This is a genomic window from Pseudomonas sp. FP1154, assembly GCF_030687245.1.
Classification (GTDB): domain Bacteria; phylum Pseudomonadota; class Gammaproteobacteria; order Pseudomonadales; family Pseudomonadaceae; genus Aquipseudomonas; species Aquipseudomonas rhizophila.
Genome location: NZ_CP117465.1, coordinates 5,703,834 through 5,819,176, shown reverse-complemented (window position 1 = coordinate 5,819,176; position 115,343 = coordinate 5,703,834). Strand labels below are relative to the sequence as shown.

Sequence of the window (115,343 nt, the reverse complement as noted above, 5' to 3'; positions counted from 1 at the left end):
CTTCGCGGAAACTGACTTCCTTATAGACCTTCAGATCCACCGGCTCGTCGATTCGTTTGGCCTTGTAACCCTTGGCCTGCAACTTGGCGACAATGGCGTCCGGCAGCGTGTTGAGGTCCTTGACTTGCCATTTCTCGACATTGTCGCTGAGCGTGCTGTTAACGCCCTTGTTGATGGCCAAATCCAGAAGGCCCTGATTGCCGGTCAGCGCCAGCACAGGCTCCGGCACCACAGTAATCGCCACGCCGATAGTCGGCTCCTTGGCATCCCAGAATTGATGATCCAGCGGTACTGGCGGTTGAACGTGGGCGCAGCCGGTGAGGGTGAGGCAGGCGAGTAACGTCAGTGCAGCGAGGGTGCGGAAGGTGTGAAAAGACATGCATCAAGTCCTTATGATTTAAAAACGATGCTGCCTGTGTCGGCAGCATTGGGCGGAACGATAGTGGCAGATTGATATTTTTTCTGCTGAGTTACAGGACGCTCGGGGGGAAACTGCTAATTTTGAAGCCGCGTGGCGGTTGTCCGCGTGAATCTATAAGGCGCATACGGGCTTGTGCGGTTCGTTCCGACGGGCAGCTACCGGCCAAAAGTGGACTGTCTCGTTGGCAATTTTCGGAACCGCGAGAGTCGAATATTTGGTGAAAAACCTACCTTTTGTAGTCGCTTTCGCATGCGCTTATGACTGGAGTCTGTGGTGCGAGTAAATGCAAGGTCTGCTGCGCTAGCTAAGTGTCATTTGTTACTGCGAAGCATCGCTGTGGGGCTGGACACACTTCAGGGCATGGTTGGTCGTTGAGTCTCTCAGTGCTGCCTTTCGGTTGCGGCCTTGGCTGGAAAAGTGTTTTTTTTGAGAATGGAGCTAATGTGGATGGAGCAGGTAGTAATTCCATGCGCTGGCGTACCGCTTGTCTTTAAGTGGAACTCTCAATCGCATAACTAAGGACTGGGTGCAGTGATGGCGGCTAAATCTTCAGGAAGCAGAGGTCAAAGTCGGCGAAAGCCTCCTAAAGGTCCGGCGAAGATGGAAGACACGACCTCGCTGACCCCTAAAAAAGACCCCGAGCTGGTTTTCGGACTGGTCGGTCCAATCGGGGTAAATCTGGATCCTGTCATCGCTGTGCTTAAGAGTCAGCTGAGTGGGCTTGAATACACCCCTTATGTGGTAAGGCTTAGTGAGCAGATTGAGACCTTCTTTGACACGTTCCATAACTCTAAACCTGAAGCGGAGCGTATTAGCGCGCTAATGGACGCTGGGACCAAGCTTAGGGTGCAGGGTAATGAAGGCGCCGCAGTTGCAATGCTGGGGTTAGCGGCGATCAGGCAGTTGAGGGATGATCACAGTGAAGGGATACCTTCACGTCAGGCTTTCATTCTGAGGTCACTGAAGCATCCAGACGAAGTGGAAATGCTACGCGCGGTTTATGGCAAAGGATTTTTCTTAATTTCCGTTTATTCTCCCAGAGATATGCGCGTTACTGCCCTTGCTGAAAAAATCAGCCGCTCTCAATTTGGTAAGGGAACCAACCCAAGGGCGGTAGCTGAGGAGCTCGTTCAAAAAGATGAACAAGAGGAAAGCATACCTCTGGGCCAAGACGTAAAGGATGCTTTTCCTCTTGCCGACCTGTTTGTAGACGGCAGAAGCAAATCAACAATCGATTTGCAAATAGGACGCTTTCTTCAATTGCTTTTCGGGAACTCTTTTCTTACTCCTACACGAGACGAGCATGGCATATACCATGCGAGATCCGCAGCGTTGCGCTCGGCGGATCTGAATCGACAGGTCGGTGCTGCGATCCTGAAGCCAGAGGGGGACATCATTGCAGTAGGCTGTAATGACGTTCCCAAGTCGGGAGGGGACCTGTATTGGCCAGGGGACAGAGATGATGCCCGCGACTTCCAGAAGGGCATCGATTCCATGGCAGATGAGCGGGTGCAGGTTTTAGGAGAAATGCTGGAGCGCTTAAATTCCAGTAACCTGCTTTCAGCGAAGGCAAAGGAAAGGGATATCATGGCTCTAGTGCAAAGTTTAATATCCGGCTCAGACAAAAAAATACTTAAAAACAGTAGGATAATGAATATACTTGAGTTTGGCCGGAGTGTTCACGCTGAAATGGCAGCGTTGATGTCTGCTGCCCGATTGGGAGTGTCTGTTGCAGGGGCCACGCTATACTGCACGACTTTTCCATGTCACATGTGTGCACGCCATATTGTTGCTAGTGGCATAAAGCGTGTGGTCTATATCGAGCCCTATCCCAAGAGTAAAGCCAAACAACTGCATCAGGACTCAATTAGTATAGATGCCCCTACCGCATCCAGAACTCAGGTAAATTTTGAGCCTTTTCAAGGCATCGCCCCTCGTCAGTACCAAGAGATTTTTGAACCAAGCCGAGCGCGAAAAGATGAAAATGGAAAAGCCGTGGACTGGCGGGAGCTGGGGCACCAGCCCCGCATCATCAGGTACATAGACACTTATCTTCAGCTTGAACAACTGATAATCGGTCGTGAAATTCCAAAGCTTCTTGCAAAGCTAGATGTTAAACTGTCAGCAGACTGAGTACGGAGCGAGGCAACATGAAAAAGTCAAGCACTTTGGCGCAACAGGTCATGAAGGCTCAGCAAGCAATGAAAGAGTGGCCAGACTCTATTCGGACCGGGCTTAAGCTTGAAAATTCAGTTGGCTTTATAAGCGCTGGCGTGGACGAAAAAAAAGAATCCGGTATGAATACGAAAAGTCGGGGGGGCAAATAATCTTTAGATTGACCTACTGTTATTTTTTTATAAAGTCGCTGTTCATATCAAAGCGGCAGAAACCGAACTTTAGTTTTCCATCGTAAGTGATGGCATGTCCTTATCGAACATGCCATCAAGTAAGCCTGAGCTGGACTGCGAGGGCTATCTATCGAGCAGGCTTAGGAATAGGTTTCTCGTCTTTCACGTATCTGACAGGTGGCCGAACGGGAAGCTGTGGAATTTTAGGTTTCTCTTTTTGTGTGGCGGGCTTATTTTTGTCCTGCATCATGACTCCCCTCAAAGAGGCTGCCGCTAGTATCTTCCAAAGAGATCCTAACCGCTGGTCGTTCGGGTAATTTTGGCTGCATCTTTGTTTGTTCATTGTTTTTTGATGAGGGAGCAGGTTGTGCATGTTTGCCTTGCTCCTGGGAGCTGGCGCTGCTTTTAGGATCACTCATTTTAGCCGCCTCTAATTTATTTAAAATACCCGCCATGGAGTTTAGACTGATATCAATTTTTCCAAGCTGGTCTCCGACATACTTATCAATGACTTGATAATTCTTTCTTGGTGAGGATACATCCATGTCAAGTGCTACGAATAGTGTAGCAGCGATGCCTAATGGTGCTAGTGACGACAGCAACCACTTGAACGAACGGTGCACCATCTCTGAGCGTTTGAAATTGACTTCAGCATTATTGGTTGCGCACTCTTCAAATGCATCGGATAGATATTCATCAAGCTCTGATTTAATGTCAATCGAATGCGCCTCAGGATCCGGCAGATCCTTCGCTGCCTCAACGTCAGCGTTGTATTGGACTAATGCGTTGCAGTATTGCTTTATCTCTGAAGCTGAGGGCATTTGTTTAAAAGTATTGCCCCAGAACGCTTTGACGGCCAGTGTGCTTGACGTGCCGAGGCAGGCCAAAAATAATAATACGAGAAGTACAATGATGTAGGCGATTATGCGAAGTTCGCCAAAATCAAGCATCCGCAACATGTAGCTCGATGCGGCTATCAATGCCAAAATTAATGAAAAAACGATTTGGATACGGATGGTAATCTTTTCTTTCGTATCATTTTCTTGAAGATACATTTTTTCAAATACTATTAATAGCTCACTCCTTTGCATTCTTAACTCTCTATTCTAGGAACGTCCACATTGGACGGTTTCTTGGTGACTAGTACGGCGCATCAGTCACCAAACCAGACCCAGCAATCTGCGACCTTGTTTTTTGTACCACAATGGCGGCACCAAGAACGTAAAATATCAATACGTATTTGGCTTTACCACCAGTCCTAGCCCCTTGTCGTAAGTGGTGACGGGGCGGATGGTTGCATGCTTGAGGGTGAGCGTGAGATGAAGGCAATAGCGGCTGGCCACGCAGATCCCGCTTATCTGGTTGCTCTCCCAACACAGTAGTACCTCTACCCAACTCACAGCTCCGACAGGAGCGGGCTGATCGCATTTGAGAGCAGGCTGATTCGAAAGTGCTGATGGTTTGCTTTTGGCCGATAGCTGACGAGGGTCGTTAGTCGTTAGTTCTTGAGCCGTTTGCTAGGTGTCTGTAAGTGATGCAGCGAAACGAAAGAGCAACCCAGTGATGAAATGAAACAGGCTCGCTAGGAAAGCTGCGGTCAGATGCAAATACATTAAACCCGACGCAAGACGTCGGGTTTGATGTCGGATGGTTTGCTATCGCGGATCAACGTTATCCAGCACCCGGTTCGCCAGCAACGAACTCAGTTCAATTAGTTGCTGAATGCCAAGGGCAAAGTGGCGGCGCGAGCCTTCCAGCTCGAAGGCCAGATCGCTGACCATCGCATCGGCCGAAGCCAGGGTTTCGCTGAGGTTGGCCAGAAGAGATTCGTTGTCGATGTCTTTTACGACGGTGAACAACTGGCCCGGTTTAGTGGCGTCTTTGGGCTTCTTCTGTTTTGGCAACAGATAGAAATCCAGGGCGCGTTTGGCAGCTTCGTCGTGCTGTTTTTTTTTGCGGCTTGGATGAGGAGACGTTGAGTCAGTTTCAGGAGGATTTGGAGTAATTTTGAACATCGTTGCGTTACCTCTAATGAGTAGGCCGCAACCATCTCGCTACTAAACGAAAGGAGGCAGCTGTGCGCAAGTTAGTAGACCGGTAGAGGTAACGGATCCCGGCGCGCCCGAAGGCGCCATGCGCACAGCCACCATCGAGTGCAGGCAATGCCTGACTGATGAGACTTATGCAACCGTTACTACTTCCGGGCTACTAAACCCGACCACTGAAGGGCAGTGGCAGGGAAACGATAGAACCCATGGGCAGGGCGCACAAGCGGGCGGATTCTGGCGTAGTTGTAGGCAAAGGCGCAAGGATGCGTAGCTTGATGGAAAAGCGGTGCTAAATAGGTGGGGCGGGTAGCCATGCCACGAATTCCGCCTTCGCCAATGTGTCTCCTTCGATGGCATCGGGGTGAGCGTCGTATCAGCGACTATCGCAAATACTCGCAGTCGCTATCACCTAGAACGCCTGCTCGGAGCAGGAGGCATGGGGGTCGTGTATCGCGTACGGGACCTGCTACACGAACAATACGGTGATCCCGATCCGTACATTGCGTTGAAAATGCTCAGTGAGCAACTCGATGGCTCGCCTGACGCGAGCGCGCTGCTCTACAGCGAGTTCGCCCTGAGCAGACGATTGCATCACCCGAACGTGTTGCGTCCATACACCTTCGAAGTGGATGCTTACCATCGACGGGCTTTTATCACCATGGAACTGATGCGCGGCTTGACCTTGGACCAACTGCTTTGCGAGCGGCCGCTGGGTTTGCCCTGGCATGAACTGCAAGCCATCGCCGCGCCTCTGCTAGACGCCTTGGCGTATGCCCACAGCCGGGGCGTGCTGCACGGGGACATGAAGCCGAGCAACGTCATGCTCAGCGAGGAGGGGGTGCGTTTGTTCGATTTCGGCTTGGGCCTGGCGCAAGAAGGGCCTTTGAAGAGCCTGCCAAACCTGAGTCGAGACCGCCTCAACGCCTGGACCCCGAGCTACGCCGCCCCTGAGTTGCTTGACGGCGCACCGTTATCAGCGGGGGCCGATGCCTATGGGGTGGCTTGCTTACTGTATGAGCTGGCGAGCGGCAAACACCCGTTCCGCCGTTTACCTTCAACCCAAGCTCGAGACGCCCGTATGGAGCGCGAACTCAAGGCGCCGCGCAATTTGCCCAGGCGTTGCTGGGCGGCGTTGCGCTTGGCGCTGACGTTTGATCCGGGACAGCGCCGCATTACTGCGGCGCAGTTGCGTGACGCCTTGGGTGCTGAGTCGTCCTGGTGGTGAATTGGTTGCGCACATGGCACGATCGAGAACATGAGTAGCGTGGTGAGCGCTCTGACCCACAGCGGTACTCCGCTGTGAAAAGCTTTTACACCGGCCAATTGAGCAGCTTTATCGCCGACGACCTTCGAGCCATTCCGTCCCGCTAGGCATGCTCGCGTATTAAAAGAATATCGTGGTCGTTAACCCGAACCACGAGTGCCTCGCGTCTGACCCTGTGAACGGATCATTCACTCACGAGGTTCAACCCATGTCCCGTCCTCCTTCATTCCTACGTCCTGCTGCCCAGGGCTTCGCCGTGACCTTGCTGGTGGCATTGGCCGGTTGTGGGTTGTCTTCGTCCCGGGAGGCTGCCAAGCCGGCTGAACCGCCGTCTGCGTCCCCCGCCCCGGTGCGGCAAAGCGAAGTCGCTTACGTGCGCGAGCCTCTGGTCAAGCGCATGGCCGCCCCGGCTTCGATGCCTTCGCCAAGGGTGAGGACCGATGCTGTCGCGGGGGATTACCGCGCCGAGCCCCGCGAGCAGTATGAAAAACTGCCGGACAATCCCATTCATAGTGTTGCCCAAACGCCGGTATCGACCTTCAGCGTCGATGTCGACACCGGCAGCTATGCCAATGTGCGACGTTTCCTCAATCAAGGTAGCCTGCCGCCCGAAGGCGCTGTGCGACTGGAGGAAATGGTCAACTATTTCCCTTACGACTATGCCTTGCCCACCGATGGATCTCCCTTCGGCGTGACCACTGAAGTGGCCCCGTCGCCATGGAACCCTCACACGCGCCTGTTGCGTATCGGCATCAAGGCGAGCGATCGCGCCGTGGCTGACCTGGCGCCGGCCAACCTGGTGTTTTTGGTAGATGTTTCCGGCTCCATGGACCGACGCGAGGGCCTGCCGCTGGTCAAGAGCACCCTGAAGTTATTGGTGGAGCAATTGCGCGAGCAGGATCGGGTGTCTCTGGTGGTGTACGCCGGCGAATCCCGGGTGGTGCTCAAGCCGACCTCGGGCCGCGACAAGGTCACGATCCGCAACGCCATCGATCAGTTGGACGCCGGCGGTTCCACCGCAGGTGCGTCGGGTATCGAGCTGGCCTATCAGATGGCTCAGGAAAGCTTTATCGACAAAGGCATCAACCGCATCCTGCTGGCCACCGATGGCGACTTCAATGTCGGCGTCAGTGACTTCGACAGCCTCAAGCAAATGGCGGTGGACCGGCGTAAAAGCGGTGTATCCCTGACCACGCTGGGCTTCGGTGTGGATAACTACAATGAACACCTGATGGAGCAATTGGCCGATGCCGGTGATGGCAACTACGCCTACATCGACAACTTGCTTGAAGCGCGCAAGGTATTGGTGGACCAGCTCAGCTCCACCCTGGCGGTGGTGGCGCGGGATGTGAAGTTGCAGGTGGAGTTCAACCCCGCTCAGGTCAGTGAGTATCGGCTGTTGGGGTATGAGAACCGCGCGCTCAAGCGTGAGGATTTCAACAACGACAAGGTTGATGCGGGCGAAATCGGTGCTGGGCACACAGTGACCGCGTTGTATGAAATTGTTCCGAAAGGCGAGCAGGGCTGGTTGGAACCGTTGCGTTATGCGAGCACACCCAAGCTGGAGGGCAAGGCAGGGGAGTTGGCGATGCTGCGAGTGCGCTACAAGCCCGTTGAAGGTGGGAGCAGCCGATTGATCGAGCATCCTGTCGGCAGCACGCAAAAAAATGACAAGGCCAGCGATGACTTGCGCTTCTCGGCCGCTGTGGCCGCCTTCGCCCAACAGCTCAAGGGGGATGGCCGCTACACTGGGACGATGAGCTTGAAGGACACCGCGCAATTGGCCCGTTCCGCCCGGGGTGATGATCCGTTTGGGCTGCGTGCCGAATTTGTCCAGTTGGTGGAACTCGCGCAGAGCCTTGAGCGCTGATCCTGACCACGACGAGGATCAAATGTGGGAGCGAGCCTGCTCGCGATAGCGGTGGATCGATCACGATCATCATTGACTGATCCGACGCAATCGCGAGCAGGCTCGCTCCCACGGTATTCTCTTGTCGCCTGCCAGAACTGTGTTAACCGCAAAGGAGTTCGTCACCGACATGCCCGCTCCGCATGATTGTCCCAGCGACGAATCGCTGCTGGCCCGCTACCGCGATGGCGACGGGGCGTGTTTTGAAGTCCTGTACGCCCGCCATCGACAGGGGCTATATCGTTTTCTGGTGTCCTTGAGCAACAAAGCCGAACTGGCCGAGGAAGTCTTCCAGGACACTTGGCTCAGCCTGATCCGCAGCACTACCCAGCCACAAGGACGGGCGAGTTTTCGTACATGGTTGTTCCAGATTGCCCGCAACCGCTTGATTGATCACTGGCGCAAACACGGTGTCCGCAACCCGCTGCACGACAGTTACGACGAACAGGTTCATGTCCAGCCCGACGACACCAGCAACCCCGAACAGCAGTTGAGCCTGAGTCGCGATCAGGCCCGCCTGGACGCCGCGTTGCAAGCCTTGCCCGAAGACCAGAGGGAAGTCTTCCTGCTGCGACTGCACGGCGACCTGGAGCTGCCGCAGATCGCCGCCCTGACCGGCGCCCCGCTGGAAACGGTAAAAAGCCGCTTGCGTTACGCCCAGCAGAAATTGCATCGACTGCTGGCCGAGGAGGTACCCGCATGATTGATTCCAAACACACCCCGAAGCCCGATGACGAAATGCTGATCGAGCATTTCCGTCAACACGCCAGCGGCGAACCGCCCGTGTCCCTGGACGCTTTCATCCTGGCTGCCGCCCGTCGCGAAGCCCCGACGCCTACGCCCAGTCTGTGGAAACGCTGGCTACAGGCCTGCCAACGGCCGCGCTGGCAGATGGCATTCGCCACGGTTGCCGGGGTCGCGTTGATGATCGGTCTGGTGGTTCGCTCGCCAGTACCTCAGAGCGACCTGTCCGCGCCAGCTCCGATGGAGTTTTCCGCCAATCGACAGGAGTCCGCAGTCGCCGCCGCACCGCCGCCCGCCATGTCCGCTCCCGCGCCGATAGCCCGCATGGCAGCACCCCAGGGCGAAATCGCTCAAGCCCCGGCAAGCGCTGACCGCGCCCTGGCGGAAAAGCCTGCGGCGAAAATGAGCAAATCGGCGCCCGCTGCACGGCCGTCGCTGGAGCAGGAACTGCTGGAAATCCTGCGCTTGCGCGAGGCGGGTGAGGACAAGGCTGCTGATGAAAAGCTGCTGGCGCTGCATCAGCGCTTTCCCAAGGAGGACTTGCCGGCGCGGTTGGAGGCGTTGCGCAAGCGTTGAGTGAAATCAGCGTCCACAAAAAAGCCCCAGGTCGCAAGACCTGGGGCTTTTGATTCTGCAGATGGTGCACCAGGCGGGATTCGAACCCACGACCCCTGCCTTCGGAGGGCAGTACTCTATCCAGCTGAGCTACTGGTGCGACGCGGGCGCCATGATACTCATATGCAATGCGGGCGTCCATGCTGCTGATTTGCCGGTGTTTTCATAAGCATAGGTGGGTATGGGCTACGCTGATCAGAAAAAGCAGGCAAATTCAGGTTTTTCGTTCTTTTTTTCGAACAGCCTATTGTCCTTCCCCCCCATCGGCCCTAGGATTCGTTTGAGATTTCAAACGCTCTTGTCTGGGTGCTGAACCGCACGTCTGTGCTTATGTGCGTTATTTCTGTGCTTCAGCCCGGTGGATGATTTCCCTGACGGCAGCCCTTGGGGCGCCTTTCTACAAATCTAATTCGCTCCGCGTGCGCGCGGTGCTGTTAAGGAAAGCCGACATGCAGCTTAAAGACACCCAGTTGTTCCGCCAGCAAGCCTTTATCGATGGCGCTTGGGTCGACGCGGACAATGGTCAGACGATCAAGGTTACCAACCCGGCAACGGGTGAAGTGCTGGGCACGGTGCCGAAGATGGGCGCTGCCGAAACCCGGCGGGCGATTGAAGCCGCCGACAAGGCGTTGCCGGCCTGGCGCGCCCTCACCGCCAAAGAGCGCGCCAACAAGCTGCGCCGCTGGTACGAATTGCTGATCGAAAACCAGGATGACCTCGGTCGCCTGATGACCCTGGAACAGGGCAAGCCGCTGGCCGAAGCCAAGGGCGAAATTGTTTACGCCGCCTCGTTTATCGAATGGTTCGCCGAAGAAGCCAAGCGCATCTACGGTGATGTGATTCCTGGCCACCAGCCCGACAAGCGCCTGATCGTGATCAAGCAGCCAATCGGTGTGACTGCTGCCATTACCCCATGGAATTTCCCGGCTGCGATGATCACCCGCAAGGCCGGCCCGGCTCTGGCCGCGGGCTGCACCATGGTCATCAAGCCGGCTTCGCAAACCCCGTTCTCGGCGCTGGCGCTGGTTGAACTGGCCCACCGTGCCGGCATCCCGCAGGGCGTGCTGAGCGTGGTTACCGGCAGTGCCGGCGACATCGGCGGCGAGCTGACCAGCAACCCGATCGTGCGCAAGCTGTCGTTCACCGGCTCGACCGAAATCGGTCGTCAGTTGATGGCCGAATGTGCCAAGGACATCAAGAAAGTCTCCCTGGAACTGGGCGGCAACGCGCCGTTCATCGTGTTCGACGACGCGGACCTGGATAAGGCCGTCGAAGGCGCAATCATTTCCAAATACCGCAACAACGGTCAGACCTGCGTCTGCGCCAACCGTCTGTACATCCAGGATTCGGTGTACGACGCCTTCGCTGAAAAACTCAAAGTGGCAGTCGCCAAGCTCAAGATCGGCAATGGTCTGGAAGATGGCACCACCACCGGTCCGTTGATCGACGAGAAAGCGGTTGCCAAGGTGCAAGAGCACATCGCTGATGCAGTCAGCAAAGGCGCGACCGTGCTGGCTGGCGGCAAGGCCATGGAAGGCAACTTCTTCGAGCCGACTATCCTGACCAACGTACCCTCGAGTGCCGCCGTGGCGAAGGAAGAGACCTTCGGCCCGTTGGCGCCGCTGTTCCGCTTCAAAGACGAAGCCGAAGTGATCGCGATGTCCAACGACACCGAGTTCGGCCTGGCCTCGTACTTCTATGCCCGCGACCTGGGCCGTGTGTTCCGCGTGGCCGAAGCCCTGGAATACGGCATGGTTGGCGTCAACACCGGGTTGATCTCCAACGAAGTCGCGCCGTTCGGCGGCATCAAGGCCTCGGGCCTGGGCCGTGAAGGCTCCAAGTACGGCATCGAGGATTACCTGGAAATCAAATACCTCTGCCTCGGTATCTGATCCTGCTGCAAGCGCAAAGGGCACGAGAGCGCTGTCCCTTTGCGCGTTTTACCCGTTCTGTTTCTTGTGGCCGGAACGCTGTGACAGTCGATCATCGCATGCTGTCGCAGTTGCCTCCCGTCCATGTACGCCTTGACCCACGCCGACCGATGAGCGGCGAATGAGGACATATTCAATGAGCAACAAGACCAACGCTTCCCTGATGAAACGCCGCGAAGCCGCTGTACCACGCGGTGTTGGCCAGATTCACCCGATCTTCGCCGAATCGGCGAAGAATGCCACGGTAACCGACGTTGAAGGCCGTGAATTCATCGACTTCGCGGGCGGTATCGCGGTGCTGAACACCGGCCACGTACATCCGAAAATCATCGCCGCCGTGACCGAACAGCTGAACAAGCTGACCCACACTTGCTTCCAGGTGCTGGCTTACGAGCCGTATGTGGAACTGTGCGAAAAAATCAACGCGAAGGTGCCGGGTGATTTCGCCAAGAAAACCCTGCTGGTGACCACCGGTTCCGAAGCGGTGGAGAACGCGGTAAAAATCGCTCGCGCCGCCACGGGTCGCGCCGGTGTAATTGCCTTCACCGGTGCCTACCACGGCCGCACCATGATGACCCTGGGCCTGACCGGTAAAGTCGTGCCGTATTCGGCCGGCATGGGCTTGATGCCCGGCGGCATCTTCCGCGCGCTGTACCCGAACGAACTGCACGGCGTGAGCATCGACGACTCCATTGCCAGCATCGAGCGTATTTTCAAGAACGACGCCGAACCACGTGACATCGCGGCAATCATCATCGAGCCAGTACAGGGCGAGGGTGGTTTCTACGTGGCGCCCAAGGAATTCATGAAGCGCCTGCGCGCCCTCTGTGATCAGCACGGCATTCTGCTGATCGCTGACGAAGTACAGACCGGCGCCGGTCGGACTGGCACCTTCTTCGCCATGGAACAAATGGGTGTTGCCGCCGACCTGACGACTTTCGCCAAATCCATCGCCGGCGGTTTCCCGTTGGCCGGTGTCTGCGGTAAGGCCGAGTACATGGACGCTATTGCCCCTGGTGGCCTGGGTGGCACCTACGCCGGCAGCCCGATTGCCTGCGCTGCTGCGCTGGCGGTGATGGAGGTGTTTGAGGAAGAGCACTTGCTGGATCGCTGCAAGGCGGTGGGCGAGCGTCTGGTGACTGGCCTCAAGGCCATCCAGAAGAAATACCCGGTCATCGGCGAAGTCCGTGCCCTGGGTGCGATGATCGCCGTGGAGTTGTTCGAAAATGGCGATACCCACAAGCCGAACGCGGCGGCCGTGGCTCAGGTTGTGGCCAAGGCCCGCGACAAGGGCTTGATCCTGCTGTCCTGCGGCACCTACGGCAACGTCCTGCGGGTGCTGGTACCGCTGACCTCGCCAGACGAGCAATTGGACAAAGGCTTGGCAATCATCGAAGAGTGCTTCTCCGAGCTCTGATTTTACGAGCCCTGAGCTGTGCGCTGACCCACAAAAAACCCGCTTCGCAGCGGGTTTTTTCATATTCGGGAACATATTCCCAGGGGTGGAGCTGTCTGCAACGGCCACCATTGGCTAAGGTGCAAGTATTGCGAGGGAGCGATGCTGCATGACTGCCGTGGATTTACCCGCTGTACCCCGTGTGTTGATCGCCGAGGCCGATCCGGTGTCTCGGGAGCTGCTTGAGCAGGTGCTATCGGGCATACGCTGCGATGCCCGGGTGGATACGTGCGGCGAGGGCCAGCAGGCCCTGAATCTGCTTGCGCACAACGCCTATGACCTGGTGATCGCCGATTGGGAATTGCCGGGCGTCGATGGCCTGAGCATCCTGCGGGGCCTTCGCCAGCAGCATCGAAAACCGGTGTTGCCGTTCATTCTCATGAGCCGGCGCAACGATAGCGCCAGCGTACGTGAGGTCTTGCCGCTGGCGCCTGCGGCCTACCTGACCAAACCCTTGAACCGGGAAGACCTGACCCAGCGTTTGCAGGGGCTACTGTTGAGCAGCGCAGAGGATTGCTCCACCGACGTGTCAGCCCCGGAGCAGACCCTGACAACCTTTCTGGAGCGTCGACGTGATTCTTCCGAAGGCGCGCCGCTGATGACCGATGTGCAAGTGGCAGTCAAGCGCAGCCTCAACCCCGGCGGTCTGGACCTGAAACTGCTGGAAGAAGAAATCCGCACCGACCCGCAAATTACCGCCGTGCTGATTGCTGCGGCCAACAGCGCTGCGCAGCATCAGGGCGGCGGCCTGGTGCAGACGGTCGCGCAGTCGCTGCATCAGCTTGGTACCGGGCAGAGCATGAACCTGATTCTGGGGCTGACCCTCAAGCGCTGTGCCCGGCTCAGTGTCCCGTGTCTGGCGGACTATGCCGAGCGTTACTGGGAGTTGTCGCTGCACACCGGTGAGTACGCCCGGATGCTGGCGCGGCTGCTGGATCTGGAGCAGGAGCGTTGCTATTGCGCCGGGTTGTTGCATCGCTTGGGGGACTTGGCGTTGTTGCGATGCCTGGAGGAATGGACGCAGGCCGGCGGCGAGCTCGACGAATCGGAGGAGGTGGGCAATTTGCTCGATCAGTTCGGTGCCAGCTTCGGTTCCGCGCTGCGCACCCGCTGGCGTCTGCCGCTGGAGCTGCGGGAGTTGATTGCGGCGGCCTATGGCCTGGGCGGCGGGGTTTACTCCCGCGAGGCACTGGTGATGAACATGGCGGCGCAAATGGCCCATCTGACCGAGCATGAAGGGCTGGAAGAGCTGGCCCGTGGGCGCACGGCGCGTTTGCTGAAGATCGGATTGCCGGAGTTGATGCGATTGCGCCGCAAGTAAGGCCGCTGACCAACCCTGTGGGAGCGAGCCTGCTCGCGATGAGAGGGGTGCCATTCACCGATGCGCTGGCTGTCAGTCCGCCATCGCGAGCAGGCTCGCTCCCACAGGGGGTATGACTGGAGTTTTGCTGACGCCTTGGCGACGAGATTGCTCAAGCCGCAATGATGCGATTTTTCCCCTGGCGCTTGGCTTCGTACATGGCCGCATCGGCGCGGGAGAACAGGGTGTCGAGGCTCTGATCTTCGGCGGTAAGGCTGGTCAAGCCTTGGCTGACGGTGATGCCGAAGCCTTTCTCCCCGCTGCGGAAAGCCAGGCGCTGAATCTCGCGCTGCAGACGCTCGGCGACTTGCAGTGCCATGTCCGGGGCACAGCCAGGGAACACCGCGGCGAATTCTTCACCACCGATTCGTCCAAACAGATCACCGCGTCTGAGAACGGAACGTCCGCTTTCGGCGATTTTCTGCAGCACGTTATCGCCTTCCTGATGACCGTAGGTGTCGTTGATCACTTTGAAATCATCGATGTCCAGCAACAGGAACGCCATGGGTGTGCCCTGCAGTCGTGCCTGCTCGAATTCACGGTGAGCGCATTCGAAGAAGTGGCGGCGATTGCTGCTCTGAGTCAGAACGTCGGTGGTTGCCAGTCGTTGCAGTTCGCTTTCCAGCAGCTTCTTTTCAGTGATGTCTTCGGCAATGCCCACCACGATCACCGGTTGCCCCGACTCAGCCTTACGGTTGATGAAGCACTTGTCGCTCAGCCAGCGGATCTGGCCATTGGCAGCGATGATGCGGTACTCACGATCCTCCACGGCACCTTTGACCAGCACTTCGGCCAGGCTGCGCTCCGCGTATTCGAGGTCGTCGGGGTAGATTGCGTCGCGCCATTCATTGAAATCAGCCAGCACCAGACCTGCCGGCCGACCGAAGATTCGTTCATAGGCGGGGCTGACATACAGGACCTGTCGGGTTTCCCAGTTGAACGCCCAGAGCACCGCGTTGACGCTGACCAGCAATGAGCTGAATAGCTGCTCACGCTCGCTCAGGCGCGCGACTTCGCCCTGGGCGTGCATCAGCGCCATGAGCGTCTGGGCCGCTTCGGGCCAGTGAGGTTGGGACGAATCCTGTAGGTTCTTGTCGACCATCGGCACAAATCTCAAAGAACGTGCACTGCTGTGGATTGGCACGCGCTTGCTCCAAAGCCCGCCAGTATGGCGAAGTGCTCTTTGAGATAAGGGATTCGGGGCGAAGTTCCTTTTCAGGCGACGAAGGGCGGGGTGCAGTGTCGGAGTTGCCGAAGGCTGCGATCTTTTGATCCTGATCTTTCGTTCACCTGGATGCGCCACCTGCGATCAAGACCACGGCGCAGGTTTGTTGCTGCCGGGTTGCCGTGAAGGCAACGAACTCTTGTTTCAGGCTCATGGCGTCTCTCGTAGGCCAAAGCATGAGGGCTTTCCGGCGAAATTCTTAGGGGGTAGAGGCCATCGCGGGGTGACGTTCTCCAACACGCTACTGGCGTATCAGGGCATGCTCATCAAGGCCATTCTCAGACGCTTGATCAGTTTCGGGGTCTTGAGACAATCGGCCGGGCGTTTGTTACCCAGGGCGGGCACGGTCTGTTCCAGCCACCAGAACCCTTCCTTGAGCCCCCTTTTTCCGTAGAGCACCACTGCCATGTCGAGGTTGTCATCCATGGCCTTGGCCAGCGTGCGGGCGTTGTCGTCGAGGTAGTCCTCTTCGTACAACCGCACGAAAGTTTGCCAATCGGCATCGCCGACGTATTCGTCTTCCAGTCCCATTTTAAAAACCTGCAAAGGAAATCAAGTTGCTGCCGGTCGGGTTTCGCGCCGACGGTGCCAGGATCCCATCATAACCATTGGCCTTGGCCCAGGCGCCTATTTGATGAGTCTGGGTGTATTTGTTGCCGGTAATGCTCTTTAGCGAAACCCCCAGTTGTTTACGCACGTCAGCCCGGGTCAGATCCAGAACGTTGTTGAGCTGCACTTTCTTGCTTACCAACACCCGGGTGGAAAGGTCCACACCCCAGTGGTTGACTTCGCCCATGGCGGTCTTGCGTGAGTTGGCGCCATAGACACCACCCAGTCCGGGGGCGGTGTAACGGTGTCTGGAGGCAACGTTCCACTTGTGCGCCGTCCAGGTTGTGCTGATCCGTCCTGGCTCTTCAAAGCGATAAACCGTCCGGTTGACCTTGCGGCCCTTAGGTGGCGTCGAGCACTTCATCAGACCCGAGGGGTCGATCCAGCTCACCGGGTTTGGCGCGTACTGGTAGAGGTTCAGCCCACCGGCCAAACCGATGGGGTCCGGTGTGGTAAAGCGACCGATGTCCGGGTCGTAGAAGCGCAAGGTGTTGTAGTGCAGCCCGGTTTCCCGGTCCAGGTATTGGCCCTGGAAACGCAGGTTCTGCTCTTCGATGTAATACGGTTCGCGTAGCTCTTCTACGGTGTTGCCCCACACCTGGTAACGGGCCCGCCAAAGAGTGTGTCCGTCGGCTTCCGAGAGTTGTTCGGGCAGGCCGTTGGAGTCGTTGTGGTAGTAACGGATTTTCTGGTGGTCACCCAGGCCGTCGACCCTTGCCAACGGTTCGTGGCTGTCGTCGGCGTAGATGTACAGGCTGGTTTGGTTGTCGCGGTGTTCCTGCAACAGTTGCAGTGCATCCCAGGTGAAGCGGGTGCGGCTAAGCAGGGTGGCATGGCGGTCGTATTCGGCTTTTTCGATGCGCCGGCCCAGCGGGTCGTAGGTCATTTTCACGACCGAGCCATTATCGTTACTCACCTCCACCAAACGCTGTTCGGCGTCGTAGCGCATGCGCTGGACACCCCGCCGGGCGCTGCGCTTTTCTACCATGCGGCCGAAGCCGTCATAGCGGTAGCGCTTGTCCTGATAGGTCAGCAAACGGTTATGAGCGACCCGTCCGGTGCCCAGGCTATCGAGCAAGTTGGCGGCCGGATCATAGGCGAAGCCTTCACGCTGGCCCTGGAGGTTGTCCTGGCTGGCGAGAATGCGTCCGGTGGCGTCGTAGTGCAGCAGATGGCGATGAGGGGCGTCAGGCTGGCTGTCGAAGCGTTCTACCAGTTGATCACTGCTGTCATAGCCAAACAGTGATTGCGCCGCCGGTGGTAACAGCGCGGACTGGCCCTGTTGCCGACGTTGGCGTGCGCGCAGGCGACCGCTGCGGTCGTATTCGCTGCGGGTGCTGAGGTGCCCTTGGGTGCGCAGCACTTCACGGTGCAGGCGGTCGCGTTCGAAGTCGCTGATGACCTGGCCGTCAAGGTTGATCTGGTGCAGGTGGCCGCTGCCGTAATGCAGTCGGTTTAGCCAGCGACCATCGGGGAGCCGCGTCTGGGTCAGATTGCCCAGCTCATCGTAGCGATGCTCCAGGCGTCCGGCCCAGCCTTGCTCGGCGATCAGTTGCCCAAGAGCGTCGTAGTTCAAGCCGATGCTTTGCTGCTCACCGGTAAGCGCGGTGAAGGTGATGGCGTTGACCTGATCGAGCGCGTCATAGCGGTACTCGGTGCGCCCGTCTGTGGTGACTTTGGCCACCAGCCGACCCATTGCGTCGCGCTCCAGCTCATGGGTGATCGATGCTTGCGGCGCGAGGTCCAGGTCGGTGCTGCCCGCAACCGCGAGCGCTTCCATGCGGGTGACGTTGTCCAGTGGGTCGTAGGCGTAGCGTTTGAGGCTGCCGTCCAGGCTGTGCTGGGCGGTCAAACGGTCGCCAGCGTCCCAGGCAAACCGGTAGCATTCACCGTTTTCGTTGGTCAGCGCCAGCAGGCGGCCGTAGTTGTCGTAGCTCAGCTCTACCCGTCGACCATGCGCGTCGGTACGCACGCGCAGTTGCCCATTGAGGGTGTGCTGGAAATGCGTGGTGTGCCCGGCGGGGTCGCTGTAGCCGATCAATTGGCCGCTCGCATCGCGCTGATATTGCTCGGTACGTCCGTCCGGTAATTGCTTGGTCAGCAGCCTGCCTTGGTCGTCATAGCTGAAAAGCGTCCGTTCCCCCAGTGCGTCGGTGCTGCTGAGCAACGTCCCGCGCTCGCAATAACTGAACCGTGTGGTGTAGCCGGAACAATCAGTGTGCTCGCTGAGCTGGCCAAGGGGAGTCCAACGCATGGTTTTGCGTTTGCCGATGGCGTCGACAACTTCCACCACCTGACCGTGGGCGTCATGGCGATAGCGGGTGACGTTGCCCAACGGATCGGTTTCGCGAATGCGGTTGCCACGCGAGTCATAGCGGTACTGCCAGGTATTGCCCGCGGCATCGGTTTCGGTCAGGGGCAGCGCCCAGTGTTCGAGCCACAGTGTTGACTCACTGCGTCCGAGTGGGTCAGACGTCTGGCAAAGGTTACCCGCCTCGTCATAACTGAATTGATGTTGTCCGCCGTTGGGGGCCGTTGCCGCCACCAACTGGCTTTCGTCGTTCCACTGGAAGACCCAGGTACGGTCCAGGGCATCGGTGGCTTCGGTGATCTGATACCGCCTATCCCAGCGACGGGTGCTGATGCGATTCAAACCGTCGGTGATGCGCGTAGTCCCGGCAGCCAGGTCGTAGTCAAAGGCGTAAGTGTCGCCCGCGTCGGTCCAGTGGCGAACAACCCGCCATTCTCGCTTTTCGATTAAGGCCCATTCGTAAAAGCAGCGCAGCCCGGTGGGCAGTTGGTGCTCTACCATGCGCCGTCCGGCATCGTAGGCGTAGCGGCGTTTCACGTAACCGTTGGATTGACGGACCTCGGTCAGATCACCCCGGGCGTCGTAATCGTAGTGCATCAGCACTTCACGGCGCTGATCAGCGTAAAGCCGGTCTATCCGGCTGACCCGTTGCGGCCAGCGTTTGTGGTACGCCAGCGCGATGCTGGTCAGGTCGAAGGTGTCTCGCAGCTGTACCAGCCGACCTGTGTCGTCGTAGTCGAGGTAGATGCGGTTGTCATTGCGGTCGCCCAGCTGACTCAGGCGCAGCAGCGATGCATGGCCCGGGGTGGGTTCGAACAGCCGGTACAGGCCGTCTGAGCTGTCGATCAGCAATTGGCCATTGGCATGCCGTCGTACGCTGAGCCCTTCACCGGGACTGAACACGGCGCCGCCCAGAGGGATGGAACCCATGTCGATGCGCCGGCCCTGTTCATCGGTGTAGACCAGCGTTTCACCGCCCTCGGGGTGAGGCAGGATCTCGACGCGCACCTCGTAGGCTACGCTCCAGCCCGCACCGAACATACCTTCGCGGCGCTCGTCGCGGCTGTTGTAGAAGCGTTGCCAGTCGATTGGCAAGATGCCGGGCAGGACGAAGTCCATCTCCTCGACATCGCCCAGAACTTTGGCCCCGGTGGCGGCATGCACCGGGTTCGACGAACCCATAGTAGCGTTGGCCGCGGCGCCCATCGCGCTGCTGACCGCCATCGACGCCGCGCCGCCCACCAGCATGCACGGCAGGTTACTCAGGAACTTGCCTTTGCCGCCCTTGAGCATCAGCAGCGCGGTGACTGCCAGACCGACGCCCGGAGTCTTGCCGCTGCGAATCTCGCGCACCACCACCGAGCCGCCGCCAATGGTGACATCGGGTGAAATCAGCCCGGATGACACGACCTTGGCATCGCAGGTGCTGCGGTCGCCGCTGCGCACTGCTGGCTGGCCGTTGATGGTGACTTTGTCCGACCCTTCGGCCAAAAACTGCGGCGGCATCGGCGGATGTTTCATGCACGCGATCATATCCAGCGGCTTGGGTACGGCGCCGGGCGCGGGTGTTGCAACAGTGGGGCGCCACATCTGCGAGAAAAAGTTCTCGGCCATGTCCAGATAGCTGGGCTCGGCTTGCGGCTCAGGTGCCTCAAGCTCGGTGCCTGCTGGTGCGACATGGGATTGAATCGCCCCAGCGGCGCGAGCGGCTGGGATGTTGTTGGTCAGGGTGTTGGTTGAGCCGGTGAGGATGTTCGCTTGCACCGTGGGCGGGAACAGCGCGTTGCCAATGCCTTCGCAGATATTGCTCAGCCCTTCGTCGGCCCCGGTCTTGCTCATGGCAAGGCCAACGACGGCGCCCACCACGGCGCCGAGCAGGAAGCAACCTAACCCGCCTGTGGCGACTGTGATGCCTGTAGCCGCCACCACCGCAGCCGTCGCCAGGGCGGTAATCGCAATGTTGGCTGCTACCTCCAGCACGCCTCCAAGAATGTCAGCCATCATTGAGGTGTGGTCCAGCGCATCGCCCAGCCGGGCGGCCCAGAGAGCGTCAGACATGCAGTTCGCTCATCAAGCCGGAACGTCAAACAACAACGAGCCCTTGATCGTCGCCCAATGCGCTGCTTCAGCATCACCGAGCTTCTCGGCTTTCACATAGCTCAAGGCAAGCATTTTGCGCGTGCCGGGCAGTACCAGGGCGAGCTGAAACTGGAAGACCTTTTCGTTGCCCTTGTTGAACTGGCTGCGCAGCTCGATGCCTTCGACTTCCTGATTGGCGCCCAGGCGCACGGCGACGCCCGGTTGAGCGCGCAGGTCCTGGACCTGTTTTTCCAGGCGTTTGAGCTGCTCGTCGAGGTTGCTCTGCAGGGTTTCGCCGTCGGCCAGCAAGCTGCGGCTGACGATCAAGGAGGTGCCCAGTTCAGGGAACTTGAGGATGTTGATCGTTGCATCCAGCAACTCGCTGGGCGGCAGCTGGAACTGGAATTCATTGATGCGGTAAGTCATGGCGCATAAATCTCGAGGTTAACCCTTGGGGAACGCGGCAGCGATGTTGGCGTCGATGCTGGCCTTGACGCCCTGGCCGTCGGGCGTGGCACCGGGACCGCCGCCGTTGTTCAGGTGCAGCACGCCGCCGGTGTTGAATTCGGCATCGCCGGTGGCGTAGAAGCTGATTTGCACGCCGGTCAGATTGATCTGGCCGCTGGCGTTGAGCTCCAGAATGCTTTCGCCGCAGACCAGGCGCAGGTTCTCGCCCACTTCAATGACGTAGCTCTGGCTGATGCTGTCGGTCTTGCGCAGGCCCACCGACAGGATGTCTTCCTGCTTGACGATGCGCAGGCGGTTGTTGCCGATGGTCACCGTCTCGTTGTGGCCGATGCTCTTGTTGCGGTCGTGACCCACCGAGTGGCTTTCATCCACCTCCACCACAATGTCCTGATTGCGTTCGGCATGGATGTACAACTGCTCGGCGCCTTTTTTGTCTTCCATGCGGATTTCGTTGAAATTCGCTGGCGTGCCGCCCTTGCTCGAACGGCTTTTCATGCCGCTCTGGGTGGCGTTTGCGGGCAGGTCATAAGGCACTGTCTGTTCGGCGTTGTAGACGCGACCGGTGATGATCGGCCGGTCGGGGTCGCCTTCCAGGAAGCTGACAATCACTTCCTGGCCAATGCGCGGGATCTGCATCGAGCCCCAGTTTTTCCCGGCCCAGGACTGTGACACGCGAATCCAGCACGAGCTGTTTTCGTTGGACTGGTCGTGACGGTCCCAGTAGAAATGCACCTTCACCCGGCCGAACTGATCGGTCCAGATTTCCTCGCCCTTGGGGCCTACCACCAACGCGGTCTGCGGGCCTTTGACGATGGGGCGATGGGTCGTGGGCAGCGGCCGGTAGCTTTGTTGGGCGACGATGCAGGTCAGGCTGCTTTCGAACTGGGCCGAAGGTGCGCCGCCGCCGGTTTCACCGCTTTCCTGGGACACGTAATAGCGCGCGCCGACGATCAGGTATTCGCGGTTCTGGTCCTGGCGGGTGAAGCCGGTGAGGCTGAACAGGTGGCCCGAGCCCAGACCGCGAGCGTTGCCGGCCAGCTCCACTTGCTCGTGCAGGGTTTGCAAGGCTTCGATGCGGGTGCGGGCGTAGTGTTCGCCGTCTTGGCTCTGGACATAGGTGCCGGGGTAGTCGTACAGCGGATAGTCGCCGGCGGTGTGCGGGCGCGGCATGGCCGAACGCACGTCGATGCGCGCGCTGGGGCGCTGGAAGTCGTAGTCGTTGAGTTCCAGCGAGCCGGGCTGCACTTCCTGGGCCAGGTGCCAGTCGTGGATATGGTCGCGCTCGCGCTGCTGTTCGTTCTTGGGGTAGTAGGGCACCGAACCGTAGCCGGGCACCGTGGTGTGGGCGCCATAGGCGTCGGCCAGCACCAATACATGACGGCCCTGTTCGTGGCGGAAGAAGTAGTAGATCCCTTCCTGTTCCATCAGGCGACTGACGAAATCGAAGCTGGTTTCGCGATACTGCACGCAGTATTCCCACTCGCGATAGGGGCGGCTGAGGGCGTCTTCGAAGTCGGAAAAACCCAGGTCGCGAAACACCTGCTTGATGATCTGCGGGATGGTCAGGTTCTGGAAAATCCGGCAATCGGAGGTACGGGTCAGCAGCCATAGCCAGGGCCGCAAGGTCGCCTGGTAACTGGCGAACTGGCCTTGGTCAACGTTCTGGCTGAAGCGCGAAACGATGCCGTGGAAATGCCGCTCGCCGCCGCCGTCCAGTTGCAGGCTCACGCACATGGGTTTGCCGAGCACCTGGTTGAGGTCGATGGCGTTGTCCAGCGAGTGCAACTGCAACTCGTAGTTGAACAGCCGCCCCAGCTCTTCGCCGCCGCCCATGTCCTTGAGCAACAGCACCTCAGGTCCCAGGGGGCTGGTGATTTTGGCCAGGCGTGAGGCTTGGTTGAATAACATCGAGTGTCCCGTGCAAGTTGTAATAGCTGAAGGAACGCAACCCCCACTGTGGAAGATGCCACTGTGGGAGCGAGCTTGCTCGCGATGGCGGCGTATCAGTCAACATTGATGTTGAATGTACTTGCGCTATCGCGAGCAAGCTCGCTCCCACAGGGTTTTACGGTGTTCCTTACCGTCAGGCCGCGTCGCTGAAATCGTACTGCAATTCGTTATCCCGGGCGCTGATCCGCACGCCGGCCAGCGCCTTGCCTTCGAGCATGCGGGTCAGGAACTCGCGGCTCATGTCCGGCAGCAGACTGTTGGTCAGGATGGCGTCGATCATGCGTCCGCCGCTTTCGGTTTCGGTGCAGCGCGAGACGATCAGGTCGATCACCGCGTCGTCGTAGTCGAAGGCGACTTTGTGGGTGTTCTCTACGCGCTTCTTGATGCGGTTGAGTTGCAGGCGGGTGATGGCCTTGAGCATCTCGTCGCTGAGCGGGTAGTACGGAATCGTCACCAGGCGACCCAGCAGGGCCGGCGGGAAAATCTCCAGCAGCGGCTGGCGCAGGGCCTTGGCGATGTCCTCGGGCTCGGGCACGTTCTGCGGGTCTTTGCAGACCTGGGCAATCAGTTCGGTACCGGCGTTGGTGGTCAACAGAATCAAGGTGTTCTTGAAGTCGATCACCCGGCCTTCACCGTCCTCCATCACACCTTTGTCGAACACCTGGAAGAAAATCTCATGCACGTCCGGGTGGGCTTTTTCCACCTCGTCCAGCAGCACCACGCTGTACGGTTTGCGCCGCACGGCTTCGGTCAGTACGCCGCCTTCGCCATAGCCGATGTAGCCCGGTGGCGCGCCCTTGAGGGTGGACACGGTGTGGGCTTCCTGGAACTCGCTCATGTTGATGGTGATGACGTTCTGTTCGCCGCCATACATGGCTTCGGCCAGGGCCAGGGCGGTTTCGGTCTTGCCCACGCCGGAGGTGCCGGCGAGCATGAACACGCCAATGGGTTTGCTCGGATTGTCCAGGCCGGCGCGGGAGGTTTGGATGCGCTTGGCGATCATCTGCAAGGCGTGGTCCTGGCCGATGATGCGTTTTTTCAGGTGCTGGTCGAGGTTGAGCACCGTTTCCAGTTCGTTGCGAGCCATGCGGCCCACCGGGATACCGGTCCAGTCGGCGACCACCGAGGCCACGGCCTGGTAGTCCACGGTCGGCAGAATCAATGGGGTTTCGCCTTGCAGCGCGGTCAGGCGCTGTTGCAGGTCCACCAGTTGCTCGCGCAGGGCGTGGCTTTCGTTGTCGCAAGCTTCGCTGTCCACCACGCCGACGCGCTCGCGCAGGGTGGCGCGGGTGGCGAGCAACTCGTCCACCAGGGCTTTCTCTTCGGCCCAGCGGCCTTCCAGCTCGGCCAGGCGTTCGCGTTCGGCGCTCAGCAGGTTTTCGCTCTGGGTCTGGCGGCTACCGATGGCGATGCCGATGGCGTGTTCACGGGCGATGATTTGCAGCTCGGTTTCCAGCGCTTCGATGCGCCGACGGCTGTCGTCCACTTCGGCCGGCACCGCGTGCAGGCTGATGGCGACACGGGCGCAGGCGGTATCCAGCAGGCTCACGGATTTGTCCGGCAACTGGCGCGCCGGGATGTAGCGGTGGGACAGTTTGACCGAGGCTTCCAGGGCTTCGTCGAGGATCTGCACCTGATGGTGTTTTTCCATGGTCGAGGCCACACCGCGCATCATCAGCAGCGCCTTGTCTTCGGACGGCTCGGCCACTTGCACCACTTGGAAACGCCGGGTCAGGGCCGGGTCTTTTTCGATGTGTTTCTTGTACTCGGCCCAGGTCGTGGCCGCTACCGTGCGCAGGGTGCCGCGGGCCAGGGCCGGCTTGAGCAGGTTGGCCGCGTCACCCGTGCCGGCAGCGCCACCGGCGCCCACCAGGGTGTGGGCTTCGTCGATGAACAAAATGATCGGTTTGGGCGACGCCTGGACATCTTCGATGACCTGACGCAGGCGCTGTTCGAACTCGCCTTTCATGCTCGCGCCGGCCTGTAGCAGGCCGACATCGAGGCTGCGTAGCTCCACGTCCTTGAGCGATGGCGGCACGTCGCCGGCGACGATGCGCAGGGCAAAGCCTTCGACCACGGCGGTCTTGCCCACGCCGGCTTCACCGGTGAGGATCGGGTTGTTCTGCCGGCGGCGCATGAGGATGTCCACCAGTTGGCGGATCTCTTCGTCGCGACCGACGATGGGGTCGAGCTTGCCGCTACGCGCCTGTTCGGTGAGGTCGACGGTGAAGCGCTTGAGGGCTTCCAGTTTGCCCATGGCGCTGGGGGCCATGGCGCCGCTGGCTTCGCCCGGCACGGCGCCGGCGTTGAAACCGTCGCTGGCGGTCAGGGCGTTTTCCGGAGAGTCGCCGACGTATTCGTCAAAGCGCTCGCTCAAGGCCTCGACCTTGACCTTGTCGAACTCCGACGACAGCCCCAGCAACGCATGGCGCAGGCTTGGCGTCTTGAGAATGCCCAGCACCAGGTAACCGGTGCGCACCTGGCTTTCGCCAAACATCAGGCTGCCGTAGACCCAACCGCGTTCCACGGCTTCTTCAACGTGGGAAGACAGGTCGGTGATGGAGGTCGAGCCCCGTGGCAGGCGGTCCAGGGCTTCGGTCAGGTCGCGGGCCAGGCGTGCCGGCTCGATATTGAACTGGCGGATGATGCGGTGCAGGTCCGAGTCCTGCAGTTGCAGCAACTGATGAAACCAGTGGGCCAGTTCCACGTAGGGGTTACCGCGCAACTTGCAGAACACGGTGGCGGCTTCGATGGCTTTGTAGGCCACGCTGTTGAGTTTGCCGAACAACGCGGCGCGACTGATTTCACCCATGCTCATGGCTCCTTGAGGTCTGTGAGGTGTTGGCCTGTTCGGCGTAATGCCGGGCCAGTATTAAATCCTTGGCATCTGTTTCGGGGCGTCCCAACCAGGTGTTGAACCCCAGGCGCAAACTACCGTTGAGTTGCAGCGCCGGTACTTCGGGTTGTTCCAGGATCAGGTTCAGGTCCCAGTCCAGTTCATGGCCCAGGTATTCGGCGACCCAGGCCACCAGCTCGTTGAAGGGTTGGCTGCCGGGCAACATGCCCATGTAGTCATCGAGCTTGAGTGGCCCCAGGCGAATGCGGAATTTGTGCTGGCGATCCCACACGTAGCGGCCCAGGCAAAAGTCCACGCCCAACTGATTGGCGCTGACGCCCACGCGGCTGCGTTCTGGCAGTTCCAGCCATTGGCCGACGTATTCTTCGATCTCCACCGGCAGGCCGAAGTACTCGCTGATGATGGCCTTCAGGCCGTCCGGGTAGCGGGTTTGCGCCGACAAGTGGCCGCTGTAATGCAGCTTCGCCGTGTCGGGGATCAGCCCCTGCTTGAGCAGGCTCGGCATGCCCCGACCACTGAGGGCGGCCAGGCGCGCCGACCAGTAGTCATCGTCCGGGCGATCATGGCTGACCGTTGGCCGCGCTTCGGCCCAGGCCCGGTAGAACAGGCTGAGCAGGCGATGGTGGAACACATCCAGGAACCGTTTGCTGGTGCTGTCGGCGTTGTTGCGCTGACGTTCGCGCACGTATTCGGTGATGTGCAGCGGCAGCGGGCCGTTGGGGCCGCCGAGGCCGAAGAAGAACTGCTCCAGGCGTGCCGGCGCACCGTCGAGGCCCGGTTGCACCGAGGCCAGGGTCGCCGGGGCGAAGGTGCATTCGGCCTGTTGCCCCAGGCGCAGCGGGTCATCGGCCAGGCGCAATGAATGGCCCAGGCGCGGCAGCTCGGGGGATTCGCACTCGATACGGCGCAAGGCCTGGAAGAAGTCGTATTCCCAGGGCTCCTGGTGCATCGCGTCCAGGGTACTCAAAGGGTCGGACGACGTCCGGGCTTGGCTTTCCATCGCATGATCTCGCCGCGTTCGGTGGTACGGATCACCGTCTCGGTAAAACTGTTGATCGACACGTAGCGTGCCAGGAAGCGCTCGAACACCGCGCCGAGCAAAAACACCCCGGTGCCGCGAAACGCGTTTTCATCGAATTCCAGGGTGATTTCCAGGCCCCGACCAAACACGATCGGGCCGGGCATCGGCAAGCGTCGGGTGCAGGCCTTGCTGCTGACTTCGCGCAGGCCTTCGATTTGCAACTGCACCGCCGCATCGTTGCTGTCGCCGTACAGGCGCAGCAGTTCGCGCAGGGCGGCGGCGCCCTGGCCTTGCTCGCTCAGGGACAGGTAATTGAGCGAGAGCTGGCTGATCAAACGCCAGGCCTTGGCGTCGTGGGCATGGCTGGCCCGTGGTCGACTGGGGCCGGCGACGCAACGAATCGCGCCGACGGGCGCGCTGTCGGCCAACGTGAAATCAGTCTTGCCGTTGCCCACACTCATGAACAGCGGTAGGTCGCGGTTGGTGCACAGCGCCGTCACGCCCAGTTGGCGCAGGTCGTGGCGATAGGGCGCCTGCTGGCTGTCCACCAGGCTGACGAAGGTTTCGCTGCCCACGTAGGTCGAGCGCGGGCCGTTGCGTCGTTGGTCGCTGGACAATACTCGTGGCTCACGCCGTATTGTGTAATAGGCCTGGTCGCGGCCATAACGGGACGGATCGCGCACGGCATAGAACGGCAGGAACGGCTGCTCCGGCCCGGTGCCGTGGCCGGTGAGGCCGGTCAGCGAATGCACTTCGAAATCCATCGGTCGGGTGCGGTCGGCGATGACGTGATGTTCGTTGACCCGCTCCGAGAGGTGGATGCGATCCAGGCGCTTGGGGAACAGGTTGATCGCCGGGGTGCAGAACGGCAGAAACTGCGCGGCGCCGACGCTGCCCTCCAGGCTCGGGTCGTGCCGGTCGAACAGCACGATCAGCTCCAGCTCCTGACCGTCGCAGCGCTTGACCGCGCGGCTCAATTGGGTGAAGTCGACGAACAGGAACCGATGGGGCAGGGCGAAGTATTCCTGCAACAGGCGATAGCCCTGGAAGGCGCGCGAGACCACGGGCAGCGCGGCATCGGCATCGTCGAAACCCCGCGAGCACAGCGCGTCCTGAGGCAAGCGTTCAACCCAATCGCCGCCGGGCTTGCGGGCGAACACCGCGCAAGCATTGCTCAGCAGTTGTTCGTAGAGACGGAAGGGCTGTTCGTCGGCACCGCTGAGGTACAGCGGCAGGTTGTCCAGGGGCAGGCTGTTGAACGGCAGTTCGGCGCCCGTACGCAGGGTCAGGCGCAGGCCGGCCTTGGCCTTCGGTTCGCTGGCGGCCAGGCGTCCGAGCACGGCGGACGGGTTGCCGAAGTACTCGGCCTGGCTGACCTGCAACGGCCACAACGTCACCGCGTGGGCGGTGCGGTACTCGCAGCAGGTCTGGGTTTCACGCCCCAGGGCGGCGCGCAGGACGGTGTCCCGGGGCAGCGCAAAGCCGCCGCTCAGCGAGCCCTCATCGGGGTCGGTCTGCAGTTGCACCACGGTCATCGACGGCGTGGGCGCCAGATAGTGGGGATAGGCGATTTCCAGCAGGTTATGGGTGAAGGTCGGGTACTCGGCATCGAGCTTGAGCTGCACCCGCGCCGTCAGGTAGGCGAAGCCTTCCAGCAAACGTTCGACGTACGGGTCGGCGCAGTCCATCCCGGACAACGTCAGCCGACTGGCGATCTTGGGGTATTCCTTGGCGAACTCCGCCGCGCTTTCGCGCACGTGGTGCAGTTCCTGGTTGTACAGCTCCAGCAGGCGCGGATTCATGGGCGTCTCCGCTGGTCGGCTTGGACCACGCGCACGTGGCCGGTTTCCAGGTCCAGGTCGGTTTGCAGCATCAGGCGCAGCGGCACGGGCTGCGCCCAGAGGTCACCCTCGATCTCGAAACTCAAGGCGTTGTGGTTCATCTCGGCGGTTGCTCGGGCTCGCACCCTCAGGGTGTGGCGCAAGATGCGCGGTTCGAACGTGGCGATGGCTTGGTGGATCAACGCTTCCAAGGCCGGAAGGTCGACGTTCGATGCGCTGTTGCCGGCCAGCGCCGGCAACCCGAAATTGACCACAGACGTGCCTGCCGGGGTGTGCAGCGTGGCGTCGGTATCGAGCAACGATGTGGTGTTGAGCAACCACGCCAGGTCACGCAGCACCGAGGCTTTCAACTGGGTGAGCGACAACACGCGCTTGTCGGCGCTTTCCTTGGGGTTGCTCGGATCGTCGTCGGTCAACCGGTCCAACAGGGACGGTTGCAGGCGATCGCGGGTGGCGATTTCGGTTACCACCGAAAGAGCGCCGTATACATTTTTTGATCCCATTGGCCAGGGCCGCAGGAGGCGAATTGGCTCACATCCGAGACCTCCAATGTTTCCTTGACCAGGCGTACTGCTTGAATTTTGGTCAAGCAATCGCGGCTGGGAGCGGGCATGTGTTCGCTGCGTTCGACCAAGAAAATCGGCACTTGGTTGAAGGTCTCCACACGCAGTTGCTTGTCCGGGCCCAGGCTGAACTGGCAAGGCCATTCCATATCGAGCGTCAGGTGGCTCTGGTCAGGTTTAACGAGCGTGCAGCGACCTTGAACGTCGATCAGGCTCACCGGATGTCCGACGAAAACTGCTTGCGTCAGGGCTGCCGGAGCGACTGTTTCCTGCCCGGCGCACGCGCTTAGACTGACGAGGCTTGCCGCCAGCGCCGAAAGAAACAAAGGGCTGCGCATCACGAAAGCTCCCAGAACCAGATGGCCTTGGATCTTGAGAACAGATCACCGCTCTTGGTCAGGCCACGGTTCCACAGGTCGATGTGATCACCAGTAGGTCGACCGGCAGTGTCGCTGTTCTGTTGGTAGCAGTCTTTGAAGAAGATGATTCCGGTTTTGCCCATCAGTGTTGTGCGGTCTGCCACGCTGGTGGTGTAGACCTTCGGTGGGCCTAGGCGGTTCTTCCTCCATAGCCAGTTGGCCAATGACTCCGCGCCGCGGGCATGTCCATGGGCGCATTTGGGATCCAGCGTATAAGTCGATGAGTTGACCGGTAAGGTCTTTTCTCCGCACAAGGCGATGCTCATACGAATAGCGCACTGGTTGACATAGGGACCGTCGCAAGCCGGACTGGCGGACGGGTAGGGCGGATAGCTGTTCCACAAATTGATAAACGAAGGCTTGGCCATGACTCAGATACCGGGTGGGAAAGGATTGGATTCGAGCAAGCACCAAACACCCCCGGCGCCTGGCACCGGGGGCGTGTTCGATCACACCTTGACGTTCTGACGGATGTTCCAGCCGAACTTGACCGGACCGCCTTCCTTGGTCCCGTCGGCTTTTTGCGGCTGATAGTCGACCATCACCTTGGCGAAGTTCAGGGTGACGTTTTCGGTCAGGCGATCATCGTTGCCCGAGCCGCCGGTGCTCAGGGACGTGATCAGCACTTCTTCAAGATTGATGATCATGTACTCGACCTGGCTTTCACCACCGGCCTTGCGCACGGTCAGCTTGACCTTGTCGATGTGCTTGCCGCTGGCGCAATGCATCATCAGGTTGGGCGATGCCTTGTCGACGAACTTGGTCAGCGACAGGTCCTGCACGTTGACCTTGCCCGCGCCACCGCCACTGCCCACGTGCATGTTGCCGGACTGGGACATGCCCCAGCTCCAGTTCAGGACATCGATCTCGTCCTTGTGGGCCTTGTCCATGGACTCGCCCTTGATGTCGCCGATCTTGATGAAAATATCAACAGCCATGTTTTCTCCCTGTGTGGTCTCTACCACATTGTTTGATTGACGCCGACCTTGCGAAATCTGTTCTGCTGAACGCTACGAAGGCGATCTCTAACCCACTGAAGATCCCCTGTGGGAGCGAGCCTGCTCGCGATGACGGCGTGTCAGGCAACGCAGGTGGCGACGGATCCACCGCTATCGCGAGCAGGCTCGCTCCCACATGTTTACCGCGTACCGTTCAACAGGTTTTTACGCACCCTTGGCCGAAGGCAGTTTCGATACCAGGCGCAGCGACACAGTCAGCCCTTCGAGCTGATAGTGCGGGCGCAGGTAGAACTTGGAGTTGTAGTACCCCGGGTTGCCTTCGACCTCCTCGACGATGACCTCGGCGGCGGCCAGTGGGTGCTGGGCCTTGGTGGTCTCGGTGGAGTGCGCCGGGTCACCGTCGACGTAGTTGAGGATCCAGTCCTGCAACCAGCGCTGCATTTCGTCCTTCTCTTTGAAGGAGCCGATCTTGTCGCGCACGATGCACTTGAGGTAATGGGCGAAACGGCAGGTGGCGAACAGGTACGGCAGGCGCGCGGCCAGGTTGGCGTTGGCGGTGGCGTCCGGGTCGTCGTATTCGGCCGGTTTCTGCAACGACTGGGCGCCGATGAACGCGGCGAAGTCGGTGTTTTTCTTGTGCAGCAGCGGCATGAAACCGTTCTTCGCCAGCTCCGCTTCACGGCGGTCCGAAATGGCGATTTCGGTCGGGCACTTCATGTCCACGCCACCGTCATCGGTAGGGAAGGTGTGGGCTGGCAGGTTTTCCACTTCACCGCCGGACTCCACGCCACGGATGCGCGAGCACCAGCCGAAGTGTTTGAACGAACGGTTGATGTTCACCGCCATCGCATAAGCGGCGTTGGCCCAGGTGTACTTGGAGCTGTCGGCGCCGTCGGTGTTTTCTTCGAAGGCGAAGGCTTCCACCGGGTCGGTCTTGGCGCCGTACGGCAGGCGCGCCAGGAAGCGCGGCATGGTCAGGCCGATGTAACGCGAGTCTTCCGATTCACGCAGCGAACGCCAGCCGGCATATTCCGGCGTGGTGAAGATCTTGGTCAGGTCGCGCGGGTTCGACAGTTCCTGCCACGAGCCCATGCCCATCACGGTCGGCGATGCGGCGGCAATGAACGGCGAGTGCATGGCGGCGCAGACTTTCGACAGCTCGCCCAGCAACTCCACGTCCGGTGGCGACTGGTCGAAGTAGTAGTCGCCCACCAGGCAACCGTACGGTTCACCGCCGAACTGGCCGTATTCTTCTTCGTACATCTTCTTGAAGATCGGGCTCTGGTCCCACGCGGTGCCCTTGAATTTCTTCAGGGTCTTGTGCAGGTCGGTCTTGGAGATGTTGAGCACGCGGATCTTGAGCTGCTCGTCACTCTCGGTGTTGTTGACCAGGTAGTGCAGGCCACGCCAGGCGCTTTCCAGCTGCTGGAAGTCGGGGTGGTGGATGACCTGGTTGACCTGGGCGGTGAGCTTGGCGTCGATGGCGGCGATGATTGATTCGATCGACTTGATGGCGTCGTTGGACACCAGGTCAGTCTGCGCCAGGGCCTGCTCGGCCAGCGTGCGCACGGCGGTTTCGACGGCTTCGCGAGCGCGCTCGGTCTTGGGCTTGAATTCTTGCATCAGCAGCGAGGCGAACTCGCTGGGTACTTCGGTGGTGCCCAGGGCCTGGGACTGATTTTCACGTGCTGATTCGTTCATGATCATTCGTCCTGATTAAGCCTTGGGCTCGTTGTCGGCGGGCTTGGGCGCGCTGGCCAGGGCCTGCAACAGGGCAGGGTCCTTGATCGCTTTCATGATGATTTCTTCGGCGCCAGTCTTGCCGTCCATGTAGGTCAGCAGGTTGGCCAGTTGGGTGCGCGCTTCGAGCAGCTTGTTCAGCGAGTCGACCTTGCGGGCCACGGCCGCCGGGCTGAAGTCGTCCATGCTTTCGAAAGTCAGGTCCAGGCTCAGGTTGCCTTCGCCGGTCAGTTCGTTGGGAACATGGAACGCCACGCGAGGCTGCATGGCCTTGAGGCGCGAGTCGAAATTGTCGACATCGATTTCAAGGAATTTGCGATCGGCCACAGGTGCCAGAGGCTCGGCGGGCTTGCCAGCCAGGTCCGCCATCACCCCCATGACAAAGGGCAACTGGACCTTTTTCTCGGCGCCGTAGAGCTCGACGTCGTACTCGATCTGCACTCGAGGCGCACGGTTGCGCGCGATGAATTTCTGAGAACTTTGCTTCGCCACGTTGCTGCTCCTGGTCGCTTGAGCGACGGTGTTGGCGTCATCGGGGGTGCCGGTGACGTGACTGCGTGATCCGTTCGCTTTTATTCGCTGTCTGGGCCGCGCAGGTTTTCAAATTGACTCATGCCGTCGGGAATCAGGTTGCGCACGATGGTCGCAAAGTCGGCGTTCACCAGAATCTTGGCCCGATTCAACAGCACCGGCAGGGGGCTGGAGGGCTCTTGACGGGCGTAGTACGCGAGAATCCGGTCCAGGCTGCGCAGCACGTCGTCGCGGCTGTTGATTTCGCCAGGGGCGGTGCTGCGTGGCGCGCCCGCGCTCGGCGCGGTGGCGTGTTCAACCGGCGCGGTGTTGTCGTCGCCGCTGCTGATGACTTCGGGCAGGGCGCTGTCGCCGCTCTGTGGGGCGAACTGGCCGAGAATCTGCAGGGCCATCTTGAGCGGTTGCTTCAGCGGGCCAAGGTCCACGCCTTGGGCGGAACCGACTTGATCGCTGACGTGTTGCTCGATGGCTTCGGCGGCGCTGCGGGCTTCCAGCAGGGCGGCGCGGGTGATTTCCAGCTGCTCGGGATCACTGTCGAGCAGGGCTCCGGCGAGCTGTTCAGCGCCGAGGCTTTCATTCGGGAAACTTTGCAGGCCGCTGGCATTGGCGGCGGCGCGCAGGCTCACGGCACCGAAGGTGCGCGAGCGGGCCAGAATGCTTTCGCGCAGCAGGCCAATGGTGATATCGGATGTCAGGCCGGCGAGGGCGTTGATGCGCACGGTGGGATCGTTGTCGTCCTCGGCGTCCAGGCGCGGATGCAGCTCGGCCCAGTACTGCTTGAGCAATTCGCTGGTCAGCGTCAACACACGGGCCAGGCCCGGTATGCCTTCCAGGGCCAGGGAACTTTGCAGCAGGAAATGGGTGATGCGCAGGTCTTTGCTGCGTTGCAGCAGGTCCAGGCTTTGCTGCTGGATGCTGCGCCACTCAGGGGGTTCGGCAGGCAATATCGAATCGCCCATGCTGCGCTCGGGCTGACCTTGGGAATCGCGTTCCAGGCGCAAGAAATCCGCGTCATATTCCAAATCTTCACCGCACGGCGAAGTCGCGGATACGGCGGCGAGCAGCAGAGGCACATCCACTTCGTTCGATCTCCCTATCGCCCGCTGAATAACTCGGGCAGTGCACACGCAAGTTCCGAATGGAACTCCACATGTTCCTTGAGGCTAATGGCTCTTTAGATGCTTAATGATCTTAAAGTGCCATCACGTATATTCAAGAAGTTGTGCATTTTTGGTGTAGTACTTATGGCTTGTCAAGGTAAGCTATTTCCCCTGTGTGACAGTTGTGAGGCGCTTAACAACCTGCGCGACCAGTAGGTCAAGGCAGGCACTGATGCAGGTTTTTTGTCATGCAGGCGGGTTAATATCAGCAATCATGCTGGCAAAAAGCCGTTTCGCAGTCGGTTGCAAAGGTTTGTCGGCGAGTCGTTCGGGCGTAGATCCCGGCACTCGATCGCATGCGCAAGTGTTCAGCAAGGAGGCAAGATGGCGCTGTGTTTGACTATCACTAGTTATCACAAGATTACCCCGGGCCAGTGTTCTGAAAAGTCCATGGACCAGGGAGTGATGGCAATTGGCCGTAATTCCGATAATGACTGGGTATTACCGGACCCTGAGCGCCTGGTTTCCGGCAAACATTGCGTTATTCAATACAAAGACGGGCGTTATTACTTAACCGATAACAGCACTAATGGTGTGGAATTGGTCAAGGCCGGTGTCCGTTTGCGCAAGGGCAACAGTGAGCCGCTGCAAGACGGCGAAGTTATCCGCATTGGCGATTATGAAATCCAGGCGCGGGTGGATTTCAACCTGCCAGTCTCCGACAGCAATCCGTTCGCTGAGGCGCCCAGCAGCTTCGAAGCCTTGATGGGACATCAGGGTGCCGGCTTGAATACACCTACGCCGATGCCCGTGGCTCCCCCGGCCCATTTCCAGGGCGCCTCGGCCATGGACACCTTGCCCGACCTGTTCGACTTCCTGAGCCCGGGCAGTGTCCCGCCGGCCACCCAGCCTGACCATGTGCCGGCCCAACAGCATGATTTCCGTCCACCGACGCCCATTGCTCCTCCCAGCCCGCCGCCGGTGATCGAGCCTGTGGCGCAGGCCTCGGCCTCGGTGATACCGGAGGACTGGGACCCGTTCAGCGACAAGCCCGCGCCCGTGGCAGTTGCTCCGATTCCTGTCGCTGCGCCACCGGTTGCGCCACCGCCCGTTGTCGAGCGGCCTGTCGTAGAGCCGGTGCCGACACCCCCGCCTCAGGTCCACGCCACCGCCGAACCTGCGCCGCTGCGCGAGGCGCCGGTGACCAGCGTTCAAACCCCGGCCACGCCGCCCAAGCCGCTCGACGCCGCCCAGCCCGACCTGTTGCAAGCCTTCCTGCGCGGCGCCGGGCTGGATCAGTTGCGCCTGGACCAGGCCCAGGCCGAGGCGCAGATGGAAAGCATCGGGCGCAGCTATCGGCTGATGGTCGAAGGCTTGATCGATGTCTTGCGTGCCCGCAGCAGCCTCAAGGGCGAGTTCCGCATTCAGCAAACGATGATCCAGCCGGTGGAAAACAACCCGCTGAAGTTCGCCCCCAATGTCGAGGAGGCCATGTTGTTGCTGCTGCGCCATGGCAATCAGGCGTTCATGGCGCCGGATGTGGCGGTGCGTGACAGCTTCGACGACCTGCGCGCTCACCAACTGGCAGTGATGGCCGGCGTGGAAGCGGCCATCAAGCATTTGCTGGCGCGCTTTGAGCCGGCGCAACTGGAAGAGCGCATGGGCAAACCCGCTGGTCTGTCGAGCATTTTCAACGGCTCGCGACAGGCTCAGTACTGGCAGCAATTCACCGAGCTCTACAGCAACATTTCCCGGGAAGCCCAGGAGGATTTCCAGGACCTGTTCGGACGCGAATTCAGTCGCGCCTACGAAGAGCACAGCGCGCGACAGCGCCGCCTATAACACTTTTAAAAGCAATCAACGGATAGCTCAAACGTCATTGAGGACGCAGGATGATTTTCAGGTTTTTACTCGCAGTCGCCACCGTGCTTCTGCTGACGGCATGCGCCAAGGATGCGGCCGATCCACAGTCCGAAGAGGCTGACACCGCCGCCGTCGAACTGCACTTTCACGCCATTGCCGGCCTCAACCCCGGCGCCACCGGCCATCCGGCGCCGGTCCGGGTGCGAATTTTCGAACTGAAAAATGCCGCCACCTTCGCCCGCTCCGATTATTTCGCCCTGGCCGAACGGGCCCAGGCGACCCTCGGTGCCGACCTGATCGATCAGGACGAAGTGCTGGTCCAGCCCGGTCAGCAGTTGAGCCTGCAACGCGATCTCGATCCGGCTACCCGCCATATCGGCGTGCTGGTGGGCTATCGCGAACTGGACCGGTCACTGTGGCGCACGGTGATGAATGTCCCGCCGCGCCAATACACCGAATACCAGATCAGCCTCGACGTGCGCGCCGTGCGCAGCGCCGTCGTCGTTCCCCCATCCAGCCCTGCCCAATAAGCAATCGGAGCCCCCATGTCCTGGAACAATCGCGTGGTCTGGTCGGAAGGCATGTTCATTGGAACGCAGCACTTCCAGCAGCATGACCGTTACCTGGAAAACCTCATCGACGCCCGTAGCCGTCCGCTGTCGGCCGGCGCCTGGGGTTTTTCCCAATTGCTGATCGACCAGGGCCTGCTGGCCCAGGGCAAGCTGGCGATCGTTTCGGCGCGGGGCCTGCTGCCGGACGGCACACCGTTCAACATCCCCGAGGATGACCTGGCGCCGCCTGCGCTGAACGTCGATGACAACCTGCGCGATGGTCTGGTGTATCTGGCTTTGCCGCTCAAGCGTGCCGGTGCGCGTGACACCGTTGACGAAGGTGAAGCCCTCGGCGCTGCGCGCTACGTGAGCCAAGTGTGCGAAGTGCGTGACGATAACGCACCGTTCGAGAACCGCGCGCCGGTTGCCTTGGGTTCGCGGGCCTTGCGCCTGTTGACCGCGCAGGACGGCATCAGTGACTACGCCGCCATCGGCCTGGTACGCATCAAGGAGAAACGCGCCGACCGCGCCCTGGTGCTGGACGACAGCTACATCCCGCCGCTGCTGGATGTGGCCGCCTCCAAACCGTTGGCCGCGTTTCGCAGCGAACTGTTGGGCCTGCTCCATCAACGCGGCGAAGCCCTCGCCGGGCGGGTGGTGGCGTCCGGTGCCGGGGGCGCCTCGGAGATCGCCGATTTCATGCTGCTGCAATTGGTCAACCGCGCGCAGCCGCTGATCCAGCACCTGAGCCAGTTGAGCCCGTTGCACCCCGAACGGTTCTACAGCGAGCTGGTCAGCCTGGCCGGTGAGTTCTCGACCTTCACCGCTTCGGGGCGTCGGCCTCAGGAGTATCCGCAATACCAGCACGATGACCTGGCGCTCAGCTACGCGCCGGTCATGCAAGCCCTGCGTGAGGCCCTGTCGATGCTGATCGACAGCAAGGCCACGCCGATTCCGATTGTCGAGAAAGCCTACGGCATCCACGTGGCGATGCTGGCCGACAAGACCCTGCTCGAGAGCGCCAGTTTCATCCTGGTGGTGCGTGCCGATGTCCCGGCCGAAACCCTGCGCGGTCGCTTCGGCCAGCAGAGCAAGGTCGGTTCGGTGGAGCACATTCGCGATCTGGTCAACCTGCAGCTGCCGGGCATCGGCCTGCTGCCGTTGCCGGTGGCGCCACGCCAGCTTCCCTACCACGCCGGCTCCACTTACTACGAACTCGACCGCGGTAGCGATCACTGGCAGCAATTGAGCAACTCCGGCGGGTTCGCGTTCCACATCGCCGGCCAGTTCCCGGGGCTGAATCTGGCTTTCTGGGCGATCCGAGGATAAACCGCGATGAGCAACGACGATCGTACTCAGTTCATGCCGACGCCCGGTGGCCGTGGCGCCGACCCATTCCGCCCGGACTCTGGCCGTCCGGACCCTGGTCGTCCACAGCCGGCGCCCGCACCGCTGTCGATGCCGGCCGCCCCGGTCCTGACCGGTAAGGCCCAAGGCCTCAACCCGCTGGAAAGCGCGGCCGGTCCGCTGCTGGCGCTGTTGACGCGCCTGCGCAACACCATTGCCCATCCGGCTCCGGCCAGCCTGCGGGCGCAGCTGTTGGCGTACCTGCGTCAATTCGAGGAGCGCGCCGAAGCCGCCGGCGTGGTGCGCAATGACGTGCTGCTGGCTCGTTACGCCCTGTGCACCGCCCTGGATGAAGCCGTGTTGAGTACCCCCTGGGGCGGCACCAGCGACTGGGGCAAACAGAGCCTGCTGATCACCGTGCACAACGAAGCCTGGGGCGGCGAGAAGGTGTTCCAGCTTCTGGAGCATTGCCTGCAAAGTCCACGGGAACGCTTGTACCTACTGGAGCTTCTGTACCTGTGCATGTGCCTGGGTTTTGAAGGGCGCTACCGGGTGATGAACGACGGGCGCAGCCAACTGGAAGCCTTGCGCGAGCGCACCAGCGCGGTGATCCGCAGCGCCCGTGGCGACTACGAACGTGAGCTGTCGCCGCACTGGCGCGGCGTTACCGTGGCCCGGGATCGGCTGGCGCAATTCATGCCGCCGTGGATCGCCGTGGCCATCGGCGCGGCCTTGTTGCTGGCGCTGCTGTTCGGTCTGCGCATGAAACTGGCTTCCGATGCCGAGCCGGTGTTCAAGAACATCCATGCCCTGGGAGAAATCCCGGTGCAGGCCATCGACCGCCCCGTGGTGCAGCCCAAAGTGATCGAACGACCACGCCTGGCCGGTTTCCTGGCCGATGAAATCCGGGCCGGTCGGGTCGCGGTGGAAGATGCCGTGGATCGCTCGGTGGTGACCATCCGTGGCGATGAACTGTTCGCCTCGGGCAGCGCCAGCATCTCCGACGATCTGGAGCCGCTGATGCTGCGCATCGCCGATGCCATTCGCAAGGTCAAGGGCCAGGTCCTGGTGACCGGCCACAGCGACAATCGCCCGATTGCCACCCTCAGGTTCCCATCCAACTGGGCGTTGTCCGAAGCGCGGGCCAAGTCGGTGCTGCAAATCCTTTCGGCCAAGACCGGCCAGGCCGAGCGCTTCAGCGCCGAAGGCCGCAGCGACACCGAGCCGTTGGCTTCCAACGCCACCGCAGAGGGGCGTGCGCGCAATCGTCGGGTTGAAATCACAGTATTGGCGGAGGGGGTCGAGTGAAGGCGTTTTTCAGTTTTATGATCCGCTGGGTCATCCCGCTGCTGGGGCTGATCGCCCTGAGCCTGATCATCTGGTTCGTCGGCCCGTTGCTGGACTGGCTAGTGCCCGAAGGCCGTCGTTGGGCGTTGATCATCCTGGTGTTTGCGGTGTGGATCGCCTACCGGGTGTTTCGCATCATCCAGGCGCGCCGGCAGGCCGCCGAAGTCATGCGCAGCCTGGCCGCACAAACCCCGCCCGACCCTACCAGCATCGCGACGGCCGAAGAACTCGAAACCCTGCGCCAGCGCATGGACGAAGCCTTGGCGCTGTTGAAGAAAGCCAAGCTGGGTGGGGACGAGCGCCGCAACCTCTACGAACTGCCGTGGTACGTGATCATCGGCCCGCCGGGTTCGGGCAAGACCACTGCGCTGGTCAACTCCGGGCTGCATTTCCCGTTGGCCGCGCAACTGGGCGCCGGCGCGGTACGGGGCGTGGGCGGCACGCGCAACTGCGATTGGTGGTTTACTGACCAGGCGGTGCTGCTCGACACCGCTGGCCGCTACACCACTCAGGACAGCGACGCGACCGTCGACAAGGCCGCCTGGCTGGGCTTTCTCGGGCTGCTGAAAAAACAACGCGCCCGTCGCCCGATTGACGGTGCGTTCATTGCCATCAGTCTGTCGGACCTGCTGCTGGGCAGCGACGCCGAGCGCGCGGCTCATGCTGCGGCGATTCGCTTGCGCATCCAGGAGCTGTACACCCAACTGGGCGTACGCTTCCCGATCTACCTGATGCTGACCAAGCTCGACCTGGTGCCCGGGTTCATGGAGTTCTTCGACAGCCTGAGCAAGGAAGAGCGCGCCCAGGTCTGGGGCATGACCTTCGCCCTGGACGATGGCAAGAGCAACGACAGCCCGTTGGCGCATCTGCAAAGCGAATTCGCCGGCCTTGAGCAGCGCCTCAACGACCGCCTGGTGGAACGCTTGCAGCAAGAGCGCGACCCGGCGCGGCGCGACTTGATCTACGGTTTCCCGCAACAGTTCGGTGCGCTGAAAGATTGTCTGCAAAGTTTCCTCGAAGGCGTGTTCAAACCCAATGCCTTCGAAGAGCGTGTGCTGCTGCGCGGGGTATATTTCACCAGCGGCACCCAGGAAGGCAGCCCGATCGATCGCTTGATCGGTTCCATGGCCCAAAGCATGAACCTGGACCGCCAGCACCTGGCACGCCAGACTGGCACCGGGCGCAGTTACTTCATCGAAAAACTCTTCACCGCCGTGGCGTTCGCCGAGCGTGGGTTGGTGGGCGTCGATCCCAAGGTCGAGCGTCGACGCAAGTGGATCGCCCGGGGCGTATTGGCCTCCACGGTGGCTTTGGTGCTGGTGGTTTCGACGTTGTGGTGGATCAGCTATCGGGCCAACCAGGCGTACATCACCCAGGTCGATCAGAAAGTCGCGCCGCTGGGTCAGGCCGTGCAGAGCCTCAGTCCGGCACAACGCGATGTCCTCGCCGTATTGCCATTGCTCAACGCCGTGAAGCACCTGGCCGACGACGCGCCCGATTGGGCCGAGGGCCTGGGTCTGTATCAGGGCGACATGCTCGAAGCCGAGTCCGGCAGTGTCTATCGCAAGTTGCTGATCGCCGTGTTCGCGCCACGCTTGCTGACACGTATCGAAGAGCAACTGCACAGCGGCGGCAGTTCGGATTTCCTCTATGAAGGATTGAAGGCCTACCTGATGCTCGCTGACAACGAGCACTACGATGCCGACTTCATCAAGGCCTGGGTTGCCCTGGATTGGGACCGCAGCCTGCCGCGTGACCTGCCGGCCGATCAACGGCTGGCCCTGGGCGAGCATTTACAGGCGCTGTTCGAGCGTCGTCCGCCCACCGCCCGCCTGGACCCGCGCTTGATCGAAGACCTGCGCCGGCAATTGCAGCAACTGCCCGTGGCCCAGCGCGTCTATGACCGGGTCAAGCGCCAGAAACTGCCCGAGGGCATCGCCGATTTTCGCCTCAACGAAGCCGCCGGGCGCGACGCTGCGCTGGTGTTCAGCCGCAAGAGCGGCAAACCCTTGGGCGAGCCACTGAGCGGGTTCTTCACGGTCAAGGGCTATCGCCAGGGCTTTTTGCTCACCAGCCTGAACCAGGCTGGAACGCTGGCTGAAGAGCAATGGGTGTTGGGTCGCGACGAGGCCGGGCAGCAGGACGTCGCCAGCCTGGCCGCCGAAGTGCGCCGCCTGTATTTCCAGGACTATCAGCGCCAATGGGACGCCTTGCTGGCCGACATCGACTTTGTGCCGATCACCAGCGTGGCCCAGGCCGCCGATGTCTTGCGGGTCCTGTCCGGGCCAAGTTCGCCGTTGAAAAAACTGCTGGTGGCGGTGGCGAAAGAGACCGACCTGCAACAGGAGGAACGCTTGCTGGCGGCCCAAGGCGAGCAGGTCGAAGGCGGTGTGGACAAGCTCAAGGAGCGCCTGGGCAGCTTGCTCGGCCAGGAGCAAGCGGCGCAAAACGCACCCCAGGCCAGCGTTGATCCGGTCACTGCGCATTTCGCCGAGCTCAACAGCATCGTCAGCAAAAACGAAGGCGAACCGGCGGCTATCGATGGCCTGCTCGCCGACATGAATGCCTTGTACGTGCAGGTCAGCGCCATGGTCGGCGCCAGCGGCGACGCCCTGCTCGGCGAAGCCAAGAACCAGGCCCAGGCTGCTGCCACACGGGTCAGCCTCAACGCCGAACGCCAGCCGCCGCTGGTGCAAGGCCTGGTCAAATCGGTGGTCAACTCCACCACCAACAGCATGATGGGCGGGGTGCGCAATCAACTGAACGCCGCCTGGACCAGCGAAGTGGTGAACATCTACCGCCAGTCCCTGGCCGGTCGTTATCCCATGTCGCCGGGCAGTGCGCGGGACGCAACCCTGGACGACTTCGGTCAGTTCTTCGGCGTCGGCGGGGTGATGGACAACTACTTCCGCAAATACCTGCAGCCCTACGTCGACACCTCGACCCCGGCCTGGCGCTGGCAGCCGGGTGCGGCACAGAAGCTCGGTATCGCCCCTGGCGTGCTGCAAACCTTCCAGCGTGCGGCCACCATCCGCGATGCGTTTTTCCGTTCCGGCGGCACCCAGCCGATGGTGCGCTTCGAGCTCAAGCCGGTGGCGATGGACTCGACCATCACCCAGTTTTTGCTCGACCTCGACGGCCAGCAGCTGAGCTACGACCACGGCCCGAGTCGTCCGACCGCCATGCAGTGGCCCAACCCCGGCAGCATCGGCGTGGTACGGATCTCGATCCTGCCGCCCTCGGCCAATGGGCGCTCCGGTATCACTCTGGACGGCCCGTGGGCCTGGTTCCGCCTGTTGGAACAATCGGACCTGACCGCCGGCAACTCGCCGGACCGCTTCAACCTGCGGCTGCGGGTCGACGGCGCCAGCGCCTCTTACGAGCTGCGGGCCAACAGTGCCTTCAACCCGTTCAAGAGCCGCGTGCTCAGCGGCTTCAGCCTGCCGGAGCGTCTATGAGTACAGCGGGCTTCTATGGAAAGTTGGCCAGCCGCGGGGACTTCGTCAGCCGGGGCTTGCCCCAGAGTTTTATCGGCCCGTGGGATTCGTGGCTGGCGGCGGGATTGCTCGCCAGCCAGACCGGCCTGGGCGAGCGTTGGCTGGATGCCTATCTGGTCAGCCCGCTGTGGCGCTTCATGGTCGCGCCCGGGGTCTGTGGGCCCGACGCCGCCGTGGGCGTGGTGATGCCGAGTATCGATCGGGTCGGCCGCTATTTTCCGCTGACCGTCGCGGTGTTGCTGGAGCCCGACGCGGACCCGGCGTCCGTGGTGGGCGGTGCGGACGAGTGGTTTGAGCGGGTGGAGAACCTGTTGCTGAGCACGTTGAGTGTGGAGGCCAGTTTCGAAGCGTTCAACGAACAGTTGGAGACCCTCGGCAGCCCGATGTATCTGCCGCGCACGCCGAGCAGCCGCTTTGCCAGCCTGCATCGCTTCGACGCCACCGACCCGCAGCGGCGCATGAGCGCCCTGGCCGAAGCGGCCTGCGAAGGCGTGAGCGTGTGGTGGGGCCAGGGTTCGGAACGTATCGCGCCCGGTCTGATGCGCTGCCAGGGTTTGCCGGCCGCCGCTGATTTTGCGCAATTTTTGCTCGGCCAAGAAGGTGTTGTGTAGATGCGTCCAAGTGCTGGGAAAGCCTTCAAGTCTGCAAGCAAGAGCCATGTCGGCATGGTTCGCCAGGTCAACGAAGACGCGTGCCTGGAACTGCCGGAAAACGGCCTGTGGGTGGTCGCCGATGGCATGGGTGGGCACGCGGCGGGCGACTACGTCAGTAGCCTGATCGTCGACAGCTTGCGCGGCATTGCCGCGGGCCGCTCGCTGGACGAATACGTCGCCGCGCTGCACAGCGACTTGCTGCGGGTCAACGCCGCCGTGCGTGAAGAAACCGCCAACCGTGGCGTGACCATGATGGGCAGCACTGTGGTGGTGCTGGTTGCGCGGGACCTGCGCGGCATGTGCCTGTGGGCCGGTGACAGTCGTTTGTATCGCCTGCGCGACGGCAAGCTCGACAGCATCTCCCGCGATCACAGCTACGTCCAGGACCTGCAGGACAGTGGCCTGCTCAGCGAAGCCGAAGCCCGGGTGCATCCACGGGCCAACATCGTTACCCGTGCCATCGGGGTCGAGGCGCAACTGAATCTGGCGATGGTCGAGTTGCTGCTGGTGCCCGGCGACAGCTACCTGCTGTGCAGCGACGGCCTGACCAAGACCGTCGAGGACGATGAAATCCGTGAAGTCCTGAACCACGACGATCCCGGTGAGATCGCCAGCAGCCTGGTGTCCCTGGGCCTGATGCGTGGCGCGCCGGACAACATCACTGTGGTTGTCGTGAAGGTGCCGTCATGAGCTTGACCTTGAACATTGTCATCCCTGGCTACGACATCGAAGGGCCGATCGGTGAAGGCGCGATGGCCAGCGTCTACCTGGCGACCCAGCGCTCGCTGGAGCGCAAGGTGGCGCTGAAAGTCATGGCGGCGGCGCTGGCTGCCGACCCGACGTTCTGCGAGCGCTTCCTGCGCGAAGGCAAGACCCTGGCGCGTCTGTCCCACCCGCACACGGTCACCATCCATGACATCGGCAACGTCGGTGAGCTGTATTACATGGCCATGGAATACCTGCCCAACGGCACGCTCAAGGAGCGCATCGCCGCCGGCCTGTCGCCGGAGCAGGGCCTGATCTACATCCGCCAGATTGCCTCGGCCCTGGGCTACGCCCATGGCTTGGGCCTGGTGCACCGTGACGTCAAGCCGGCCAACATCCTGTTCCGCGCTGACGGTACGGCGGTGCTCTCGGACTTCGGCATCGCCAAGTCTCTGGACGACCGCACCCAATTCACCCAGGCCGGTTTCGCCGTCGGTACGCCCAGCTACATGAGCCCGGAACAGGCCCGTGGGCAAGACATCGACGGTCGGGCCGACCTGTATGCCCTGGGCGTGGTGCTCTACGAAATCCTTGTCGGCAAACTGCCGTATACCGGCAACGACGCGCTGTCCACGGCCCTGGCGCACTTGACCGAACCGCTGCCGGAGTTGCCGGTGCATCACGGTCATTACCAGGACGTACTGCGCAAACTGCTGGCCAAAGACCCGGCGGAGCGTTTCCCGGATGCAGCGGCTCTCTTGCGGGCGCTGGACAATCTGCCTGAGGAATCGGCGCAAGCGACGCTGATCCGGCCGTTGCCGCTGCCCGTGTCGACGCCACCGAGCGGCGATGACCTGGCTGGATTGACTCCGGTGTCCATCGATATTCCGACAGGGCCGGCACAGCCGCAATCCCAGCCCAAGCCAACCCCGCCGCCGGTGAGCCCGACTCAACGCTCTAGCGTTTCGTCGCAGCCCAAGACCCCGCTATTCGCCCTGGCCGCCGTCGCGGTGGCCGTTGCGCTGGCGTTGGGGGGTGGGGCTTATTGGTGGCTGTCGGGCGATGGTGGAGAAGCCACGAAGCCGCCGATTGTCTCGACGCCGCCGGTAAATCCACCACCGGTGAAGACTCCGGAAGTGCCTGCGGCAAAACCGCCTGTGGCAACGCAGGCCGATGGCGGCCAGCGTCCATTGTTGATGGCTGGCAAGAAAACCCTGTTCCAGCGAGTGCTGAGCAAACCGGGCGCCAAGCTCACTGAAGAAGCGGGCGCTGCGCCGGGCAAGGCTTTGCCGGCGTTTTCCGTGCTCTACGTGTATGAGCGCAAAGACCTCGATGGCAGCCCCTGGTTGCGGGTCGGCGCGGCCACGGACGGGCGCAGCGACGGTTGGTTGCCGGCCACGCAGGTCAGCGACTGGAAGCAAAGCCTGGTGCTCAAGTTCACCGAGCGTTCCGGCCGTGCGCCGGTAATGTTCCTGCGCCAGCCCGGCGAAGTGGAAAAGCTGCTGGCCGACCCTTCAGCGGCCAGGAATGTCTTGCTCAAGGCCCAGCAGAACCGTGAAGACAATCAGCAAGTGCTGGCCCTGGAACCGGCCGCCAGCGCCGTGCCGCAGAATCAGTTCTACCTGTTGCCGATCTTCGATTCCCGCGAAAGCTTCGATGAGACCGGCCAACCGGTGCAGCTGCTGAACGTGGCCTCCATCGATCCCGGCAACACGCCGAAGGCTACCCCCAACACGCCCATCAGCACCGCCAACGCCGACGCGTTCCGTACCGCCGTGGTGCTGGTGGTGGACACCACCGTGTCGATGCAGCCCTACATCGATCAGGTCCGCGACGTGGTCCACGAACTGCAAAGCCGCATCGCCGAGCGTGGCGAGCTAGACAGTGTCAGCTTCGGCATGGTGGGTTTTCGCAGCAGCACCCAGAAAACCCCCGGCCTGGAATACGTCGCCAAGACCTTGATCACCTTGGAGCAGGGCCGCGACCCGCAACGCTTCATGGAGATGGCGCGACAGGTCAAGGCGTCCACGGTGTCGAGCCATTCGTTCAACGAGGATGCGTTTGCCGGCGTCATGGAGGCGGTGGAGGGCATGGACTGGTCCGGCTATGGCGGGCGCCTGATTCTGTTGGTCACCGACGCTGGCGCCCTGCGCAAGAACGATCCGTTTGCCGCCACGCAAATGAACGAGGCCGAAGTGCGGCAGGCGGCGCTGGGTAAACAGATCAAGATCTACGCCCTGCACCTGCTCAGCGACGCTGGCAAGAAAACCCACGGCGGTGCGCAGAGCCAATATCGCACCCTGACCGCCGACGCCAACCCGCAGATCGGTGACCTGTACATTCCGGTGCCGGGCGCCGATGTGCGCAAGTTGGGTGAGCGCGTCGACGAGATCGGCTCGGTGTTCGCCGACCTGGTGCACCAGGTGCGCAGCAACAAACCGCAAAGCGTGCCCCACTTGGGCGCGGCGCCGAGCCTGAGCGATAAATCGGCGGCGGTGGGCTACGCGATGCACATGGACTTTTTGGGGCGCAAATCCGCCAGCCAGGCCCCGCAATTGGTCAGCGCCTGGACTGCCGACCGTGACCTGACCAACCCGGCGCTGCCGGCGTTCCAGGTGTGCGTGATGCTGACCAAGCTGCAACTCAACGACTTGCAGCAGTCGCTGAAGCTGATCGTCGATGCGGCGCGCAAGACCCAGACTTCGCCCAAGGATTTCTTCCAGGAAATCGCCAGCGCCAGTGCCTACATGAGCCGTGATCCTTCGGCGTTGCGCAAGGGCGGCAACCTGGCTGATGGCGGGATTCTCGGTGAGTACCTCGAAGGGCTGCCGTACCGCAGCAAGTCGCTGAACATGACCCAGGATTTGTGGCTGTCCCTGAGCGTGGCCGAGCAGGAAGATTTCATCGACGAGCTGGATTCGAAAATCCGTCTCTACGAGACCTTCCACAACGATCTGGCTAACTGGGTGCGGTTCGGCGATGCCGAGCCGGGCGATGCCCTGTACCGCGTTCCATTGTCGACGCTGCCGTGATGCTGAATATGAGCGCCGTACACAAAAGCCGGGGCGTCGGCAGCCAGCGCTACAGCCTGGTGATTCCACGGCTGCAATTGCGTGCCGGCGAACAACTGGCGGTGGTCGGCCCCAGCGGTTGCGGCAAGAGCACTTTGCTGGATCTGCTGGCCTTGGTGCTGGCGCCGGATCAGGCCGGGCAGTTTGACTTCACACCGGCCAACACGCCGTTGGACATCGCCGCGCTGTGGCGTGCGGGGCAGCAGGGCGCCTTGGCGGACCTGCGCAGCCGGCATCTAGGTTATGTGCTGCAAACCGGTGGTTTGCTGGGTTTTCTGGACGTGCGCGGCAACATCGAGTTGTCGCGCAAACTGCTTGGCATGGCGGATGACGGCAGCGTCACGCGCCTGGTCGGTCAACTGGACATCGCCGACCAACTGGGCAAGAAGCCGGCGGATTTGTCCGTCGGCCAGCGCCAGCGGGTCAGTTGCGCCCGCGCCTTGGCGCATGGGCCGCGCCTGTTGCTGGCGGATGAACCCACCGCAGCCCTCGACCCACTGAACGCTGAGCGGGTCATGCAGTTGCTGGTGGCCCAGGCTCGCGATCACGGTGTGTGTTGTGTGGTCGCCACCCACGATGAGTCACTGGCCCGCGCCAGCGGTTTGCAGGTGCGGCGCATCAGTTGTCGTCGCGACGCAGATGGTGGCGTCACCGCAACCCTTGGGGAGGCTTGCTGATGCGCGGCGCGCTGGTGGCTTCCCTGGCCTGGCAGGATTACCGCAACGACGCCTGGCTGTCGGCCTGTTCGGTGCTGGCGCTGGTGGCGGTGGTCGCGCCGTTGCTGGTGTTGTTCGGCCTGAAATTCGGTCTGGTCAGCAGCCTCACCGAGCGCCTCGAGAATGATCCGGCTACCCGGGAAATCATCCCGTTGGGTGGCGGCCGGTTCAGCGCTGAGTTCGTCGAGCAATTGGGCCGGCGCAACGACGTGGCGTTTGCCCTGGCCCGCACGCGGCAGATTGCGGCCACTGCGGATTTGAGCCGCGAGGCTGAGCCCGTCACCGTCGAGATGATCCCCACGGCGGCCAATGATCCTTTGTTTGAGCGCCTGCCGGTGCCGCAAGGCCTGGATCAAGTGGTGCTCAGCCACACTGCCGCCGAAAAACTCGGCGCCAGGGCCGGTGATTGGCTGCAGGCCAGTTTCGCTCGGCAGGTGGCCGGTCGTAGCGAGGCGCAGCGCACGCGCGTGCAGGTGTTGCACGTACTGCCGCTGCAAGCCTTTGCCCGGGATGGTTTGTTCGCGCCGCTGGCGCTGCTGGAAGCGGCCGAGGATTACCGCGACGGTCGCGCCGTGCCCGCGTTCGGCTGGCCGGGCGACGCGGTGGGGCAGAGCGCGCAGCGGGTCTACCCGGCGTTTCGCCTGTACGCCCGCAACCTGGGTGATGTGGAGCCGCTGCGCGAGTATTTCGCGGCGCAGAACCTGCTGGTGTCCACCCAGGCCCAGACCATCGCACAGGTGCAATCGCTGAGCCGCAACCTGTCGATCGTGTTCTGGATCATCGCTGGGTTGGCGTTGGCGGGAGCGTTCGCGGCGATTTTTGCCGGTGCCCTGGCGGCGGTCGAGCGTAAGCGCCGGGAACTGTCGGTGTTGCGCCTGCTGGGGGTTTCTACGGCGGCGCTGTTGTTGTTCGTGGTGTTGCAGGCGCTCTACAGCGCCGCACTGGCGGCCTTGTTGAGTGCCGGGCTGTATGGCCTGGCGCAGTCGGGCCTCAATTATTTATTTGCGCAGTTGCCGGGCGAGTACGCCAGCCATCTGTTGCCGCGTCACTACACCTTGGCTCTGGTGGCCGTGCTCGGCGTCAGCGCCGTGGCGGCGGCTTGTGGTGGCTGGCGGGTGGCGCGCATCCAGGCGTGTGAAGGAATTCGCGATGTATAAGTTATTGGGCGCCGCCGTGGCGCTGAGCCTGGCCGGTTTAACCTGGGCCGACGAAAGCACCGACAAACTGGACAACCCCAAACCGCTGCCCGGTGACGTCAGCCTGCCGCTGCCGTGCGAAGGGCAAATGGTGTTCCGTTACGTCTACATCCTCGCCCAAGGCACCCTGGATGATCGGGAGATCAGCCTTGGCTACCCGTTCAGCGAGGGCGAGGCCGGCTATAAGCAGTCGTTCATTTCCGGTTACCGTCGGGACTTCATCAACGGCCAGTTCACCCTCAAGGACCTGCCCAAGGACTGGAACAAAACCATCGCGCCGTTGATGCCCAAGGCTGACGCCAAGACCCCGCTCAAACCGATGCTGTACTTCATCGGCAAATACGAGGTCACCGCTCGCCAATACGCCCAGGTCATGGCCCAGGCGCAGTCGTTGGCCAGCGGCGAACCCGCGCCGGCCTGCGAGACCCTCAAAACCGAGCTGCCCCAAGGCATGGCCGGGCGTTTGCCCAAGGTGAAACTGTCCAAGTTCGAGGCCGAACGTTTTGCGGCGGTGTACAGCGCCTGGCTGATGAAATACCACAAGGATCTGCTGCCGGTGAGCGGTCGCGGCACCTCCGCCGAAGACGGCGGGCTGGGCTTTGTGCGTTTGCCCACCGAAGTCGAGTGGGAATTCGCTGCTCGTGGCGGGCAAGCCGTCAGCCGCCAGGACCTGGAGGGGCGCTTGTTTCCCCGACGTCTGGAAGGCAGTGAAAGCGACGGGCCACTGGCCGACTGGGCGGTGTTCAATCAGGTCGCTGGCGGCACCGGCCAGGCGGCGCGGCTGATGCCCGTCGGGATCAAACTGCCAAATCCCATCGGCTTGTTCGACGTGATCGGCAACGCCGCCGAGATGGTTCAGGAGTCCTTCCAACTGGTGCATGCCGGTCGCCGCCAGGGCGCCTACGGTGGCTTCGTGGTCAAGGGCGGTAACTACCTGGAAGGCGAAGGCACGCTGTTCACCGGAATGCGCCGCGAGTATCCGTTGTTCGCCGCCGACGGCACCGAGCAAAGCAACGAAACCACCGGGTTCCGCGTGGCGGTCGGGGCATTGTCGGCGCCGCGCTCACGTTACAAAGAGCTGTTCGCCCAATGGGAGAAAGAAGGCCGCCTCGCATCCCTGACTGATGCCATCGATGAAGCCGAAGACCCGACCAAGCGCCTGGACAGCATCATCGCCGCCAGCGTCGACCCACGCCTGCAGGCCGAGCTAGGGCTGGTCAACGAAGAGCTCAAGCGCAACGTCTCGCTCATCGCCCAGCAGCGCGAGGAAGCGGCGGGCAACCTGATCCAGTCGGCGGCCCTGGTGGTCGAGACCATCAATAACTACAACATTCGCCTGACCAATTTGCAGAACAGTCGCCAGCAGGCCTTGGACGCCAAGGACGAGGCCAGCGCCAAGCTGTTCGCCACGGCCATCAACAACGGCCGCAGCGCGCTCGAGGGCGCCGTGGCGATTTACATCGACAACCTGGCCACCGGCACGCGTTACACCGATGCCGTGATCCAGGCGCAGTTTCAACGCATCAAGGAGGAATTGGAGCGCAAGCCGGTGCTGGGCAAGAGCCTGGTGGCGCGCGCAACGTTATTCGTTCGCCATGTCGGTCAGTATCGTCAGCAAAAACGAGCCGACCCGGCGGCGATATTGAAGGAACTGCTCGCATCGAGCAGTCAGCGGTCTTGATCGTTGATTGTCAGCGAGCTTGGAAGGGACTCAGACGGCGGTGGGCCGTGCTGAGCTGGTCAACACTTAAAAAGAGAACACAATCATGCTTTTCTCCCGTAAACCTTTTGCTTCGGTTTCCAAGCGTCACCTGCTGATGGTCGCTGTCGGCTTCAGCACCGTCCTGACCGGCTGCGCTACGTCGCCGACTTCCAAGGTCGCGTCGAGCACCAAGGTCGAGTACTACCCTAACTGCTACGAGCCGGTGCAGCACTTGCGTTCCACCGAGGGGAACATGACCAAATCGGTACTCACCGGCGCAGCCGTCGGTGCGGTCGGTGGTGCCCTGTTGGGTGCGCTGACCGATTCGGAAAACCGTGGCCGCAACGCCGCCATCGGCGCCGCCGGTGGTGCCTTGGCCGGTGGCGCAACCGGTTACTACACCGAGCGTCAGAAGCAGATCGCCGATGACAACCAGCGCATCGCCTCCTACGCCGCTGACGTCAACAAAAGCGCCGCCGATATCGATCGCAGCACCGCGTACGCCAAGGCTTCGCAGCAGTGCTACCAGAGCGCGTTCACCAAGCTGGTGGCCGACCGTAAGGCCAAGACCGTCAACGAAACTGAAGGCCGCAAGCGCCTGGCAGAAATCGTCTCCGGTCTGAAAGAGTCCAACGACCTGATCGTCGCGGTCAACGGCAAAGCCGCCGAAGACCTGAACAACTACACCCAGGCCTATGAAAAAGACCTGCAACAAGTGGGTGTGCAGCGTACTGACGTGGTGACCGTAGCGACCGCCGAAACCAAGCCGGTTGTCGCTTCGACCAAGACCAAAAAAGCGGTGAAACCGGCGAAAAAGCCGGTGTTGCCAACCGTGCCGAAAGAAGCGGTCACCACCGAAAAAACTCTGCAGACCGCCAAGGCCAAGCAGGATGAAAGCAAGCAGGTCGCCAGCGCCGGCACCAGCCAGGTCAACAGCATGTGCAAAAACCCGGACCTGGGTGACTGGGCACCGGTGCCTTGCCCGAATGTTTGATTGACTGTTGCTGATCATTCCCTCGAGGGAGTGATCAATGCACAAAAACCTGTGGGAGCGAGGCTGCTCGCGATAGCGGTGGTTCAGTTGGCATCAATGTGGACTGATACGCCGCCATCGCGAGCAGGCTCGCTCCCACATTTGTTTTGTGTTGGTTTGAATATCCGCGACTGCTCTCAATCCCCTGTGGGAGCAAAGCTTGCTCGCGAGGCGGCCTGACAGCCGGCCTGGCTCTCCCGGTTGTACGTCGATCAAACTGTGGGAGCGAGCCTGCTCGCGATGGCGGCCTGATAGCCGGCCAGGATTTGGTTGACTGGGTACATATCCGTTGCTGCGGTAGCGGCTGCTGGCGGTTCCGCCCTTACGGCGGGTCACTTTTGGCAAACGCCCCAAAAGTAACCAAAAGGTCTTGCCCCACCACTCGGTGCCTCGCCTAGGCTCGGCATGCCCGAACGCAGGCATTGCTCCGTGGGCCCGCCGCGAAGGGCCATCCATGGCCCAGCGCGGCTATCCCGGCATCCATGCCGGGATGCCCACTACGCAATACCTGCGTTCGGCCAGCGTGGTTAACGGGGCCCCCAGATCAAAATCAAAAGCGAGGCGGCCTGACAGCCGACCTATCTCATGCGGCTGTGCATCAATCGGACCTGTTTGAGCAGGCACTTGTGGGAGCAAAGCTTGCTCGCGAGGCGGCCTGACAGCCGGCCTGGTTCTCCCGGTCGTACTCCAATCCAATTGTGGGAGCGAGCCTGCTCGCGATGGCGTCGGCACAGTTTGCATCAAAGCAAAGCTCTACCCCTTGGTCCCAGGCGCCGCCATCTCCTTCGTTTCCAAATGATCCAACGCCCGTTCAACCAACAACTGAACCCCATCGGCCATGCGGCTGATTGCCAGGGCGACGCAGCGGCGTGAGTCATCGACATCGTCAGCCAGGTCGGCGGCAATGGTGCTGATGGAGAGCAGGTCTTCGGAGGCATTGGCGAGCAGGGTTTCGGTGTCGATGTGAGGGGCGACGATGAAAAGCTGGTTTTTATCGGGTTCGGGCGGTGAGGAAGGTTGGGGTTTGAGGTAGTAATCGAGGGCGCGGGTGGCGGCGTCTTCGAGCTTTTTTTCTTCGAGGGCTTCGACGCGGGATTTATGGCCGCTTTGCGGCGGATTCGGTGTTGCTTTGAACATAATGATTTCCCTGGAGGTGGAGCCGACACCCATCGATTGCACTTCGAAAAAGGTGGCAGCTGTACGTAGGTGTGCAAGACCGGTCCAGGAACCCGGCAGACCCGAAAGTCTCCCACGCGCAGCCGCCATAACAGTCGGCGAGCATAGAAAAATGCTCGGCGAATAGCCATAACGAATGCGTTCCTAGATCGGACTTGCACGTCCGTGTCACCGTTTTTTGCGATGACGGACAAAGGTTAGCGGCGCTCGAAATCGCTGCCTAGTTCATGAACAACGCTGCGTATTGAAGGAAATGTCCGAGGGTTTGGCGGGGGAAAAGATCAAAGGATCGCAGTCTTCGGTAGCTCCTACAGAAGTGGATGTAGGAGCTACCGAAGACTGCGATCCTTTGATCTTTCGCTTGGAATTCCATGCCCTGCGCAATTGATCAAGACTTGTTGGGCGACAACTCCGCCATCCCCTTGAGCAACTCGATCGGCAGCGGAAAAACGATGGTGGAGGTCTTGTCCCCGGCAATGGAGCCCAGTGTCTGCATGTAGCGCAGTTGCATGGCGCCAGGCTGGCGACCGAGCATTTCGGCGGCTTGCATGAGTTTTTCCGAGGCTTGCAACTCGCCTTCGGCGTGGATCACCTTGGCCCGTCGTTCCCGCTCTGCTTCGGCTTGCCGGGCGATGGCGCGGATCATCGATTCATTGAGATCCACGTGCTTGATTTCCACGTTGGCCACTTTGATACCCCAGGCGTCGGTCTGGGCGTCCAGCACTTGCTGAATGTCGCTGTTCAGTTGCTCGCGCTCGGCCAGCAATTGGTCCAGGTCATGTTTGCCGAGAACGGCGCGCAAGGTGGTCTGGGCCAGTTGGCTGGTCGCCATGAGGAAGTTTTCGACCTGGATAATCGCCTTCTGTGGATCGAGCACGCGAAAGTACAACACCGCGTTGACCTTCACCGAGACGTTGTCGCGGGTGATCACGTCCTGCGCCGGTACGTCGAGGACAATGGTGCGCAAGTCGACGCGGATCATCTGCTGCACCACGGGAATCAGCAGGATCAGCCCGGGCCCTTTGACCTGCCAGAACCGGCCGAGCTGAAAAACCACCCCGCGTTCGTATTCGCGCAGGATCCGGAACGTTGAAGCCGCCAGTGCTATTAACAGCAACAACAGCATCGTGAAACCGATTTGCATACCCATATCAGGCTCCTTGTGAATCAGCGGCGGCCACTTCCAGTAGCAGACCCTTGCGTGCGATGACCCGCACGGCCTGGCCAGGCCGCAGCGGCATCGCGCTTGTCACCTGCCAGCGTTCGCCTTCCAGCTGGATCCAGCCATGATGGTTATTGCCGGCCTGTAACGCTGTCACCGCCGTGACGCTGCCCAACAACGCGGCATCGCCGCTGACGGGTTGGCGCGGTCGGGTTTTCAATGCGCGGACCAGGAGGGCTATCAGCAAAAAGCCACTGATCAGACCCAGGACGATCATCAGTGGGACCGGTATATCGGCGTTGGTCAGGATGATCGCGCCAATGACGCACAGAATGATGCCGCCCAACCCGGCGACTCCGTAGTTGGGCAGGGCGGCCTCGGCGATCAGCAAGGCCACGCCCGCGGCAATCAGCCAGAAACCCAAGGGATTGGCCGTCAGTAGCGCGAGTCCGTCAGCCGCCAATGCGGGCCCGCTCATGGCCAGCAATGCGACCATCAAACAGCGAATGTTCACTGGATCCTCCGCGATGTGATTGGGAACTCTATCTAGAGTCTAGTTCACGCGTGGTTTGATCGAATTTTGATCAGTCTGGCGGTCGTCAAGAGGCTAGACTGCGGGGAGTAACCCAGCCATCCGATCTATGCTCAGGAGTCCCGCATGCAATCCCCGATCCACAGCCTGCCCGCGCTGTTCAAACAATTGGGCCTGTCTGACGACCCCGTTGATATCGACAAATTCATCACGACCCATTCACCCCTCAAGCCTGAACTGCACTTGGCTGACGCGTTTTTCTGGAGCACAAGCCAGCAGCAGTTACTGCGTGAAGAAATCCTTGAGGACGCGGACTGGGCGGAAGTGGTGGACCAGTTGAATGTGTTGCTGCGCAAGGGACGCAACGAGTGACACGGAAGCAGAACCTGTGGGAGCGGGCTTGCTCGCGAATGCGTCGTATCAGCCAGCATCACCGACAACTGGCCCAGCGCTTTCGCGAGCAAGCCCGCTCCCACAGAGAAAGGTTGTTATTCTTTACTGTTATTAATAAATAGCTTCTTATTCCTTAATCAATCTGGCTCACCTCCCTATACTCGCCTGCAACAGACACGCGGGAGAGCACCCATGCGCAACGAATCGATTCGCTACCTGATTGTGCCGGGCTGGCAAGGATCGCCGCAAAACCACTGGCAAACCCATTGGCAGAACAGCCTGCCCAACAGTGCCCGGGTCGAGCAGGCCGACTGGTTGACCCCTCGGCGTGAAGACTGGGTGGCGGCGCTGGCCGAAGCCATTGCCGCCGACAGCAGGCCGGTGATCCTCATTGCCCATAGCCTGGGTTGCATCACGGTTGCCCATTGGGCGGCCAGCGCGCCGGTGCAGTTTCTGCAGCAGGTGCGCGGGGCGTTACTGGTGGCGCCGGCGGATGTCGAACGGCCGGCCTGCGCGCCTGCGTTGCGCAATTTCGCGCCGATTCCCACCGATCTGCTGCCATTTGCGAGCCAGGTGGTCAGTTCCGACAATGACCCCGCCGTAAGCGTTGAGCGCGCGCTTGAACTGGCGCGTCATTGGGGCGCCGAGGCCGGGATTCTGGCCGGGGCGGGGCATATCAATGTCAAGTCTGGCCATCAGCGTTGGGAGCAGGGGTTCGCCTATCTCTATCGTCTGCAAACCCGCATGGAGCACCACGCCCTGCGTCGCGCCTGAATTTTTTTGCCCTCCCGTCTCCCGGCGGTTGGGGCGGGAGTCTGCCATGAGCTTGCATGAAACACTGGGTCAGCCGTTGCTGACGTTTCCCGACGCACAAAAAAGCCCCCTGAGCATTCGCGCCAAGGCGTTGGTGTTCGTCGACCCGCGTTCGCGGCAACTACGCCACGCATTGGAGCAACTGGCGCCGCGCTCGATCGCGGTACTGATTCGCGGCCAAACCGGTACGGGCAAGGAGTTGCTTGCCCGTTACCTGCATCGTGAAAGCGCTCGCGGTGGGCTGTTCGTTTCGGTCAATTGCGCTGCGATCAGCCCGACTTACGCCGACGCCGAATTGTTCGGTTATGCCGTCGGCAGCCACAACGGCTCGGCCAGTAGCCGCGCCGGCTGGTTCGGCTCGGCCAATGGCGGCACCCTTTATCTGGATGAGATCGGCGATTTACCGCTGCCGATCCAGCTAAAATTGTTGGCGGCTCTGGAGAACCACGAAGTCATCCGCGTCGGCGCCCACCAGCCCAGCCCTGTGGATGTGCGCCTGGTTGCGGCCACCAGCATCGATCTGGCGCAAGCAGTGGCTGCCGGTAAATTCCACCAACGGCTCTATGACTATCTCAGTGAAGGTCAACTCGAGTTGCCGGCTTTGCGCGAGCGGGTGGGCGATATCCTGTCCCTGGCCGAGTACTTCCTGGGCATCTACAGCCAGCGCCTCGGCCTGGCGGTGCCGCTGATCAGCGAAGCCGCGCAGCACGCGCTGGAACGGCACGACTGGCCGGGCAATACCCGCGAGTTGGAGAACGTCATTCATTTTGCGTTGCTGGTGAGCACCGGCGATCAAATATTGCCAGAACATCTCAATTTACCGCATCAACCGACACCCGCAACGGTGATTGAGCAAATGGTTCTTGAGTTGATCAGGCAAGGTGACCGGCAACAACTTGAGCGATTAAAGACATGGATCGCCGGGATCTGATGCCTGCGTCAATAATGTTACTGAATCATTTGAGTACTGATGATTTTTATATTGTCGGCGTTGTTGTTGCGCGGATCCCGTAAATGTTGGGGCTGTTTCATTTTGCGGCCAGTTATAAGTTGTCATTCAAATAATTTGTCTGGGTTTTGATCTTGATTGGTGGCGCCGTAGTGATGGTTAATTAAATGGCGCAAGCAATGTGGCGACCAAACTGGAAGGCTGCCACTTATCAATCAAGTAACGGACTAAGGATTTGAAAATGGAACTTAAGAATAATGAACCTGGCGTGGCGACATGGTCGGACCTGAAAACCTTTAAGATTTTTTCAGTCTCGGGCGGTAATCAGTTGTACCGCAACGGTTATCAGCAATTGAAGGTTAAAGTGGTTGTCGAGGTCGAAGACTGGCTCTGGGGCAGTGTCGCTCTAAGCCAGTCCGAGCTGGACTCCATTGTTCTGGTCGATGCATTGACCGGATTGGCATTGACCAAAGACCGGCACCGCGAAGACATCAAAGACTGGAGGTACACCGAGCGGGAGGACAGCCGTTTTCGCCAGCTTCCTCCGAATGGCCCTATCCAAGGCTCGGTGCCGTCGGGTGAGTTTGTTTACACCAAAGATTTTTATGTCACGACCCGTTCCGACACACCGATAGATTTACAGCTGTGCATCACGCGGGCCGATGGCAAAAGATTTCTATCTTCCAAGGCCAGCGAGTTTGGCTCTCTGGTATTGATTCCACTGGCGCCCGCTGTTTACCGAAGTGAGCAGTACTCTGTTCGCGCCATCCCCGCCTACTATTCCAGCCAATCGCCTGATATCGCGAAAGTCGAGGGTTTTGTCCTGGAGTTGATCGTTGACCAGCAGCGAATGGAATTTGTGGCGGACTTTTATATGAGGACGCATCTTCAGATAGGAAGCTCGGACAATCGATACTCGGGTTATTACGTGGTGGGCTATGGCGATGGCCGCGCAATACGAACGTCAGCCTATTTGAGTTGGGAACGGCCGGATGCGGTAGGAAGGAATTTAAGCGAAAAGGGCGCGGTTGCATTCGTTCTCGCGTTCGGAAAAAAGGGTGGGCCGGTGTGGGTCCGAGAGAATAGAAACAGTGCTGCACTGGAAATGCGTGATGTATTTGGAAATTTCCATCAACTGCGCGTCGGGATAACTGAAGAGACGTTGGCGGTCTGGGTCGCCCGGTAAATCAGAAACCATGTTCAAGGAAGAATAGATGAGTCGCTCAGTTCCATTCAAAGAGCAGTTAACTTCGGCTGCCTTCAGGTTTGATAGTTTCATTCGCTCGGGTGTTGATCCTCGTACCGGTAGTTATAGTTGCAGCGTGGCGCTGGATGCAGCGCCCACTGACGCAGCCGGCGGGTCGAAGGTGCCGCTTACCCTTTCATATGATTCCTTCAATAATCAAAACATGGGTTTAGGCATCGGCTGGTCCCTGCGCACCTGCAGCTATGAGCAACGCCGACGCAAGCTGACACTGTCGAACGGCGTGACCTATCAGCTTCTGGTCAGCGAAGGCCAGGCCACGTTCAAGGATAAAAAGCTCGATAACCTGAACGTTACGGTGCAAGGCGATGAACTTGTCATTGAGCACATCGATGGGCGGACCGAAATACTCTCGCGCCCCTCTGCAACGGCTGAGGAGTGGCTGCTGACGCATGCGTATTGCCCCAATGGCAAGCAAACGCGCTATGCCTACAGGCTCATCTCCGGACAGCGACGTCTGACGGAGGTTTATCACCAACATCACCGCCTGTTGAGTATCGACTATGCCCAGAACGGAGGAACGCCACCGACCATTACCTTGTGGCCGGATATGCCTTCAAAAAGACTCCAATACCGGTTCGCGCTCAACAATGAACTACTCCAGCGCATCATTCTGGTCACGGCCGAAAATAATCAGTTGATGTGGTCCTTTGGTTATCGGCGAATCAATGGTTTTTTGCTGATGACCAACGTCCAACAGCCAAGCGGCGCGCAGGAAACGCTCAGTTACAGGCCTGAGGGACATCGCTTGCCTACGGGGGCGCCGGTCTCTTCGTTGCCGGTTGTCGTCCAGTCGGTCATGTCCCCCGGCGGGGGGCAGCCGGCCATGATGAGCCAATATGAATACTCGCGCAGAAACTTTCTCGGGTTCGATTCGCGCGCGCTCTGGACCGCTGACAGTGATGTGCTTTATGGCTTGAGCGGGCAGTACGAGTACGCTTGCACCCAGATACAGATCGCCCTGGATGAAGGTGGTCAGCGTGAGGCGTCTCGCGTCACGCGTACCTACAACCGCTTTCATTCGATGATTTCGCAAAGAACGATCAGTGGCGGCAAGATGCAACTGCGGGAGATCGAATACCACGATGTCCCCAATAGGGCTTTCGAGGATCAGCCCCCACAGTTCCAGATGCAACGCGTGGTGCGCGACAGCTTCTTTGACAGCAGCGATGCCGCGGATGCGGGGCGCAGTAGAATCAGAAGCGAGGTCACCCGCACGTCCTATGATGAACATGGGAATCTGCTGGAAAAGACCAGTCCGAGCGGAGTGCGTGAAGTCTATGAATACTTCCCCGCACAAGGGGATGCTGACTGCCCTGCCAGTCCATTGGGCGTGCCGTCCTTGCTCAAACAGAAGTCCATTTTCGCTTCCCCTGACTTCGCTGCCGCGCCTACAACGGTGGTCCGTTACACCTACGCTGAGCTGCCTTCGTTACGTCCCGGTGGCGGCCGTTGTGTGCAGCTCGCCAGTGAAACACTGTACGAAGACGGCGTCAGCGAGCCACGGGTGGACTGTCGATTAAAGTACGTCAATGACGTCAATGACGTCTTCCATGCGAGGCTGCAAAGCAAAGTTGAAACGGTAGGCGGTGTGCGGACTGAATACCATTATGCCTACCAGCGTGAAAACGGGCATGTCCGCACCGACCAGACCTTTAGCGCCGAAGGCGTGAGGCACTTGCGACAGAGCTGGCATGACGAGTGTGACTGGCTGATCAAGACCCGTGAATCCGGGGGCAGCAGCGTCAGCATGAAATACGATTCGCTGGGGCAACTGATCCGTGAAACGGTGATGCCAGGCACCGACAGCGCAGCGTCGCGTCAATTCACCTATCAACCGTTCACACCCGAAGATCCGTTTGTCACGGTCATCGTCACGGATTCGCGGGGTGTCCAGACAGCGACCCGCAGTGACGGGGTCGGCCGCACCATCAGCGTCCAGAAGCAGGATGTCGATATGCCTGGCGCGCCCATGCGCCTGATCTATCAGGCCGAATACGACAGCCTCGGGCGCCTGAAGGCGGATGAAGAAACCGACTGGTTCGAGGGCCAGGCGAAATCACTGAAAACCCTGTACGAGTATGACCCGTGGGGACATCAGAGCCGCGTCCGTCGCCGTGGACAGGTGATCGTGCATGATGAGGTCGACCCGGTAGCGCTCACTCGCACACAGTGGATGGAAGGCGCCGGCAAGACGCGTACGTTCACGAACGTTTTTGGCAAACCGTCGCGCATCGAACGGGTGGACCTGTCGGGCGTTGTTCGAGAGGTCACCGCCTACGAATACGATGGGCTGGGACGGTGCATCAGGCAAAGGGCTTCTGACGGGGCGGTGACTCGCTACAGCTACGATCTGGCGGGCCGGGTCCTGAGTACGGTTTTGCCCGACGGTACGGTCATCAAGAAGCAGTACGCGGTACACAGCCAGGGTGACCATCCCACGCAAATCAGCGCCAATGACTACGTGGTGGGTAGCCGAACCTACGATGGGCTGATGCGTATTACGCTCAATCGCTCAGGTGGTCGCACTGAACGATTGGTCTATGAAGGCTCCAGCAGGAACGCTTCGCAGAGGATCACTGCGGCCGGCAAAGTCCTGCGGTTCACCCTTGATCCGTTGCTCGATGATTGTGTCACCGAGCGCGCAGGCAGCCAGGCGCCGGTTTCGACAAGGCATCGTTTTGATCCGCGCACCGGCCTGCTCCAGGAGTCGGCCAACGCGCTGGTGCAGCGACGCATAGAATATTCTGCGTCCGGTCGGCTCAAGCAGGAAAAATGGGTAACTGCGCTCGACCGGTTCGAAAGTTCGCAAACCCACTCGTTGATGGGAAAGCCAATTTGCCATACAGACGTCAACGGCGCGGATCGCACCTGTCTTTATGACGAAACGGGACGGTTGTCGGGCATCACCCAAGGCCGAGTCCGCGTCGCCTACTCGTACAACGCTCAAGAGCACCTCAGTTGTATCACCGTCACCGACGCTCAATCGGGCCTGTCGATGGTCACCGACCTGGTGTACGACGAGTTTGGCCGCGAGGTTCTTCGACGTTCCTCCTCCCAGGAAAAAGACGTCCTGGAGTTGGCCCAGTCGTTCGGCCCCGGCGATAAGCTCAGCCAGCGCACGCTCAAGGTCGGGAACGTCCTCCTGCGCCTGGAATCGTTCACCTATGATCTGCGTGGCCGCTTGGAGCGTTACGCCTGCAAGGGTGAGCAGGCGCCCGTGGATACGCAGGGAAAAGTTATCGTTTCCCAGGATTTCACTTACGACTATCTCGATAACATTCGTCAGGTCACCACCCGTTTCGTAGGTGGCGAGAACATTGCGAACTATCGGTATGACCTGGCTGACAAAACGCAACTCAGTGCCGTCATCCACAGTCATCCCGACTATGTGGCGGGCAATACAACCTTCAGTTATGACGCGGACGGCAATCTGCTCAACGATGGGCAAGGGCGCAGGCTGCTTTATGACGAGTTGGGCCGCCTGGAAAGCGTGACGTCGGCGGACTCCAGATCGACGTTGGCCCGCTATCGGTATGACGCCGCGGATTGGCTCCATGCCTTTGAGCTGACGGGGGAGAAGGCATACCGGCGTTTCCACCATCAAGAGCAGTTGTGCAGCGAAGTGGCGGGTGACGAGAGGCGCAGCATCGTGCGCGAAGGGCGGCAGTTGCTGGCCCTGTTGCAAGGCCAGGAGACGGCGCTGTTTTGCACCGACGCTTACGGCAACGTCCTGCAGGCACTTTCCGGTGCAGACACCACCACGCAGGCTTATTCACCCTATGGGCAACGCCCGGTGTCCGACGGGTTGGGTAGCCTGTTCGGTTTCAATGGCGAGCCGCTGGACCCCGTGACGGGATGTTACCTGCTGGGTAATGGCTACCGGGCTTACGATCCGGTACTGATGCGATTCCACCGGCCCGACAGTTGGAGCCCGTTCGATGGCGGCGGCCTCAATCCTTATGCCTATTGTCTGGGAGACCCGATCAATCTCAGCGACCCGACAGGCCATATTTCTGCCTGGGGTTGGGTCAAGATAGGTCTTACTGCTGCTTTTGCTGTGGCTTCCGTCGCATTGACCCTTGCGACCCTTGGCGCATCCGCACCTTTGGTCGGGGTGTCATTTTCGGCTGCGGCGGCGTTGACGCTGGAAGTGGTGTCAGGCGCGGCATCGATTGCATCGGTGGTGTTGACGGAGGCAGCCCCGGATGCCGTCGCCACGCAGATTCTCAGTTACACCAGTATTGCGCTGGGTGTTGTGTCCGGCGGGGCTTCCCTGGCGGGCAAGGTATTGGGCAAAGGCACAAGCGTGGCGTTGCAGAAAACCGTCGAGGCACTCGGTGATACCGTGACATTGAATCGTGGCAATGCCTTGCGTGCGGTACGTGTTGGTGAATATGCCAAGGCCGCGAGCCGTCTGATTCCTGAAGGCGGGCGGCGTAACTTCATCGCTGTGCAAAACGACCTGAGGAATGTACTGACAGCCAAGGATGTGGTCGGTTACGTCAAGTATCCGGTTGACGGCGTCAGGTACACGATCGATAGAGACCGGTACATCGAAAAAGCCAAAGAGTATCTCCAGCGCGCGGACGAATTTTTCGGCAGCCAGTCGCTTTGGCAGGCACAGGACGAAATCTATGGTGACGTCAGGAAGCGAAGCGCCGATATCCGATTTGCCTGACGAGGAAATTACGCCTGCTCATTTATGGCTTATGGGTATAAGCACCTCAATAAAAGATATTGTTAAGGCATAAAAAATATCGGTATCGTCCACATCACGCCAGCGATAGCACTTCGCTGGCACTTCCATTGTTTGACCGTGGTCCATGACGACGGTGATCTTCGATAAGGACACTGCATGAAAAAGGTTCTGTTATTCACCGCGTTGGCAGCAGCCCTGACCTCGGGTCTGGCCCAGGCGGCGGAGAAACTCGTCGTGGCGGCCACCCCGGTGCCCCACGCTGAAATCCTTGAGCTGATCAAGCCGGCCCTGGCCAAAGAAGGCGTGGACCTGCAAATCAAGGTGTTCACCGACTACGTTCAACCCAACGTACAGGTTGATCAGAAGCGCCTGGACGCCAACTACTTCCAGACCCTGCCGTATCTCAAGAGCTTCAACGAAGGCAAAGGCACCGATCTGGTGACCGTGATCGGCGTGCATGTGGAACCGTTCGGTGGTTACTCGAAGAAAGTCAAAAGCCTGGCCGAACTCAAGGACGGCGCGACCATCGCCATCCCCAACGAAGGCAGCAACAGTGGTCGTGCCCTGATCCTGTTGCAGAAGGCGGGCCTGATCGAGCTCAAGGACCCGAAAAACGCCCTGGCCACGCCCAAGGACATCGCCAAGAACCCGAAAAACTTTCAGTTCAAGGAGCTGGAATCGGCCATGCTGCCGCGTGTGCTGGATCAGGTCGACCTGGACATGATCAACACCAACTACGCCCTGGAAGCGGGTCTTAACCCGGCCAAGGATGCGCTGGTGATCGAAGGTTCGGATTCGCCCTACGTGAACTTCCTGGTGGCCCGCCCGGACAACAAGGACAGCCCGGCCATGCAGAAACTGGCCAAGGCCCTGACCAGCCCGGAAGTGAAGGCATTTATCGAGAAGAAATACAGCGGCGCGGTACTGCCGGCGTTCTGATCGAACAGCAAGGATTTTAAGTTTCAACGCCGACGGCTTTGCCAGCGTCGGCGTTTTTTTTGTGCCGACGCTCAGAACCCGTCTTGATCGATGTAGCTATGCAGGCGGTTTTTTCAATGCGCGGCGCAGGGCCACGAGCAGTTTGACGATGTCGCGTGGGTCGAGGTGTTGCGGGGCTTTCACGTCAGCCATTGTGATCTTCCTTGTGATGGGGGCCAGGCAGTCTGGCCATAAGCTGCGGTTCCTTGGAGAGGTCCGTCGAGAAATAGACCCGTCCTACAGCCAGTGGAAAAATAGCCTTCTTACTTGGCCCCTGCAAATACCGTCGATCAATCCGGCCAGCTCCAGGCCGGCGCATCCAGTATTCCCTGGCCGACGATCCCGGTCTGGCCCAGATCTTTCTCCAGCACGATGCAATTGCAGTCGTTGTCCTGCTGCAAGGCGGTGATCAAGCGCCGGGCATGGGAGACCACCCAGACCTGACAGTGCGCTGAAGCGCGGATGATCAACCGCGCCAGGGCCGGCAACAGGTCCGGGTGCAGGCTGGTTTCCGGTTCGTTGAGCACCATCAGCGAGGGTGGGCGCGGGGTGAGCAGTGCGGCTATCAGCAGCAGATAGCGCAGGGTCCCGTCGGAAAGTTCGGCAGCCGACAGCGGGCGCAGCAAGCCATGCTGATGAAACTCGATGCCGAAACGCCCGCCTTGCAGTTTCTCGATATGCAGCCGGGCACCGGGGAATGCGTCGCTGATGGACGAGTGCAGGGCTTGATCGTCGCCGATCTCAAGAATGGTTTGCAGGGCAGCGGCCAGGTCACGCCCGTCGTGGTGCAGCACCGGCGTGCGGGTGCCCAGTTGCGGCTGGCGCGCCGGGGCGTCGGCGTCGCTGCGAAAGTGGTCATAGAAGCGCCAGCGACGAATGAACTCGCGCATTTGCAGCACCTCCGGTGAGGTGCGCAGGCTGCCGACCTGGTCGAACAAGCTGTCAAAGGTGGGCGTGTACTGAGCCAGGACGTCCCAGGTGCGACCGTCCCGGGCACGGATCATGGGCCCGTTGCGATCCACCAGCAGGCTGGCGGGACGAAACACCGGGCCGGCCCAGATGCATTCGCGCTTGATTTCAGGGTCCAGCGAAAACGCGGACAAACTCGGTTCCGGCAGGCCGAGGGAAATCGAATAGCTGAAATCTTCCCCGGCAAAACCCAGGCGCAGACGTTTCGTGCTGAGCCGCACCGTAGCTCCGATGGGCACCTCGCCGTTGCGCATACGCCGGCTGATCACTTCCGGCCCGGCCCAGAAGGTCGAGTCCAGCCCGCCTTCGCGGGCCAGGGCGTTGACCACGCCACCCTGGGCGGTCTCCGCCAACAGGCGCAGGGCACGATACAGATTGGATTTGCCACTGCCGTTGGGGCCGGTGATCAGGTTCAGCCGGCCCAGGGGGATCACCAGTTTGTTGATCGAGCGGTAGTTGGCCACCGCCAGTGTCTTGAGCATGTGCAAATTTTTCCCGCTGCCGCAAAGGCACTAGTCTGCCTGATGGGTGTATCCATTGTGATCCTGTGGCAGGTGTTGAACCCTGTTCTAAGCTCACAGTCGTATCGTCACTGGTACGTCCGTACAACGCAAAGGAGTCTGCATGGCTGGTCCTCGAAGTAAAGTTCTGGTTGGCCTTGGCTTGTGTGTGGTGTTGGCCGGATGCGGTGATGAAAAAACCGAGGAAAAGGCCCTGCCGAGGGTTTTCGTGCAACAGGCCGTGCCCACCGAATATGCCGCCTCGGTGACCCTCACCGGTGACGTCCAGGCTCGGGTGCAGACCGATCTGTCGTTCCGCGTGGCCGGCAAGATCGTCGAGCGCAAGGTGGATGTCGGTGATCGGGTTTCGGCCCGACAGGTGCTCGCCCGGCTCGACCCCCAGGATCTGCAGACTCGTGTCGACTCCGCCCAGGCTCAGGTGGCTGCCGAACAGGCGCGGGTCAAGCAGAGTGCGGCGGCGTTCGTGCGCCAGCAAAAACTCTTGCCCAAGGGTTATACCAGCCAGAGCGAATATGACACGGCCCAGGCGCAACTGCGCAGCAGCCAGAGTGCGCTGACCGCTGCCCAGGCCCAGTTGGCCAACGCCCGCGAACAACTGAGCTATACCGCGCTGATCGCCGAGGCTCCGGGCATCATCACGGCACGGCAGGCGGAGGTCGGCCAGGTGGTACAGGCCACGGAGCCGATCTTCAGCCTGGCCCAGGACGGAGAGCGCGACGCCGTGTTCAATATCTACGAATCACTGTTGCGCGAACCGCCCTCGGATCCCGCCATCGTCATCAGCCTGCTGGACAACCCGGCCATCAAGACCACCGGTACGGTGCGCGAGATCACCCCGGCGGTTTCCGCTGAAACCGGCACCGTGCAGGTCAAGGTGACGCTCAGTGAGTTACCCGAAGGCATGCGCCTGGGTTCGGTGGTCAGTGCCACCGCCAAGTCTGCCGGCAAGACCGCCGTGGAACTGCCCTGGTCGGCGCTGACCAAGAACCTTCACGATCCGGCGGTGTGGCTGGTGGACGATGCAGGCAAGGCGCAGTTGCACAATGTCACCGTCGGCCGGTATCTCACCGGAAAGGTCATCATCAGCGACGGGCTCAAGGGGGGTGAGACCGTGGTCACCGCGGGTGGGCAATTGCTGCATCCCGGCGTGCGCGTAGAGATCGCTGAAAATACCCATGAGAAATCCCCGACGGGAGTCCAGCCATGAAGCGTTTATGGATGGTCTCGGCTGGCCTGTTGCTGGCGGCGTGCTCGAAGGAAGAGCCGCCACCTGAGCCGGTGCGCCCGGTGTTGTCCATCGAGGTTCGCGCGCTCGACCAGCAAGCCCTTGGGCGCTTCGCGGGCAGCATCCAGGCCCGTTACGAGACCAATGTGGGGTTCCGCGTGCCGGGACGGATCGCCAGCCGCAACGTCGATGTCGGCGCCGAAGTGAAGAAGGGTGATTTGCTCGCTACCCTCGACCCCACCGATCAACAGAACCAGTTGCGCGCCGCCCAGGGCGACCTGGCACGGATCGAGGCGCAGTACATCAATGCCCAGGCTAATGCCCGTCGCCAGCAGCAGTTGTTCGACCGTGGTGTCGGCGCGCAGGCGCAACTGGACATTGCCCAGACCGATCTGAAAACCACCGCGGCTTCCCTGGAACAGGCCCGTGCATCGGTGGAGCAGGCTCGCGACCAACTCAACTACAGCCAGTTGCACACCGACCACGATGCCGTCGTCACGGCCTGGAATGCCGAGGCCGGGCAGGTGGTCACTGCCGGCCAGCAAGTGGTGACCCTGGCGCGCCCGGACATCAAGGAAGCGGTGATCGACCTGCCGGCCGGCCTGGCTGAGCGCCTGCCCGCCGATGTCGTGTTCGAGGTTGCCGGGGAACTGGACCCGAGCATCCGCACGACCGCCACCGTGCGCGAGATCGAACCCCAGGCCCAAAGCGCCACCCGCACGCGCCGCGCACGGCTGACCCTGGGCGATACACCGCCAGGCTTTCGCCTGGGCACGGCCATCAGCGTGACCCTGAGCTCAACCATCGAGCCGCGCATCGAGCTGCCGCTCAGTGCCTTGCAAGAGGTTGATGGCACAACGCGGATCTGGCTTGTCGATCCGCAGAGTCAGACCGTTTCCCCCCGAGAGGTGAGGATTCTCAGCCGCTCCACCGACTCGGTGCTGGTGGCCAATGGCATCAAGCCCGGCGACCGTGTGGTCAGCGCCGGTGTGAACAGCCTCCAGCCGGGGCAGAAAGTGAAACTCGACGAGGACGCACGATGAAAGGGCCTTTCAACTTATCCGAATGGGCCCTGCGGCATCAGTCGTTTGTTTGGTACTTAATGTTCGTCGCCCTGTTGATGGGGGTGTTTTCCTACATGAACCTGGGGCGCGAAGAAGACCCCTCGTTCACCATCAAGACCATGGTCATCCAGACTCGTTGGCCTGGCGCGACCCAGGAGGAAACCCTCAAGCAGGTCACCGACCGCATCGAGAAAAAACTCGAAGAGCTTGACTCTCTCGACTATGTCAAAAGCTATACCCGACCAGGGGAGTCGACGGTGTTCGTGTACCTGCGCGATACCACCGACGCCGAGGAAATCCCCGGGATCTGGTATCAGGTTCGCAAGAAGATCGACGACATCCGTGGTGACTTCCCCCAGGGCCTGCAGGGCCCGGGATTCAACGACGAATTCGGCGATGTGTACGGGTCGGTCTATGCCTTCACCGGCGACGGGCTTTCGATGCGTCAGTTGCGCGATTATGTGGAGCAAGTGCGCGCCGAAATCCGTGAGGTACCGGGCCTGGGCAAGGTCGAGATGGTGGGCGAGCAGGATGAAGTCCTGTACCTGAATTTTTCGACCCGCAAGCTCGCCGCGCTGGGTATTGATCAGCGCCAGGTGGTGCAGAGCCTGCAATCCCAGAACGCTGTGACTCCCGCCGGGGTGATCGACGCCGGGCCGGAGCGGATTTCCGTACGCACTTCCGGGCAGTTCCAGTCGGAAAAGGACCTGGCCAACGTCAATCTGCGGCTCAATGATCGTTTTTATCGCCTGGCCGACATCGCTGACATCAGTCGCGGTTATGTCGACCCCGCGACCCCAATGTTTCGCTTCAATGGCACGCCGGCCATTGGCCTGGCCATTGCGATGAAGAAGGGCGGCAACATCCAGGAATTCGGCAAGGCACTGCACGCGCGCATGAACGAACTGACCGCCGATCTGCCAGTGGGCGTCGACGTGCATACCGTGTCGGACCAGGCCGAAGTGGTGGAGGAAGCGGTCGGCGGTTTCACCAGCGCGTTGTTCGAGGCGGTGATTATCGTGCTGGTGGTCAGCTTTATCAGCCTTGGCTTACGAGCCGGGCTGGTGGTGGCCTGCTCGATTCCGCTGGTATTGGCGATGGTCTTTGTGTTCATGGAATACAGCGGCATCACCATGCAGCGGATTTCCCTCGGTGCGCTGATCATCGCCCTCGGTCTGCTGGTGGACGACGCGATGATCACCGTGGAAATGATGGTCACGCGCCTGGAGAAAGGTGAAACCAAGGAGCAGGCCGCGACCTTCGCCTACACCTCAACGGCCTTCCCGATGCTCACCGGGACCCTGGTGACCGTGGCCGGGTTCGTGCCCATCGGCCTGAACGCCAGCTCCGCCGGCGAGTACACCTTTACCCTGTTTGCAGTCATTGCCGTGGCGATGCTGGTGTCGTGGATCGTCGCGGTGCTGTTCGCCCCGGTGATCGGCGTGCACATCCTCAGTACCCATGTGAAACCCCACAGCAACGAGCCAGGACGGATCGGCCGGGCTTTCAATGGCGGCTTGCTGTGGGCGATGCGCAATCGCTGGTGGGCCATTGGCATCACCGTGCTGCTGTTTGCGTTGTCGGTGTTTTGCATGCGTTTTGTGCAGAACCAGTTCTTCCCGTCTTCGGACCGCCCGGAAATTCTGGTGGACTTGAACCTGCCGCAGAACGCTTCGATGGACGAGACCCGCAAGGCGGTCGATCGCCTGGAGGCGACGCTCAAGGGCGACCCGGACATCGAGCGCTGGAGCACCTACATCGGTGAGGGCGCGATTCGTTTCTACCTGCCGCTGGACCAGCAGTTGCAGAATCCGTACTACGCGCAACTGGTGATCGTCAGCAAAGGCCTGGAATCGCGCACGGCCCTCACCGAACGCCTGCAAAAGCGTCTGCGCGAGGACTTCGTCGGCATTGGCAGCTACGTGCAGGCCCTGGAAATGGGCCCGCCGGTGGGGCGGCCGATCCAGTACCGGGTCAGCGGCAAGGACATCGACCAGGTGCGCAAGCACGCCATCGAACTTGCCAGCGAACTGGACAAGAACACCCACATTGGCGAAATCATTTATGACTGGAACGAGCCGGGCAAGGTGCTGCGTATCGACATTGCCCAAGACCGGGCGCGGCAACTGGGCTTGTCTTCGGAGGACGTGGCCAGGCTGATGAACAGTATCGTCAGCGGTTCGCCGGTGACCCAGGTCAATGACGACATATACCTGATCAACGTGGTCGGTCGTGCCGAAGACGCCGAGCGCGGTTCGCCGCAGACCCTGCAGAACTTGCAGATCGTCACGCCGAGCGGCACCTCCATTCCGCTGCTGGCGTTCGCCACAGTGCGCTATGAACTGGAACAACCCCTGGTGTGGCGTCGCGACCGCAAGCCCACCATTACCATCAAGGCCGCGGTGCGCGATGAAATCCAGCCCACCGATCTGGTGAAGCAACTGCAACCGGCCATCGATCAATTCGCTGCCGGTCTGCCGGCGGGCTACAAGGTCGCCACCGGGGGGACGGTGGAAGAAAGCAGCAAAGCCCAAGGGCCGATCGCCAGCGTCGTGCCGCTGATGCTGTTTTTGATGGCGACCTTCCTGATGATCCAGCTGCACAGTGTGCAGAAGATGTTCCTGGTGGCCAGCGTCGCGCCCCTTGGGTTGATCGGCGTGGTGCTGGCGCTGGTGCCGACGGGCACGCCCATGGGTTTTGTGGCGATCCTCGGGATACTGGCACTGATCGGCATCATCATCCGCAACTCGGTGATCCTGGTGACCCAGATCGATGAGTATGAACGTGACGGGTACGAGCCCTGGGATGCGGTGGTGCAAGCCACCGAACATCGGCGTCGGCCGATTCTGCTCACCGCGGCCGCCGCGAGCCTGGGGATGATCCCGATTGCCCGGGAAGTGTTCTGGGGGCCGATGGCCTACGCGATGATCGGCGGGATCATCATCGCCACCCTGCTGACGTTGTTGTTCCTGCCGGCGCTGTATGTGGCCTGGTACAAGATTCGCGAGCCCAAGCGCGACTGAACAGGCGTTGAATCATTGGGGCTGCGGTGCAGCCCCATCGCGAGCAGGCTCGCTCCCACATTGGATCTCGGTTGTACACCACGTGTGGCCGCTGAGATCTACTGTGGGAGCGAGCCTGCTCGCGATGCGGGTGCCTCATCACCTCTATTTACGCAACAACCGCAACCCATTGAACACCACCAGCAAACTCACCCCCATGTCGGCAAACACCGCCATCCACATGGTGGCAAACCCGGCAAAGGTGAATCCCAGAAAGATCGCCTTGATGACCAGCGCCAAAGCGATGTTCTGTTTCAGGATGCTCGAAGTCTGCCGCGACAGGCGGATGAACGCCGGGATCTTGCGCAAGTCATCGTCCATCAGGGCGACATCGGCGGTCTCAATGGCGGTGTCGGTGCCCGCCGCCGCCATGGCGAAGCCGATCTCCGAGCGCGCCAGGGCAGGGGCGTCGTTGATGCCGTCGCCCACCATGCCGACCCGGTGACCCAAGGCATACAGATCCTCGATGGCTTGCAGTTTGTCGCCTGGCAACAGATCGCCTCGCGCCTGATCCATGCCCACCTGTGCGGCAATCGCCTCGGCGGTATGAGCGTTGTCGCCGGTGAGCATCAGGGTCTTGATGCCCAGCTCATGCAACTGCTGGATGGCTTCGCGGCTGGAGTCCTTCACCGTGTCGGCGACGGCAAACAGCGCCAAGGGGCCTGAGTGGTCGAGCAACAGCACCACGGACTTGCCTTGTTTTTCCAGGGCGAAGAGCTTCTCTTCCAGCTCGGCAGAGCACAGGCCCAGGTCTTCCACCAGACGGTGATTGCCCAAATGATAGGTCTGGCCGTTGATATCGCCGCGCACCCCGCGTCCCGGCAGCGCTGCAAAGTTATCCACAGCGTGCGGCGCCTGCTGTTTATCCACAGCTGCGTTGGCGATTGCGTGGGAGACCGGATGGTCGGAACGGGCGGCAAGACTGGCGGCCAAAGCGGGTGCCGTCGCTTCCACTGTCGGGTCGAGTGGAACGTAGTCGGTCTGCACCGGCTTGCCATGGGTGATCGTGCCGGTCTTGTCCAGGGCCAGATAGTCGAGCTTGTGGCCGCCCTCCAGATACACGCCGCCCTTGATCAGAATGCCTTTGCGCGCCGCTGCGGCGAGGCCGCTGACAATGGTCACCGGGGTGGAAATCACCAGCGCACACGGACAGGCCACCACCAGTAACACCAGCGCCCGGTAGATCCAGTCGAACCAGATCGCCCCCATGAACAGCGGCGGGATCACCGCCACGGCCAACGCCAGGGCGAACACCGCCGGGGTGTAGATTTTCGAGAACTGATCGACGAAGCGCTGGGTCGGAGCGCGGGAGCCCTGGGCCTGCTCCACGGCGTGGATGATTCGCGCCAGGGTGGAGTGGTCGGCTGCGGCGGTCACGGTGTACTCCAGTTCACCGGCCTGGTTGATGGTGCCGGCGAAAACCTTGTCGCCCACGGTTTTTTCCACCGGCAGGCTCTCGCCGGTAATGGGCGCCTGATCGATGGTAGAGCGACCGGCGACGATGTCCCCATCCAGACCCACCCGTTCGCCTGGACGAACCCGCACCCGTGCACCGAGGTTGATGGCCTTGACCGCTTGCACCTGCCAGGTGCCATCGGCCTGTTGCACGGTGGCCTGTTCCGGGGCCATCTGCATCAGGCCGCTGATGGCGTTGCGCGCCCGGTCCAGGGACTTGGCCTCGATCAATTCAGCCACCGTGAACAGGAACATCACCATCGCCGCTTCCGGCCATTGGCCGATCAGCACCGCACCGGTCACCGCGATGCTCATCAGTGCATTGATGTTCAGGTTGCGGTTTTTCAGAGCGATCCAGCCCTTCTTGTAGGTACCGAGACCGCCGCTGAGGATCGACACCAACGCCATTAGCGCGACCACCCACTCCGGCGCGGCGCTGGTGAAGTGGATCACCTCGGCACCCAGTGCGGTGACACCCGACAGCGCCAGCGGCCACCAGGGCTTGGCCGGGGCGGGCAATTCGCTGGTTTCTTTTTCCTGGCCCGGGGCCAACGGCTCGGCCTGCATGCCCAGGGACTGGATCGCATCAATGATCGGCGAGTCGTTGGGCAAGTCGTGAGTCACGCCCAGCACGCGATTGATCAGGTTGAATTCCAGTTGTTGCACGCCTGCAAGTTTGCCGAGCTTGTTCTGGATCAGCGTCTGTTCGGTGGGGCAGTCCATGGCCTGGATGCGAAAACTGCTCAGCCGAGCGCCGTCCGTCGGGGCCTTGCCGAGCTTGACCACCGACGGTGCCGCTTTGGCTGAGCAGCAGGAATGCCCGTGGTCATGGCCGTGGTCGGGCTTGTGGGTATGAATGGAATCGCTCATCGGGTTACGTCCGTGAAAAGTGCCTGTTGCACAGTAAAGACCCTGTAGCCACTATAGGGTCAAGCACCTGTTTTGGAGGTAACGCCATGAAGATCGGCGAACTGGCAAAAATCACCGACTGCCAGGTCGAAACCATTCGCTACTACGAGCGCGAAGGCTTGCTGCCGGAGCCGGCCCGCAGCGATGGTAATTATCGGGTCTACACCCAGGCTCATGCCGAGCGGCTGACGTTCATCCGCAACTGCCGCACCCTGGACATGACCCTGGAAGAAATCCGCAGCCTCCTGGCCCTGCGCGACAGCCCTCAGGACCAGTGCGAAAACGTCAACGCGCTGATCGACGAACACATCCACCACGTCAAGGCGCGCATCGACGGTCTGCTGGCCTTGCAGGCACAACTGATCGACCTGCGCCATCGTTGTGGCGAAGGGCCGGACCTGGATCAATGCGGGATTTTGCAGCGGCTGGAAGTGAGTGGCGCGGTGGCGCCGGAGGTGGAGCATTCACATGTGGGCAGGAGTCATGGGCATTGAGTCCTTGCCGTCAATCTCCAACACACTGAGCTCTGTGTGGGAGCGAGCTTGCTCGCGATAGCGGCTTAACAGTCAACATCTATGTTGAATGTAATGGCCTCATCGCGAGCAGGCTCGCTCCCACAGGGGGAGAGGTGGTGTGGTTTAGACCGCCATCGGCGCCGTCATCGGCGCGTGGTGCTGGTAGCCCTCGAGGGAGAAGTCGCTCGGCTCTACTAGCTCCAGCCACTCAGGCTGGTACACACCGGTCTTGGCGAACTCCGGCACGCGCTCGGAAATCACCAGTTTGGGCATCGGGAACGGCTCGCGCTTGAGCTGCTCGTTGAGCATGTCCAGGTGGTTTTCGTAGACGTGGGCGTCGCCGATGAAATAGGTGAACCAGCGTGGCGTGTAGCCGGTCAGGCGACCGATCAGGCTCAGCAGCGCGGCGCCTTCGGTGAGGTTGAACGGCGTGCCCAGGCCCAGGTCGTTGGAACGGATGTAGAGGGTCAGGGAGATTTCCTTGGTCTCGACATTCGGGTGGAACTGGTAGAGCAAATGGCAGGGCGGCAGGGCCATTTCATCGAGCTGGGCGCAGTTCCAGCCGTGGAACAGGATCCGCCGGCTGCCCGGGTCCTTGATGATGGTGTCGACGCACTGGCGCACCTGATCGATGGCTTTGTACAGCACCACGTAGGCCTGACCGTTTTCTTCGCCTTCGGCGATCTGCCGGTAACCCTGGGCCAGGGTCTGTTCGATGGCGGCCGGGTTGCTCAACGGGATCTGCTTGTAGGCTGGCCACTTGCGCCATTGCACACCATAGATCTCACCCAGGTCGTCTTCGCCCTGGCGAAACGGGTTGGCCAGCCATTGGGCGTTTTCGTTGGCGTTCTGATCCCAGACCTTGCAGCCCAGGGCACGGAATTCGGCGGCGTTGTTGACCCCACGGAGGAAACCGCACATCTCACCGATGGCTGACTTGAAGGCCATTTTGCGCGTGGTGATGGCCGGGAATCCGTCCTTCAGGTCATAGCGCAACATGGCGCCGGGAAAGCTGATGGTGTTTACACCCGTGCGGTTGGCTTGCTTGGTGCCGTTCTTGATGACGTGGGCCACCAGATCGAGATATTGCTTCATGGGTTACCTGTGTCCTTGAACCCGGGGCCAGCGCCCCGGGGTTCGAATTTAAATCTTGGCCGCCGCAGCCGGCGCACGATGATAGGCCAGCCAGATCAGCGCCAGGCCACCAATGATCATTGGCAGGCACAGCAACTGGCCCATGGTCAGCCAGTTCCACGCCAGATAGCCGAGTTGGGCGTCTGGTACGCGGACGAATTCAACGATGAAACGGAAGATCCCGTAGAACAGCGCGAACATGCCCGACACGGCCATGGTCGGCCGTGGATTGCGCGAGAACAGCCACAGGATGGCAAACAGTGCCACGCCTTCGAGCGCGAACTGGTACAGCTGCGAAGGATGACGGGGCAGCTGCGCCGGGTCGCTGAACGGCGGGAAGACCATCGCCCATGGCACGTCGGTGGCCTTGCCCCACAATTCGGCGTTGATGAAGTTGCCGATGCGCCCGGCCCCCAGGCCAATCGGCACCATTGGCGCGACGAAGTCCATCAGCTCGAAAAACGACTTGTTGTTGCGTTTACCGAACCACAGCGCTGCCAGCATCACGCCGATGAACCCGCCGTGGAACGACATGCCGCCCTTCCAGACTTCGAAGATCAGCGTCGGATTGGCCAGGTACGCGCTCAGGTCGTAGAACAAGACGTAACCCAGGCGTCCGCCAACGATCACGCCCATGGATAGCCAGAACACCAGGTCCGAGAGCTTTTCCTTGTTCCAGGTTGGATCGAAGCGGTTGAGCCGGCGCGACGCCAGCAGCCAGGCGCCGCCGATGCCGATCAGGTACATCAGGCCGTACCAGTGGATTTTCAGCGGGCCGATGGCCAGGGCCACCGGATCGATCTGCGGGTAAGGCAGCATTGATATTCCTCGTAAACGTCAAAAATATCCGGGCGACGCTGCCACCTCGGGATTAAGCCAGGATTGCGTCAGAGCAGAAAACTCAAGCCCACGCTGAACAGCAAAGCGGCGAACAGCCGTTTGAGCAAGCGCGGTGACAGGCGATGGGCCAGTCGCGCGCCGAAGCGGGCGAAGACCATGCTCGTCAGGGCAATGCCCAGTAGCGCCGGCAAATAAACAAAACCGAGACTATGAGCCGGCAGCCGCGGCTCTTGCCAGCCCAGAATCATGAAACTTAATGCACTGACCAGGGCAATCGGCAAACCGCAGGCCGATGACGTCGCCACCGCCTGTTGCATCGGCACGCTGCGCCAGGTCAGGAACGGCACGGTCAGCGAGCCGCCGCCGATGCCGAAAATCGCCGAGGCCCAGCCGATCACCGTCCCCGCCACCGTCAACCCGACCTTGCCCGGAACTGTGCGGCTGGCCTTGGGCCTCAAGTCCAGGCCCAGTTGTACGGCGACAATCAGGGCGAACACGCCGATGATTTTTTGCAGGTTCGGACCGGAAATCGCTTCGGCAGTGACGGCTCCGAAACCGGCACCGATCAGGATTCCAACGGTCATCCAGGCAAAAATCGGCCAGCGCACCGCGCCTTTGCGCTGATGCTCGCGCACGGCATTGACCGAAGTGAAGATGATCGATGCCAGGGACGTGCCGACCGCCAGGTGCGTCAACACCAGTGGGTCGAAGCCCTGCAAGGTAAAACTGAATACCAGCACCGGGACGATGATGATCCCGCCACCCACGCCGAACAGTCCGGCCAGCACGCCGGCACAGGCGCCGAGCAGCAGATAGAGCACAAATTCCACCAGCGTCCCTCGCCCATCCTAGAAACAAGAGCGGCATGGTAACGGATCCATGGCCTTGGGCTCCACTCAAGGCGATGGATGCCGGGGCGATGTCTGGGTAGAGTGAAACCCACAACAGCTGTGCTCGGCTTTATTTTTAATGGGACTATCTGATGTGCCTGATCGTATTTGCCTGGCGCCCCGGCCACGCCCGGCCGCTGATCGTGGCGGCCAACCGCGATGAGTTCTACGCGCGCCCGACCTTGCCCCTGGGGCAATGGCCTGACGCCCCTGATGTCCATGCCGGCCGCGATCTGGAAGCCGGGGGGACCTGGCTTGGCGTCGGCGCCGATGGCCGCTTCGCTGCCCTGACCAACATTCGCGACCCGGCCCAGCCGCCCGGCTTCAAGTCCCGTGGTGAACTGGTGGCGCGATTTTTGAGCGGAAATCTTTCAATTGCCGATTATATTTGAGCGAAGTGGTGCCCCGTGCCGGTGAGTACGGCGGGTTCAACTTGCTGTTGGGCGATGGCACCGAACTGTGGCACCACAATGCCCGCGATGCCCGGCCACAGCGACTGGCCGAGGGTGTCTACGGTTTGTCGAACGCCGGGCTGAACACGCCATGGCCCAAGCTGCTCAAGGCCCGGGCGGCGCTGGTCGAGGTACTGGACGACCCGCAGCCCCAGGCCTTGTTGGCGCTGCTGAACGACCCGCAGCCGGCCCCGGTAGCCGAACTGCCGGACACCGGCGTAGGGCTGGCGACCGAGACACTGTTGTCGAGTGTGTTCATCGCCAGCCCTGCTTACGGGACGCGAGCGAGTACGGCGCTGATTGTCCATGCCGATGGGACGCGGCATCTGGTCGAGCGCAGTTATGGGCCGCTTGGGGGGGCATTTGGGGGAGGTGGAGTTTAAGGTTTGATTTTGTGCTGTCATTTCTGGCCCCATCGCGAGCAGGCTCGCTCCCACAGTAGATCTTCAGTGAACACAAACGTTGTGAACAACCGAGATCCCCTGTGGGAGCGAGCCTGCTCGCGATGAGGTCGCTAAAGATTCAGAGCGTCTTGTTCGAAGCCGGATTGATCATCCGCGCCAACCCAAGGTTCTTCAGCGCCAGTTGCAAGGAGCTGTGGATCACCTGCGGATTATCGATCGTCATCACTTCGGCCAGCAGTTCCTGGGCCTTGCTGAGGTTGATCTGACGCAGCATCCATTTCACTTTCGGCAGGTTGGTGGCGTTCATCGACAGGCTGTCAAAGCCCATCGCCATCAGCAGCACCGCCGCCGCCGGGTCCCCGGCCATTTCACCGCAGATGCTCACTGGCTTGCCTTCGGCATGGGCGTCGCGGACCACATTCTGCAGGGCTTGCAGCACCGCTGGGTGCAGATAGTCGTACAGGTCGGCGACCCGCGGGTTGTTGCGGTCCACGGCCAGCAAATACTGGGTCAGGTCGTTGGAGCCGACCGACAGGAAGTCAACCTGGCGCGCCAGTTCCTTGGTCTGGTACACCGCCGCCGGAATCTCGATCATCACCCCCACCGGCGGCATCGGCACGTCGGTGCCTTCATCGCGCACTTCGCCCCACGCCCGGTGGATCAGGTGCAAGGCTTCTTCCAGCTCATGGGTGCCGGAAATCATCGGCAACAGGATGCGCAGGTTGTTCAGACCCTCGCTGGCCTTGAGCATGGCGCGGGCCTGGACCAGGAAGATTTCCGGATGGTCGAGCGTCACGCGTATCCCGCGCCAGCCAAGGAAGGGGTTGTCTTCCTTGATGGGGAAGTAGGACAGGGATTTGTCCCCGCCGATGTCCAGGCTGCGCATGGTCACCGGTTGCGGATGGAAAGCGGCCAACTGTTCGCGATAGATCGCCAGCTGTTCCTTTTCGCTGGGGAAGCGCTGGTTGATCATGAAGGGCACTTCGGTGCGGTACAGGCCCACACCCTCGGCGCCGCGTTTCTGCGCCCGGGCCACGTCGGCCAGCAGGCCGGTGTTGACCCACAGCGGCATGCGGTGGCCGTCGAGCGTCACGCAAGGCAGGTCCCGCAGCGCATCCAGGCCCAGGGACAGTTGCTTTTCTTCCTCCACCACATCGGCAAACTGCTTGCGCAGCAATTCGGTGGGGTTGGTGTAGACCTCGCCGTGGTAGCCATCGACGATCATCTGGATGCCGTCGACCTTTGAATACGGTAGGTCCACCACGCCCATGACCGTCGGAATGCCCATGGCGCGGGCCAGGATCGCGACGTGGGAGTTGCCCGAACCCAATACCGAGACCAGCCCCGCGAGCTTGCCTTCAGGCACCTCGCCGAGCATGGCCGGGGTCAGTTCTTCGCTGATCAGGATGGTGTTATCGGGATAGACCAGGGTCTGCTGGCGTTCCTGTTGCAAGTAGGCCAGCAGCCGGCGGCCGAGGTCCTTGACGTCGGAGGCACGCTCGCGCAGGTAGGCGTCGTCCATCAGTTCGAAACGGTTTGACGTGGTCGGTCACCACCTGGCGCAACGCACCCTGGGCCCACTGGCCGGTCTTGATGACTGTGGTGACCTCGCTGCCCAGGGAGGCGTCGTCGAGCATCATCAGGTAAACGTCGAACAGCGCGCGCTCTTCGGGGCGCAGCTGCGTCGCCAGTTTCGCCGACAGGGCGCGCATGTCGGCCCGTACGCCCTCGATGGCCGTCTTGAACAGGCCCAATTCGGCGGGGATGTCGACGATGGTCTTGTCCGGCACTACGTCGAGGTCGGCGGGCGGCAACATGACCACCGCCGTACCCACTGCCGCGCCGGGGTGAACCTGGCACGCCGACGAACTTGGCTTCCTGGATGCCCTTGCCCTGGCGGCCCAGGCCGCTGATCGACCCGGTGGCTTCGGCGTGGGCGATAACCCCGGCCAATTGCGCGCTCATGGTCACGAGGAAGGCTTCTTCACCTTCGTCGAACTGGCGACGCTCCTTCTGCTGGATGACCAACACGCCGACGACACGGCGGTGGTGGATGATCGGCGCCCCGAGGAACGAGGCGTAGCGTTCTTCGCCGGTCTCGGCAAAATAACGATAGCGCGGGTGATCCGCGGCATTTTCGAGGTTCAGCGGTTCTTCGCGCGTGCCGACCAAGCCGACCAGACCTTCATTGGGCGCCATGCTGACCTTGCCGATCGAGCGCTTGTTCAAGCCCTCGGTGGCCATCAGCACAAAACGGTTGGTCTCGGGGTCCAGCAGATAGACCGAGCAGACTTGGCTGCCCATGGCCTCTTTGACGCGCAATACAATAATCCCCAACGCCGCCTTGAGATCCTTGGCGGAGTTAACTTCCTGGACGATCTTGCGCAGCGTATTGAGCATGGCTCGGGGTCGAACTCCGTCGTCAGTCGCGCGTCAGCAGGCGCGGGGCAAGCTCTTTGAGGGCGCGTCGGTATACCTCGCGCTTGAATGTCACCACCTGGCCCAACGGATACCAATAGCTGACCCAGCGCCAGCCATCGAACTCCGGTTTACCGGTCAAATCCATCCGCACCCGCTGCTCGTTGGAGATCAGGCGCAGGAGAAACCATTTCTGCTTCTGGCCGATGCACAGCGGTTGGCTATGCGTTCTGACCAGGCGTTGCGGCAAACGATAGCGCAACCAGCCCCGGGTGCAGGCGAGTATTTCGACATCTTCTCGCTCAAGCCCCACTTCTTCGTTCAACTCGCGGTACAAGGCCTCTTCGGGCGTCTCCTGAGGGTTGATCCCACCCTGGGGAAACTGCCAGGCGTCTTGATTGATACGGCGAGCCCATAGCACCTGCCCTGCATCATTCGTAAGAATGATCCCCACATTGGGTCGGAAACCATCGGGATCGATCACGGCAACAACCTCGCAAACGCATGTCGCCGCATTGTTCCACAAAGGTTGTGAAAGCAGCAACGAGCCTTCCTACCTTATGTGCACTCTTGTGAAAAGTCCGTATTCTGGACGCCTTTCTTCAGATTCTTCAGCGAGTAACTGCAATGCGGCTGGCTTTATTCGACTTGGACAACACCTTGCTGGGCGGCGACAGTGACCACGCCTGGGGCGATTACCTGTGTGAGCGCGGTTTCCTCGACGCCGTTACGTACAAGGCGCGCAATGACGAGTTCTATCAGGATTACCTGGCCGGCAAGCTCGACAACGCCGAGTACCTGAATTTTTGCCTGGAAATCCTTGGCCGCACGGAGATGGAGGTGCTGGCACAGTGGCATCTGGACTACATGCGCGACTGCATCGAACCGATTGTGTTGCCCCAGGCGATCGAGCTGTTGAGTAAACACCGTGAGGCCGGCGACAAGCTGGTGATCATCACCGCCACCAATCGCTTCGTCACCGGACCGATCGCCGAGCGCCTGGGAGTCGAAACCCTGATCGCCACCGAGTGCGAAATGATCGACGGGCGCTACAGCGGGCGCAGTACCGACATTCCGTGTTTTCGTGAGGGCAAGGTGATGCGGCTCAATCGTTGGCTGGAGGAGACCGGGTATTCGCTGGACGGCAGTTACTTTTATAGCGACTCGATGAATGACCTGTCGCTGCTGGAAGTGGTGACCCATCCGGTGGCCGTGGATCCGGACCCGAACCTCAGGGCCGAAGCCCAGAAGCGGGGTTGGCCGGTGATTTCGTTGCGTGGCTGAAATCGTCATCGCGAGCAAGCTCGCTCCCACAGAGGTTGCGTGATCCACACAAATTCCCTGTGGGAGCGAGCTTGCTCGCGATGAAAGCGCCGCGGCCCAAGCCTTAAACCGGCTTGGCCCCCATCAACCCCGCAATGGCGACAAAGCAGACAAAACTGAACAGCGCCAAGGCAAAGGTAAACTTCCCGCTCCCTCCCGGCGCCTTGCGCAGTTTGTTCAACCGCACCAACAGCCAGAACCCCGCCAGCGCCGCCACGGTGTAGAGCACACTGGAAGCCAGCAACCAGGTCTGCCCCAGTGGCCAGCCGATCTGATGCACCATCCACCACCCCGTGAATGGCAAGCTCACCAGCGCCAGGGCCATCACCAGCCAGACAAACACCCGCGGGCGTTGCAATGTGCGCGCGGCCGCCGTGGCATCGCCGTTGCGGCGCGTCCTCCAGACCCAGATGGCCAGCCCCAAGGCGCCCGCCAAGAGCAATACTGTGGCGACGACATGGGCGATCTTCAGCGCGGTTAACGTTTCCATCGTTGGATTTCCTTGAGTCTTGCCGGGCAGTCTAGCTCTGCTTTAGCCCAGGAACAGCTGATACGCCGGGTTATCGCTTTCATCCCAGTACGGATAGCCGATTTCTTCCAGGGCTGCCGGTACCAGATGACGTTCATCGTGCGGTACTTGCAGGCCCGCAACCACACGACCATCCGCCGCACCATGGTTGCGGTAGTGGAACATCGAGATATTCCAGCGTCCGCCCAGCTTGTTGAGGAAGTTGAACAGCGCCCCCGGACGTTCCGGGAATTCGAAGCGCAGCACGACCTCGTCGATGACGTGGGCCGCATGCCCGCCCACCATGTGGCGAATGTGCAGTTTGGCCAGTTCGTTGTCGGTCAGGTCCACCACCGGGAAGCCTTGCTCGGTCAGGCTGGCGATCAGCGCGCTGCGCGGGTCGTTTTCCGGGTGCGTCTGCACGCCCACGAAGATGTGCGCTTCGCTGCCCGTGTTGTAGCGATAGTTGAATTCGGTGATCTGGCGCTTGCCGACGGCTTCGCAGAAGGCCTTGAAGCTGCCTGGCTTCTCGGGAATGGTCACTGCGATGATCGCCTCGCGGCCTTCGCCCAGCTCGGCACGCTCGGCCACGTGACGCAGACGGTCGAAATTGACGTTGGCGCCGGAGTCGATGGCCACCAGGGTCTGCCCGCTGACGCCGCGCGATTCCACATACTTCTTGATCCCGGCCACGCCCAAGGCGCCGGCAGGTTCGGTGATCGAGCGGGTATCGTCGTAGATATCCTTGATGGCCGCACAGATCTCGTCGGTACTGACGGTGATGACTTCATCCACGTAGTGCTTGCAGATGTCGAACGTGTGCTGGCCGATCTGCGCCACGGCAACGCCGTCGGCAAAGAGCCCCACGGTCGGCAGCACCACTCGCTCGCCAGCAGCCAGGGCGGCTTGCAGGCAATTGGAATCGTCCGGCTCGAGCCGATCACCTTGATGTCAGGCCGCAGGTATTTCACGTAGGCCGCGATCGCGATCCGGCGATCAGCCCGCCGCCGCCCACCGGGACGAAAATCGCATCCAGACGCCCCGGATGTTGGCGCGCAGGATCTCCATCGCCACCGTGCCCTGCCCGGCAATGTGTGTGGGGATCGTCATAGGGGTGAATGTAGACGTAGCCCTTTTCGTCGACCAGTTTCAGCGAATAGGCCAGGGCTTCGGGGAACGAATCACGTGCAACACCACTTTGCCGCCTCGGGAACGTACGCCTTCGACTTTGATTTCCGGAGTGGTCTTGGGCATCACGATGGTGGCTTTGACGCCCAGCACCTTGGCCGCCAGGGCCAGGCCCTGGGCGTGGTTGCCCGCCGAAGCCGTGACCACGCCGCGTGCGCGCTCTTCGTCGCTGAGCTGGGTCAGCTTGTTGTAGGCGCCGCGAATCTTGAACGAGAACACCGGCTGCAAGTCTTCGCGCTTGAGCCAGATGTTGTTGCCCAGCCGCTCGGAGAGCTGGCGGGCAGTCTGCAATGGGGTTTCCACGGCAACGTCGTAAACGCGCGAGGTGAGGATCTTTTTGACGTACTGTTCAAGCATCGGAAAGCATCACTGAGCGGGTTGGGCAGGGCCAAGGAGTCTAACCCGGCTTTTGGCTGGGCGACCACACGAATCCCAAGGTTTTGTTGGGTTATACTCGCGTCCCTCTTTACTCCCCGTCCGCTTTCGGAGCCCGCATGACCCAGGATCAACTCAAACAGGCCGTGGCCCAGGCCGCTGTCGACCTCATCCTCCCGAAACTGGATGACAAGAGCATCGTTGGGGTCGGCACCGGCTCGACGGCCAATTGCTTCATCGACGCACTGGCGCAGCACAAAGGTGCGTTCGACGGCGCGGTCGCCAGCTCCGAAGCCACCGCCGCGCGCCTGAAGGGCCACGGGATTCCGGTCTATGAGCTCAATACCGTGAGCGACCTGGAGTTCTATATCGACGGCGCCGATGAAAGCGACGCGCACCTGAACCTGATCAAGGGCGGCGGCGCGGCCCTGACCCGCGAGAAGATTGTCGCGGCCGTGGCCAAGACCTTCATCTGCATCGCCGACGCCAGCAAACTGGTGCCAGTCCTCGGCGCGTTCCCGCTGCCGGTGGAAGTCATTCCGATGGCCCGCAGCCATGTGGCCCGCCAACTGGTGAAACTGGGCGGTGACCCGGTGTACCGCGAAGGCGTGCTGACCGATAACGGCAACATCATCCTGGATGTCCATAACCTGCAGATCACCAACCCGGTGGAACTGGAAAGCCAGATCAACGCCATCGTCGGTGTGGTCACCAATGGCTTGTTCGCGGCTCGCCCGGCGGATGTTTTGTTGCTGGGGACGCCTGAAGGGGTGAAGACCCTGCGGGCTGAGTAAGCCGGCCAGATAACCTGCTCTTTCAGTGATTCAGTCCCTGTGGGAGCGAGCCTGCTCGCGATAGCGGTCTACCCGACACATCCATGTTGGCTGACGCACCGCCATCGCGAGCAGGCTCGCTCCCACATCAGGTTTTTTGGGGATCAAGGCTGCGGTTTCTTGAAGACGTAGAACAGGTTCGGTTCGCTCACCACATACAAGTTGCCATCATCGTCCATGGCAACGCCCTCGGCCTGAGGGACGGTTTTTTGCAGCCCTTGACGGCCCTTGCTCAACGACAGCGTGCTCAACGGGCGGCCGTCGATGTCCAGCTCGATAATCAATCGCGACTCATCGGACAGCGCCAGTAAATGGCCGCTGCGCTCGTCGTATTGCAGGCTAGAAAGATCGCGTACGAACAGTCCGGCATCGCGCTTGGGGTTGTTGATTACATGGACAGCGTAGGATTTGTCCGGTTTGTGATGGGGAAAGCCCCGCACTTCATAAATCAGCATCGGATCGCGCTCCTTGGCCACGAACAACCGTTTGCCCACTGAGTCGTAGGCCAACCCTTCAAACCCTTTGTTACCGTTCAGGTGCAGGCCAAGCGTCATTTGCTCTGCGTCGGCGCCGTCGAGGAATTGGGTATCGTCGTCCAAGTGAATCTTGATCAGCCGCTGCTGACGCTCGTCGGTGATGACGTAAATGTCCTCGCTGATGAACTCCACCGCCTCCGGGTCGCCGAAGCCAATCAGGGCGATGCGCCTAAGAATCTTGCCGTCCAATGACAGCTCGATCAGTTCGGCATTCTTGTTGGTAACGGTAAAGAGGCTCTTGCGGATCGGATCGTATGTCAGCGCCGAAACGTCATTGTCCAGGCCTTCAATCACCCGCGCCTCGACCGTCACCCGATAGTGGTCCAGGGCAATGGCCTGTTCGCTGGGGGGCTGCCAGAGGGCGTTGAGGTTGAACCAGGCGCGCTCGAACAGGCGCAGGTATTGAGCTGCTGCGATCAAAGCGATCAATACGGTCATTATCAGCAGCAGGATCAAGGGCTTCGGGCGGGCAAGTCGACGCATGTGGGTGGGCTCGGATGAGAACAGGTGGTTGGAAATACCACGGCTGCCTGAACTGAAGCTTAATGGCCGGATGCCACACCCTACGGCGAAGGATGAATTACCTTACAGAGTTGCGCTATCAGCGTTGTTTTTCGAAACGATAGAACAGGTTCGGCTCGCTGACCATGTACAGGTTGCCGGACTCATCGAGGGCTACGCCTTCTGCGCGGGGGATCGTATCTTTGATGCCGTTGAAACCGCCCAGCAAGGTCATGAAGCTGACCTGTTCCCCTGCATCCAGCTCCAGCAACAGATGGGAGTCGGCCGACAGCAGCAGCGAGTGCCCCGTGCGAGGATCGATCGCCAGCGCCGACAGGTTGCGCAGGTCCAGCTCATCGCTGGCATGGATCTGTTTATCGCCCTTGAGCAGTTGGCTGCCGTCGCTTTTCCAGGTAAACAACGCTGGCGGACGCTCTTCACCCAAGGTCAGTTGCTGGTTGCGTGGATCCCAGGCGATGCCTTCGAAGCCTTTGTTCTGGTTCTTGGACGGGCCGAGATCGTAGTGGGGGAAGTCCGTGCTGTTCAGTTCGCGAGTATCGGCATCGACCTGGATGATCGACAGCGTGTGTTTTCGTTCATCGGTAATGGCCATCAGGCCATTCTCCATGTAGGCCACGCCTTCAGGATTGCTCCAGCCCACCAACGGCATTTTGCGCAGCACGTCACCCTGCAGGGTGAGTTCCACCAGAAACGGATGCTTACCCATGATCGCGAACAGGGTTTTGGTCTGTGGGTTATAGGTCAGGTCGGACGCTTCATCCTCTTCCATTCCTGGCAGGACCTTGGCGTCAATCACGGCGTGGTAGTCCGGCAGCCAGATGCTTTCCTGGCGCTGGGCGGAGTTCTCGAAGCGTTCCGATGCCCAAAGCAGGGCCCGGTCATCCCAGTGCATGGTATACGCCAGCCAGTAAAAGGCCCCGGCTGCTAACAGCGACCAGGCATACCAGGGCAGCGAGAAGCGAGCGCGGCGGACGGGGCTGGAGGAGGGCCGAGCTAGAGGAGTGGCCATCAGGGGATGTGTTCCAGGTATTCGGGTTAGGAAAATGAATGGCTCAGACGCCGTATTCCCTGGAATTATCCGGATGGCATGTGAAAAAAATGGTAAATGGCGAGAGCCGTCCATCCATGTGGACACGAGCCGGCTCGCGCCCACGCGGGACAGCGCCTTGCGGTTAACGAACGCTGCTTTCGAAACGGCTCGCGCCTGGCAATTCCAGTACCAGTTCATCCCCGACGTTCAACGGTCCCACGCCCGCCGGAGTGCCAGTGAGGATCACGTCGCCGGCCTGCAATGAGAAGCAGCCAGCCATGTATTGGATCATCGGCACGATGGGGTTGAGCATCAGGCTGCTGTTGCCGTCCTGGCGCACTTCACCGTTGATGGTCAGGCGAACCGGGATGTCGGTCAGGTCGGCAAAGGTGCCGCTGGACACGAAAGGTGCCAGCACCGCCGCACCGTCGAAGGATTTGGCGACTTCCCAGGGCAAGCCCTTGGCCTTGAGCTCGGCTTGCTTGTCCCGCAGGGTCAGATCCAGGGCCGGGGCGAAGCCGGAGATGGCATCCAGCACTTCCTCGGCACTGGGCCGGGTCGACAGTGGCTTGCCGATCAGCACGGCAATTTCAGCTTCGTAGTGCACCGCGCCACGGTCGGCGGGGATGCTGAAACCGCCTTCCAGCGGCACCGCGCAGCTGCCGGGCTTGATGAACAGCAGGGGTTCGGTAGGTACAGGGTTATCCAGTTCCTTGGCGTGTTCGGCGTAGTTGCGGCCAATGCACACGATTTTTCCCACCGGGAAATGAATACGGGTACCGTCGACATACTGGTGCTGATAGCTCATTACCGACTCCTGCTTCTGGGATTCATCAGGTATTTTTTGCATTAAACCGCGAAAATCTTGCCCGGGTTCATGATGCCGTTCGGGTCGAACACTGCCTTGACGGCCTTCATGTATTCAATTTCTACCGGCGAGCGACTGTAGGTCAGGTAATCGCGTTTGGTCATGCCTACGCCGTGTTCGGCGGAGATCGAGCCGTTGTATTTCTCGACGGTTTCAAAGACCCATTTGTTCACGGTCGCGCACTTGGCGAAGAATTCGTCCTTGCTCAGGTTCTCTGGCTTGAGGATGTTCAAGTGCAAGTTGCCGTCGCCGATGTGGCCAAACCAGACGATCTCGAAATCCGGGTAATGTTGGCCGACGATAGTGTCGATGTCGCGCAAGAAGCCCGGGACTTTCGAAACGGTGACCGAGATGTCGTTCTTGTACGGTGTCCAGTGGGAGATGGTTTCCGAGATGTACTCGCGCAACTTCCACAGGTTTTGCAGTTGGGTTTCGCTTTGGCTCATCACCCCATCGAGCACCCAGCCCTGTTCGACACAGTGTTCGAACGTTTCCAGGGCGTGGTTGGCGACTTCTTCGGTGGTGGCTTCGAACTCCAGCAGGGCGTAGAAGGGGCACTCGGTTTCGAATGGCGCCGGTACGTCGCCCCGATCCAGGACCTTGGCCAGGGCCTTGTCGGAGAAGAATTCGAACGCCGTCAGGTCCAGCTTGCCCTGGAAGGCATGCAGTACGGGCATGATCGAATCAAAATCGGCGGTCCCCAGGACCATGGCGGTGAGGTTCTTCGGAGCCCGGTCCAGGCGCATGGTGGCTTCGACCACGAACCCGAGGGTGCCTTCGGCGCCGATGAACAACTGCCGCAGATCGTAGCCAGTGGCGTTCTTGATCAGGTCCTTGTTCAGTTCCAGCAGGTCACCTTTACCGGTGACGACTTTCATGCCGGCTACCCAATTGCGGGTCATGCCGTAACGAATGACCTTGATTCCGCCGGCATTGGTGCCGATGTTGCCGCCAATCTGACTGGAACCGGCCGAGGCGAAGTCCACCGGGTAGTACAGACCGTGCTCTTCAGCCTTGTTCTGCAGTTGTTCAGTGACCACACCTGGCTGGCAGACGGCTGTGCGATCGGTAAGGTTCACGTCGAGGATCTGGTTCATGTAATCGAATGACACGACCACTTCGCCGTTGGCCGCTACGGCCGCAGCGGAAAGCCCGGTACGCCCGCCCGATGGCACCAGCGCGACCTTGTGCTCATTGGCCCAGCGCACAATGGCCTGAACCTGTTCGGTGGTCTTGGGGAAGACGATGGCGCTCGGCGCCGGGGCGAAGTGCTTGGTCCAATCCTTGCCATAAGCGTTCAGGGAGTCGGCATCGGTCAAGACTTTGCCAGGCTCAACCAGGGTCTTCAGCTCATCTATCACGGCAGGATTGGTCATCGACAGAACTCTCGAACAATTCATGGTCATCCTGAGAACGCTTCACGTCGCAGGAATGAGTGTTTAGCGGGGTGCGTATGCTAGCATACCGACCCCGCAGCGTAGTGCCCATTGGCTGTTCTGCGGCGACGGCTGTCATGCCGGTCGGACCAGCATGCGCTGTCCGATTCCCTGCCATTTTTCTCCGGGACACAGGTTTACGCAGATGAGCAAGACTTCTCTCGATAAGAGCAAGATCAAGTTCCTTCTTCTCGAAGGCGTCCACCAATCGGCTGTCGACGTCCTCAAGTCGGCGGGCTACACCAGCATCGAGTACATCACCAGTTCTCTGCCGGAAGCCCAGCTCAAGGAAAAGATCGCCGATGCTCACTTCATCGGTATTCGCTCCCGTACCCAATTGACCGAAGAGATCTTCGACCACGCCAAGAAACTGGTGGCGGTCGGCTGCTTCTGCATCGGCACCAATCAGGTGGACCTCAATGCGGCGCGCGAGCGCGGTATCGCGGTGTTCAACGCGCCATACTCCAACACCCGTTCCGTTGCTGAACTGGTGCTGGCCGAAGCGATCCTGCTGCTGCGCGGCATTCCCGAGAAGAACGCTTCCTGCCACCGTGGCGGCTGGATCAAGAGCGCGGCCAACTCCTTCGAAATCCGTGGCAAGAAGCTGGGTATCGTCGGTTACGGCTCGATCGGCACGCAGTTGTCGGTGCTGGCTGAAGGCCTTGGCATGCAGGTGTTTTTCTACGACACCGTGACCAAGTTGCCGCTGGGCAATGCCACCCAGGTCAACGACCTGCACGAGCTGTTGGGCATGTCCGACATCGTGACGCTGCACGTTCCGGAAACCGCCGCCACCCAGTGGATGATCGGCGAGAAGGAAATCCGTGCCATCAAGAAAGGCGGGATCCTGATCAACGCCGCTCGTGGCACCGTGGTCAAGCTCGACGCCCTGGCCGAAGCGATCAAGGACAAACACCTGATCGGCGCCGCCATCGACGTATTCCCGGTGGAGCCGCGCTCCAATGACGATATCTTCGAAAGCCCGCTGCGCGGCCTGGACAACGTGATCCTGACCCCGCACATCGGCGGTTCTACTGCCGAAGCCCAGGCCAACATCGGCCTGGAAGTGGCGGAAAAGCTGGTCAAGTACAGCGACAACGGTACTTCGGTATCGTCCGTGAACTTCCCGGAAGTGGCCCTGCCGGCTCACCCTGGCAAGCACCGCCTGTTGCACATCCACGAGAACATCCCGGGTGTGATGAGCGAGATCAACAAGGTCTTCGCCGAAAACGGCATCAACATTTCCGGTCAGTTCCTGCAGACCAACGAGAAAGTCGGCTACGTCGTGATCGACGTCGATGCCGAATACTCCGATCTGGCGCAAGAGAAACTGCAGCACATCAACGGCACTATTCGTAGCCGGGTGTTGTTCTAAGCAGACCTGGCGTGCAACAAAAAAACGGGAGCCTCGCAGGGGGCTCCCGTTTTTTTCTGTCGAACACATAACCTGTGGGAGGGTTTTGTGTTGTGTCGACCTGTGCCGGTTTATTTCACGTTTACCGTGATCTTCTCGGACACGATCGTCGGATCGAACGGCATATGGCCGCTGTCGCCCAGTATCAGCTGCAAGGTGTGCTTGCCCGGTGCCAGTTTGATCGTAGCCTCGGTTTGCGCCTTGCCGAAATGCATGTGGTTGGCATCGGTGGGAATCGGCGCGCCCGCGGCAGGCAGTTTGTCGACATCAATCAGCAAATGATGGTGCCCGGTATTTTTGGTTTCATCACCCGCCGGGGCCAGCGCGATGTTCTTGACGCCGAACTTGACCTTGAACTCCTGGCCAACGGTGGCACCGTCTTCCGGGGAAACGATGAATACCTCTGCACCCTTGGGAGCAGGGGTTGCGGCGGATGCCAGCATCGAAGCTCCCAGCAACAGGCCGGCCAAGGCGGCACGTGACATAAAGCTTTTCATTTTTTTCTCCAGTTTTTCCATGAAATCCGCGTGGTCATGACAACTTCATGACCATTCGTTGTCGAAGCCTGCAACAACCATAGCAAAGCGAACCTGAAACGAGCGTCGCTTGTAACAATACAAAGGAGTGACCATGCGTTTTCTGCCTGGGCTGATCTGCCTGCTACCCCTCTTGAGCCCTCTGGCCCATGCCGAACTGATCGACGACATCAACGACCGTGGCGAATTGCGCATCGCTCTGGAAGCCAACACCAGCCCTTTCAACTTCAAGGAAGACGGCAAGCTCACCGGCTTCGAAGTGGAACTGGGTCAGATGCTGGCCGGCGAGCTCGATGTTCGCGCCGACTTTGTGGTCACCGATGCCAGCGATCTGCTGGCCGGTGTGGAAAGCGGCAAATACGATGTCGCCATCAACCACATAGCAATGACCCCGGAACTGGCCGAACGTTTCGACACAAGCACCGCTTATAGCCAACCGGATGCGCAACTGTTGGCGCGCAAGGACGACTCGCAACGCCCGATGGTCATGGCACAGTCGTTCCAGCCGGAAGAAAAGAGCGGCCCGCCCCCGAGCCTGGTGATTCCGTTCCAGAAGGGCAATCCGGCGTTCAAGGCCAGCCTGGACAACGCTTTGGCGCGTATCAAGGACGACGGGCGGCTTGAGCAGTTGTCGCAGAAGTGGTTGGTCAAGCAGGAGTAACAATGGGGCGGTGGGCGACGGCGGTGTGTCAGTCGCATCAATGTTGCTGATCCGCCGTCATCGCGAGCAGGCTCGCTCCCACATTTGGATCATTGATGGTTCGCCATTTATGTTCGCAGTTGACCCGTGTGGGAGCGAGCTTGCTCGCGATGGCGCCCTCAAGTCCTAAGCAGGTCTACGCCAGACACTCGCCAACCAAGGCTGCTGCTCTCGCGGCAGCCCAGCCGGTCGGTAGTAATGCTCAAGCTCTACAAAGCCCGCTTCTGTGAGCAAGGTGCGCCATGCCGCAAGGTCGTGATACGCGCCGAAGCGCTGGCCGTTCCAGCCTTCCTGGTTTTCGCCCCGGGGGTTGGAACTGAACAGCACGCCGCCGGGCTTGAGGGTGGCGTGCAATTGCTTGAGCACCCGTGGCAGTTCCTGGACGGGGACATGAAACAGCACCGCGTTGGCGAAAATCCCGTCAAAGCGTTCGACCGGCAGGTCGAGTTCCAGGAAGTCCTGCTGCCACACCTCACAACCGCTGTCCTGGCGCGCCATCCGGGCAAATTCCTCTGAACCGTCGAGGCCGACCGCGACATGGCCCATGGCCGTGAATGTGCGCAGGTCGCGCCCCGGGCCGCAGCCGAAATCCAGGATGTGCAGCGGTGCCTGGCCCTGGATATGGCGCAGCAGGGCGTCGATGTTCTGGCTGACATCGTGGTCGCGGGTGCCGTCGCGAAAGCTCTCTGCCACGGCGTTGTAATGGCCCAGGGTCGTGGCGGTGATGGCGTGCAGGTCGTCGGTGGTGTGTTTCATGGGTGTGGGTTTGGGTGAGGAGTGTCAGCCGACTATACCGCAAGCCCGCTGATCTGCCTGTGGGAGCAAAGCTTGCTCGCGACTGCAGTCGTCCAGTTGGTATCCATGTTGGATGGAATACTGCTATCGCGAGCAAGCTTTGCTCCCACAGGTCAACTGCTCCCATAGGTCAGCGTTTATTCAAGCCGCGCGCCAGGCGGTCACCACCCAATTGGATCACGGCGACCAATGCCACCAGCAACACGATCACCGTGAGCATGATCTGGCTGTCGAAACGCTGGTAGCCGTAGCGGTAGGCGATGTCGCCCAGGCCGCCGGCGCCGATCGCTCCGGCCATGGCCGAGGAGTTGATCATGGTCACCAAGGTGATGGTAAAACCGCCAACGATGCCCGGCAGGGCTTCGGGCAGCAGCACATGCCAGACAATGTGCCAGCGTCGGCAACCCATGGCCTGGGCCGCTTCGATCAGGCCATGGTCGACCTCGCGCAGGCTGACTTCGGCGATGCGGGCAAAGAACGGCGTGGCGGCAATGGTCAGCGGTACTACCGCTGCCCACACGCCATAGGTGGTGCCGACGATCAGCCGGGTGAATGGGATCAACGCCACCATCAGAATCAGGAACGGTATCGAGCGGAACAGGTTCACGAACGCGCCCAGGGCCCGGTTCAAGGCCGGCGCTTCATAAATTCCACCCTTGCCGCTCGTGACTAGGATCACCGCCAGCGGTATGCCCGCCAGCAAGGCGATCAGCGACGACACGCCAACCATCAGGAACGTGTCGATAAAACCCTGCAACAACCGGTCAAACCACATAACCCAGCACCTCTACCCGTTGTGCCCAATTGCCCGCCCGTTGACGCAATTCCTCGGCGCCCCATGACGAACCGCTCACGGCCAGCAGCAATTGCCCCAGCCCGTGGCCCTGAATGCGCTCGATGCCGCCGTGTAGCAGCCGCACCCGTCCACCGAGGGCACTGAACAAGGCGGCGAGATCCGGTTCTTCTCGATCTATGCCGCTGAATTGCAGGCGCAGCACGGTAGCCGCATCCGCCGATGCCGGCTGCCCCTGCAAGCGACTTTGCAGCTCTTGCGGTATGGCGTGTTGCAACGGCGCCAGCAGCGTCCGACTGACCTCGTGTTGCGGGTTGCCGAATACTTCCCAGACCGGGCCCTGCTCGACCATGCGTCCTTGCTCGAGCACCACCACCCGGTCGCAGACTTCACGGATCACCGCCATCTCGTGGGTGATCAACACGATGGTCAGGCCCAGTCGCTGATTGATCTCGCGTAGCAAACCGAGGATCGATTGGGTGGTCTCCGGGTCAAGGGCCGATGTGGCTTCATCGCACAACAGGATCTGCGGGTCATGGACCAGTGCCCGGGCAATCCCCACCCGCTGCTTCTGACCGCCCGAAAGTTGCGCCGGATAGGCCTTGTGCTTGCCTTGCAGGCCGACCAGCTCCAGCAGCTCGCGGACTTTGCGCTGGCGCTGTTCCTTGGGCACGCCGGCGACTTTCAGCGGCAGCTCAACGTTCTGCCACACGGTCTTGGCCGACATCAGGTTGAAGTGCTGGAAGATCATGCCGATGCGCCGGCGCAATTCCACCAGGCGGTCCTCATCGAACTCGCCGATGTCTATCTGATCAATCAACACCCTGCCGCTGGTGGGTTGTTCGAGGCGGTTGATGGTGCGGATCAGCGACGACTTGCCGGCGCCGCTGCGGCCGATGATGCCGAACACCTCGCCGCGCTGGATCGCCAGGTCGATCCCTTGCAGCGCGGCCACCGGACCCTGGGCACCGTTGTAGGTCTTGCCCAGGCCGATGAAGCGCACAAGGGCGCGGTTCAACTCCGGATGCAGCTCGGTCTGGTCGGCGCTTTGGGGCGTGGGAGCTTCGTGTCTGAGTCGAGCATTGACGGCGTTCATGGTCAGCCTTCCCATCCGGCCTGGTAGAGCTTGCCATGGGCCTTGTCCAGGGCAGCGCGCACGACAGGTGAGTGCTGATAGATGTCGACGAATTTGATCAGCCTTGGGTCGGTTTTGCTCTTGGGTTGGATCACGAACTGGATGACGTACTCCTTGTGATCGAGGCCGTCGAACAGCAAGGCAGACGTGGCGTCGAAGGTCTTCGCCAAGCGGATGTAGGCGGGATAGCCCTGTACCAAGTCGGCGTCGTCATAGGCGCGCACCAGTTGCACGGCTTCGACTTGCAGGATTTTGATTTTTTTCGGGTTGGCGACGATATCGTCTTCGGTGGCCTTGTAACCCACTCCCGGCTTGAGGGTGATCAGCCCGGCTTTGGCCAGCAGTTGCAGGCCGCGACCGCTGTTGATCGGGTCGTTGGCAATGGCGACGCTCGCGCCTTCGGGCAGCTCGTCGAAGCTTTTGTATTTTTTCGAATAGAGCCCGACGTTGTTGATGATCCCCGGCGCAAAGGGCAACAGGTCGAACCCGGCGGCGGCCTTGGCATTTTCCAGGAACGGAATGTGCTGGAAGTAATTCACGTCGATATCACCGGAGGCCAGGCTGACGTTGGGCGCGATCCAGTCGCTGAACTCCACCAACTCGACCTTCAAGCCTTGCTTGCCGGCTTCTTCTACGGCGGCTTCCAAGGGAATGGCAAACGCGGCGGTGGTGCCGATCTTCAACGGTGCGTCGGCGGCAAACAGCGCCGAGCTGAACAGGCCGAGGGCCAGGGCCAGTGCTTTGACTGGCAGGGTCAGGATTTGCTTGGTCATGTCGGATATTCCAGTCATTAATGGGGCGGTGCATATTTTTTGTGGCGAACAGAGCTCTGTGGAAGCAAGGCTTGCCCGCGATGAAGTTGATGCGGTCTCTCAAAAACCGAGGTGTCTGCATCTCGAGCAAGCTTTGCTCCCACAGGGTCAGTGTCGGTAGGTCGAACCGGTGTGTCGTTCGGGCAAATGGGCCTCTGCGTGAAACAGCTTTTCGCGCAGGGTGCCGTTGTCGTATTCGGTCTTGTACGAACCGCGTCGCTGCAACTCGGGGATCACCAGGTCGATGAAGTCCACGTAGCTTTGCGGCGTGACGATGCGGGTCAGGTTGAAGCCGTCGAGGCCGGTTTCGGCGATCCACGCCTCCAGTTCATCGGCCACCTGTTCGGGCGAGCCGATCAGGGTGATGTAGCGACCGCCCAGGGCGTGTTGGTCCAGCAATTTGCGCCGGGTCCAGTCGTTGTTCTGCAGGATCTTGGTGGCAGACTGGATGGCGTTGCTCTTCACGTACTGGATCGGTTCGTCCAGTTCGTACGCGGAAAAATCGATTCCTGTCGAGGCGGAAAAATGCGCCACCCCGGCTTCGGCGCTGGCGTAGCTCAGGTACTCGGCATGCTTGGCCCAGGCGGCCGCTTCGGTCTCGCCGACGATCACGTTAAGGCCCATGAACACTTTGATGTCCCCGGGGTTTCGTCCGGCCCGGGCGGCGCTGGCGCGAACCTTGTCCACCTGGGCCTTGGTCGCGGGTTTGTTCTGGCCGCTGATGAACACGCACTCGGCATGCCGCCCGGCAAACAGCAGGCCGCGCTCGGAACTACCGGCCTGGAACAGCACCGGCGTGCGCTGGGGCGAGGGTTCGCAGAGGTGATAGCCCTCGACCTGGTAGAACTCGCCCTGGTGCCGAACCTTGTGCACTTTCTCCGGCCGGGCATAGATCCGCTGCTCGCGGTCGTTGAGCACCGCGTCGTTTTCCCAACTGCCTTCCCACAATTTGTAGAGCACTTGCAGGTATTCATCGGCCTGGTCGTAGCGGCGGTCATGCTCGACCTGCGCGGTAAGCCCCATGGCTTTGGCGGCGCTGTCCAGATAGCCGGTGACGATGTTCCAGCCGACCCGGCCGCGACTCAGATGGTCGAGGGTGCTCATGCGTCGGGCAAACAGGTAGGGTGGTTCGTAGGTCAGGTTGGCGGTGAGCCCGAAGCCGAGGTTTTTCGTCACGGCGGCCATCGCCGAGACCAGCAGCAACGGGTCGTTGACCGGCAGTTGGATCGACTCCTTGAGAGTGACGTCCACCGACTGTTGGTACACGTCGTAGACCCCGACGATGTCGGCGATGAACAGCCCGTCGAACAATCCACGCTCGAGCAACTGCGCCAGGGCGGTCCAGTATTCAATCGTGTTGTACTGGGTCGAGGTGTCCTGGGGATGAGCCCACAAACCATGGTTGATGTGCCCGATGCAGTTCATGTTGAACGCGTTGAGCAGGATCTTTTTCCTGTCGGCCGCCATCAGATAGTCCCCCGCAGCGGCGGTTTTTCATCGTTGAGGTAGAAGTTGCCCACCGCGTGGTATTTCCAGCGCACCGGGTCATGCAGGGTGTGCACCCGGGCGTTGCGCCAGTGGCGGTCGAGGCCATGTTCGGCCAGGGTCGCCTGACTGCCGGCCAATTCGAACAGGGTGCTGCCGGCGGCCAGGGAAATCTCGGTGCTGATGGCGCGGGCTTCGGCTACGGCAATCGAGGCGGCGGCGACCGTGTCGGCCTGGGTGTCGGCCTGGGCCCGGTCGAGAAACTCACCGGCACGTTCCAGCAGGGCTTCGGCGGCGTGCAGGCGGATGCTCAGTTGGCCGAAACTCTTGAGGGTGTGCGGGTCTTCGGTGGCGACGTCGCTGGTGGCGTCGATCCAGGGCCGGGTTTTGCTACGGACAAAATGCAAGGCGTCCTCATAGGCGGCGCGAGCGATGCCGGTGTCGATGGCGGCGTGAAGAATCTGCGCCAGCGGCCCCACCGGCGTTGGGCGTTCGAAGGCGCTCTGGAAGGGCACGACGTCTTCGGCGGTGACATAAACGTCCTCGAACACCACCGATCCACTGCCGGTGGTGCGCTGGCCGAAACCGCTCCAGTCGTCGATCACCGTCAGGCCTCGGCTGTTGCGCGGGACGAATGCCAGTTGTTGCACGCCGTTTTCATCCACCACCGACGTGGGGATGCGCTGGGCGTAGATCGCCCCCGTGGCGTAGAACTTGCGACCGCTGATGCGGTAGCCCTCACCGTCGCGGCGCAGTTGCGTGATGCGGTCGTGGGCGGTCTTGGTGCCGAGCTCCGCCAATGCATTGCCAAAACGTTGGCCGGCCAGGACTTCGGCATACAGGCGTTGTTTTTGCGCTTGGCTGCCGTTTACCCGTAGCACTTCCAGGGCGTAGAAATGATTTTGCGGAATCTGCCCCAGCGAGCCGTCGGCCTGAGCAATCAGCGCGATGACTTTGGCCAGGGTGACGTTGGACACACCGGCGCCGCCATAGGCCTTGGGCACGCTGATGCCCCACAGGCCAGAGCGGGAGAAGGCCTCCAGTTCCGGGTACGGCAAGCGGCGCTCACGGTCGCGCAGGGCGCTGTCGCGCTTGAAGTCATCGGCCAGGTCGCTGGCCACGATCAGGGCTTGTTCATCGCTGGTGATCACCGCGACGTGTTGAGAAAACGTCATGTACTGCTCCAGAGGTCGGGTCGTCAGATCCAGGAATGCCGGGCCGGCAAGGTGCCGTTCAGGTGGTAGGCGCCTACCGCGTGATACTTCCAGCGCACCGGGTCGTGCAGGGTATGGACCCGTGCGTTGCGCCAGTGGCGGTCGAGATTGAATTCGGCGAGGGTGGCGCGGCTGCCGGCCAGTTCGAACAGTTTTTCGCTGGCTTGCAGGGCGATCTCGGTGGTGAGCACCTTGGCCTCGGCCACGGCAATCGAGGCGCGGGCAGCCGATTGCGCGGTGATGGGCGCGGCGCTGACCTGGTCCAGCACTTGTCCGGCCTTGCGCAACAACGCTTCGGCGGCGTGCAGTTCGATTTTCAGCTTGCCGATGTCGGCGATCACATAGAGGTCGTCACTGGCCCGGTCGACCTTGGCATCGATCCAGGGCCGGGCTCGTTCTCGGACGAAGGCGATGGCATCGTCGATGGCGCCACGGGCGATGCCCGCATCGATGGCGGCCTGGATCAGTTGGGAAATCGCGCCTTGCACGCTTGGCGTTTCGTTGATGCGCCAGTTCTCCAGCACCAAGTCGGCATCCACTCGCACATTGTTCAGCAACACGGTGCCGCTGGCCGTGGTGCGCTGGCCGAACCCTGACCAGTCGTCGACGATCCGCAGGCCCGGGGTGCCGCGCCGCACGAACGCCAGCACCTGCCGGCCCTCGTCATTCAGCGCCTTGACCGCGACCCAGTGGGCAAACAGCGCGCCGGTGGAATAGAACTTCTGACCATTGATGACAAACCCGTCACCGTCAGCGGTGATCCGGGCCTTGAGTTCAAGGGTATTGCGAGTGCCACGTTCCGGCCCTGCGTTGCCGATGCGCCAGCCTTCGAGCACGCTCTGCAGCAGGATTTTTTTCTGCCGTTCGGTGCCGGTGCCGAGAATCAGTTGGAGTACGCCGAATTGGTTTTGCGGGATCTGCCCGAGGGCCGGGTCAGCGGCGGAAATGATCGCGAACACCTCGGCCAGGGTGACGAAAGAAACCTGCGGGCCGCCGTATGCCCGGGGAATGGCGATGCTGCCCAGTCCGCTACGGGTGAATTGCTCGATTTCTGCCCAGGGTAGCTTGCGTTGCTGGTCACGACGCGCGGCCTGCTGACGGGCGACCTGCGCCAGTTCATGGGCGGCTTTGATGGCCTCGGCATCGTTGCGCAACACCTGTGCGGGCAACAGCTGCGGTGCGATGTCCAGATCGCTCTGGATCTTTGCTTGCGCCAAATCCGACATTACAGCCACTCCGTGGCTGCAGGCAGTGCCCTGGCATACTGCGCTGGGGTGATTGTGTTCCGTTCCATACCCACCTCACATCTCAAGAAACGCCGCGATGAATGCGGCGAGCGAAAATCAAGAATGTCCGGTGGTCCGGTTTATATACCCTAAACGTGTGTAATTTATTTTTGAACTAACTTTTAGGAATATCAATAGAGGGCTTTGTGCCGAGCGATGTTGTGGCGAGGGGATTTATCCCCGTTGGGCTGCGCAGCAGCCCCAAAGCAGCCAACACAGCAACCTGCTGCACCGCGATTGCATAGGGGGGGCTGCTTCGCAGCCCAGCGGGGATAAATCCCCTCGCCACAACAGCTTGCTCAGAGTATTCATGTTCGGCGGCGCGTTTCGGCGGCCATGAGCGCCTCTTTCGGTGAAGTGCTCAGGTAGGGGTTGGCGCAACCGATCTTCAACGTTCGCGGCGGCGCCCAGTGGGAGTTGTTGCCCACGCGGTCGAGGATGCAGTAGGTCACTTCCAGGCGCAGGTCTTCCCCCGCCTCCAGAATGATCTGCGGCGGTACCCAGATGTTGATCGGCAGGCCAACCTCGCAGGGCTTGATGCGGGGCAGGTCCATGCGCACGTCGCCCCAGCGCAAGGTAATTGCATCGTCAGCAGCCATGTTCAGATAGGGCTCTATGGTCAGTGGTACACCGCGTTTGACCTGACTCGGGTTCACGCCGTTGCGGCGAATCGCATCAGGAATCCGCACTGGCGCCAGGCCCTGGTTTTCATCACCGCTCAGGGCCGACGGTTGGCCACCGGGACAGTCCAGCTTGACCTGCACCCGTTGCGTTGCTGACAGCGCCGGGCCGCGCCCTACTTGCATCACGCGGTAATGGATGCGCGAGGTCCCGTTTACAACGAAGCTCTCGGGTACTCGCAACGTAACGCTAGTTTGCACGTCGGCCTGGGACAACAGGCGGGAGCCGACGTAGCAGTTGTCCCAGAACAGCTCGATCAGATCGCCCGCGTCCATGCCGGGGTAAGGGGCAATTGCCACTTGCAGGTGCGCAGCGCTGGTGATGTTGATGCGGGTACGCAGAGCGTTGACCAGGGTAGGCGCAGCCAGTTCAGGAATATTCGACGTACATGTCATGGTGTTCTCCTTGATGCTTTAAAACGAAGTCCGTTTCGGGAAGATCAAAAGCGCTTAATCATCGCTATATATTTTTCATTGCGCAGCATGGACCCTGTCTGCGGTTCATCGCGCAGAACTAAAATAGTTCGCATCGCCTGTGGGTCACTAGATAAGGGTTCAGCAGTTTCAGTGTCAATAGCGGAACTTGCTTAATAATTAATTGTATAAGGCTTCAGAAATGTCCTACGCATCGAAGTTAAGAATACGTTGCGTTGTGCGCCATTTTCCTCGGGTTCATTGGTTTGGAAGGGAGGTGCGGCAGGAAGTCGGATAAATAGCGTAGCCCAAAGAGAAGTGTTGCCGGAGATATGTATATACCGCACGTCAACGGGGTGGCTGTGTTAAGTCAACTGGAAGTTTCAGTTTGTTACGCTGGGCTGTTAGTTGTTCCACTTCCATCCTTGGAAGTGGGACAATATCAATAACTTACTGGTCGCCGTGTCCGGCCGAGAGGAACTTGCTGAGGAACTGTCGAGTGCGTTCCTCCCGGGGGGCTGCAAACAAGGCCTTGGCTTCGCCTTGCTCGACGATCACACCTTTGTCGAAAAACACCACGCGGTTCGCTACGTCCCGGGCGAAGCCCATTTCGTGAGTCACAATGACCATGGTGCGCTTTTCTTCGGCCAGGCCACGAATCGTCGCCAGCACCTCGCCCACCAGCTCCGGGTCCAGGGCCGAGGTTGGTTCGTCGAACAGAATCACCTCGGGCTCCATCGCCAGCGCCCTGGCAATCGCCACGCGCTGTTGCTGGCCACCGGAAAGACGCCGCGGGTAGGCGTCCTCCTTGCCCGCCAGCCCGACCTTGGCCAGCAGTTTACGGCCTAAAATCTCAGCGTCGGCACGGGGGATCTTCTTCACCACCAGTGGGCCTTCGATGACGTTCTCCAGCGCGGTGCGATGGGGGAACAGATTGAAGTTCTGGAACACAAAACCCACTTGCTGGCGCAAACGACGCACCAGGTTCTGTTGCTGGTTCAGCGGGCGACTGCCATCGATTTCGATGTCGCCGACCTTGATCCGGCCACTGCTGGGTTCTTCGAGGAAGTTCAGGCAGCGCAGGAAGGTGGTCTTGCCCGAACCGCTGGGGCCGATGATCGCCACCACTTCGCCTTCTTCGATCTTCAGGTCGATGCCATTGAGCACCACTTGACCCTTGAACTGCTTTGTCAGTTTTTCCACGACAATCATGGGTCAGGACTCCTGGTCATGCCGATTGACCCGGGCTTCCAGGACGTTCTGCAGGTGCGCCAGCACGCTGGCCAGAATCCAGTAGATCAGCGCGGCGGCAAGGTACATGGTGAAGATTTCGAAAGTGCGGGCAGTGATCAACTGCGCCTGACGGAACAGCTCCGGCACCTGGATGGTCGCCGCCAGTGCGGTGTCCTTGACCAGGGAAATGAAGCTGTTGCCCAGAGGAGGCAAGGCCGTTCGCGCCGCTTGCGGCAGGATGGCCCGGCGCAGGGTCTGGGCGCGGGTCATGCCGATACTGGCCGCGGCTTCCCACTGGCCGCGCTCGATGGAGCTGATGGCGGCCCGCAGGATTTCACACGCATAGGCCGCCATGTTCAGCGAGAAGCCGATCAGCGCCGCCGGCAATGGATCCAGCTCGATGCCCAGTTGGGGCAGCCCGTAATAGATCACGAACAACTGCACCAGCAGCGGCGTGCCGCGAAAAAACGATACGTAGATGCGGGCGATCCAGCTCACCAGTTTGAAGCGCGACAGGCGCATCAATGCCAGGCCGAAGCCCAGCAGCAAGCCGAAGAACATGCCGCCCAAACTGAGGATGACCGTGTAATACGCGCCCTTGAGCAAAAAGGGCGCGGAGTCCAGCGCGAGTTGAAAAGCCTCTTCCATTATTGGGTGACGTCAGCGTTGAAGTACTTCTGCGAAATTTTCGCCAGGGTGCCGTCGGCCCGCAGTTTGTCGATGGCCTTGTTGATTGCGTCCAGCAGCTCAGGCTCGCCTTTGCGCAGGGCGATACCGGCTTCCTGGCGGGAGAACGGCTCGCCGGCTACAGCGGTGTCCTTGGCCTTGGCGGTCAGCTCCAGAGCAGCCAGCCGGTCTACCAGAATGGCGTCGATGCGGCCTACACGCAGGTCCTGGTATTTGGTTGGGTCATCGTCGTAGGTGCGGATAATAGCCTTTGGCTGGTTTTCCTTGAGCCATTGCTCATAGTTGGTGCCCAAGCCAACGCCGACTTTCTTGCCGGCCAGGTCATCGGCGGTCTTGATGGCGTCTTTGTTCTTGGTCAGAACCAGCGCCTGGATGCCGGAAACAGTGTAGGGCTGGGAGAAGTCATACTTCTTCTTGCGCTCCTCGGAGATGGTGACCTGGTTGATCACCGCGTCCAGGCGCTTGGATTCCAGCGCTGCGAGAATGCCGTCCCATTTGGTCGGTTGCAGTTTGACCTTCACGCCCAGCTCCTTGGCCAGGGCTTCGGAAAACTCCACTTCGAAACCGGCCAGCTTGCCGTCGGCGTCCACGAAACTGAACGGTGGGTAAGTGCCTTCCAGGCCGACGTTGATCACGCCCGCGTCCTTGATCTTTTGCAGCTGCTCACCGGCAACGGCCTGGCCCAGCAGGCCGGCGCTCAATGCCAGGCCCAGCGAACCCACCAACAGGTTGCGACGTAATGCGGAAAAATTCATGACAAGCCCCTGTGTTTTCTTATGAAGAGGTTATTTTGGCTGAGATAAGGCGTAGCCGCGATCCGAAAAGATTGCCACATCCTGCCTTAAAGCAGCCTGGGCGTCTCGCGGCAAATGCGCCTGTGGCGAGACTATAGGGTGGTGTTTATAGATTGGAAAATAATATTAAATCATTCAAATATTCGAGTATGGAATGAAAAAAGTCCCCTGTGGGAGCGAGCCTGCTCGCGATAACCAGTCAATATTGTTTTGGCTGACACGGCGCTATCGCGAGCAGGCTCGCTCCCACATCGAGAACTTCACTACGCCTGGAACGCCGCGTTATACGCAAACAACGCCGGTGCGCCGCCGGTATGCAGGAAGATGATCGGGCCCTCGTCGAAGCGGTCGCGACCCACCCCATCGAGCAGGCCGGCCATCGCCTTGCCGGTGTAGACCGGGTCCAGCAACAGGCCCTCCAGGCCAGCCAGCAATTTGACTGCCGCCAACGTACCGGCATTGGGTTCGCCGTAGCGGGGGCCGAAGTATTCGTCCCACAGGTTCACCTTGAAGGCCTCTGGAAGCGATACATCGAGCAACTGGGCGGTGCGTTCGGCCAAGCCCTGGACCTTGGGGCGCTGGTCTTCTTCGCTGCGAGACACCGTTATGCCAATCACGGGAAGTTGCCCCAGCGTTTCACTGAGCGCCAGCGTCAGGCCGCTGTGCGTCCCGGCGCTGCCCGAAGCCAGCACCACGGCAGCGAAATTCAGGCCGGTGTCCTTGATTTGCTCGGCCAGCTCAAGCCCGGCGCGTACATACCCCAGCGCACCCAGAGCGTTTGAACCGCCAATCGGTACCAGATAGGGCTTCTTCCCATTGCTGCGCAGGCGTGCGGCGAGGGCTTGCAACTGCTCGTCGGCGTTATCCAGGTTTTCTACCAATTCGACCTTGGCGTCGAACAGCTCCAGCAGCAGCCGGTTGCCGTTGCTCAGGTAGTTGCTGTCTTCGGTGCCGATGGGGTTTTCCAGCAGGGCCACACAGCCCAGGCCCAGCTTTGCCGCCAGCGCGGCAGTCTGGCGCACATGATTGGACTGGATCGCCCCGGCGGTGATGAGGGTGTCGGCACCTTGAGCCAGGGCGTCGGCGGCCAGGTATTCGAGCTTGCGCAGCTTGTTGCCGCCCAGCGCCAGAGGCGTCAGGTCATCGCGCTTGATATAGATATCGCGACCGAGCCAGGAGGAAAGACGGTCGAGTTTTTCCAGGGGAGTTGGATGACCGAGCAGGTCGAGACGGTTAAAGCGCGCCAGCTGTTGTTTGATCATGGGGTCGTACTGGTTGCAGGAAATCCATGGACTATAGGCACGCCGATATTGATGGGCAACCGCCAATCGTTTGCCGGGGCGTAAATGGGGACGCATGAGAGGTGAGCACCGAAAACCTGTGGGAGCGAGCCTGCTCGCGATGGCGGTGGTTCAGTGGGTACATCCATTCGCTGACACACCGCGATCGCGAGCAGGCTCGCTCCCACAGGGGCTGTGTTATGTCTGTTGAACACTGAACGAATGCTCTCCAGGCAACGTCATACCCTCCCGTAGGCTAGCGTAGGAAACATGCCATCCAGCCGTGCGATTAGTCCTTAGCTACCTATTCATGTTTAACTTGAACGTTCATTCAAGTTAAACCGTCGGTTTGCTGCCCGCTCACAACAGGAGGCTTGCCTTTGCCGAGTCCGTTTTCGATTTTCACGATTCCGCTTTCCGGGGTACATCGCTCATGAGTGCCTCGTCCCTTCCACCCAGCGGCCTGGTCCGCATGAATCCGCCGGTTTTTTACTTTGCCGCGACCTTCATTCTGCTGTTCGGCCTGGTGGTCATCGCCGTGCCGGAGCAGGCGGGTGCCTGGCTGCTGGCGGCGCAGAACTGGGCGGCCAATACGGTCGGCTGGTATTACATGTTGGCGATGACCCTGTATCTGGTCTTCGTGGTGGTCACCGCCTTGTCCGGCTACGGCAAGATCAAGCTCGGTGCCGACCACGACGAGCCCGAATTCAGTTACCTGTCCTGGGCTGGCATGCTGTTCGCTGCCGGTATCAGCATCACGCTGTTTTTTTTCTGTGTCTCCGAACCGCTGACCCATCTGGTTCAGCCACCGCAAGGCGAGGCCGGTACCGCAGATGCCGCGCGCCAGGCCATGCAGATCCTGTTTCTGCACTGGGGCCTGCACGGCTGGGGCGTGTTTGCTTTCGTCGGCATGGCCCTGGCGTACTTTGCCTACCGGCACAATTTGCCGCTGGCCCTGCGTTCAGCGCTGTACCCGCTGATCGGTAAACGTATTAACGGTCCCATCGGCTACGCGGTGGACGGCTTCGGCATCATCGCGACCGTGTTCGGCCTCGGCGCGGACATGGGGTTTGGGGTGCTGCATCTCAATTCCGGGCTCGATTACCTGTTCGGCATCGCCCATACCCAGTGGATTCAGGTCGGCCTGATCGTGCTGATGATGGGCGCGGCAATCATTGTGGCGGTGGCCGGTGTCGATAAAGGCGTGCGGGTCATGTCCGACATCAACATGCTGCTGGCCTGCGCATTGCTGCTGTTCGTGCTGTTTGCCGGACCTACCCAGCATTTGCTCAACACGTTGATCCAGAACATCGGCGATTATCTCGGCGCCCTGCCGATGAAGAGTTTTGACGTGTATGCCTACGACGAGCCCAGCGACTGGCTGGGCGGCTGGACGGTGTTCTACTGGGCCTGGTGGATTGCGTGGTCGCCGTTCGTGGGGTTGTTCATTGCGCGCATTTCCCGTGGGCGCACTATCCGTGAGTTCGTGTTTGGCGTGCTGCTGATTCCCCTTGGCTTCACCCTGGCGTGGATGTCGATCTTCGGTAACAGCGCCATTGACCAAGTGCTGAACCACGGCATGAGTGCCCTGGGTATGTCGGCCCTGGAAAACCCGTCGATGAGCCTTTATTTGCTGCTGGAAACCTATCCATGGAGCAAGACCGTCATCGCGGTCACCGTGTTTATCAGTTTTGTGTTCTTCGTCACGTCAGCCGACTCCGGCACCGTGGTGCTTTCCACGTTGTCGGCCAAGGGCGGCAACCCCGATGAAGACGGGCCCAAATGGCTGCGGGTGTTCTGGGGGGCGATGACTGCCCTGGTGACCAGCGCATTGCTGTTCTCCGGCAGTATCGATGCCTTGAAGTCGGCAGTGGTGCTGACGTCCTTGCCGTTCTCGCTGATTCTGCTGCTGATGATGTGGGGCCTGCACAAGGCGTTTTACCTCGAGTCCCAGAAGCAGATTGCGCAGTTGCATTCGCTGGCGCCGGTGTCAGCTTCTCGACGGGGTACGGGCGGCTGGCGACAGCGCTTGAGTCAGGCGGTGCATTTCCCGTCCCGCGATGAGGTGTACCGTTTTCTCGACACCACGGTGCGCCCGGCCATCGAAGAGGTGAAGGCGGTGTTCGCCGAGAAAGGTCTGACAGTGGTGACCCAGCCAGACCCGGCCAACGACAGCGTCAGCCTGGAAATCGGCCACGGCGAGCAGCATCCGTTCATCTACCAGGTGCAGATGCGCGGCTACTTCACGCCGTCCTTCGCCCGCGGCGGCATGGGCTCCAAGGAACTCAACAACCGCCGTTACTACCGCGCCGAAGTGCACCTGAGCGAAGGCAGCCAGGACTACGATCTGGTGGGTTATACCAAGGAGCAGGTCATCAACGACATCCTCGACCAATACGAGCGGCACATGCAGTTCCTGCATCTGGTGCGCTGATCGGGCGAAACCTCAGACCAGGCCGCCGTTGGCTCGCAGAATTTGCCCGTTCACCCAGCCGGCGGCCGGGCTGACCAGGAAGGATATGATGCTGGCGATGTCCTCCGGCTGGCCGAGGCGTTCCAGGGGCGGCATTTTGGCGAAGTTCTGGATCTGTTCTTCGCTCTTGCCATGCAGGAACAGTTCGGTAGCAACCGGGCCGGGCGCCACGGCGTTGACCGTGATCTGGCGGCCGCGCAGTTCCTTGGCAAACACCTGTGTCAGTGACTCGACGGCGGCCTTGCTGGCGATGTACACCGAATAACCGGGCAGGTTCAGGCCAACGGTGCTGCTGGAAAAATTCACGATCCGGCCACCGTCGTTCAAACGGGTTGCGGCTTCGCGCAGGGTGTTGAAGGTGCCGCGGGTGTTGATGGCGAACGTCTGGTCGAACAACTCGTCACTGTGCTGGGCCAAGGGCATCACTTGCAGGGTACCCGCGTTATTGATCAGCACATCCACCTTGCCCAGTTGCGCTTCGGTTTCATCGAACATCCGCCGGACGTCGACGGCAGAGGACACATCTGCCTTGATCGCTATGGCTTGGTGACCGGCCTGGCGCAATTGCACCACCAGCTTCGAGGCTTCGGCGGCGCTGTTGGCGTAGTTAATGGCGACGGCATAGCCATCGAGAGCCAATTGCTTGGCGATTTCGGCACCGATGCCGCGGGAGGCGCCGGTTACGATGGCAACTTTGGCGGTTGGAGAGGGCATAAGAGGGCTCCTTTTGAAGTGGATGACGCCAGATTCACATGTTTACCCTCAGCGATAAATGCCCGACGGCTGCCTTGACTGTTCAGTAATTACAAACAATAAGCGCGCTGCATGACGCCTCGTTGATTGGCCGATGCGTGGCCAATCTGCGGCAGATCACCTGCGCCGGCATCCAGCCCCCACACCTGATATGCGAACTTTCGGCCTGACGAATGCGTCTGTGAGGTGTTAGCTTGCCCCTTGTACCAGCCACCCGAACAGAGAGCCTTTCGATGACCTACACCGCTGCCGAAAACCGCTACGAGTCCATTCCTTACCGCCGTGTCGGTCGCAGCGGGCTGGTGCTGCCGGCGCTGTCGTTGGGGTTGTGGCACAACTTCGGCGACAGCACGCCGATCGACACGCAGCGTTCGCTGCTGCGTACGGCGTTTGATCTGGGTATCAATCACTTCGACCTGGCCAACAACTACGGCCCGCCCTACGGCAGCGCCGAGATCAATTTTGGTCGGTTGCTGCGCGAAGACTTCAAGCAGTATCGCGATGAGTTGATCATCTCCAGCAAGGCCGGTTGGGACATGTGGCCGGGTCCTTACGGCCAGGGTGGTGGTTCGCGCAAGTACGTGTTGGCCAGCCTGGACCAGAGCCTGCAACGCCTGGGCCTGGACTATGTGGATATCTTCTATTCCCACCGCTTCGACCCCGACACCCCGCTGGAAGAAACTGCCAGTGCGCTGGCCACGGCTGTGCAGCAGGGCAAGGCGTTGTACATTGGCATCTCTTCGTATTCCGGGGTGAAGACTCGGGAAATGGCTGCGCTACTCAAAGAGTGGAAGGTCCCACTGCTGATCCATCAACCGGCCTACAACCTGCTTAATCGCTGGGTGGAAAAGGACCTGCTGGACGCCACCGATGAACTGGGCACGGGTGTGATTGCCTTTACGCCGTTGGCCCAGGGCCTGCTGACCGACAAGTACCTCAAAGGCATTCCGGCCGATGCGCGGGTCAATCGCCCGGGTGGTGGTTCGTTGCAGGCTTCGCACCTGTCGCAGGAGAACATCGCCCATGTACGCGCCCTCAATGAAATTGCCCAGCGTCGCGGGCAAAGCCTGGCGCAAATGGCCCTGGCCTGGACCCTGCGCGACGCACGGGTAACCTCTGCGCTGATCGGCGCCAGTCGGCCGGAGCAGATTATCGAGAACGTCGGGGCGTTGAAGAACCTGAGTTTTAGCGCTGAAGAACTGGCGCAGATCGACCGTTTGCCCAGGAGGGCGGGATCAATCTGTGGGAGAAGCCTTCGTCGCGGCGGAGTAGTGACTTGAGCCAATCAGCCGATCCGCCAGAAATGGCCGGCTGTACACAAAACCCTGTGGGAGGGAGCTTGCTCCCTCCCACAGGTGTTCGCTCGTCGGCGAGGTGTGCCTAGTTACTGATCGCCAGGATGCTCGCCTGGTACGCCCCTACAAACACATCGAAATCCCCCACTTCGTTCTGCTCAAGCTCGGCTTGCTGAGCCAGGGATTGACGAGCGTTTTCTTCGAATGCGCTCTGTTCCTGGGCAGGCAACGGCTCGGCGCGGAAGAATTCGGCGTGGGCCTTGCTCTGGCGCAGGGAGAACTGGGCGAAACTTTCCTGGTGTTCTGCCATGGCCGCCAGCACTTGGGCGGAGGGGGTCAGTGACGGGTCCCGCACCTTCGCCAATTGCGCGTCCAGTGCCTGGCGGTGGGCGTCGCCCCCCTGGCTCTCGTCGAGCAGCGAGGCCAATGGCGCGATCTTCTCCAGAAGCTCGATAGCCCAGGCTTGCATGTCCACCGATTGCCCTTGGCGTTGCAATTGCAAACCTGGCCGACGGCCTTCCTTGACCACGGTCAGGAAGTTTTTCGTCGCATTGCTGCATTCGTTGTTTTCCAGGAGCGGACTGTCGTTCAGACCGCAATACAGCAGGAACGCATCGAGGAAGCGCGATTCGGTGAGGTCGATGCCCATCGGCAGGAAGGGGTTGATGTCCAGGCAACGGATTTCGACGTACTGGATGCCTCGAGCCATCAACGCCTGGATCGGGCGCTCGCCGGTATAGGTCACGCGTTTTGGGCGGATGTTGGAGTAGTACTCGTTTTCGATCTGCAAAATATTGGTGTTGAGCTGCACCCACTCACCATTCTTATGCGTGCCGACTTCGACGTAGGGCGCGTACGGTGTCGCCACCGCCTTGCGCAGGCTGTCGGTATAGCTTGCCAGGTCGTTGTAGCAGGGGGTCAGGCCGGCCTGGGCGTTGCTTTGGTAACCCAGGTCGCTCATGCGCAGGCTGGTGGCGTACGGCAGGTACAAGGTGTCCGGATCCAATTGTTCCAACTGGTGCGGACGGCCGCGCAGAAAGCCGGCATCCAGAGCCGGCGAGGCACCGAACAGGTACATCAGCAACCAGCTGTAGCGACGGAAATTACGGATCAGCGCGATGTAGGCCGATGACTGGAAATCACGATCGCTCGCTTCAACGGCTTCGGCCTGACGCAGCAGCGGCCAGAGTTTTTCCGGCAGGGAAAAGTTGTAGTGGATCCCGGCGATGCATTGCATGGTCTTGCCATAGCGCAGGGCCAGACCCTGGCGGTAGACATACTTGAGCCGACCGATGTTCGAGGTGCCGTAATACGCGATCGGGATGTCCTCCTCCGCTGGCAGCGGGCACGGCATCGAAGGGCTCCACAGGTACTCGTTGCCGAGTTTGCTGTAGGCAAACCGGTGGATCTTGTCGAGGCTGCGCAAGGTATCGGCCACGTCAGCCTGGGCCGGGGTGATGAACTCCAGCAGCGACTCGGAATAGTCGGTGGTGATCTGCTCGTTGGTCAGCGCCGAGCCCAGGGCCTCGGGGTGCGGGGTCTGCGCCAGATGCCCTGTGTCCGTGACGCGCAGGCATTCACGTTCGATGCCGTGCAGGCACTGCTCGAGCAGGGAGAGGTTGGCGCGCTCGCCGAGCAGAGCCAGGCGGCGGTTTAAAAGGTCGCTCAAGTTGAATTCCTTCACGCGTCAGTCGCCCCAATATGGGGGTGGTCACGACGGTCTACAAGGGTGAAGTTAAAACTGGCGTTTTCGCCTGGTTTTTGTGTGGCCAAAGACAATTCGTCGCGGCCCCTCTGTGGGAGCGAGCCTGCTCGCGATAGCGGTATGTCGGTCAACTTTACATTGACTGCTCCACCGCTATCGCGAGCAGGCTCGCTCCCACAGGGGATATCGATGCCGCATTCGCAGCGCCGAAATTAACCCAAATCGATGACAGGGAGCTATAGGACTGCGAACGTGCCTTGTGCTTTTGCGACCAGTTTGTCGCCTTGCATCACCTCGGCCTCAACCACCAGCGTGCGCCGACCCGGGTGGATGACCCGGGCCGTGCAGAGCACCTCACCGTCGGAGACGGCGCGGATGTAGTTGATCTTGCATTCGATGGTCGCACTCTGCTGGTCAAAACCGTGGACACTGGAACAAGCCAGGCCCATGGCGATGTCCACCAGGCTGAACAGCGCGCCGCCGTGCAGCTTGCCGCCACGGTTGCGTAGCGGTGGCTCAAGGCTCAGGGCGACTTGCGCCACCCCGTCCCCCAGGCTGTGCAGACGGCAGCCGAGCAGCTTGAAAAACGCGCTTTCCACCAACCCGGCTGGCGCGTCCATCAGCGTTTCTTCAACTGCTTGGCGTTGGCGAACAGCGAGGCCATGGCGTTGTTCGCCGGGGCCGCAGTGGCGGTTTCCTTGCGCGGCGCGGTGTTCTGCGACTGGCGCGGTGTCGAGCCCGGACGAGCGCCGCGGGCACCGTCGACTTTCTCGCCCGGTGTGTCACTCATGCGCATCGACAGACCGACGCGTTTGCGCGGGATGTCGACTTCCATGACTTTCACTTTCACCACATCACCGGCCTTCACCGCTTCGCGCGGATCTTTAATGAATTTCTCCGACAGCGCGGAGATGTGCACCAGACCATCCTGATGCACGCCGATGTCGACGAAGGCCCCGAAGTTGGTGACGTTGGTCACCACGCCTTCGAGGATCATGCCCGGCTGCAGGTCCTTGAGGTCTTCGACGCCGTCCTGGAACTCGGCGGTCTTGAACTCGGGGCGTGGGTCGCGGCCGGGTTTCTCCAGTTCCTGAAGAATGTCGGTCACGGTGGGCAGGCCGAAGGTTTCGTCGGTGAATTTTTTCGGGTCCAGGCGCTTGAGAAACGCGGCGTCACCGATCAGCGAACGGATGTCGCGGTCGGTCTGGGCGGCGATGCGTTGCACCAGTGGATAGGCCTCAGGGTGGACAGCCGACGAATCCAGCGGGTTGTCGCCGTTCATGACGCGCAGGAAACCGGCGGCCTGCTCGAAGGTTTTTTCACCCAGGCGCGGGACTTTCTTCAATGCGGCGCGGGTCTTGAACGCACCGTGTTCGTCGCGGTGGGTGACGATGTTCTGCGCCAGCGTGGCGTTGAGGCCGGAGATGCGCGCCAGCAGCGCTACCGAAGCGGTGTTCACATCCACGCCCACGGCGTTCACGCAATCCTCCACGACGGCGTCCAGGCCCCGGGCCAGTTTCAACTGGGAAACGTCGTGCTGGTACTGGCCGACACCGATGGATTTCGGATCGATCTTCACCAGTTCCGCCAGCGGGTCCTGCAGGCGACGGGCGATGGACACCGCCCCGCGAATCGACACGTCCAGGTCCGGGAACTCCTTGGAGGCCAGTTCCGACGCCGAATAAACCGAAGCGCCGGCCTCGGAAACCATGACCTTGGTCATCTTCATGGCCGGGTATTTCTTGATCAGTTCGGCGGCCAGTTTGTCGGTCTCCCGGCTGGCGGTGCCGTTGCCGATGGCGATCAGGTCCACCGAATGCTTGGCGCATAGCGCGGCGAGCACGGCGAGGGTCTGGTCCCACTTGTTATGCGGCACATGGGGGTAGACCGTGGCATGGTCCAGCAGCTTGCCGGTGGAGTCCACCACGGCCACTTTGCAACCGGTACGCAGGCCCGGGTCCAGGCCCAGGGTGGCGCGCGGCCCGGCCGGTGCGGCCAGCAGCAGGTCGTGCAGGTTGTGAGCGAAGACGTTGATCGCTTCTGTCTCAGCGTTGTCGCGCAGCTCGCCCAGCAGATCGGTTTCCAGGTGGGTGTAGAGCTTGACCTTCCAGGTCCAGCGCACCACTTCGGCCAGCCATTTGTCGGCGGCGCGGTTCTGGTTCTGGATGCCGAACTGCTGGCCGATCATGCCTTCGCACGGGTGCATGGTGCCGGGCAACTCATCGCCCACCTTCAGCGCGGAGCTGAGAATGCCTTCGTTGCGGCCGCGGAAAATTGCCAGGGCGCGGTGGGACGGCATGCTCTTGAGCGGTTCGTCGTGTTCGAAGTAGTCGCGGAACTTGGCGCCTTCCTCTTCCTTGCCGGCGATCACGCGGGCGCTGAGGGTAGCCTCCTGCTTGAGGTAATTGCGCAGTTTTTCCAGCAGGTTGGCGTCTTCGGCGAAGCGTTCCATAAGGATGTACTTGGCACCTTCCAGCGCGGCTTTCACGTCCGCCACACCTTTTTCGGCATCGACGAAACGCGCGGCTTCGGTTTCCGGGGACAGGGTCGGGTCGTTGAACAGGCCGTCGGCCAGCTCGCCGAGGCCGGCCTCCAGGGCGATCTGGCCCTTGGTGCGGCGTTTTTGCTTGTAGGGCAGGTACAGGTCTTCGAGACGGGTCTTGGTGTCGGCCAGCTTGATGTCACGCTCAAGTTGCGGGGTCAGCTTGCCCTGTTCCTGAATGCTGGCCAGGATGCTGACGCGCCGCTCGTCGAGTTCTCGCAAGTAGCGCAGGCGCTCTTCCAGATGACGCAATTGAGTGTCATCGAGGCTGCCGGTCACTTCTTTGCGGTAACGGGCGATAAAGGGCACCGTGGAGCCCTCATCCAGTAGCGCGACGGCCGCTTCGACCTGTTGTGGGCGTACGCCGAGTTCCTCGGCGATGCGGCTGTTGATGCTGTCCATAAAACCACCTGAAAAATTGTGAAATCAGACTCGTCACCGCAGAAACCGGGCTCGGCGAGACTGGTTGAGCGGCCTGGCGTGCGCCGCTGCCTGGGTCAAGAGGCTGCCTGTTGACCCGCGAAATTCAGAAAGTGCTGCCTGGCAAGGGAAAAAACGATGGGTCGGGATCACGATCCGACATTCCCTGGCACAAGAGGCCGCGCATTATAACCAGCGTTGCGTTCTTAGGGGGCGTCGTGGTCTGTAGGCTCGATACCCGGATGACTGGAGATAGAGGAAAAATCTGCTAACAATGCACACGGTGCGTATAACGGCAGCTAGGCCATAATGCGCGCCGAGATCAAAGGAGCTTCCTATGAGCAGCACTGCACAAACTGCTGAAGGCGAAAAAATTCTTATTGTTGACGACGATCCGGGGCTGAGCAGCCTGCTGGAGCGCTTTTTCGTCAGCAAGGGCTACCGTGCCCGCACCGTACCGAACACCGAGCAAATGGATCGGCTGCTGGCCCGTGAGGTCTTCAACCTGGTGGTCCTCGACCTGATGCTGCCAGGTGAAGACGGTTTGACAGCCTGCCGTCGCCTGCGTGGCGCGAACAACCAGATCCCGATCATCATGCTCACGGCCAAGGGCGATGAGCTGAGCCGTATCAAGGGTCTGGAACTGGGCGCTGACGATTACCTGGCCAAGCCGTTCAACCCGGACGAGCTGATGGCCCGGGTCAAGGCGGTGTTGCGTCGTCAGTCGGCCCCGGTGCCTGGCGCCCCGGGCAGCGAAGATGAAAGCGTGACCTTCGGCGACTATGAACTGTCCCTGGCCACTCGCGAGCTCAAGCGCGGCGATGAAATACACATGCTCACCACCGGTGAGTTCGCCGTGCTCAAGGCCCTGGTGATGAACGCCCGTCAGCCGCTGACCCGCGACAAGCTGATGAACCTGGCCCGTGGCCGTGAATGGGATGCGCTGGAGCGATCCATCGACGTGCAGATTTCCCGTCTGCGCCGGATGATCGAGCCTGATCCTTCCAAGCCGCGATATATCCAGACTGTCTGGGGCGTGGGTTATGTATTCGTGCCGGATGGCGCCGCCAGCAAGTGATCGGTGATTTGTAGGAGCGGGTGGCCTGGCGGGTTGAATTTCTTCCTGCAGGCGACTCGCGGTCCGTTATTGTGCGAGCATCGCTCGCTCCTGCAAGTGTGTAGCGGCTATTCATGAAAACCCCCGTTTGGTTCCCCCAGAGCTTCTTCTCCCGCACCCTCTGGCTGGTGCTGATTGTCGTGCTCTTTTCCAAGGCACTGACGCTCGTCTACTTGCTGATGAACGAAGATGTGCTGGTGGACCGGCAGTACAGCCACGGCGTTGCCTTGACCCTTCGAGCCTATTGGGCCGCCGACGAAGCCAACCGGGAGAAGATCGCCGAAGCGGCGACCCTGATCCGGGTGGTTGGCGCTGGCGTGCCGGAAGGCGAACAACACTGGCCTTACAGCGAGATCTATCAACGGCAGATGCAGGACGAACTCGGCGCCGATACCGAAGTGCGCTTGCGTATGCACTCGCCTCCGGCGCTGTGGGTCCGTGCGCCGAGCCTGGGGGATGGCTGGTTGAAGGTACCGTTGTACCCCCACCCGTTGCGCGGCCAGAAAATCTGGAACGTGCTTGGCTGGTTCCTGGCCATCGGCCTGTTGTCGACCGCTTCGGCGTGGATCTTCGTCAGCCAGCTCAATCAGCCGCTCAAGCGTCTGGTCTACGCGGCCCGACAATTGGGCCAGGGCCGTAGCGTGCGATTGCCCATCAGCGACACTCCCAGTGAAATGACCGAGGTGTACCGCGCTTTCAACCAGATGGCCGAGGACGTCGAGCAGGCCGGACGCGAGCGTGAACTGATGCTTGCGGGCGTCTCCCACGACCTGCGCACACCGTTGACCCGTTTACGGCTGTCGCTGGAGTTGATGGGCGAGCACACCGACCTGACCGATGAAATGGTCCGCGATATCGAAGACATGGACGCGATTCTCGATCAGTTCCTGGCGTTCATTCGCGACGGTCGGGACGAGTCCGTGGAAGAAGTCGATCTCAGCGAGCTGGTACGGGAAGTGGCCGCGCCCTATAACCAGAACTGCGAAAAAGTGCACCTGCGCCTGGAGCCGATCCAGCCGTTCCCGCTGCGCCGGGTGTCGATGAAGCGATTGCTGAATAACCTGATTGGCAATGCCTTGAATCACGCCGGCACGGGCGTCGAAGTGGCGGCTTATGTTTCCGGTGATACCAGCGCACCTTATGTGGTGCTCAGCGTCATGGACCGTGGTGCCGGGATCGATCCGTCGGAACTGGAAGCCATTTTCAACCCCTTCACCCGGGGCGACCGTGCCCGGGGCGGAAAAGGCACGGGATTGGGCCTGGCCATTGTCAAGCGCATCGCTTCGATGCACGGCGGCAATGTCGAATTGCGCAACCGCGCCGGTGGTGGTCTGGAAGCGCGGGTGAGGTTGCCGTTGGGGCTGTTGTTGCCTAGGGATGCGGTATAGGGATACACCCGTTTGCTCAAGAACTGATGTGGGAGCGAGCTTGCTCGCGATAGCAGTGGATCAGCAGCATTGATGTTGACTGACACGCCGCCATCGCGAGCAGGCTCGCTCCCACCTATGAGTTAACCCTTACCCTTGGTCCGGGTCATGTTCGGCCCGCCGTTTTTTTCCAGATGCTCGATGATGATCCCCGCCACGTTCTTGCTCGTGGTGGTTTCGATCCCTTCCAGGCCCGGCGAGGAGTTGACCTCCATCACCAGCGGCCCGTGATTGGAACGCAGGATGTCTACACCCGCCACGGCCAGGCCCATGACTTTAGCGGCGCGCAGGGCAGTCATGCGCTCTTGCGGCGTGATCTTGATCAGGCTCGCGCTACCGCCGCGATGCAGGTTGGAGCGAAATTCCCCGGGTTTGGCCTGGCGCTTCATCGAAGCGATCACCTTGTCGCCGACCACGAAGCAGCGAATGTCCGCGCCGCCGGCTTCCTTGATGTATT

At 60.8% G+C, this 115,343-nt stretch carries 87 protein-coding genes, 1 tRNA gene and 5 pseudogenes (2 of these 93 cut by a window edge); 40 read left to right on the top strand and 53 right to left on the bottom strand.

Annotated elements, in window-relative coordinates:
• On the bottom strand, positions 1-379 hold the 5' portion of the coding sequence (locus PSH91_RS26025) for a hypothetical protein (protein ID WP_047226735.1). It extends 320 nt beyond the left edge of the window; only the first 379 of its 699 coding nucleotides appear in the window; the start codon lies at positions 377-379; its stop codon lies off the left edge, out of view.
• A 642-nt stretch (positions 380-1,021) separates the two neighbouring features.
• On the opposite strand from PSH91_RS26025, the gene PSH91_RS26020 reads away from it, so the two are divergent.
• Together PSH91_RS26020 and PSH91_RS26015 are read left to right on the top strand one after the other, a co-directional pair.
• Entirely contained in the window at positions 1,022-2,554 is a 1,533-nt protein-coding gene (locus PSH91_RS26020; protein WP_305466951.1) for an anti-phage dCTP deaminase, read from the top strand.
• A gap of 17 nt (positions 2,555-2,571) precedes the next feature.
• Positions 2,572-2,748, top strand: a complete 177-nt coding sequence (locus tag PSH91_RS26015; RefSeq protein WP_305466950.1) for a hypothetical protein — start codon at positions 2,572-2,574, stop codon at positions 2,746-2,748.
• A 251-nt stretch (positions 2,749-2,999) separates the two neighbouring features.
• On the opposite strand, the gene PSH91_RS26010 is transcribed toward PSH91_RS26015, so the two are convergent.
• Together PSH91_RS26010 and PSH91_RS26005 are read right to left on the bottom strand one after the other, a co-directional pair.
• Positions 3,000-3,860 (bottom strand): hypothetical protein, encoded by an 861-nt coding sequence (locus tag PSH91_RS26010; RefSeq protein ID WP_305466949.1) that lies wholly within the window; start codon positions 3,858-3,860, stop codon positions 3,000-3,002.
• A 564-nt stretch (positions 3,861-4,424) separates the two neighbouring features.
• The gene (locus PSH91_RS26005; RefSeq protein ID WP_305466948.1) at positions 4,425-4,784 is read right to left on the bottom strand and encodes a DUF6124 family protein; all 360 of its coding nucleotides are present in this window, start codon (positions 4,782-4,784) and stop codon (positions 4,425-4,427) included.
• A 433-nt stretch (positions 4,785-5,217) separates the two neighbouring features.
• On the opposite strand from PSH91_RS26005, the pseudogene PSH91_RS26000 reads away from it, so the two are divergent.
• From PSH91_RS26000 to PSH91_RS25985, 4 genes and pseudogenes are all read left to right on the top strand, one after another.
• A pseudogene (locus PSH91_RS26000) lies at positions 5,218-6,042 on the top strand (serine/threonine-protein kinase); the annotation flags it as partial.
• Positions 6,043-6,289: 247 nt separating this feature from the next.
• Positions 6,290-7,951: a VWA domain-containing protein gene (locus PSH91_RS25995; protein ID WP_305466947.1), complete on the top strand. Its 1,662-nt coding sequence runs from the start codon at positions 6,290-6,292 to the stop codon at positions 7,949-7,951.
• Between the two features lie 169 nt (positions 7,952-8,120).
• The gene (locus tag PSH91_RS25990; protein WP_047226755.1) at positions 8,121-8,693 is read left to right on the top strand and encodes an RNA polymerase sigma factor; all 573 of its coding nucleotides are present in this window, start codon (positions 8,121-8,123) and stop codon (positions 8,691-8,693) included.
• Positions 8,690-9,310: a hypothetical protein gene (locus tag PSH91_RS25985; RefSeq protein ID WP_305466946.1), complete on the top strand. Its 621-nt coding sequence runs from the start codon at positions 8,690-8,692 to the stop codon at positions 9,308-9,310. Before PSH91_RS25990 ends, PSH91_RS25985 begins: the two co-directional genes overlap by 4 nt.
• Positions 9,311-9,372: 62 nt before the next feature.
• On the opposite strand, the gene PSH91_RS25980 is transcribed toward PSH91_RS25985, so the two are convergent.
• A tRNA-Arg gene (locus tag PSH91_RS25980) sits at positions 9,373-9,449 on the bottom strand.
• A 349-nt stretch (positions 9,450-9,798) separates the two neighbouring features.
• Between PSH91_RS25980 and gabD the strand changes: the two genes are divergently transcribed.
• From gabD to PSH91_RS25965, 3 genes are all read left to right on the top strand, one after another.
• On the top strand, positions 9,799-11,241 hold the full coding sequence (gene gabD, locus PSH91_RS25975; RefSeq protein WP_107323124.1) for an NADP-dependent succinate-semialdehyde dehydrogenase: 1,443 nt from the start codon (positions 9,799-9,801) through the stop codon (positions 11,239-11,241).
• A 175-nt stretch (positions 11,242-11,416) separates the two neighbouring features.
• Entirely contained in the window at positions 11,417-12,697 is a 1,281-nt protein-coding gene (gabT, locus tag PSH91_RS25970) for a 4-aminobutyrate--2-oxoglutarate transaminase (RefSeq protein WP_047226758.1), read from the top strand.
• A gap of 148 nt (positions 12,698-12,845) precedes the next feature.
• Positions 12,846-14,057, top strand: coding sequence for an HDOD domain-containing protein (locus tag PSH91_RS25965; RefSeq protein WP_076383109.1), 1,212 nt, complete (start codon positions 12,846-12,848; stop codon positions 14,055-14,057).
• A 151-nt stretch (positions 14,058-14,208) separates the two neighbouring features.
• Here PSH91_RS25965 and PSH91_RS25960 read toward each other — a convergent pair whose 3' ends face one another.
• From PSH91_RS25960 to tssA, 15 genes are all read right to left on the bottom strand, one after another.
• Positions 14,209-15,198 carry a sensor domain-containing diguanylate cyclase gene (locus PSH91_RS25960; RefSeq protein WP_047226760.1) on the bottom strand — a complete coding sequence of 330 codons (990 nt, stop codon included), beginning with the start codon at positions 15,196-15,198 and terminating at the stop codon, positions 14,209-14,211.
• Positions 15,199-15,573: 375 nt separating this feature from the next.
• Entirely contained in the window at positions 15,574-15,852 is a 279-nt protein-coding gene (locus PSH91_RS25955; protein WP_047226761.1) for a hypothetical protein, read from the bottom strand.
• Between the two features lies 1 nt (position 15,853).
• The gene (locus PSH91_RS25950) at positions 15,854-20,299 is read right to left on the bottom strand and encodes an RHS repeat-associated core domain-containing protein (RefSeq protein ID WP_305466945.1); all 4,446 of its coding nucleotides are present in this window, start codon (positions 20,297-20,299) and stop codon (positions 15,854-15,856) included.
• Positions 20,300-20,311: 12 nt separating this feature from the next.
• Complete coding sequence (locus PSH91_RS25945) at positions 20,312-20,746, bottom strand: DcrB-related protein (RefSeq protein ID WP_047226763.1); 435 nt, start codon at positions 20,744-20,746, stop codon at positions 20,312-20,314.
• A gap of 18 nt (positions 20,747-20,764) precedes the next feature.
• Entirely contained in the window at positions 20,765-22,696 is a 1,932-nt protein-coding gene (gene tssI / locus PSH91_RS25940) for a type VI secretion system tip protein TssI/VgrG (protein WP_305466944.1), read from the bottom strand.
• A 175-nt stretch (positions 22,697-22,871) separates the two neighbouring features.
• Positions 22,872-25,550: a type VI secretion system ATPase TssH gene (gene tssH / locus PSH91_RS25930; protein ID WP_305466943.1), complete on the bottom strand. Its 2,679-nt coding sequence runs from the start codon at positions 25,548-25,550 to the stop codon at positions 22,872-22,874.
• Positions 25,543-26,595 (bottom strand): type VI secretion system baseplate subunit TssG, encoded by a 1,053-nt coding sequence (gene tssG, locus PSH91_RS25925; protein WP_274090815.1) that lies wholly within the window; start codon positions 26,593-26,595, stop codon positions 25,543-25,545. The genes tssH and tssG overlap by 8 nt, the downstream gene beginning before the upstream one ends.
• A complete protein-coding gene (gene tssF, locus PSH91_RS25920) occupies positions 26,559-28,418 on the bottom strand; it encodes a type VI secretion system baseplate subunit TssF (RefSeq protein ID WP_047226767.1) in 1,860 nt (619 codons plus the stop codon). The genes tssG and tssF overlap by 37 nt, the downstream gene beginning before the upstream one ends.
• Positions 28,415-28,927, bottom strand: a complete 513-nt coding sequence (gene tssE / locus PSH91_RS25915; protein WP_047226768.1) for a type VI secretion system baseplate subunit TssE — start codon at positions 28,925-28,927, stop codon at positions 28,415-28,417. Before tssE ends, tssF begins: the two co-directional genes overlap by 4 nt.
• Positions 28,921-29,358: a hypothetical protein gene (locus PSH91_RS25910; RefSeq protein ID WP_047226769.1), complete on the bottom strand. Its 438-nt coding sequence runs from the start codon at positions 29,356-29,358 to the stop codon at positions 28,921-28,923. Before PSH91_RS25910 ends, tssE begins: the two co-directional genes overlap by 7 nt.
• Positions 29,358-29,807, bottom strand: a complete 450-nt coding sequence (locus PSH91_RS25905) for a type VI secretion system amidase effector protein Tae4 (protein ID WP_047226770.1) — start codon at positions 29,805-29,807, stop codon at positions 29,358-29,360. Before PSH91_RS25905 ends, PSH91_RS25910 begins: the two co-directional genes overlap by 1 nt.
• 81 nt (positions 29,808-29,888) lie before the next feature.
• Positions 29,889-30,377: a type VI secretion system tube protein Hcp gene (locus tag PSH91_RS25900; RefSeq protein ID WP_047226771.1), complete on the bottom strand. Its 489-nt coding sequence runs from the start codon at positions 30,375-30,377 to the stop codon at positions 29,889-29,891.
• Between the two features lie 225 nt (positions 30,378-30,602).
• Complete coding sequence (gene tssC / locus PSH91_RS25895; protein WP_047226772.1) at positions 30,603-32,099, bottom strand: type VI secretion system contractile sheath large subunit; 1,497 nt, start codon at positions 32,097-32,099, stop codon at positions 30,603-30,605.
• Between the two features lie 15 nt (positions 32,100-32,114).
• A complete protein-coding gene (tssB, locus tag PSH91_RS25890; RefSeq protein ID WP_047226773.1) occupies positions 32,115-32,630 on the bottom strand; it encodes a type VI secretion system contractile sheath small subunit in 516 nt (171 codons plus the stop codon).
• 80 nt (positions 32,631-32,710) lie between these two features.
• The gene (tssA, locus tag PSH91_RS25885; RefSeq protein WP_107323118.1) at positions 32,711-33,748 is read right to left on the bottom strand and encodes a type VI secretion system protein TssA; all 1,038 of its coding nucleotides are present in this window, start codon (positions 33,746-33,748) and stop codon (positions 32,711-32,713) included.
• Between the two features lie 405 nt (positions 33,749-34,153).
• On the opposite strand from tssA, the gene tagH reads away from it, so the two are divergent.
• The 12 genes from tagH (at position 34,154) to tagQ (ending at position 51,411) form a co-directional block, all read left to right on the top strand.
• The gene (gene tagH / locus PSH91_RS25880) at positions 34,154-35,611 is read left to right on the top strand and encodes a type VI secretion system-associated FHA domain protein TagH (RefSeq protein WP_305466942.1); all 1,458 of its coding nucleotides are present in this window, start codon (positions 34,154-34,156) and stop codon (positions 35,609-35,611) included.
• A 50-nt stretch (positions 35,612-35,661) separates the two neighbouring features.
• On the top strand, positions 35,662-36,162 hold the full coding sequence (tssJ, locus tag PSH91_RS25875) for a type VI secretion system lipoprotein TssJ (protein ID WP_047226776.1): 501 nt from the start codon (positions 35,662-35,664) through the stop codon (positions 36,160-36,162).
• A gap of 15 nt (positions 36,163-36,177) precedes the next feature.
• Positions 36,178-37,512 (top strand): type VI secretion system baseplate subunit TssK, encoded by a 1,335-nt coding sequence (tssK, locus tag PSH91_RS25870; RefSeq protein WP_047226777.1) that lies wholly within the window; start codon positions 36,178-36,180, stop codon positions 37,510-37,512.
• A gap of 6 nt (positions 37,513-37,518) precedes the next feature.
• Positions 37,519-38,838, top strand: coding sequence for a DotU family type VI secretion system protein (locus PSH91_RS25865; RefSeq protein ID WP_047226778.1), 1,320 nt, complete (start codon positions 37,519-37,521; stop codon positions 38,836-38,838).
• Positions 38,835-42,335, top strand: a complete 3,501-nt coding sequence (tssM, locus tag PSH91_RS25860) for a type VI secretion system membrane subunit TssM (protein ID WP_076383102.1) — start codon at positions 38,835-38,837, stop codon at positions 42,333-42,335. The genes PSH91_RS25865 and tssM overlap by 4 nt, the downstream gene beginning before the upstream one ends.
• Entirely contained in the window at positions 42,332-42,985 is a 654-nt protein-coding gene (gene tagF / locus PSH91_RS25855) for a type VI secretion system-associated protein TagF (RefSeq protein ID WP_076383101.1), read from the top strand. Before tssM ends, tagF begins: the two co-directional genes overlap by 4 nt.
• Positions 42,986-43,717, top strand: coding sequence for a PP2C family serine/threonine-protein phosphatase (locus tag PSH91_RS25850; RefSeq protein WP_047226781.1), 732 nt, complete (start codon positions 42,986-42,988; stop codon positions 43,715-43,717).
• Positions 43,714-46,764, top strand: a complete 3,051-nt coding sequence (locus tag PSH91_RS25845; RefSeq protein WP_305466941.1) for a serine/threonine-protein kinase — start codon at positions 43,714-43,716, stop codon at positions 46,762-46,764. Before PSH91_RS25850 ends, PSH91_RS25845 begins: the two co-directional genes overlap by 4 nt.
• Positions 46,764-47,480, top strand: a complete 717-nt coding sequence (locus PSH91_RS25840; protein WP_139048778.1) for an ABC transporter ATP-binding protein — start codon at positions 46,764-46,766, stop codon at positions 47,478-47,480. Before PSH91_RS25845 ends, PSH91_RS25840 begins: the two co-directional genes overlap by 1 nt.
• The gene (locus tag PSH91_RS25835) at positions 47,480-48,676 is read left to right on the top strand and encodes an FtsX-like permease family protein (protein WP_305466940.1); all 1,197 of its coding nucleotides are present in this window, start codon (positions 47,480-47,482) and stop codon (positions 48,674-48,676) included. Before PSH91_RS25840 ends, PSH91_RS25835 begins: the two co-directional genes overlap by 1 nt.
• On the top strand, positions 48,669-50,396 hold the full coding sequence (locus PSH91_RS25830; RefSeq protein WP_305466939.1) for an SUMF1/EgtB/PvdO family nonheme iron enzyme: 1,728 nt from the start codon (positions 48,669-48,671) through the stop codon (positions 50,394-50,396). The genes PSH91_RS25835 and PSH91_RS25830 overlap by 8 nt, the downstream gene beginning before the upstream one ends.
• Before the next feature lie 85 nt (positions 50,397-50,481).
• A complete protein-coding gene (tagQ, locus tag PSH91_RS25825; RefSeq protein WP_047226786.1) occupies positions 50,482-51,411 on the top strand; it encodes a type VI secretion system-associated lipoprotein TagQ in 930 nt (309 codons plus the stop codon).
• 792 nt (positions 51,412-52,203) lie between these two features.
• On the opposite strand, the gene PSH91_RS25820 is transcribed toward tagQ, so the two are convergent.
• The 3 genes from PSH91_RS25820 to PSH91_RS25810 all read right to left on the bottom strand — a co-directional run bounded on the left by PSH91_RS25820 (position 52,204) and on the right by PSH91_RS25810 (position 54,302).
• Entirely contained in the window at positions 52,204-52,587 is a 384-nt protein-coding gene (locus PSH91_RS25820; protein WP_305466938.1) for a DUF6124 family protein, read from the bottom strand.
• A 427-nt stretch (positions 52,588-53,014) separates the two neighbouring features.
• Positions 53,015-53,776 carry a slipin family protein gene (locus PSH91_RS25815; RefSeq protein ID WP_047226796.1) on the bottom strand — a complete coding sequence of 254 codons (762 nt, stop codon included), beginning with the start codon at positions 53,774-53,776 and terminating at the stop codon, positions 53,015-53,017.
• Between the two features lies 1 nt (position 53,777).
• Complete coding sequence (locus PSH91_RS25810) at positions 53,778-54,302, bottom strand: NfeD family protein (RefSeq protein WP_047226797.1); 525 nt, start codon at positions 54,300-54,302, stop codon at positions 53,778-53,780.
• Positions 54,303-54,446: 144 nt separating this feature from the next.
• Between PSH91_RS25810 and PSH91_RS25805 the strand changes: the two genes are divergently transcribed.
• From PSH91_RS25805 to PSH91_RS25780, 6 genes are all read left to right on the top strand, one after another.
• Positions 54,447-54,692 (top strand): DUF2789 domain-containing protein, encoded by a 246-nt coding sequence (locus PSH91_RS25805; protein ID WP_047226798.1) that lies wholly within the window; start codon positions 54,447-54,449, stop codon positions 54,690-54,692.
• A 213-nt stretch (positions 54,693-54,905) separates the two neighbouring features.
• Positions 54,906-55,487 carry an alpha/beta hydrolase gene (locus PSH91_RS25800; RefSeq protein ID WP_047226799.1) on the top strand — a complete coding sequence of 194 codons (582 nt, stop codon included), beginning with the start codon at positions 54,906-54,908 and terminating at the stop codon, positions 55,485-55,487.
• A 46-nt stretch (positions 55,488-55,533) separates the two neighbouring features.
• A complete protein-coding gene (locus tag PSH91_RS25795) occupies positions 55,534-56,457 on the top strand; it encodes a sigma 54-interacting transcriptional regulator (protein WP_076383250.1) in 924 nt (307 codons plus the stop codon).
• 259 nt (positions 56,458-56,716) lie between these two features.
• Positions 56,717-57,661: a hypothetical protein gene (locus PSH91_RS25790; RefSeq protein WP_173406412.1), complete on the top strand. Its 945-nt coding sequence runs from the start codon at positions 56,717-56,719 to the stop codon at positions 57,659-57,661.
• Between the two features lie 28 nt (positions 57,662-57,689).
• Positions 57,690-62,420 (top strand): RHS repeat-associated core domain-containing protein, encoded by a 4,731-nt coding sequence (locus PSH91_RS25785; protein WP_305466937.1) that lies wholly within the window; start codon positions 57,690-57,692, stop codon positions 62,418-62,420.
• Between the two features lie 177 nt (positions 62,421-62,597).
• Positions 62,598-63,380, top strand: coding sequence for a MetQ/NlpA family ABC transporter substrate-binding protein (locus PSH91_RS25780; RefSeq protein ID WP_047226803.1), 783 nt, complete (start codon positions 62,598-62,600; stop codon positions 63,378-63,380).
• A 329-nt stretch (positions 63,381-63,709) separates the two neighbouring features.
• Here PSH91_RS25780 and PSH91_RS25775 read toward each other — a convergent pair whose 3' ends face one another.
• Positions 63,710-64,870 carry an AAA family ATPase gene (locus PSH91_RS25775; protein ID WP_047226804.1) on the bottom strand — a complete coding sequence of 387 codons (1,161 nt, stop codon included), beginning with the start codon at positions 64,868-64,870 and terminating at the stop codon, positions 63,710-63,712.
• Positions 64,871-65,012: 142 nt separating this feature from the next.
• Here PSH91_RS25775 and PSH91_RS25770 point away from each other — a divergent pair, with 142 nt between their 5' ends.
• The 3 genes from PSH91_RS25770 to PSH91_RS25760 are packed head-to-tail and all read left to right on the top strand — an operon-like array spanning position 65,013 to position 70,221.
• Entirely contained in the window at positions 65,013-66,116 is a 1,104-nt protein-coding gene (locus PSH91_RS25770) for an efflux RND transporter periplasmic adaptor subunit (RefSeq protein WP_047226805.1), read from the top strand.
• Positions 66,113-67,177 carry an efflux RND transporter periplasmic adaptor subunit gene (locus PSH91_RS25765; protein WP_107323104.1) on the top strand — a complete coding sequence of 355 codons (1,065 nt, stop codon included), beginning with the start codon at positions 66,113-66,115 and terminating at the stop codon, positions 67,175-67,177. Before PSH91_RS25770 ends, PSH91_RS25765 begins: the two co-directional genes overlap by 4 nt.
• Complete coding sequence (locus PSH91_RS25760) at positions 67,174-70,221, top strand: efflux RND transporter permease subunit (RefSeq protein WP_160894070.1); 3,048 nt, start codon at positions 67,174-67,176, stop codon at positions 70,219-70,221. The genes PSH91_RS25765 and PSH91_RS25760 overlap by 4 nt, the downstream gene beginning before the upstream one ends.
• A 144-nt stretch (positions 70,222-70,365) precedes the next feature.
• Here PSH91_RS25760 and PSH91_RS25755 read toward each other — a convergent pair whose 3' ends face one another.
• The gene (locus PSH91_RS25755) at positions 70,366-72,585 is read right to left on the bottom strand and encodes a heavy metal translocating P-type ATPase (protein ID WP_076383257.1); all 2,220 of its coding nucleotides are present in this window, start codon (positions 72,583-72,585) and stop codon (positions 70,366-70,368) included.
• An 86-nt stretch (positions 72,586-72,671) separates the two neighbouring features.
• Here PSH91_RS25755 and cadR point away from each other — a divergent pair, with 86 nt between their 5' ends.
• Positions 72,672-73,118, top strand: a complete 447-nt coding sequence (cadR, locus tag PSH91_RS25750; RefSeq protein WP_305466936.1) for a Cd(II)/Pb(II)-responsive transcriptional regulator — start codon at positions 72,672-72,674, stop codon at positions 73,116-73,118.
• A 144-nt stretch (positions 73,119-73,262) separates the two neighbouring features.
• Here the strand turns inward: cadR and PSH91_RS25745 are convergent, their stop codons facing one another.
• The 3 genes from PSH91_RS25745 to PSH91_RS25735 form a co-directional block, all read right to left on the bottom strand.
• Complete coding sequence (locus PSH91_RS25745; RefSeq protein ID WP_047226810.1) at positions 73,263-74,234, bottom strand: thymidylate synthase; 972 nt, start codon at positions 74,232-74,234, stop codon at positions 73,263-73,265.
• 48 nt (positions 74,235-74,282) lie between these two features.
• Positions 74,283-75,092 (bottom strand): prolipoprotein diacylglyceryl transferase, encoded by an 810-nt coding sequence (lgt, locus tag PSH91_RS25740; RefSeq protein WP_305466935.1) that lies wholly within the window; start codon positions 75,090-75,092, stop codon positions 74,283-74,285.
• Positions 75,093-75,160: 68 nt separating this feature from the next.
• Entirely contained in the window at positions 75,161-75,943 is a 783-nt protein-coding gene (locus tag PSH91_RS25735; protein ID WP_047226812.1) for a sulfite exporter TauE/SafE family protein, read from the bottom strand.
• Positions 75,944-76,095: 152 nt separating this feature from the next.
• On the opposite strand from PSH91_RS25735, the pseudogene PSH91_RS25730 reads away from it, so the two are divergent.
• Positions 76,096-76,845, top strand: a pseudogene (locus tag PSH91_RS25730) (NRDE family protein).
• A 132-nt stretch (positions 76,846-76,977) separates the two neighbouring features.
• Here PSH91_RS25730 and ptsP read toward each other — a convergent pair.
• Positions 76,978-79,259: pseudogene (gene ptsP, locus PSH91_RS25725) on the bottom strand (phosphoenolpyruvate--protein phosphotransferase).
• Between the two features lie 22 nt (positions 79,260-79,281).
• Positions 79,282-79,761 (bottom strand): RNA pyrophosphohydrolase, encoded by a 480-nt coding sequence (locus PSH91_RS25720; RefSeq protein ID WP_003186867.1) that lies wholly within the window; start codon positions 79,759-79,761, stop codon positions 79,282-79,284.
• Positions 79,762-79,904: 143 nt separating this feature from the next.
• Here PSH91_RS25720 and PSH91_RS25715 point away from each other — a divergent pair, with 143 nt between their 5' ends.
• Positions 79,905-80,561, top strand: a complete 657-nt coding sequence (locus PSH91_RS25715) for an HAD family phosphatase (RefSeq protein WP_288911605.1) — start codon at positions 79,905-79,907, stop codon at positions 80,559-80,561.
• Positions 80,562-80,664: 103 nt separating this feature from the next.
• Here PSH91_RS25715 and PSH91_RS25710 read toward each other — a convergent pair whose 3' ends face one another.
• Positions 80,665-81,090: a DUF2269 domain-containing protein gene (locus PSH91_RS25710; RefSeq protein WP_076383263.1), complete on the bottom strand. Its 426-nt coding sequence runs from the start codon at positions 81,088-81,090 to the stop codon at positions 80,665-80,667.
• Positions 81,091-81,132: 42 nt separating this feature from the next.
• A pseudogene (gene ilvA / locus PSH91_RS25705) lies at positions 81,133-82,653 on the bottom strand (threonine ammonia-lyase, biosynthetic).
• A 137-nt stretch (positions 82,654-82,790) separates the two neighbouring features.
• Here ilvA and rpiA point away from each other — a divergent pair.
• Positions 82,791-83,465 (top strand): ribose-5-phosphate isomerase RpiA, encoded by a 675-nt coding sequence (gene rpiA / locus PSH91_RS25700; protein WP_047226818.1) that lies wholly within the window; start codon positions 82,791-82,793, stop codon positions 83,463-83,465.
• A 143-nt stretch (positions 83,466-83,608) separates the two neighbouring features.
• Here the strand turns inward: rpiA and PSH91_RS25695 are convergent, their stop codons facing one another.
• From PSH91_RS25695 to PSH91_RS25680, 4 genes are all read right to left on the bottom strand, one after another.
• Entirely contained in the window at positions 83,609-84,523 is a 915-nt protein-coding gene (locus PSH91_RS25695) for an SdiA-regulated domain-containing protein (RefSeq protein WP_305466934.1), read from the bottom strand.
• Positions 84,524-84,641: 118 nt separating this feature from the next.
• Positions 84,642-85,571, bottom strand: a complete 930-nt coding sequence (locus PSH91_RS25690; RefSeq protein ID WP_305466933.1) for an SdiA-regulated domain-containing protein — start codon at positions 85,569-85,571, stop codon at positions 84,642-84,644.
• A gap of 163 nt (positions 85,572-85,734) precedes the next feature.
• Positions 85,735-86,400: a fumarylacetoacetate hydrolase family protein gene (locus PSH91_RS25685; RefSeq protein ID WP_047226821.1), complete on the bottom strand. Its 666-nt coding sequence runs from the start codon at positions 86,398-86,400 to the stop codon at positions 85,735-85,737.
• A 41-nt stretch (positions 86,401-86,441) separates the two neighbouring features.
• The gene (locus PSH91_RS25680; protein ID WP_107323098.1) at positions 86,442-87,836 is read right to left on the bottom strand and encodes an FAD-binding oxidoreductase; all 1,395 of its coding nucleotides are present in this window, start codon (positions 87,834-87,836) and stop codon (positions 86,442-86,444) included.
• A 205-nt stretch (positions 87,837-88,041) separates the two neighbouring features.
• On the opposite strand from PSH91_RS25680, the gene serA reads away from it, so the two are divergent.
• Entirely contained in the window at positions 88,042-89,271 is a 1,230-nt protein-coding gene (gene serA, locus PSH91_RS25675; protein ID WP_047226823.1) for a phosphoglycerate dehydrogenase, read from the top strand.
• Positions 89,272-89,381: 110 nt separating this feature from the next.
• Here the strand turns inward: serA and PSH91_RS25670 are convergent, their stop codons facing one another.
• Positions 89,382-89,807, bottom strand: coding sequence for a DUF4399 domain-containing protein (locus PSH91_RS25670; protein WP_047226960.1), 426 nt, complete (start codon positions 89,805-89,807; stop codon positions 89,382-89,384).
• Positions 89,808-89,940: 133 nt separating this feature from the next.
• Here PSH91_RS25670 and PSH91_RS25665 point away from each other — a divergent pair, with 133 nt between their 5' ends.
• Positions 89,941-90,507: a transporter substrate-binding domain-containing protein gene (locus PSH91_RS25665; RefSeq protein ID WP_047226824.1), complete on the top strand. Its 567-nt coding sequence runs from the start codon at positions 89,941-89,943 to the stop codon at positions 90,505-90,507.
• A gap of 165 nt (positions 90,508-90,672) precedes the next feature.
• Here PSH91_RS25665 and PSH91_RS25660 read toward each other — a convergent pair whose 3' ends face one another.
• The 12 genes from PSH91_RS25660 to PSH91_RS25605 form a co-directional block, all read right to left on the bottom strand.
• On the bottom strand, positions 90,673-91,302 hold the full coding sequence (locus PSH91_RS25660; RefSeq protein WP_047226825.1) for a bifunctional 2-polyprenyl-6-hydroxyphenol methylase/3-demethylubiquinol 3-O-methyltransferase UbiG: 630 nt from the start codon (positions 91,300-91,302) through the stop codon (positions 90,673-90,675).
• Between the two features lie 169 nt (positions 91,303-91,471).
• A complete protein-coding gene (locus tag PSH91_RS25655) occupies positions 91,472-92,116 on the bottom strand; it encodes a methionine ABC transporter permease (RefSeq protein ID WP_025211262.1) in 645 nt (214 codons plus the stop codon).
• A complete protein-coding gene (locus PSH91_RS25650; protein ID WP_274090801.1) occupies positions 92,106-93,230 on the bottom strand; it encodes a methionine ABC transporter ATP-binding protein in 1,125 nt (374 codons plus the stop codon). The genes PSH91_RS25655 and PSH91_RS25650 overlap by 11 nt, the downstream gene beginning before the upstream one ends.
• Positions 93,231-93,232: 2 nt before the next feature.
• Positions 93,233-94,042, bottom strand: a complete 810-nt coding sequence (locus PSH91_RS25645; protein ID WP_305466932.1) for a MetQ/NlpA family ABC transporter substrate-binding protein — start codon at positions 94,040-94,042, stop codon at positions 93,233-93,235.
• A gap of 147 nt (positions 94,043-94,189) precedes the next feature.
• Entirely contained in the window at positions 94,190-95,548 is a 1,359-nt protein-coding gene (locus PSH91_RS25640; RefSeq protein WP_160894046.1) for an LLM class flavin-dependent oxidoreductase, read from the bottom strand.
• Positions 95,548-96,741 (bottom strand): SfnB family sulfur acquisition oxidoreductase, encoded by a 1,194-nt coding sequence (locus PSH91_RS25635; protein WP_092455952.1) that lies wholly within the window; start codon positions 96,739-96,741, stop codon positions 95,548-95,550. Before PSH91_RS25635 ends, PSH91_RS25640 begins: the two co-directional genes overlap by 1 nt.
• 23 nt (positions 96,742-96,764) lie before the next feature.
• Complete coding sequence (locus tag PSH91_RS25630) at positions 96,765-98,006, bottom strand: SfnB family sulfur acquisition oxidoreductase (protein WP_047226830.1); 1,242 nt, start codon at positions 98,004-98,006, stop codon at positions 96,765-96,767.
• A gap of 368 nt (positions 98,007-98,374) precedes the next feature.
• Entirely contained in the window at positions 98,375-99,142 is a 768-nt protein-coding gene (locus tag PSH91_RS25625; RefSeq protein WP_305466931.1) for a hypothetical protein, read from the bottom strand.
• Positions 99,143-99,610: 468 nt separating this feature from the next.
• Entirely contained in the window at positions 99,611-100,372 is a 762-nt protein-coding gene (gene tcyN, locus PSH91_RS25620; RefSeq protein WP_305466930.1) for an L-cystine ABC transporter ATP-binding protein TcyN, read from the bottom strand.
• A gap of 3 nt (positions 100,373-100,375) precedes the next feature.
• Positions 100,376-101,041 (bottom strand): cystine ABC transporter permease, encoded by a 666-nt coding sequence (tcyL, locus tag PSH91_RS25615; protein ID WP_047226833.1) that lies wholly within the window; start codon positions 101,039-101,041, stop codon positions 100,376-100,378.
• Positions 101,041-101,835: a cystine ABC transporter substrate-binding protein gene (gene tcyJ / locus PSH91_RS25610; RefSeq protein ID WP_047226834.1), complete on the bottom strand. Its 795-nt coding sequence runs from the start codon at positions 101,833-101,835 to the stop codon at positions 101,041-101,043. Before tcyJ ends, tcyL begins: the two co-directional genes overlap by 1 nt.
• A 302-nt stretch (positions 101,836-102,137) precedes the next feature.
• Positions 102,138-103,136 (bottom strand): D-cysteine desulfhydrase, encoded by a 999-nt coding sequence (locus tag PSH91_RS25605; protein ID WP_107323094.1) that lies wholly within the window; start codon positions 103,134-103,136, stop codon positions 102,138-102,140.
• Between the two features lie 490 nt (positions 103,137-103,626).
• On the opposite strand from PSH91_RS25605, the gene betT reads away from it, so the two are divergent.
• Positions 103,627-105,588 carry a choline transporter BetT gene (gene betT, locus PSH91_RS25600; protein ID WP_171061300.1) on the top strand — a complete coding sequence of 654 codons (1,962 nt, stop codon included), beginning with the start codon at positions 103,627-103,629 and terminating at the stop codon, positions 105,586-105,588.
• Between the two features lie 12 nt (positions 105,589-105,600).
• On the opposite strand, the gene PSH91_RS25595 is transcribed toward betT, so the two are convergent.
• Positions 105,601-106,341, bottom strand: coding sequence for an SDR family oxidoreductase (locus PSH91_RS25595; RefSeq protein ID WP_047226837.1), 741 nt, complete (start codon positions 106,339-106,341; stop codon positions 105,601-105,603).
• 272 nt (positions 106,342-106,613) lie between these two features.
• Here PSH91_RS25595 and mgrA point away from each other — a divergent pair.
• Positions 106,614-107,641: pseudogene (gene mgrA, locus PSH91_RS25590) on the top strand (L-glyceraldehyde 3-phosphate reductase); the annotation flags it as partial.
• A 119-nt stretch (positions 107,642-107,760) separates the two neighbouring features.
• Here the strand turns inward: mgrA and gshA are convergent.
• From gshA to PSH91_RS25575, 3 genes are all read right to left on the bottom strand, one after another.
• On the bottom strand, positions 107,761-109,344 hold the full coding sequence (gene gshA, locus PSH91_RS25585; RefSeq protein WP_305466929.1) for a glutamate--cysteine ligase: 1,584 nt from the start codon (positions 109,342-109,344) through the stop codon (positions 107,761-107,763).
• Between the two features lie 272 nt (positions 109,345-109,616).
• Positions 109,617-110,000 (bottom strand): PaaI family thioesterase, encoded by a 384-nt coding sequence (locus tag PSH91_RS25580; protein ID WP_047226840.1) that lies wholly within the window; start codon positions 109,998-110,000, stop codon positions 109,617-109,619.
• Entirely contained in the window at positions 110,000-112,324 is a 2,325-nt protein-coding gene (locus tag PSH91_RS25575) for a Tex family protein (protein ID WP_047226841.1), read from the bottom strand. Before PSH91_RS25575 ends, PSH91_RS25580 begins: the two co-directional genes overlap by 1 nt.
• Before the next feature lie 355 nt (positions 112,325-112,679).
• Here PSH91_RS25575 and ompR point away from each other — a divergent pair, with 355 nt between their 5' ends.
• Together ompR and PSH91_RS25565 are read left to right on the top strand one after the other, a co-directional pair.
• Complete coding sequence (gene ompR / locus PSH91_RS25570) at positions 112,680-113,420, top strand: two-component system response regulator OmpR (protein WP_025211284.1); 741 nt, start codon at positions 112,680-112,682, stop codon at positions 113,418-113,420.
• Positions 113,421-113,533: 113 nt separating this feature from the next.
• Positions 113,534-114,847: an ATP-binding protein gene (locus PSH91_RS25565; RefSeq protein WP_047226842.1), complete on the top strand. Its 1,314-nt coding sequence runs from the start codon at positions 113,534-113,536 to the stop codon at positions 114,845-114,847.
• 122 nt (positions 114,848-114,969) lie between these two features.
• Here PSH91_RS25565 and rimK read toward each other — a convergent pair whose 3' ends face one another.
• On the bottom strand, positions 114,970-115,343 hold the final stretch of the coding sequence (rimK, locus tag PSH91_RS25560; protein ID WP_047226843.1) for a 30S ribosomal protein S6--L-glutamate ligase. 532 nt of this gene lie beyond the right edge of the window; 374 of the gene's 906 nt are visible here — the last part of the coding sequence; its start codon lies beyond the right edge, outside the window; its stop codon occupies positions 114,970-114,972.

Bases quoted from the DNA above. Each gene is read 5' to 3' on its own strand.
- PSH91_RS26020 (WP_305466951.1), top strand. From the start codon at position 1,022: ATGGAAGACACGACCTCGCTGACCCCTAAAAAAGACCCCGAGCTGGTT.
- PSH91_RS26015 (WP_305466950.1), top strand. From the start codon at position 2,572: ATGAAAAAGTCAAGCACTTTGGCGCAACAGGTCATGAAGGCTCAGCAA.
- PSH91_RS26010 (WP_305466949.1), bottom strand. From the start codon at position 3,860: ATGCAAAGGAGTGAGCTATTAATAGTATTTGAAAAAATGTATCTTCAA.
- PSH91_RS26005 (WP_305466948.1), bottom strand. From the start codon at position 4,784: ATGTTCAAAATTACTCCAAATCCTCCTGAAACTGACTCAACGTCTCCT.
- PSH91_RS25995 (WP_305466947.1), top strand. From the start codon at position 6,290: ATGTCCCGTCCTCCTTCATTCCTACGTCCTGCTGCCCAGGGCTTCGCC.
- PSH91_RS25990 (WP_047226755.1), top strand. From the start codon at position 8,121: ATGCCCGCTCCGCATGATTGTCCCAGCGACGAATCGCTGCTGGCCCGC.
- PSH91_RS25985 (WP_305466946.1), top strand. From the start codon at position 8,690: ATGATTGATTCCAAACACACCCCGAAGCCCGATGACGAAATGCTGATC.
- gabD (WP_107323124.1), top strand. From the start codon at position 9,799: ATGCAGCTTAAAGACACCCAGTTGTTCCGCCAGCAAGCCTTTATCGAT.
- gabT (WP_047226758.1), top strand. From the start codon at position 11,417: ATGAGCAACAAGACCAACGCTTCCCTGATGAAACGCCGCGAAGCCGCT.
- PSH91_RS25965 (WP_076383109.1), top strand. From the start codon at position 12,846: ATGACTGCCGTGGATTTACCCGCTGTACCCCGTGTGTTGATCGCCGAG.
- PSH91_RS25960 (WP_047226760.1), bottom strand. From the start codon at position 15,198: ATGGTCGACAAGAACCTACAGGATTCGTCCCAACCTCACTGGCCCGAA.
- PSH91_RS25955 (WP_047226761.1), bottom strand. From the start codon at position 15,852: ATGGGACTGGAAGACGAATACGTCGGCGATGCCGATTGGCAAACTTTC.
- PSH91_RS25950 (WP_305466945.1), bottom strand. From the start codon at position 20,299: ATGTCTGACGCTCTCTGGGCCGCCCGGCTGGGCGATGCGCTGGACCAC.
- PSH91_RS25945 (WP_047226763.1), bottom strand. From the start codon at position 20,746: ATGACTTACCGCATCAATGAATTCCAGTTCCAGCTGCCGCCCAGCGAG.
- tssI (WP_305466944.1), bottom strand. From the start codon at position 22,696: ATGTTATTCAACCAAGCCTCACGCCTGGCCAAAATCACCAGCCCCCTG.
- tssH (WP_305466943.1), bottom strand. From the start codon at position 25,550: ATGGGTGAAATCAGTCGCGCCGCGTTGTTCGGCAAACTCAACAGCGTG.
- tssG (WP_274090815.1), bottom strand. From the start codon at position 26,595: ATGGAAAGCCAAGCCCGGACGTCGTCCGACCCTTTGAGTACCCTGGAC.
- tssF (WP_047226767.1), bottom strand. From the start codon at position 28,418: ATGAATCCGCGCCTGCTGGAGCTGTACAACCAGGAACTGCACCACGTG.
- PSH91_RS25910 (WP_047226769.1), bottom strand. From the start codon at position 29,358: ATGCGCAGCCCTTTGTTTCTTTCGGCGCTGGCGGCAAGCCTCGTCAGT.
- PSH91_RS25905 (WP_047226770.1), bottom strand. From the start codon at position 29,807: ATGGCCAAGCCTTCGTTTATCAATTTGTGGAACAGCTATCCGCCCTAC.
- PSH91_RS25900 (WP_047226771.1), bottom strand. From the start codon at position 30,377: ATGGCTGTTGATATTTTCATCAAGATCGGCGACATCAAGGGCGAGTCC.
- tssC (WP_047226772.1), bottom strand. From the start codon at position 32,099: ATGAACGAATCAGCACGTGAAAATCAGTCCCAGGCCCTGGGCACCACC.
- tagH (WP_305466942.1), top strand. From the start codon at position 34,154: ATGGCGCTGTGTTTGACTATCACTAGTTATCACAAGATTACCCCGGGC.
- tssJ (WP_047226776.1), top strand. From the start codon at position 35,662: ATGATTTTCAGGTTTTTACTCGCAGTCGCCACCGTGCTTCTGCTGACG.
- tssK (WP_047226777.1), top strand. From the start codon at position 36,178: ATGTCCTGGAACAATCGCGTGGTCTGGTCGGAAGGCATGTTCATTGGA.
- PSH91_RS25865 (WP_047226778.1), top strand. From the start codon at position 37,519: ATGAGCAACGACGATCGTACTCAGTTCATGCCGACGCCCGGTGGCCGT.
- tagF (WP_076383101.1), top strand. From the start codon at position 42,332: ATGAGTACAGCGGGCTTCTATGGAAAGTTGGCCAGCCGCGGGGACTTC.
- PSH91_RS25850 (WP_047226781.1), top strand. From the start codon at position 42,986: ATGCGTCCAAGTGCTGGGAAAGCCTTCAAGTCTGCAAGCAAGAGCCAT.
- PSH91_RS25845 (WP_305466941.1), top strand. From the start codon at position 43,714: ATGAGCTTGACCTTGAACATTGTCATCCCTGGCTACGACATCGAAGGG.
- PSH91_RS25840 (WP_139048778.1), top strand. From the start codon at position 46,764: ATGCTGAATATGAGCGCCGTACACAAAAGCCGGGGCGTCGGCAGCCAG.
- PSH91_RS25835 (WP_305466940.1), top strand. From the start codon at position 47,480: ATGCGCGGCGCGCTGGTGGCTTCCCTGGCCTGGCAGGATTACCGCAAC.
- PSH91_RS25830 (WP_305466939.1), top strand. From the start codon at position 48,669: ATGTATAAGTTATTGGGCGCCGCCGTGGCGCTGAGCCTGGCCGGTTTA.
- tagQ (WP_047226786.1), top strand. From the start codon at position 50,482: ATGCTTTTCTCCCGTAAACCTTTTGCTTCGGTTTCCAAGCGTCACCTG.
- PSH91_RS25820 (WP_305466938.1), bottom strand. From the start codon at position 52,587: ATGTTCAAAGCAACACCGAATCCGCCGCAAAGCGGCCATAAATCCCGC.
- PSH91_RS25815 (WP_047226796.1), bottom strand. From the start codon at position 53,776: ATGGGTATGCAAATCGGTTTCACGATGCTGTTGTTGCTGTTAATAGCA.
- PSH91_RS25805 (WP_047226798.1), top strand. From the start codon at position 54,447: ATGCAATCCCCGATCCACAGCCTGCCCGCGCTGTTCAAACAATTGGGC.
- PSH91_RS25800 (WP_047226799.1), top strand. From the start codon at position 54,906: ATGCGCAACGAATCGATTCGCTACCTGATTGTGCCGGGCTGGCAAGGA.
- PSH91_RS25795 (WP_076383250.1), top strand. From the start codon at position 55,534: ATGAGCTTGCATGAAACACTGGGTCAGCCGTTGCTGACGTTTCCCGAC.
- PSH91_RS25790 (WP_173406412.1), top strand. From the start codon at position 56,717: ATGGAACTTAAGAATAATGAACCTGGCGTGGCGACATGGTCGGACCTG.
- PSH91_RS25785 (WP_305466937.1), top strand. From the start codon at position 57,690: ATGAGTCGCTCAGTTCCATTCAAAGAGCAGTTAACTTCGGCTGCCTTC.
- PSH91_RS25780 (WP_047226803.1), top strand. From the start codon at position 62,598: ATGAAAAAGGTTCTGTTATTCACCGCGTTGGCAGCAGCCCTGACCTCG.
- PSH91_RS25775 (WP_047226804.1), bottom strand. From the start codon at position 64,870: ATGCTCAAGACACTGGCGGTGGCCAACTACCGCTCGATCAACAAACTG.
- PSH91_RS25770 (WP_047226805.1), top strand. From the start codon at position 65,013: ATGGCTGGTCCTCGAAGTAAAGTTCTGGTTGGCCTTGGCTTGTGTGTG.
- PSH91_RS25765 (WP_107323104.1), top strand. From the start codon at position 66,113: ATGAAGCGTTTATGGATGGTCTCGGCTGGCCTGTTGCTGGCGGCGTGC.
- PSH91_RS25760 (WP_160894070.1), top strand. From the start codon at position 67,174: ATGAAAGGGCCTTTCAACTTATCCGAATGGGCCCTGCGGCATCAGTCG.
- PSH91_RS25755 (WP_076383257.1), bottom strand. From the start codon at position 72,585: ATGAGCGATTCCATTCATACCCACAAGCCCGACCACGGCCATGACCAC.
- cadR (WP_305466936.1), top strand. From the start codon at position 72,672: ATGAAGATCGGCGAACTGGCAAAAATCACCGACTGCCAGGTCGAAACC.
- PSH91_RS25745 (WP_047226810.1), bottom strand. From the start codon at position 74,234: ATGAAGCAATATCTCGATCTGGTGGCCCACGTCATCAAGAACGGCACC.
- lgt (WP_305466935.1), bottom strand. From the start codon at position 75,092: ATGCTGCCTTACCCGCAGATCGATCCGGTGGCCCTGGCCATCGGCCCG.
- PSH91_RS25715 (WP_288911605.1), top strand. From the start codon at position 79,905: ATGCGGCTGGCTTTATTCGACTTGGACAACACCTTGCTGGGCGGCGAC.
- PSH91_RS25710 (WP_076383263.1), bottom strand. From the start codon at position 81,090: ATGGAAACGTTAACCGCGCTGAAGATCGCCCATGTCGTCGCCACAGTA.
- rpiA (WP_047226818.1), top strand. From the start codon at position 82,791: ATGACCCAGGATCAACTCAAACAGGCCGTGGCCCAGGCCGCTGTCGAC.
- PSH91_RS25695 (WP_305466934.1), bottom strand. From the start codon at position 84,523: ATGCGTCGACTTGCCCGCCCGAAGCCCTTGATCCTGCTGCTGATAATG.
- PSH91_RS25690 (WP_305466933.1), bottom strand. From the start codon at position 85,571: ATGGCCACTCCTCTAGCTCGGCCCTCCTCCAGCCCCGTCCGCCGCGCT.
- PSH91_RS25685 (WP_047226821.1), bottom strand. From the start codon at position 86,400: ATGAGCTATCAGCACCAGTATGTCGACGGTACCCGTATTCATTTCCCG.
- PSH91_RS25680 (WP_107323098.1), bottom strand. From the start codon at position 87,836: ATGACCAATCCTGCCGTGATAGATGAGCTGAAGACCCTGGTTGAGCCT.
- serA (WP_047226823.1), top strand. From the start codon at position 88,042: ATGAGCAAGACTTCTCTCGATAAGAGCAAGATCAAGTTCCTTCTTCTC.
- PSH91_RS25670 (WP_047226960.1), bottom strand. From the start codon at position 89,807: ATGAAAAGCTTTATGTCACGTGCCGCCTTGGCCGGCCTGTTGCTGGGA.
- PSH91_RS25665 (WP_047226824.1), top strand. From the start codon at position 89,941: ATGCGTTTTCTGCCTGGGCTGATCTGCCTGCTACCCCTCTTGAGCCCT.
- PSH91_RS25660 (WP_047226825.1), bottom strand. From the start codon at position 91,302: ATGAAACACACCACCGACGACCTGCACGCCATCACCGCCACGACCCTG.
- PSH91_RS25655 (WP_025211262.1), bottom strand. From the start codon at position 92,116: ATGTGGTTTGACCGGTTGTTGCAGGGTTTTATCGACACGTTCCTGATG.
- PSH91_RS25650 (WP_274090801.1), bottom strand. From the start codon at position 93,230: ATGAACGCCGTCAATGCTCGACTCAGACACGAAGCTCCCACGCCCCAA.
- PSH91_RS25645 (WP_305466932.1), bottom strand. From the start codon at position 94,042: ATGACCAAGCAAATCCTGACCCTGCCAGTCAAAGCACTGGCCCTGGCC.
- PSH91_RS25640 (WP_160894046.1), bottom strand. From the start codon at position 95,548: ATGGCGGCCGACAGGAAAAAGATCCTGCTCAACGCGTTCAACATGAAC.
- PSH91_RS25635 (WP_092455952.1), bottom strand. From the start codon at position 96,741: ATGACGTTTTCTCAACACGTCGCGGTGATCACCAGCGATGAACAAGCC.
- PSH91_RS25630 (WP_047226830.1), bottom strand. From the start codon at position 98,006: ATGTCGGATTTGGCGCAAGCAAAGATCCAGAGCGATCTGGACATCGCA.
- PSH91_RS25625 (WP_305466931.1), bottom strand. From the start codon at position 99,142: ATGACATGTACGTCGAATATTCCTGAACTGGCTGCGCCTACCCTGGTC.
- tcyN (WP_305466930.1), bottom strand. From the start codon at position 100,372: ATGATTGTCGTGGAAAAACTGACAAAGCAGTTCAAGGGTCAAGTGGTG.
- tcyL (WP_047226833.1), bottom strand. From the start codon at position 101,041: ATGGAAGAGGCTTTTCAACTCGCGCTGGACTCCGCGCCCTTTTTGCTC.
- tcyJ (WP_047226834.1), bottom strand. From the start codon at position 101,835: ATGAATTTTTCCGCATTACGTCGCAACCTGTTGGTGGGTTCGCTGGGC.
- PSH91_RS25605 (WP_107323094.1), bottom strand. From the start codon at position 103,136: ATGATCAAACAACAGCTGGCGCGCTTTAACCGTCTCGACCTGCTCGGT.
- betT (WP_171061300.1), top strand. From the start codon at position 103,627: ATGAATCCGCCGGTTTTTTACTTTGCCGCGACCTTCATTCTGCTGTTC.
- PSH91_RS25595 (WP_047226837.1), bottom strand. From the start codon at position 106,341: ATGCCCTCTCCAACCGCCAAAGTTGCCATCGTAACCGGCGCCTCCCGC.
- PSH91_RS25580 (WP_047226840.1), bottom strand. From the start codon at position 110,000: ATGGACGCGCCAGCCGGGTTGGTGGAAAGCGCGTTTTTCAAGCTGCTC.
- PSH91_RS25575 (WP_047226841.1), bottom strand. From the start codon at position 112,324: ATGGACAGCATCAACAGCCGCATCGCCGAGGAACTCGGCGTACGCCCA.
- ompR (WP_025211284.1), top strand. From the start codon at position 112,680: ATGAGCAGCACTGCACAAACTGCTGAAGGCGAAAAAATTCTTATTGTT.
- PSH91_RS25565 (WP_047226842.1), top strand. From the start codon at position 113,534: ATGAAAACCCCCGTTTGGTTCCCCCAGAGCTTCTTCTCCCGCACCCTC.